The 115343-nt window shown below is 56.0% G+C and carries 102 protein-coding genes and 1 riboswitch (2 of these 103 cut by a window edge); of the genes, 53 read left to right on the forward strand and 49 right to left on the reverse strand.

All coding sequences use genetic code 11. The features are described from left to right. Positions 1 to 2019 carry the 5' portion of an ATP-dependent helicase HrpB gene (gene hrpB, locus OMR58_RS13655; RefSeq protein ID WP_264546198.1) on the reverse strand. It extends 423 nt beyond the left edge of the window, so the window shows 2019 of its 2442 coding nt (coding positions 1-2019); its start codon is at positions 2017 to 2019; its stop codon lies beyond the left edge, outside the window. A gap of 76 nt (positions 2020 to 2095) precedes the next feature. On the opposite strand from hrpB, the gene thpR reads away from it, so the two are divergent. The 9 genes from thpR to panD all read left to right on the forward strand — a co-directional run bounded on the left by thpR (position 2096) and on the right by panD (position 9211). Next, on the forward strand, positions 2096 to 2623 hold the full coding sequence (thpR, locus tag OMR58_RS13660; protein WP_264546199.1) for an RNA 2',3'-cyclic phosphodiesterase: 528 nt from the start codon (positions 2096 to 2098) through the stop codon (positions 2621 to 2623). 9 nt (positions 2624 to 2632) lie between these two features. Beyond that, positions 2633 to 3337 (forward strand): DNA/RNA nuclease SfsA, encoded by a 705-nt coding sequence (sfsA, locus tag OMR58_RS13665; RefSeq protein WP_264546200.1) that lies wholly within the window; start codon positions 2633 to 2635, stop codon positions 3335 to 3337. 269 nt (positions 3338 to 3606) lie between these two features. Continuing rightward, positions 3607 to 4062: an RNA polymerase-binding protein DksA gene (dksA, locus tag OMR58_RS13670; RefSeq protein ID WP_105595421.1), complete on the forward strand. Its 456-nt coding sequence runs from the start codon at positions 3607 to 3609 to the stop codon at positions 4060 to 4062. A gap of 70 nt (positions 4063 to 4132) precedes the next feature. Beyond that, the gene (gene gluQRS, locus OMR58_RS13675; RefSeq protein WP_264546291.1) at positions 4133 to 5041 is read left to right on the forward strand and encodes a tRNA glutamyl-Q(34) synthetase GluQRS; all 909 of its coding nucleotides are present in this window, start codon (positions 4133 to 4135) and stop codon (positions 5039 to 5041) included. Between the two features lie 58 nt (positions 5042 to 5099). After that, the gene (gene pcnB, locus OMR58_RS13680; protein WP_264546292.1) at positions 5100 to 6524 is read left to right on the forward strand and encodes a polynucleotide adenylyltransferase PcnB; all 1425 of its coding nucleotides are present in this window, start codon (positions 5100 to 5102) and stop codon (positions 6522 to 6524) included. Then, positions 6521 to 7000: a 2-amino-4-hydroxy-6-hydroxymethyldihydropteridine diphosphokinase gene (gene folK / locus OMR58_RS13685; protein WP_264546201.1), complete on the forward strand. Its 480-nt coding sequence runs from the start codon at positions 6521 to 6523 to the stop codon at positions 6998 to 7000. Before pcnB ends, folK begins: the two co-directional genes overlap by 4 nt. A 102-nt stretch (positions 7001 to 7102) precedes the next feature. Further along, a complete protein-coding gene (gene panB / locus OMR58_RS13690; RefSeq protein WP_200563068.1) occupies positions 7103 to 7897 on the forward strand; it encodes a 3-methyl-2-oxobutanoate hydroxymethyltransferase in 795 nt (264 codons plus the stop codon). 15 nt (positions 7898 to 7912) lie between these two features. After that, on the forward strand, positions 7913 to 8767 hold the full coding sequence (gene panC, locus OMR58_RS13695; RefSeq protein WP_264546202.1) for a pantoate--beta-alanine ligase: 855 nt from the start codon (positions 7913 to 7915) through the stop codon (positions 8765 to 8767). 63 nt (positions 8768 to 8830) lie between these two features. Then, positions 8831 to 9211, forward strand: a complete 381-nt coding sequence (gene panD, locus OMR58_RS13700; RefSeq protein WP_062747172.1) for an aspartate 1-decarboxylase — start codon at positions 8831 to 8833, stop codon at positions 9209 to 9211. A gap of 50 nt (positions 9212 to 9261) precedes the next feature. On the opposite strand, the gene OMR58_RS13705 is transcribed toward panD, so the two are convergent. Both OMR58_RS13705 and OMR58_RS13710 read right to left on the reverse strand, forming a co-directional pair. Next, positions 9262 to 10032 (reverse strand): ABC transporter permease, encoded by a 771-nt coding sequence (locus OMR58_RS13705; RefSeq protein WP_200545267.1) that lies wholly within the window; start codon positions 10030 to 10032, stop codon positions 9262 to 9264. Then, positions 10029 to 10955 carry an ABC transporter ATP-binding protein gene (locus OMR58_RS13710; RefSeq protein ID WP_105595414.1) on the reverse strand — a complete coding sequence of 309 codons (927 nt, stop codon included), beginning with the start codon at positions 10953 to 10955 and terminating at the stop codon, positions 10029 to 10031. The genes OMR58_RS13705 and OMR58_RS13710 overlap by 4 nt, the downstream gene beginning before the upstream one ends. Before the next feature lie 119 nt (positions 10956 to 11074). Here OMR58_RS13710 and can point away from each other — a divergent pair, with 119 nt between their 5' ends. Then, the gene (gene can, locus OMR58_RS13715) at positions 11075 to 11737 is read left to right on the forward strand and encodes a carbonate dehydratase (protein WP_105595413.1); all 663 of its coding nucleotides are present in this window, start codon (positions 11075 to 11077) and stop codon (positions 11735 to 11737) included. A gap of 113 nt (positions 11738 to 11850) precedes the next feature. Here the strand turns inward: can and hpt are convergent, their stop codons facing one another. Continuing rightward, positions 11851 to 12387: a hypoxanthine phosphoribosyltransferase gene (gene hpt, locus OMR58_RS13720; protein WP_105595412.1), complete on the reverse strand. Its 537-nt coding sequence runs from the start codon at positions 12385 to 12387 to the stop codon at positions 11851 to 11853. Positions 12388 to 12635: 248 nt separating this feature from the next. On the opposite strand from hpt, the gene OMR58_RS13725 reads away from it, so the two are divergent. Continuing rightward, the gene (locus OMR58_RS13725; protein WP_264546203.1) at positions 12636 to 13916 is read left to right on the forward strand and encodes a cystathionine gamma-synthase family protein; all 1281 of its coding nucleotides are present in this window, start codon (positions 12636 to 12638) and stop codon (positions 13914 to 13916) included. A 58-nt stretch (positions 13917 to 13974) separates the two neighbouring features. Here the strand turns inward: OMR58_RS13725 and cueO are convergent, their stop codons facing one another. Further along, complete coding sequence (gene cueO / locus OMR58_RS13730) at positions 13975 to 15663, reverse strand: multicopper oxidase CueO (RefSeq protein WP_264546293.1); 1689 nt, start codon at positions 15661 to 15663, stop codon at positions 13975 to 13977. A gap of 180 nt (positions 15664 to 15843) precedes the next feature. Between cueO and OMR58_RS13735 the strand changes: the two genes are divergently transcribed. The 3 genes from OMR58_RS13735 (at position 15844) to speD (ending at position 17995) form a co-directional block, all read left to right on the forward strand. Further along, positions 15844 to 16191, forward strand: coding sequence for a YacC family pilotin-like protein (locus tag OMR58_RS13735; protein WP_105595409.1), 348 nt, complete (start codon positions 15844 to 15846; stop codon positions 16189 to 16191). A 109-nt stretch (positions 16192 to 16300) separates the two neighbouring features. Further along, entirely contained in the window at positions 16301 to 17158 is an 858-nt protein-coding gene (speE, locus tag OMR58_RS13740) for a polyamine aminopropyltransferase (RefSeq protein WP_264546204.1), read from the forward strand. Between the two features lie 27 nt (positions 17159 to 17185). Beyond that, a complete protein-coding gene (gene speD / locus OMR58_RS13745) occupies positions 17186 to 17995 on the forward strand; it encodes an adenosylmethionine decarboxylase (RefSeq protein ID WP_105595407.1) in 810 nt (269 codons plus the stop codon). 170 nt (positions 17996 to 18165) lie between these two features. On the opposite strand, the gene yacL is transcribed toward speD, so the two are convergent. Beyond that, positions 18166 to 18531: a protein YacL gene (gene yacL / locus OMR58_RS13750; RefSeq protein WP_264546205.1), complete on the reverse strand. Its 366-nt coding sequence runs from the start codon at positions 18529 to 18531 to the stop codon at positions 18166 to 18168. 195 nt (positions 18532 to 18726) lie between these two features. Then, positions 18727 to 19344, reverse strand: coding sequence for a LysE family translocator (locus OMR58_RS13755; RefSeq protein ID WP_200563072.1), 618 nt, complete (start codon positions 19342 to 19344; stop codon positions 18727 to 18729). A gap of 66 nt (positions 19345 to 19410) precedes the next feature. Here OMR58_RS13755 and OMR58_RS13760 point away from each other — a divergent pair, with 66 nt between their 5' ends. Then, on the forward strand, positions 19411 to 20334 hold the full coding sequence (locus OMR58_RS13760) for a LysR family transcriptional regulator (RefSeq protein WP_264546206.1): 924 nt from the start codon (positions 19411 to 19413) through the stop codon (positions 20332 to 20334). Between the two features lie 262 nt (positions 20335 to 20596). On the opposite strand, the gene acnB is transcribed toward OMR58_RS13760, so the two are convergent. Beyond that, positions 20597 to 23194: a bifunctional aconitate hydratase 2/2-methylisocitrate dehydratase gene (gene acnB, locus OMR58_RS13765; RefSeq protein ID WP_264546207.1), complete on the reverse strand. Its 2598-nt coding sequence runs from the start codon at positions 23192 to 23194 to the stop codon at positions 20597 to 20599. A gap of 1416 nt (positions 23195 to 24610) precedes the next feature. On the opposite strand from acnB, the gene OMR58_RS13770 reads away from it, so the two are divergent. Genes OMR58_RS13770 through OMR58_RS13780 form a run of 3 tightly spaced genes read left to right on the forward strand, consistent with a single transcriptional unit; the run spans position 24611 to position 28985 of the window. Beyond that, on the forward strand, positions 24611 to 26104 hold the full coding sequence (locus tag OMR58_RS13770; RefSeq protein WP_264546208.1) for an aldehyde dehydrogenase: 1494 nt from the start codon (positions 24611 to 24613) through the stop codon (positions 26102 to 26104). Between the two features lie 30 nt (positions 26105 to 26134). After that, positions 26135 to 27553 (forward strand): APC family permease, encoded by a 1419-nt coding sequence (locus OMR58_RS13775; RefSeq protein ID WP_200564203.1) that lies wholly within the window; start codon positions 26135 to 26137, stop codon positions 27551 to 27553. Between the two features lie 49 nt (positions 27554 to 27602). Next, positions 27603 to 28985 (forward strand): aspartate aminotransferase family protein, encoded by a 1383-nt coding sequence (locus OMR58_RS13780; RefSeq protein ID WP_264546209.1) that lies wholly within the window; start codon positions 27603 to 27605, stop codon positions 28983 to 28985. Positions 28986 to 29024: 39 nt separating this feature from the next. Here OMR58_RS13780 and OMR58_RS13785 read toward each other — a convergent pair whose 3' ends face one another. After that, entirely contained in the window at positions 29025 to 30023 is a 999-nt protein-coding gene (locus OMR58_RS13785; RefSeq protein WP_200545248.1) for an aldo/keto reductase, read from the reverse strand. 101 nt (positions 30024 to 30124) lie between these two features. On the opposite strand from OMR58_RS13785, the gene OMR58_RS13790 reads away from it, so the two are divergent. Next, entirely contained in the window at positions 30125 to 31066 is a 942-nt protein-coding gene (locus tag OMR58_RS13790) for a LysR family transcriptional regulator (protein ID WP_264546210.1), read from the forward strand. Continuing rightward, complete coding sequence (locus OMR58_RS13795) at positions 31063 to 31950, forward strand: enoyl-CoA hydratase/isomerase family protein (protein WP_264546211.1); 888 nt, start codon at positions 31063 to 31065, stop codon at positions 31948 to 31950. Before OMR58_RS13790 ends, OMR58_RS13795 begins: the two co-directional genes overlap by 4 nt. Positions 31951 to 32019: 69 nt before the next feature. Here OMR58_RS13795 and OMR58_RS13800 read toward each other — a convergent pair whose 3' ends face one another. The 3 genes from OMR58_RS13800 to OMR58_RS13810 are packed head-to-tail and all read right to left on the reverse strand — an operon-like array spanning position 32020 to position 35136. Next, on the reverse strand, positions 32020 to 33228 hold the full coding sequence (locus tag OMR58_RS13800; RefSeq protein ID WP_264546212.1) for a thiolase family protein: 1209 nt from the start codon (positions 33226 to 33228) through the stop codon (positions 32020 to 32022). Next, the gene (locus OMR58_RS13805) at positions 33185 to 34702 is read right to left on the reverse strand and encodes a class I adenylate-forming enzyme family protein (RefSeq protein WP_264546213.1); all 1518 of its coding nucleotides are present in this window, start codon (positions 34700 to 34702) and stop codon (positions 33185 to 33187) included. The genes OMR58_RS13800 and OMR58_RS13805 overlap by 44 nt, the downstream gene beginning before the upstream one ends. Continuing rightward, positions 34702 to 35136: an acyl-CoA thioesterase gene (locus tag OMR58_RS13810; RefSeq protein WP_264546214.1), complete on the reverse strand. Its 435-nt coding sequence runs from the start codon at positions 35134 to 35136 to the stop codon at positions 34702 to 34704. Before OMR58_RS13810 ends, OMR58_RS13805 begins: the two co-directional genes overlap by 1 nt. Positions 35137 to 35182: 46 nt before the next feature. On the opposite strand from OMR58_RS13810, the gene OMR58_RS13815 reads away from it, so the two are divergent. Then, the gene (locus OMR58_RS13815; RefSeq protein ID WP_264546215.1) at positions 35183 to 36169 is read left to right on the forward strand and encodes a zinc-dependent alcohol dehydrogenase family protein; all 987 of its coding nucleotides are present in this window, start codon (positions 35183 to 35185) and stop codon (positions 36167 to 36169) included. Between the two features lie 583 nt (positions 36170 to 36752). Here OMR58_RS13815 and OMR58_RS13820 read toward each other — a convergent pair. The 8 genes from OMR58_RS13820 to pdhR form a co-directional block, all read right to left on the reverse strand. Continuing rightward, positions 36753 to 37292, reverse strand: a complete 540-nt coding sequence (locus OMR58_RS13820) for a biotin transporter BioY (protein WP_200545234.1) — start codon at positions 37290 to 37292, stop codon at positions 36753 to 36755. Then, the gene (locus OMR58_RS13825) at positions 37292 to 37936 is read right to left on the reverse strand and encodes an energy-coupling factor transporter transmembrane component T family protein (protein WP_264546216.1); all 645 of its coding nucleotides are present in this window, start codon (positions 37934 to 37936) and stop codon (positions 37292 to 37294) included. Before OMR58_RS13825 ends, OMR58_RS13820 begins: the two co-directional genes overlap by 1 nt. Next, positions 37933 to 38607: an energy-coupling factor ABC transporter ATP-binding protein gene (locus OMR58_RS13830; RefSeq protein ID WP_200563416.1), complete on the reverse strand. Its 675-nt coding sequence runs from the start codon at positions 38605 to 38607 to the stop codon at positions 37933 to 37935. Before OMR58_RS13830 ends, OMR58_RS13825 begins: the two co-directional genes overlap by 4 nt. A gap of 13 nt (positions 38608 to 38620) precedes the next feature. Beyond that, a complete protein-coding gene (locus OMR58_RS13835) occupies positions 38621 to 39325 on the reverse strand; it encodes an SDR family NAD(P)-dependent oxidoreductase (protein WP_264546217.1) in 705 nt (234 codons plus the stop codon). Positions 39326 to 39579: 254 nt separating this feature from the next. Continuing rightward, the gene (gene lpdA / locus OMR58_RS13840) at positions 39580 to 41007 is read right to left on the reverse strand and encodes a dihydrolipoyl dehydrogenase (RefSeq protein ID WP_105595386.1); all 1428 of its coding nucleotides are present in this window, start codon (positions 41005 to 41007) and stop codon (positions 39580 to 39582) included. A gap of 176 nt (positions 41008 to 41183) precedes the next feature. Next, on the reverse strand, positions 41184 to 42794 hold the full coding sequence (gene aceF, locus OMR58_RS13845) for a pyruvate dehydrogenase complex dihydrolipoyllysine-residue acetyltransferase (protein WP_264546218.1): 1611 nt from the start codon (positions 42792 to 42794) through the stop codon (positions 41184 to 41186). A gap of 13 nt (positions 42795 to 42807) precedes the next feature. Beyond that, the gene (gene aceE, locus OMR58_RS13850; RefSeq protein WP_105595384.1) at positions 42808 to 45471 is read right to left on the reverse strand and encodes a pyruvate dehydrogenase (acetyl-transferring), homodimeric type; all 2664 of its coding nucleotides are present in this window, start codon (positions 45469 to 45471) and stop codon (positions 42808 to 42810) included. Between the two features lie 190 nt (positions 45472 to 45661). Further along, on the reverse strand, positions 45662 to 46426 hold the full coding sequence (gene pdhR, locus OMR58_RS13855; protein ID WP_105595383.1) for a pyruvate dehydrogenase complex transcriptional repressor PdhR: 765 nt from the start codon (positions 46424 to 46426) through the stop codon (positions 45662 to 45664). 501 nt (positions 46427 to 46927) lie between these two features. On the opposite strand from pdhR, the gene aroP (OMR58_RS13860) reads away from it, so the two are divergent. After that, positions 46928 to 48283, forward strand: a complete 1356-nt coding sequence (gene aroP, locus OMR58_RS13860) for an aromatic amino acid transporter AroP (protein ID WP_264546219.1) — start codon at positions 46928 to 46930, stop codon at positions 48281 to 48283. A 925-nt stretch (positions 48284 to 49208) separates the two neighbouring features. Next, entirely contained in the window at positions 49209 to 50564 is a 1356-nt protein-coding gene (gene aroP, locus OMR58_RS13865; protein WP_264546220.1) for an aromatic amino acid transporter AroP, read from the forward strand. A gap of 84 nt (positions 50565 to 50648) precedes the next feature. Here aroP (OMR58_RS13865) and ampE read toward each other — a convergent pair whose 3' ends face one another. Both ampE and ampD read right to left on the reverse strand, forming a co-directional pair. Then, positions 50649 to 51503, reverse strand: a complete 855-nt coding sequence (gene ampE, locus OMR58_RS13870) for a beta-lactamase regulator AmpE (protein ID WP_264546221.1) — start codon at positions 51501 to 51503, stop codon at positions 50649 to 50651. A gap of 3 nt (positions 51504 to 51506) precedes the next feature. Further along, positions 51507 to 52076, reverse strand: coding sequence for a 1,6-anhydro-N-acetylmuramyl-L-alanine amidase AmpD (ampD, locus tag OMR58_RS13875; RefSeq protein ID WP_200563426.1), 570 nt, complete (start codon positions 52074 to 52076; stop codon positions 51507 to 51509). A gap of 183 nt (positions 52077 to 52259) precedes the next feature. Between ampD and OMR58_RS13880 the strand changes: the two genes are divergently transcribed. The 3 genes from OMR58_RS13880 to OMR58_RS13890 all read left to right on the forward strand — a co-directional run bounded on the left by OMR58_RS13880 (position 52260) and on the right by OMR58_RS13890 (position 54135). Continuing rightward, on the forward strand, positions 52260 to 52817 hold the full coding sequence (locus OMR58_RS13880) for a fasciclin domain-containing protein (protein ID WP_200563428.1): 558 nt from the start codon (positions 52260 to 52262) through the stop codon (positions 52815 to 52817). A 71-nt stretch (positions 52818 to 52888) separates the two neighbouring features. Next, positions 52889 to 53434 (forward strand): sigma-70 family RNA polymerase sigma factor, encoded by a 546-nt coding sequence (locus tag OMR58_RS13885; protein WP_200563430.1) that lies wholly within the window; start codon positions 52889 to 52891, stop codon positions 53432 to 53434. Further along, the gene (locus OMR58_RS13890; RefSeq protein ID WP_200563433.1) at positions 53431 to 54135 is read left to right on the forward strand and encodes an anti-sigma factor; all 705 of its coding nucleotides are present in this window, start codon (positions 53431 to 53433) and stop codon (positions 54133 to 54135) included. The genes OMR58_RS13885 and OMR58_RS13890 overlap by 4 nt, the downstream gene beginning before the upstream one ends. Here the strand turns inward: OMR58_RS13890 and OMR58_RS13895 are convergent. Beyond that, entirely contained in the window at positions 54110 to 55030 is a 921-nt protein-coding gene (locus OMR58_RS13895; protein WP_200563435.1) for a LysR substrate-binding domain-containing protein, read from the reverse strand. The genes OMR58_RS13890 and OMR58_RS13895 overlap by 26 nt on opposite strands. A 105-nt stretch (positions 55031 to 55135) precedes the next feature. Here OMR58_RS13895 and OMR58_RS13900 point away from each other — a divergent pair, with 105 nt between their 5' ends. The 7 genes from OMR58_RS13900 to hofC all read left to right on the forward strand — a co-directional run bounded on the left by OMR58_RS13900 (position 55136) and on the right by hofC (position 60758). Next, positions 55136 to 55444: a carboxymuconolactone decarboxylase family protein gene (locus OMR58_RS13900; protein ID WP_200563437.1), complete on the forward strand. Its 309-nt coding sequence runs from the start codon at positions 55136 to 55138 to the stop codon at positions 55442 to 55444. Positions 55445 to 55447: 3 nt separating this feature from the next. Then, positions 55448 to 55846, forward strand: a complete 399-nt coding sequence (locus tag OMR58_RS13905) for a tautomerase family protein (RefSeq protein ID WP_264546222.1) — start codon at positions 55448 to 55450, stop codon at positions 55844 to 55846. Next, positions 55843 to 56379, forward strand: a complete 537-nt coding sequence (locus tag OMR58_RS13910; RefSeq protein ID WP_264546223.1) for a DUF4865 family protein — start codon at positions 55843 to 55845, stop codon at positions 56377 to 56379. The genes OMR58_RS13905 and OMR58_RS13910 overlap by 4 nt, the downstream gene beginning before the upstream one ends. Positions 56380 to 56536: 157 nt before the next feature. After that, positions 56537 to 57427, forward strand: coding sequence for a carboxylating nicotinate-nucleotide diphosphorylase (nadC, locus tag OMR58_RS13915; RefSeq protein ID WP_264546224.1), 891 nt, complete (start codon positions 56537 to 56539; stop codon positions 57425 to 57427). 306 nt (positions 57428 to 57733) lie between these two features. Continuing rightward, entirely contained in the window at positions 57734 to 58174 is a 441-nt protein-coding gene (gene ppdD, locus OMR58_RS13920) for a prepilin peptidase-dependent pilin (protein ID WP_200563445.1), read from the forward strand. Continuing rightward, positions 58171 to 59562 carry a type II secretion system protein GspE gene (gene gspE / locus OMR58_RS13925; protein WP_200563447.1) on the forward strand — a complete coding sequence of 464 codons (1392 nt, stop codon included), beginning with the start codon at positions 58171 to 58173 and terminating at the stop codon, positions 59560 to 59562. Before ppdD ends, gspE begins: the two co-directional genes overlap by 4 nt. Continuing rightward, positions 59559 to 60758 (forward strand): protein transport protein HofC, encoded by a 1200-nt coding sequence (gene hofC, locus OMR58_RS13930; protein WP_264546225.1) that lies wholly within the window; start codon positions 59559 to 59561, stop codon positions 60756 to 60758. Before gspE ends, hofC begins: the two co-directional genes overlap by 4 nt. Positions 60759 to 60800: 42 nt before the next feature. Here hofC and OMR58_RS13935 read toward each other — a convergent pair whose 3' ends face one another. Further along, positions 60801 to 61841 carry a GMP reductase gene (locus tag OMR58_RS13935; RefSeq protein ID WP_264546226.1) on the reverse strand — a complete coding sequence of 347 codons (1041 nt, stop codon included), beginning with the start codon at positions 61839 to 61841 and terminating at the stop codon, positions 60801 to 60803. Between the two features lie 270 nt (positions 61842 to 62111). Between OMR58_RS13935 and coaE the strand changes: the two genes are divergently transcribed. Genes coaE through yacG form a run of 3 tightly spaced genes read left to right on the forward strand, consistent with a single transcriptional unit; the run spans position 62112 to position 63686 of the window. Beyond that, on the forward strand, positions 62112 to 62723 hold the full coding sequence (gene coaE / locus OMR58_RS13940) for a dephospho-CoA kinase (protein ID WP_264546227.1): 612 nt from the start codon (positions 62112 to 62114) through the stop codon (positions 62721 to 62723). Between the two features lie 4 nt (positions 62724 to 62727). Then, a complete protein-coding gene (gene zapD / locus OMR58_RS13945; RefSeq protein ID WP_264546228.1) occupies positions 62728 to 63471 on the forward strand; it encodes a cell division protein ZapD in 744 nt (247 codons plus the stop codon). Positions 63472 to 63482: 11 nt separating this feature from the next. Beyond that, complete coding sequence (gene yacG, locus OMR58_RS13950) at positions 63483 to 63686, forward strand: DNA gyrase inhibitor YacG (protein WP_200545192.1); 204 nt, start codon at positions 63483 to 63485, stop codon at positions 63684 to 63686. A 43-nt stretch (positions 63687 to 63729) separates the two neighbouring features. On the opposite strand, the gene mutT is transcribed toward yacG, so the two are convergent. Next, positions 63730 to 64122: an 8-oxo-dGTP diphosphatase MutT gene (gene mutT / locus OMR58_RS13955; RefSeq protein ID WP_264546229.1), complete on the reverse strand. Its 393-nt coding sequence runs from the start codon at positions 64120 to 64122 to the stop codon at positions 63730 to 63732. Between the two features lie 400 nt (positions 64123 to 64522). Here mutT and OMR58_RS13960 point away from each other — a divergent pair, with 400 nt between their 5' ends. Both OMR58_RS13960 and OMR58_RS13965 read left to right on the forward strand, forming a co-directional pair. Then, the gene (locus OMR58_RS13960; protein ID WP_264546230.1) at positions 64523 to 65107 is read left to right on the forward strand and encodes a winged helix-turn-helix domain-containing protein; all 585 of its coding nucleotides are present in this window, start codon (positions 64523 to 64525) and stop codon (positions 65105 to 65107) included. Positions 65108 to 65328: 221 nt separating this feature from the next. Continuing rightward, the gene (locus tag OMR58_RS13965) at positions 65329 to 66105 is read left to right on the forward strand and encodes a prepilin peptidase (protein WP_444861319.1); all 777 of its coding nucleotides are present in this window, start codon (positions 65329 to 65331) and stop codon (positions 66103 to 66105) included. 114 nt (positions 66106 to 66219) lie between these two features. On the opposite strand, the gene secA is transcribed toward OMR58_RS13965, so the two are convergent. Further along, complete coding sequence (gene secA / locus OMR58_RS13970; protein WP_264546232.1) at positions 66220 to 68925, reverse strand: preprotein translocase subunit SecA; 2706 nt, start codon at positions 68923 to 68925, stop codon at positions 66220 to 66222. 74 nt (positions 68926 to 68999) lie between these two features. Further along, complete coding sequence (secM, locus tag OMR58_RS13975) at positions 69000 to 69503, reverse strand: secA translation cis-regulator SecM (RefSeq protein WP_200563462.1); 504 nt, start codon at positions 69501 to 69503, stop codon at positions 69000 to 69002. 21 nt (positions 69504 to 69524) lie between these two features. Here secM and OMR58_RS13980 point away from each other — a divergent pair, with 21 nt between their 5' ends. Beyond that, on the forward strand, positions 69525 to 70034 hold the full coding sequence (locus OMR58_RS13980; RefSeq protein ID WP_105595359.1) for a DUF721 domain-containing protein: 510 nt from the start codon (positions 69525 to 69527) through the stop codon (positions 70032 to 70034). Positions 70035 to 70046: 12 nt separating this feature from the next. Here the strand turns inward: OMR58_RS13980 and lpxC are convergent, their stop codons facing one another. The 19 genes from lpxC to ilvI form a co-directional block, all read right to left on the reverse strand. After that, the gene (lpxC, locus tag OMR58_RS13985) at positions 70047 to 70964 is read right to left on the reverse strand and encodes a UDP-3-O-acyl-N-acetylglucosamine deacetylase (protein WP_200563478.1); all 918 of its coding nucleotides are present in this window, start codon (positions 70962 to 70964) and stop codon (positions 70047 to 70049) included. 103 nt (positions 70965 to 71067) lie between these two features. Then, positions 71068 to 72222, reverse strand: a complete 1155-nt coding sequence (gene ftsZ, locus OMR58_RS13990; RefSeq protein WP_105595357.1) for a cell division protein FtsZ — start codon at positions 72220 to 72222, stop codon at positions 71068 to 71070. A 78-nt stretch (positions 72223 to 72300) separates the two neighbouring features. After that, positions 72301 to 73557 carry a cell division protein FtsA gene (gene ftsA / locus OMR58_RS13995; protein WP_105595356.1) on the reverse strand — a complete coding sequence of 419 codons (1257 nt, stop codon included), beginning with the start codon at positions 73555 to 73557 and terminating at the stop codon, positions 72301 to 72303. After that, a complete protein-coding gene (ftsQ, locus tag OMR58_RS14000; protein ID WP_105595355.1) occupies positions 73554 to 74393 on the reverse strand; it encodes a cell division protein FtsQ in 840 nt (279 codons plus the stop codon). The genes ftsA and ftsQ overlap by 4 nt, the downstream gene beginning before the upstream one ends. 1 nt (position 74394) lies before the next feature. Then, positions 74395 to 75315 carry a D-alanine--D-alanine ligase gene (locus tag OMR58_RS14005; protein ID WP_200563464.1) on the reverse strand — a complete coding sequence of 307 codons (921 nt, stop codon included), beginning with the start codon at positions 75313 to 75315 and terminating at the stop codon, positions 74395 to 74397. After that, on the reverse strand, positions 75308 to 76783 hold the full coding sequence (murC, locus tag OMR58_RS14010; RefSeq protein ID WP_200563466.1) for a UDP-N-acetylmuramate--L-alanine ligase: 1476 nt from the start codon (positions 76781 to 76783) through the stop codon (positions 75308 to 75310). The genes OMR58_RS14005 and murC overlap by 8 nt, the downstream gene beginning before the upstream one ends. Positions 76784 to 76843: 60 nt before the next feature. Then, positions 76844 to 77902: an undecaprenyldiphospho-muramoylpentapeptide beta-N-acetylglucosaminyltransferase gene (gene murG, locus OMR58_RS14015; protein ID WP_264546233.1), complete on the reverse strand. Its 1059-nt coding sequence runs from the start codon at positions 77900 to 77902 to the stop codon at positions 76844 to 76846. A 3-nt stretch (positions 77903 to 77905) separates the two neighbouring features. After that, complete coding sequence (ftsW, locus tag OMR58_RS14020) at positions 77906 to 79114, reverse strand: cell division protein FtsW (protein WP_105595351.1); 1209 nt, start codon at positions 79112 to 79114, stop codon at positions 77906 to 77908. Next, entirely contained in the window at positions 79114 to 80430 is a 1317-nt protein-coding gene (gene murD / locus OMR58_RS14025) for a UDP-N-acetylmuramoyl-L-alanine--D-glutamate ligase (protein WP_264546234.1), read from the reverse strand. Before murD ends, ftsW begins: the two co-directional genes overlap by 1 nt. A gap of 2 nt (positions 80431 to 80432) precedes the next feature. After that, positions 80433 to 81515, reverse strand: coding sequence for a phospho-N-acetylmuramoyl-pentapeptide-transferase (mraY, locus tag OMR58_RS14030; protein WP_105595349.1), 1083 nt, complete (start codon positions 81513 to 81515; stop codon positions 80433 to 80435). Then, the gene (gene murF / locus OMR58_RS14035) at positions 81509 to 82870 is read right to left on the reverse strand and encodes a UDP-N-acetylmuramoyl-tripeptide--D-alanyl-D-alanine ligase (protein WP_264546235.1); all 1362 of its coding nucleotides are present in this window, start codon (positions 82868 to 82870) and stop codon (positions 81509 to 81511) included. The genes mraY and murF overlap by 7 nt, the downstream gene beginning before the upstream one ends. Then, positions 82867 to 84354 carry a UDP-N-acetylmuramoyl-L-alanyl-D-glutamate--2,6-diaminopimelate ligase gene (gene murE / locus OMR58_RS14040; protein WP_264546236.1) on the reverse strand — a complete coding sequence of 496 codons (1488 nt, stop codon included), beginning with the start codon at positions 84352 to 84354 and terminating at the stop codon, positions 82867 to 82869. The genes murF and murE overlap by 4 nt, the downstream gene beginning before the upstream one ends. After that, entirely contained in the window at positions 84341 to 86107 is a 1767-nt protein-coding gene (locus OMR58_RS14045) for a peptidoglycan glycosyltransferase FtsI (RefSeq protein WP_105595346.1), read from the reverse strand. The genes murE and OMR58_RS14045 overlap by 14 nt, the downstream gene beginning before the upstream one ends. 15 nt (positions 86108 to 86122) lie before the next feature. After that, positions 86123 to 86443 (reverse strand): cell division protein FtsL, encoded by a 321-nt coding sequence (gene ftsL, locus OMR58_RS14050; protein WP_105595345.1) that lies wholly within the window; start codon positions 86441 to 86443, stop codon positions 86123 to 86125. Next, a complete protein-coding gene (rsmH, locus tag OMR58_RS14055) occupies positions 86440 to 87381 on the reverse strand; it encodes a 16S rRNA (cytosine(1402)-N(4))-methyltransferase RsmH (protein WP_105595344.1) in 942 nt (313 codons plus the stop codon). Before rsmH ends, ftsL begins: the two co-directional genes overlap by 4 nt. 2 nt (positions 87382 to 87383) lie before the next feature. Then, on the reverse strand, positions 87384 to 87842 hold the full coding sequence (gene mraZ / locus OMR58_RS14060; RefSeq protein ID WP_105595343.1) for a division/cell wall cluster transcriptional repressor MraZ: 459 nt from the start codon (positions 87840 to 87842) through the stop codon (positions 87384 to 87386). Positions 87843 to 88404: 562 nt separating this feature from the next. Further along, positions 88405 to 89415, reverse strand: a complete 1011-nt coding sequence (gene cra, locus OMR58_RS14065; RefSeq protein WP_105595342.1) for a catabolite repressor/activator — start codon at positions 89413 to 89415, stop codon at positions 88405 to 88407. A gap of 197 nt (positions 89416 to 89612) precedes the next feature. Then, positions 89613 to 90104: an acetolactate synthase small subunit gene (gene ilvN, locus OMR58_RS14070; RefSeq protein ID WP_105595341.1), complete on the reverse strand. Its 492-nt coding sequence runs from the start codon at positions 90102 to 90104 to the stop codon at positions 89613 to 89615. Between the two features lie 2 nt (positions 90105 to 90106). Beyond that, positions 90107 to 91831 carry an acetolactate synthase 3 large subunit gene (gene ilvI / locus OMR58_RS14075; RefSeq protein WP_200545171.1) on the reverse strand — a complete coding sequence of 575 codons (1725 nt, stop codon included), beginning with the start codon at positions 91829 to 91831 and terminating at the stop codon, positions 90107 to 90109. Positions 91832 to 92575: 744 nt separating this feature from the next. On the opposite strand from ilvI, the gene leuL reads away from it, so the two are divergent. The 5 genes from leuL to leuD all read left to right on the forward strand — a co-directional run bounded on the left by leuL (position 92576) and on the right by leuD (position 97428). Continuing rightward, on the forward strand, positions 92576 to 92659 hold the full coding sequence (gene leuL, locus OMR58_RS26055; protein WP_105595400.1) for a leu operon leader peptide: 84 nt from the start codon (positions 92576 to 92578) through the stop codon (positions 92657 to 92659). A gap of 94 nt (positions 92660 to 92753) precedes the next feature. Continuing rightward, on the forward strand, positions 92754 to 94322 hold the full coding sequence (gene leuA / locus OMR58_RS14080) for a 2-isopropylmalate synthase (RefSeq protein ID WP_105595339.1): 1569 nt from the start codon (positions 92754 to 92756) through the stop codon (positions 94320 to 94322). A 2-nt stretch (positions 94323 to 94324) separates the two neighbouring features. Continuing rightward, complete coding sequence (gene leuB, locus OMR58_RS14085) at positions 94325 to 95413, forward strand: 3-isopropylmalate dehydrogenase (protein WP_205066709.1); 1089 nt, start codon at positions 94325 to 94327, stop codon at positions 95411 to 95413. Next, positions 95413 to 96813: a 3-isopropylmalate dehydratase large subunit gene (gene leuC, locus OMR58_RS14090; RefSeq protein ID WP_172606671.1), complete on the forward strand. Its 1401-nt coding sequence runs from the start codon at positions 95413 to 95415 to the stop codon at positions 96811 to 96813. The genes leuB and leuC overlap by 1 nt, the downstream gene beginning before the upstream one ends. Before the next feature lie 9 nt (positions 96814 to 96822). Beyond that, a complete protein-coding gene (gene leuD, locus OMR58_RS14095; protein ID WP_264546237.1) occupies positions 96823 to 97428 on the forward strand; it encodes a 3-isopropylmalate dehydratase small subunit in 606 nt (201 codons plus the stop codon). A gap of 764 nt (positions 97429 to 98192) precedes the next feature. Here leuD and OMR58_RS14100 read toward each other — a convergent pair. Further along, positions 98193 to 99377, reverse strand: a complete 1185-nt coding sequence (locus OMR58_RS14100) for an MFS transporter (RefSeq protein ID WP_200562062.1) — start codon at positions 99375 to 99377, stop codon at positions 98193 to 98195. 250 nt (positions 99378 to 99627) lie between these two features. Here OMR58_RS14100 and sgrR point away from each other — a divergent pair, with 250 nt between their 5' ends. The 4 genes from sgrR to thiQ all read left to right on the forward strand — a co-directional run bounded on the left by sgrR (position 99628) and on the right by thiQ (position 104743). After that, on the forward strand, positions 99628 to 101292 hold the full coding sequence (sgrR, locus tag OMR58_RS14105; RefSeq protein ID WP_200562060.1) for an HTH-type transcriptional regulator SgrR: 1665 nt from the start codon (positions 99628 to 99630) through the stop codon (positions 101290 to 101292). A gap of 36 nt (positions 101293 to 101328) precedes the next feature. Further along, positions 101329 to 101447: riboswitch (TPP riboswitch) on the forward strand. 38 nt (positions 101448 to 101485) lie between these two features. Then, complete coding sequence (gene thiB / locus OMR58_RS14110; RefSeq protein ID WP_200545163.1) at positions 101486 to 102472, forward strand: thiamine ABC transporter substrate binding subunit; 987 nt, start codon at positions 101486 to 101488, stop codon at positions 102470 to 102472. Further along, complete coding sequence (thiP, locus tag OMR58_RS14115; protein ID WP_200562058.1) at positions 102448 to 104058, forward strand: thiamine/thiamine pyrophosphate ABC transporter permease ThiP; 1611 nt, start codon at positions 102448 to 102450, stop codon at positions 104056 to 104058. Before thiB ends, thiP begins: the two co-directional genes overlap by 25 nt. Next, the gene (thiQ, locus tag OMR58_RS14120; RefSeq protein WP_264546238.1) at positions 104042 to 104743 is read left to right on the forward strand and encodes a thiamine ABC transporter ATP-binding protein ThiQ; all 702 of its coding nucleotides are present in this window, start codon (positions 104042 to 104044) and stop codon (positions 104741 to 104743) included. The genes thiP and thiQ overlap by 17 nt, the downstream gene beginning before the upstream one ends. 12 nt (positions 104744 to 104755) lie before the next feature. Here the strand turns inward: thiQ and OMR58_RS14125 are convergent, their stop codons facing one another. Beyond that, a complete protein-coding gene (locus OMR58_RS14125; RefSeq protein ID WP_105594747.1) occupies positions 104756 to 105517 on the reverse strand; it encodes a DedA family protein in 762 nt (253 codons plus the stop codon). 170 nt (positions 105518 to 105687) lie between these two features. On the opposite strand from OMR58_RS14125, the gene polB reads away from it, so the two are divergent. The 3 genes from polB to rluA all read left to right on the forward strand — a co-directional run bounded on the left by polB (position 105688) and on the right by rluA (position 111798). Further along, positions 105688 to 108051 (forward strand): DNA polymerase II, encoded by a 2364-nt coding sequence (gene polB, locus OMR58_RS14130; protein WP_264546239.1) that lies wholly within the window; start codon positions 105688 to 105690, stop codon positions 108049 to 108051. A gap of 139 nt (positions 108052 to 108190) precedes the next feature. Beyond that, complete coding sequence (gene rapA / locus OMR58_RS14135) at positions 108191 to 111097, forward strand: RNA polymerase-associated protein RapA (RefSeq protein WP_264546240.1); 2907 nt, start codon at positions 108191 to 108193, stop codon at positions 111095 to 111097. Positions 111098 to 111138: 41 nt separating this feature from the next. After that, a complete protein-coding gene (rluA, locus tag OMR58_RS14140) occupies positions 111139 to 111798 on the forward strand; it encodes a bifunctional tRNA pseudouridine(32) synthase/23S rRNA pseudouridine(746) synthase RluA (protein WP_105594749.1) in 660 nt (219 codons plus the stop codon). Positions 111799 to 111817: 19 nt separating this feature from the next. Here rluA and djlA read toward each other — a convergent pair whose 3' ends face one another. Beyond that, entirely contained in the window at positions 111818 to 112642 is an 825-nt protein-coding gene (djlA, locus tag OMR58_RS14145; RefSeq protein ID WP_105594750.1) for a co-chaperone DjlA, read from the reverse strand. A gap of 222 nt (positions 112643 to 112864) precedes the next feature. Here djlA and lptD point away from each other — a divergent pair, with 222 nt between their 5' ends. Together lptD and surA are read left to right on the forward strand one after the other, a co-directional pair. After that, positions 112865 to 115243, forward strand: coding sequence for an LPS assembly protein LptD (lptD, locus tag OMR58_RS14150; protein WP_105594751.1), 2379 nt, complete (start codon positions 112865 to 112867; stop codon positions 115241 to 115243). A gap of 55 nt (positions 115244 to 115298) precedes the next feature. After that, a protein-coding gene (surA, locus tag OMR58_RS14155; protein ID WP_105594752.1) for a peptidylprolyl isomerase SurA crosses the window boundary here: on the forward strand, positions 115299 to 115343 show its 5' portion. The gene runs 1251 nt beyond the window's last position; the window shows 45 of its 1296 coding nt (coding positions 1-45); its start codon is at positions 115299 to 115301; its stop codon lies beyond the right edge, outside the window.

Below are 115343 nucleotides of genomic sequence, written 5' to 3' on the forward strand. Positions count from 1 at the left end.
TACGCCACTCATCGCCGGTAGCAGCCACTGTTCAAGCGAGGCCAGCAGCGTGGCCTCATCCGCGCCGGGCCACTCGGCCTCCGGTAACCACTGCGCAGCACACAATAACCGCAGTCGCAGCTGTTCGGCCTGCGGCGTCCAGTTCAGCACGCTCAGCCCTTTGCCGCGCACCCAGCGCAGCATGGCGGCATGCAGTTCCTGCTCATCGGGCTTAGCCAGCGGCTGCGATTTAAGAACCAGCTGGCCGATCTGCTCGCGTTTCCAGGCGCGCAACGTGCCTTTTTCTTCGTCCCACTCCACTTCCGTTTGCTGCTGTACCAGCGTCGGAACCTCACGGATCAGGGAGTCAATCGTGACCGGCAGCGCCTGCAATATTCGCGCATCGGGCTGGCTGCCGCTTTGCAGCAGCGCTGGCACAATCAGCCATTCGTAGCGAGTCAGCGCCTCATCATTTTCCAGCGTGGCACCGCTGCCGTTTGCCAGCTGATAGCGCCCCCCATCGCCGCGACGCCGGGCAATCCGGTCCGGGAAAGCCGCAGCCAGCAGCGGAGCAAGGCGCTCCTCATCCACTGTGCCACCGCTGATGCCCGCACGCTGCTGGAGCTGCTTTGCCCGGCGCTGCCAGTGCGGCAGACGGCGATGAAAACCGTCGCGCAGATCGATACTGCCTCGCGGTGGATCTTCAAGCATCGCCACCAGCTGCGCGGCGGTGGCAACGGCATCAGCACTGTCACCCGCTGCCGCCAGCATCACCCCGAAGCGCGGCTCGCTGCCCAGCGCAGCAATTTTACGCCCGCGCGTAGTCAGCTGTCCGCCGTCGTCCGCCACGCCCAGCTGACATAAAAGCTGTCGGGCGGCGTCAATAGCCGTCTGGGGGGGACGATCCAGCCAGTTTAGCTGATCGGCATCACGACAGCCCCACTGCAGCAGATCCAGCCAAAGGGCGGAGAGATCGCTGTGCAGGATCTCCGGTTCGCCGTGTGACGCCGCGCGCTCCGCCTGCTCTTTCGCCAGCAGATGCAGACAGATGCCGGGTTCAAGTCGCCCGGCGCGGCCTGCGCGCTGAGTCATCGAAGCCTGGCTGACGCGCTGGGTTTGCAGACGGGTCAGGCCTGTGCGCACATCGAACAGCGCACTACGTTCCAGCGCGCTGTCCACCACCAGCCGGATACCTTCAATCGTCAGGCTGGTTTCGGCAATATTGGTTGCCAGCACGACTTTACGCCGCCCCTCCGCCGCGGGCAGGATCGCCCTTTGCTGCTCGGATAGCGGCAGCGCGCCGTAAAGCGGGCAGAGATCGATATCGGCCGCGATCATCTCAGCCAGTTGAGTTTGCACCCGCTGGATCTCCGCCACGCCGGGCAAAAACAGCAGCAGCGATCCCGGTTCTTCACGCAGCAGCTGCGCCGTCTGCCGGGCTACCGCCTCGTCGAAACGCTGATTCGTCGCCAGCGGCTGGTAACGGCGGTCCACCGGATACGATCGCCCTTCAGACACAATCATCGGTGCCTGCGGCAGACGTTTGCTTAGCGCCGCGTTATCCAGCGTCGCCGACATAATCAGCACCTTCAGATCATCACGCAGCCCCTGCTGCACATCCAGCAGCAGCGCCAGGGCCAGATCGGCCTGCAGGCTGCGTTCATGGAATTCATCAAGGATGACCAGCGACACGCCTTCCAGCATCGGGTCCTGCTGCAACATGCGGGTTAAGATCCCTTCCGTCACCACCTCCAGCCGGGTCTGCGGCCCGCTGCGGCTTTCGCCGCGCATGCGGTAACCGACGATCCCACCCGGTTCCTGCCCCAGCTGTTCCGCCAGCCGCTGCGCCACGTTGCGTGCCGCCAGCCTGCGCGGCTCCAGCAGCAGAATGCGCCCGCTAAAGGAAGCCTGCTTTAAAATCTGTAGCGGCAGCCAGGTGGATTTCCCGGCACCGGTGGGGGCTGCCAGAAGGACCTGAGGGAAGGATTCCAGCGCCACCAGCAGCTCGGGCAAAATGGCACTGACCGGTAATGAACTCACGTTTAGCTCCATAACAACATGGTCTTAATCTTCCGCGCATTGTAGCATTCCCGGGTTTAATTTACCGGAGGACGCGATGGGCGCATCTAAACGGCTGTTCTTCGGCCTCGATCTGCCGGGTGAGGTGAAGCAGCAGATTATCCAGTGGCGTGCCGACAGCTTTCCCAGTGAGGCCGGTTTTCCCGTTGCCGCCGAGAGCTTGTATCTGACGCTGGCGTATCTGGGTGAAGTGAGCGATGAGAAAGCGCAGATGCTGATGCAACTGGCCGGGCGCATTCGGCAGCCGGGATTCACCCTGACACTGGACGATGCCGGCCACTGGCCGCGTTCAGGAACGATCTGGCTAGGGCCGCACCACGCACCACGGGGCCTGCTCCAGCTGGCAGAATTGCTGCGTTCCCAGGCAGCCCGCAGCGGGTGCTATCAATCGCCACAACCCTTTCATCCGCATGTCACATTACTGCGCCAGGCTACGCAGCCGGTAAAGCTGCCAGCACGTCATTTTAGCTGGTCGCTGCCCGTCGGGCGTTTTGTGCTGTTTCAGTCACACTTCTCCCGCGGGAAAACCCGTATTAAGGAGATTAAGGACTGGGCGCTTCAATAAGGAATTCCTATGGAATACAGTCCCGCTCTGCAACCGGCAACGCTGATTAAACGCTATAAGCGTTTTCTGGCCGATGTGATAACGCCCGACGGTGAGACGCTGACAATTCACTGCGCCAATACCGGTGCGATGACCGGTTGCGCAACACCGGGGGATACCGTGTGGTATTCCACCTCCGCCAGTCTGACACGAAAGTATCCCCACAGCTGGGAGCTGACCGGGACGCAAAGCGGAGAGTTGATATGCATTAATACCCTGCGGGCTAACACGTTAGTACGTGAAGCATTGGAAGAAGGACGGATTGCAGAATTATCCGGTTACACCCGCCTGCAACCTGAAGTTAAATACGGCGCCGAAAACAGCCGTATTGATTTCCTGTTACAGGCAGAGGGTTGCCGTAACTGCTATATTGAAGTCAAATCCGTTACGTTGTTACAGCAGGGCAAAGGGTACTTCCCGGACGCGGTGACCACGCGTGGTCAGAAGCATCTGCGCGAGCTGAGCCAGATCGCGCAATCCGGCCAACGGGCAGTTCTGTTTTTCGCCGTTCTGCACTCGGGGATTGAGGACGTTGCCCCCGCAAGTCACATTGATGCGCGCTACGCAGAACTACTGGTACAGGCACAGCAAAATGGCGTTGAGCTGCTTTGCTATAAGGCGCAGTTATCACCCAAAGGGATAAGCCTGATTCGGCCCCTGAAGGTAGAGTTGTAAAAATTGGCGCAATTTGCTGTTATAAGCACGCTTTCGGCAAGGGGCCAAATACGCTCTTCCTCACATGCTTGTCAAGGCATGTTCAGGAATAATTGCCAACCTTAATCGCTTCTGTTATTTATAGCGGCCTGTTTTTTCCCCTCCGGGGGATCGATGCCCGACAGTCTCGGGATGCAGGGCAGGTAATAGCCGTGTGGTACTTCGCCGGCTGACAGTATCTGCAGCCTGAGAAGTGAAGGGTATAGTGCGTGTTATCCAGGAGAAACAACATGCAAGAAGGGCAAAACCGTAAAACATCGTCCCTGAGTATTCTCGCCATCGCTGGGGTGGAGCCATACCAAGAGAAGCCAGGCGAAGAGTATATGAACGAAGCCCAGCTGGAGCACTTCAAGAAGATCCTTGAAGCCTGGCGCAACCAGCTTCGGGATGAAGTGGACCGCACGGTTTCGCACATGCAGGATGAAGCTGCTAACTTCCCGGACCCCGCTGACCGCGCAACACAGGAAGAAGAGTTTAGTCTTGAACTGCGTAACCGTGACCGCGAGCGCAAGCTGATCAAAAAGATCGAGAAGACGCTGAAGAAAGTGCAGGACGACGATTTCGGCTACTGTGAATCATGTGGCGTTGAAATCGGTATCCGTCGCCTTGAAGCGCGTCCAACTGCCGATCTGTGCATCGACTGCAAAACGCTGGCGGAAATCCGCGAAAAACAAATGGCCGGTTAACGGCACAAGGATTGCGCAGTGGATCCGGGAGCGGCTCTCGTTCCCGTTTCACTGCCCTTCCCCATTCATGATGTCAGCATCCTATATCGGGCGCTTTGCCCCCTCTCCATCCGGTGATTTACATTTCGGCTCTCTGATTGCCGCCGTTGGCAGCTACCTGCAGGCTCGCGCACAGCACGGTCTGTGGCGGGTGCGTATTGAAGATATCGATCCTCCCCGTGAAATTCCCGGTGCCGCCACCCGCATCCTCAGGCAGCTTGAGCACTACGGCCTGCATTGGGACGGTGACGTGCTCTGGCAGTCGCAGCGCCATGACGCCTACCGCGCCGCACTTGACTGGCTAAAACAGCAGGGAATGAGCTATTACTGTACCTGCACACGTAGCCGCATCCAGCAGATCGGTGGTTTGTATGATGGTCACTGCCGCACCCTGCATCACGGCCCGCAGCAGGCTGCACTGCGTCTGAAGGTGGATGCACCGGTCAGCTCCTTCAGCGATAGCCTGCGCGGTGTAGTGCAGGCCGATGCGCGCCTGGCCGCAGAGGACTTTATTATTCACCGCCGCGACGGGCTGTTTGCCTATAATCTGGCAGTCGTGGTTGACGATCACTTCCAGGGGATCACTGAAGTGGTGCGCGGTGCCGATCTGATCGAACCGACGGTCAGGCAGATAACCCTTTATCAGCAGTTTGGCTGGACGGTTCCCGACCATCTGCATTTGCCGCTGGTGCTCAATCATGATGGCAACAAGCTGTCGAAACAGAATCACGCCACGCCGCTGCCAGAGGGCGATCCGCGCCCCGTACTGGTACAGGCGCTGCGCTTTCTTGGCCAGCCGGTGGCAGAGAACTGGCGTGATGCGACACAGGAAGCACTTTTACAGCAGGCTGTCAGTCGCTGGGATTTGAGTTTAATCCCGATTACCGACGCGCAGCAGCAGGATACGGCGACATCGGCATTCTCAAACGGTTCACTCTGAGCTATGATTAGCCGCTGTTTTTACCGCACAGAATTCATTGTCACTATCGAGGTGTCCCATTTTTACCCGAGTTGCTAATTTTTGCCGAAAAGTTCTCAGTCGCGATGAGGTAGTACCAGCCGGGATCGAGGAAGAGCGTCAGATGACCGTTATTCCTCGCGATCGTCATAATATCTCACGCAAGGACATCAGCGAAAATGCCCTCAAGGTGCTCTATCGCCTGAATAAAGCGGGCTTTGAAGCCTACCTGGTGGGCGGTGGCGTACGCGATCTGTTGCTGGGTAAAAAGCCAAAAGATTTCGATGTCACGACCAATGCGACCCCGGAGCAGATGCGTAAACTGTTCCGCAACTGTCGCCTGGTGGGCCGCCGTTTCCGCCTGGCACACGTAATGTTTGGCCCGGAGATCATCGAAGTGGCCACCTTCCGCGGTCACCACGAGGCTGAACAGCAGTCCGTTGACGATCGCAACAGCTCGCAGCGCGGCCAGAACGGCATGCTGCTGCGCGATAACATTTTTGGTTCTATCGAAGATGACGCCCAGCGCCGCGATCTGACCATTAACAGCCTCTACTACAGCGTGGCCGATTTTACCGTCCGCGATTATGTCGGCGGCCTGAACGATCTGCAGCAGGGCATTATCCGTATGATCGGCGATCCGGAAACCCGCTATCGCGAAGATCCGGTGCGCATGCTGCGCGTGGTGCGCTTTGCCGCCAAGCTGGATATGAGTATCGCGCCGGAAACCGGTGAGCCAATTCCGCGCCTTGCCACGCTGCTGCGTGACATTCCACCGGCACGTCTGTTTGAGGAAGCCCTCAAGCTGCTGCAGGCGGGCTACGGTGAAGCCACCTACCGCAAGCTGTGCGAATATCAGCTGTTCCAGCCGCTGTTCCCCATTATCACCCGCTACTTCACCGAACAGGGTGACAGCAATATGGAGCGGATGATCAAGCTGGTACTGAAGAATACGGATACCCGTATTCACAGCCAGATGCGCGTCAATCCGGCATTCCTGTTTGCGGCGATGTTCTGGTATCCGCAGCTGGAAGCGGCGCAGAAAATTGCCCAGGAAAGCGGCCTTGCCTATTACGATGCCTTCGCTCTGGCGATGAACGACGTGCTGGATGAAGCCTGCCGCTCGCTGGCGATTCCGAAACGCATCACCTCGCTGGTGCGCGATATCTGGACCTTACAGCTGCGCCTGTCGCGTCGCCACGGAAAACGCGCGTGGAAGCTGATGGAACATCCTAAGTTCCGCGCCGCCTACGATCTGCTGGCCCTGCGTGCCGAAGTGGAAAACAATCATGAACTGCAGCGCCTGACCACCTGGTGGGGCGAGTTCCAGGTTTCCGCACCGCCGCAGCAGAAAACCATGCTCAACACCCTCGGTGACGATCCTGCACCGCGCCGCCGCACCCGCCGTCCGCGTAAGCGCGTTTCGGGGAACAGCCGCCGTGACGGCCATAATAACAACGCATGATGCGCGTTTATCTGGCGCTGGGCAGTAACCTGGCCGATCCGCTGCACCAGGTGCAATCAGCCCTGGATGCGCTGGCGGCGATCCCACAGAGCAGGCTGATTGCCTGCTCTTCGCTTTACCGCACGCCGCCGTACGGGCCACCCGATCAGCCTGACTATCTTAACGCCGCCGTGGCGCTCGATACCGAACTCAGCCCTGAAGCGTTGCTGGATCACACCCAGCGTATTGAGCTGGAACAGGGACGCGTGCGTAAGGATCATCGCTGGGGCCCGCGCACGCTGGATCTAGACATCATGCTGTTTGGCGATCTGACGCTGGCAACGACTCGGCTAACGGTGCCGCACTACGATATGCACAACCGCGCCTTTATGCTGCTGCCGCTACGCGAGATCGCTCCCGACCTCAGTCTGCCGGACGGTACGCGTATTGCCGATCTGCTGGCTCCTCTCGACAGCAGCGCGATCCGCCCCTGGTAATGCCTTTCCGGTGCAGCCTGTGCTGCGCCGGATATCTCCTTTGCACTCTCCTTCCCATCCTTTTAAGATACGCCAACCAGGAAGACTCTTACTGAGGATACGATGAAACCGACTACCGTCTCGACCTTGCGTCAATGGAAACAGCAGGGGCGTAAATTTGCCTCTATCACCGCCTATGAGTTCAGCTTCGCCCGTCTGTTTGCCGACGAGGGCATCCAGGTACTGCTGGTGGGCGATTCACTGGGTATGGTGGTTCAGGGACACGACTCCACGCTGCCGGTCACCGTGTCTGATATCGCCTATCACACCGAAACGGTCCGCCGTGGTGCTCCAGCCGCCCTGCTGCTCGCTGACCTGCCGTTTATGAGCTACAGCACGCCACAGCAAACCTTCGACAGCGCGGCGCAACTGATGCGTGCCGGGGCCAATATGGTGAAGCTGGAAGGTGGGAAATGGCTGGCCGATACGGTTAAACAGCTAACCGAACGTGCAGTACCCGTATGTGGTCACCTCGGCCTGACGCCGCAATCGGTGAATATCTTCGGCGGTTATAAAATTCAGGGCCGCGCTGAGGCCGATGCAGAACGCCTGCTGGACGATGCCCTGGCGCTGGAAGCCGCGGGTATGCAGCTGCTGGTATTGGAATGCGTGCCGGTGGCGCTGGCAAAACGCGTCACCGACGCGCTGACCATTCCGGTTATCGGCATCGGTGCCGGTAACGTGACCGACGGACAGATCCTGGTGATGCACGATGCCTTCGGCATCACCGGCGGCCATATCCCGAAATTCGCCAAAAACTTCCTTGCTGAAACCGGCGACATCCGTGCAGCCGTGCGTCAGTACGTCACGGAAGTGGAAAACGGCAGCTATCCCGCCGAAGAACACAGCTTCCAGTAACCCAGGAGAAACACCGTGCTGATTATTGAAACCCTGCCGCTGCTCCGCCGTGAAATACGCCGCTGGCGTCAGGATGGTAAACGTATCGCGCTGGTCCCCACCATGGGCAACCTGCACGATGGACATATGACACTGGTTGATGAAGCGCGCGCGCGTGCGGACATCGTGGTGGTGTCCGTTTTCGTTAACCCGATGCAGTTTGAGCGCGCCGACGATCTGGCGAACTACCCACGTACGCTTCAGGCCGACTGTGAAAAGCTGAACCGTCGCGGCGTCGATCTGGTGTTTTCCCCGGCTCCTGCGGATATCTACCCGCAGGGACTGCACGAGCAGACGTTTGTCGATGTTCCCGGCCTCTCCACCCTGCTGGAAGGCGCGAGCCGTCCCGGACATTTTCGCGGCGTGTCCACCATCGTCAGCAAGCTGTTTAACCTGGTCCAGCCGGATATTGCCTGCTTCGGCGAGAAGGACTTCCAGCAGCTGGCGCTGATCCGCAAAATGGTGGCGGATATGGGCTACGACATAGAGATCGTCGGCGTGCCAACGGTGCGCGCGAAAGACGGCCTGGCGCTCAGCTCTCGCAACGGCTATCTGACCGCCGATGAGCGTAAAATCGCGCCGGGGCTGAGCCAGGTGATGAACGATATCGCCACCAAACTCAACAACGGCGAACGCCATATTGAAGAGCTGATTGCCGACGCGGAGATCGCGCTTGCGGAAAAAGGACTACGCGCCGATGGCCTGGCGATTGTGGATGCCGATACCCTGCTGCCGTTAACCACCGACAGCCGCCGGGCGGTGATCCTGATGGCCGGGTGGCTGGGTAAAGCCCGCCTGATTGATAATCAGCAGGTTGATCTCACCCAGTAGACAGCGTTGCCCGCAGGGGCAATACTGTCGTTCGTTTTTCGACTGATTGCAGAGTTACAGCTTATGAACCGTACTATGTTGCAGGGTAAACTCCACCGGGTGAAAGTCACCCAGGCCGACCTGAATTACGAAGGCTCCTGCGCCATCGATCAGGATTTCCTCGACGCTTCCGGCATCCTGCAGTATGAAGCGATCGATATTTACAACGTCAACAACGGCCAGCGTTTTTCCACCTACGCCATTGCCGCAGAACGCGGCTCGAAAATCATTTCGGTGAACGGCGCGGCCGCACGCTGCGCCTGCGAAGGTGACCTGCTGATTATCTGCTCTTATGTGCAGATGTCGGATGCGGAAGCCCGCGAATGGCAGCCGAAAGTGGCCTACTTTGAAGGCGACAACCAGATGAAGCGCGTGGCGAAAGCCGTACCGGTTCAGGTGGCGTAAAAAAACGGGGCGGCCATTGCTGGTCGCCCCGTTCAGTTCAGTCAATCACATCAGGTCCGCAGCCCGCGGCCACGCTGGATAAGCGACCACGCCAGCGCATAAAACACCACGATAAACGCCACCAGAACCGCCATGGTAAAGCCCAGCGGCACGTCATTGATGCCGAGGAAACCGTAACGGAATCCACTAATCATATAGACGATAGGGTTCAGCTTGGAGATCATCTGCCAGACCGGCGGCAGCAGCGTCAGCGAGTAAAACACCCCGCCAAGATAGGTGAGCGGCGTCAGCACAAAGGTCGGGATCAGGCTGATATCGTCAAAGGTGCGGGCAAATACTGCGTTAAGCAGCCCGGCCAGCGAGAACAGAATCGCCGTCAGCAGCAGCGTCACCGCCACCATCAGCCACGAATGCACCTGGAAAGGCACGAAGAACAACGAAATTGCCGTGACCAGCACGCCCACGCAGACCCCGCGCGCCACGCCGCCGCCAACGTAACCGGCGATAATCACATGCGTTGGCACCGGTGCCACCAGCAGCTCTTCAATATTACGCTGGAACTTGGAGCTGAAAAACGACGAGGCGACGTTGGCATAGGCGTTGGTGATCACCGCCATCATGATCAGGCCGGGCACGATAAACTGCATATAGGTGAAGCCATGCATTTCACCAATGCGTGAACCGATCAGATTACCGAAGATAATAAAGTACAGCGTCATGGTAATCACCGGCGGGACCAGCGTCTGAATCCAGATACGGGCGAAGCGGTTAACCTCTTTACTCCAGATGCTCTTCAGGGCTACCCAGTACAAATGTGTCATGCTTTCTCTCCCGTGTGACCATTGACCAGGTCAACAAACAGCTCCTCAAGACGGTTAGCCTTGTTGCGCATACTCAGCACCTGCACGCCCTGGGCGCTCAGCTGGCTAAACACGCTGTTCAGCCCCTGCTCGCGCAGTACTTCCACTTCCAGCGTAGAGGTATCAACCAGCCGATATTTAAATCCTTCCAGCTGCGGCAGCGGGCTTTTTGCGGCCAGATCGAGAATGAAGGTTTCAGATTTCAGCTTCGCCAGCAGTCCCTTCATTGAGGTGTTCTCCACCAGTTCACCGCTCTGGATAATGCCGATATTGCGGCACAGCATTTCTGCCTCTTCCAGATAGTGAGTGGTCAGAATAATGGTGGTGCCACGGGCATTCAGATCTTTCAGGAAGGTCCACATCGAACGACGCAGCTCAATATCCACCCCGGCGGTTGGCTCATCCAGGATCAGCAGCTTCGGTTCGTGCATCAGCGCACGAGCAATCATCAGGCGACGTTTCATACCGCCGGAGAGCATACGCGCACGCTCGTTACGCTTCTGCCAGAGGTCAAGCTGGGTCAGATATTTTTCCGCCCGCTTCACCGCTTCACGCTTCTCCACGCCGTAATAACCGGCCTGATCGACGACGATCTGCTGCACGGTTTCAAACTGGTTAAAGTTAAATTCCTGCGGCACCAGCCCCAGCTGACGCTTGGCATTGACCACATCGTTTTGCAGATCGTAACCAAACACCCGCACCCGGCCGCTGGTTTTATTCACCAGCGAACTGATGATGCCAATAGTGGTGGATTTACCTGCCCCGTTGGGACCGAGCAGCGCATAGAAGTCACCTGCTTCAACCCGGAGATCAATTCCCTTGAGCGCCTGAACTCCGCCCGCGTAGGTTTTGGTCAGTTTTTCAAGTTCCAGTGCATAAGTCATAGGTAAGAAATAGCCCTTTGTATTTATCGTATCGCGTTTAGTTTCTTGTTTGCCGTTTTCAATCGCTGAGCATTGCCCTATATTACCGCAACGTTTTTGTGTGACTGGTCGACACCATTATGAAAGATATTGAAACCCTTATCAGCAATAACCGCGAATGGTCCAGATTGCTGAAGGAGGAAGATCCCGGTTTTTTTGAACGTTTGTCCCTGGCACAAAAACCCCGTTTCCTGTGGATCGGCTGCTCTGACAGCCGCGTACCCGCCGAGCGCCTGACCGGGCTGGAGCCTGGCGAACTTTTTGTTCACCGTAACGTGGCCAACCTGGTGATTCACACCGACCTCAACTGCCTTTCCGTGGTGCAGTACGCGGTGGAGGTGCTGGAAGTAGAACATATTATTATCTGCGGCCACTACGGCTGCGGCGGCGTTCAGGCAGCGGTGGAGAACCCGGAACTCGGCCTGATTAACAACTGGCTGCTGCACATTCGCGATCTCTGGTACAAACACAGTTCGCTGCTGGGTGAGCTGGCACCAGAAAAACGCTTCGATAAACTTTGTGAAATCAACGTGATTGAGCAGGTTTACAACCTTGGTCACTCAACCGTGATGCAGTCAGCGTGGAAACGCGGACAGAAGGTGACAATTCACGGCTGGGTATACGGCATCCTGGACGGCTATCTGCGCGACCTGGGCGTAACGGCCACCAGCCGCGAGATTCTGGAACAGCGCTACCGTCACGGCATCGCTAACCTGCTGAACGACCCGGACCTCAATCCGTAAGCCACGGGCGGCACCCCCCTGCCCGACTGCACTTTGCCGCATATCATATAACAGGCCGAAATTTCCGGCCTTGGTCGATTGTGCGGTGTGCACTCGCGGTCATTTAGCCCGATTTACTCGTCCAGCATCACCACTTTGCCGATATACGGCAGGTGGCGATAGCGCTGGGCGTAGTCAATTCCGTAGCCCACCACGAACTCATCAGGAATAGAGAAGCCGACGTATTCCACCGGCACCTGCACTTCCCGGCGCTCGGGCTTATCCAGCAGAGTACAGATAGCCAGTGACTTAGGCCCGCGCAGGCTGAAGATTTCCCGCACTTTGCTCAGCGTATTACCTGAATCGATAATATCTTCGACAATCAGCACGTCCTTGCCGCGAATATCTTCATCCAGATCCTTGAGGATTTTTACATCGCGGGTGCTGGAGGTGCCGTTACCGTAGCTGGAAGCGGTCATAAAATCGACTTCGTGAGGAACATCAATGGCGCGACACAGGTCGGCCATAAACATAAAGGAGCCGCGCAGCAGGCCAACCAGCACCATGTCGCTGCCGCTGTTGCGGTAATGCTCATTGATTTGCTGGCCAAGCTCAGCGATACGGGATTTGATCTCGGCTTCGGAGATCATTACTTCAACGGTATGTTTCATAGTTAATCGTCGATTGTTCAGGGAAAGCGGCACAGTTTAGCACATTTCTCCCTCCTGACGCCCTCCGTTGCGCAACGCACCGCGTTAAATTACGCAATAGACATACGGACTGCTAAACGTAAAGATAGCCATATTTTATATCGCTACATGTTTTATCCATAGAACGTTAATTCATTTATCCCGCCCATACCGCGCATGATAGTTTAGCGCCAATAATAAAAGCACCGTGCCAAAAGGCAGGAGATTGTATGGCTTCCTCACATTCTAAAAAAACGCATATCGGCAACCGCGAACTGCAGCCGGAAACCCAGATGCTCAATTACGGTTACGACCCGGCGCTGTCGGAAGGCGCAGTCAAACCGCCGGTGTTTCTGACTTCCACTTTTGTGTTTAACAGCGCCGAAGAGGGCCGTGATTTCTTTGACTACGTTTCCGGCCGCCGCGAACCGCCATCGGGCGAGGGAAATGGCCTGGTCTATTCGCGCTTTAACCATCCGAACAGCGAGATTGTTGAAGACCGGCTGGCAGTATATGAACGCACCGACAGCGCAGCGCTGTTCTCCTCCGGTATGTCGGCGATTTCTACCACGCTGCTGGCCTTCACCCGGCCTGGCGACACCATTCTGCACTCCCAGCCGCTTTATGGCGGTACGGAAACCCTGCTGAGTAAAACCTTCGGTAACTTGAATATTTCCAGCGTGGGATTCGCCGACGGCGTGGATGAAGCCTCGGTTCAGGCCGCTGCCGATAAGGCGCTGGCGCAGGGTCGCGTTTCGATGATCCTGATTGAGTCCCCGGCCAACCCGACCAACAGCCTGGTGGATATTGCGCTGATTAAACGCGTTGCGGACAGGATTGAGCAGCAGCAGAATTACCGCCCGGTCATTGCCTGCGATAACACGCTGCTGGGGCCGGTATTCTCACGCCCCACCGAACACGGCGCGGATATCTCGCTCTATTCGCTGACTAAATACGTCGGTGGCCATTCGGATCTCATTGCCGGGGCAGCAATGGGCAGCAAGGCGCTGATTCGCCAGGTGAAAGCGCTGCGCAGCGCCATCGGCACCCAGCTCGATCCGCATTCCAGCTGGATGATTGGCCGATCGCTGGAAACGCTGGCGCTGCGTATGGAGCGCGCTAACGACAACGCCGCCGCGGTGGCGGAGTTTCTGCGCAGCCATTCGCAGGTGGAACACATCCACTACCTGCCGTTCCTCGACGCCGACTCACCGCAGGGCAAAACGTATCGCGCACAGTGCAGCGGTGCCGGTTCCACCTTCTCCTTTGATATTCACGGCGGTGAAGCAGCAGCGTTTAAATTCCTCAATGCGCTACAGCTGTTCAAGCTGGCGGTCAGCCTGGGCGGTACCGAATCCCTCGCCAGCCACCCGGCCAGCACCACCCACTCCGGCGTTCCGCTGGAGGTCCGCGACCGCATCGGCATTAAATCCACCACCATTCGCCTGTCGATCGGTATCGAGAATAAAGACGATTTGATTGAGGATCTGCGGCTGGCGCTGCTGGGATAACGGTTTGATTGATGGCCGTTGCCGGGGGAAATCATCTCCACTCCGGCAACGGCCATCATCACGCCACGGTAAAGCCCAGCATCATCCCGGTATCTTCATGCTCCAGCAGATGGCAGTGCGCCATATAGGCGTTGGGTTTGTCCGCCTTGTGGTTAAAGCGCACCAGGATTTCGCTGCGCCAGCCCTCTACAAGCACCATGTCCTTCCAGCCGCTGCGGTGCGCTGCCGGCGGTTTGCCGTTTTCAGACAGAATGCGGAACTGGGCGCCGTGCACGTGGAAAGGATGCATCATCATGTCGCCCTCGCCGGAGATGGTCCACTTCTCCCACACGCCCTGCTTCGCCTCGAACGCGGGTTTCTCCATATTGAAAGCAACGCCGTTAATCTTATTTCCATTGTGAAAATCGAATGGTGCAGGAGATTTCGCCTGCTTACTCTTCATCTCGCCGTGGTCCATTCCCGCCATCTTGCCGTGGTCCATCCCGGCCATCTTTCCATGGTCCATTCCGCCCATACTGCCGTGATCCATGCCCTGCATTTTCCCGGCTGGCGCGGCGGCGGAACGATCGCCAGTCGCCCCACCCATCCCGTGCGCGGACATGTCCATCCCCGCCATCGCCGCATGGCCGTATTTATCCATCAGCGCCTGCATGCCCCGGCGGTCCAGCTCAGGGTCCATCATCAGCTGTAGCCAACGAGTGTCGGAAGCCTGCGGCACCGCAACGGCAGGCATCTCCACCAGTTTGTCCGGCAGCGTGCCGCTGGCCATCACCCGCAGCGGGGTTATCGACAGCACCGGCAGCGGCTGGTCAAACGGCGTCAGCGTCATGCCCATTTGTCGTAACGGCAGCGTTTGTAGTTCAAACGGTTTGCCGTCGGAGGTATCCACCAGCACTTCGAAGCGCTCACCCGGTATCATCGGCAGCTCACTCAGTTTGACCGGCTCCGCCAGCAGACCACCGTCACTGGCAATCACGTACATCGGGCGGCCATCGCTGGTAGTCAGATTTAGCGAGCGGGCGTTGCAGCCGTTTAACAGGCGCAGGCGCAGCCAGCCGCGCGGCACGCCGTGCTGCGGATAAATCGCGCCGTTGGTCAGCAGCGTATCGCCGAACCAGCCGACCGCCGCGTCCATCACATCCAGCTGATAGTCAATTTTGCTACCGTCTTCGGTCAGGCGTTTATCCTGCAGGATCACCGGAATATCATCCACGCCCCACTGTTTTGGCAGCAGGAGTTTGCCGCTCTCGGGGTCGTTGATCAGCACCAGGCCCGCCAGTCCCTGCGCAACCTGATAGCCGGTACGGCCATGCTGATGAGGGTGGAACCAGCAGGTGGCTGCGGGCTGGTCCGGGGTAAAGCTGACGCTGCGCTGCTGCCCCGGTTCAATTATCGCCTGTGGCCCGCCGTCAACTTCGCCGGGAATTTCCAGACCGTGCCAGTGTACGGTGGTGGCGTCGGGCAGGCGGTTGAAAATATTGACACGGACTTCTTTGCCACGCTCCAGCTGGATCGCCGGGCCGAGCAGGCCGCCGTTGTAGCCCCAGGTCGGAACATCTTTGCCCCGCCAGTGGCTGGTGCTCTGCTGAGCCACGAGTTTGATTTCACCGCGCGCATCGGGCAGCAGCAGTGAGGGAACGGGTAATAAAGGACGCTGTTCAGCCGCCATCAGCGAGTGGCTCCACAGCGGCAGGGCGCTTGCTGCGCCAAGCGCGGCGCTTAATTTTAGAAAGTCACGACGTTGCATCATCCATTCCTTTTGTCAGATGTCGAAAATACAGGCAGCATAAACCCTTACCCTGCGGGAAGGTCAAGCCGCGATAAAAAATGCGAAAACGGCATATCGCAGGATTTCTAAGGGAAAAGGGGCTGGCACCCGGCCTGAACTGTGCTAACGTCTGCTCATTGCACACGAATGAGAATAACTATGAAGAAAAGCATCAAGGCTCTGTTGCTGCTAGGGCTTTTTGGCTTCTCCTCCACCAGTTTCGCCCTGAGTGAAACGGAAGCAGAAGATTTGGCCGATTTAACCGCTGTATTTGTTTATCTGAAAAATGATTGTGGCTACCAGGATCTTCCGGACGGGCAGGTTCGTCGCGCGTTGATGTTTTATGCACAGCAGAATCGTTGGGATTTAAGCAATTACAACAGCTTCAATATGAAAGCACTCGGTGAGGACAGCTATCGCGATCTGAGCGGTATTGCCATTCCGAACGACACTAAGTGCAAATCCCTGGCCCGCGACTCACTGAGCCTGCTTGCCTACGTCCGATAATCACCCGCCGTTCCCCTCCCCGCGTCCGAATTGACCGTGCAACCACGGTCAGAAATCGCTATCCTGTTTCCCCCATTTTTCGTGGCTGTTATGAGGAGAAAACCCCACCATGGCCGATAAAGAAATGTGGTATGAAACCCTTCATGCCGGATTCGGACAGTATTTTTCTGTCGATAACGTACTGTATCGCGAGCAGACCGGGCACCAGGATCTGATCATCTTTGAAAATGCCGCTTTGGGCCGCGTGATGGCGCTGGACGGCGTGGTACAAACCACCGAGCGCGATGAGTTCATTTATCATGAGATGATGACCCATATTCCCCTGCTGGCCCACGGCGCGGCGGAGAGCGTGCTGATTATCGGCGGCGGCGACGGTGCCATGCTGCGCGAAGTGAGCCGCCATCAGAGCATCAAAAAAATCACCATGGTAGAGATCGATGCCGGAGTAGTGACCTTCTGCAAACAGTATCTGCCGAACCACAGCCAGGGTGCCTATGACGACCCGCGCTTTACGCTGGTGATTGATGACGGCGTGAACTTCGTGAAGCAGACCGAGGAAAAGTTTGATGTGATTATCTCTGACTGCACCGATCCGATCGGTCCGGGAGAGAGCCTGTTCACCTCAGACTTCTACGAAGGCTGCCACCGCATCCTTAATGAAAATGGCATCTTCGTGGCGCAGAATGGCGTCTGCTTCCTGCAGCAGGACGAGGCGGTCAACAGCCACCGCAAGCTCGGCCACTATTTCACAGACGTCAGCTTCTATCAGGCAGCAGTACCGACCTACTACGGCGGCATCATGACCTTTGCCTGGGCCAGCGATAATCCGGCGCTGCGCCAGCTGGATGCACCAACGATTGCCGCGCGCTTTGCCGCTTCCGGGCTGACCTGCCGCTACTACAATCCGGCAATCCATGCGGGCAGCTTTGCCCTGCCACAGTATCTGTTAAATGCGCTGGCCAAATGACCGGGCATTTTAAGGGGGTGAACGAAATTGCAAAAGCTTAAACTACATGGCTTCAACAACCTGACGAAAAGCCTGAGTTTTTGTATCTACGATATCTGTTACGCGAACACAGAAGCGGAACGCGACGGATATATTGCGTACATTGATGAGCAGTACAACGCCAACCGTCTGACGGAAATTCTTAGCGAAACCTGCTCGATTATCGGCGCTAACGTGCTGAATATTGCCCGCCAGGATTACGAGCCGCAGGGCGCCAGCGTGACGATTCTGGTCAGCGAAGAGCCGATCGATCCGCGCGATATTGATACCTCTGAACATCCCGGCCCGCTGCCGAACTCGGTAGTTGCCCATCTGGATAAAAGCCATATCTGCGTTCACACCTACCCGGAAAGCCATCCGGAAGGCGGCCTGTGTACCTTCCGCGCCGATATTGAAGTGTCGACCTGCGGGGTGATTTCGCCGCTGAAAGCGCTGAACTACCTGATTCACCAGCTGGAATCAGATATTGTCACCATCGACTATCGCGTGCGCGGTTTCACCCGCGACGTGAACGGGGTGAAACACTTTATCGACCACGAGATCAACTCAATCCAGAACTTCATGTCCGACGATATGAAAGGGATGTATGACATGATGGACGTGAACGTCTATCAGGAAAATATGTTCCACACCAAGATGCTGCTGAAGGATTTCGATCTTCGCCACTATCTGTTTAACACTAAACCTGACGATCTCAGCCCGCAGGAGCACAAGCGGATCACCGATCTGCTGTGGAAAGAGATGCGGGAGATTTATTACGGACGCAATATTCCGTCGGTGGGATTAAAAACGCAGTAACGACTCAGGAATAAAAACGAACCAGCCAGCGTGATGTGACCGATTCAAACCGGTCGCGTTGGCTGGTTTTTAGCGCGGGCGGTATCAACGAGGGATTTCACCTTGCTTGCGCCTCCGTGCGCCATGCCAGCCACAAGGGCTAAAGCGATCCTCACCTCAACAGCCTGCGCTTAACGCCCCTGCAGAAACGCCCGGTAGGCGGCAATCACCGCCAGAAAATCCTCTACGCCGCAAAAAGACAGGCTCTCTTCGTCGTAGTAGTTCATGCCCTCTTCCATTTCATCGCCTTCAAAGCCGAGCTGGTTAGAACGAACGATCACCTCTTCCTCATCCAGCCACAGGGTGTATTCCCGCCCCACGCGCTGCCACTGACGCTCGCTGCCCTTAACGCTGGCAACGGCGGCTTCGACTTCATCCAGCAGCGCCAGATTCTTTTCATCCACCTCGTCGTTGAACCAGTGGCCTACGGCCTCGTGGCCCATCGACATGCGAACTCTCACCACCCCGGTGATATCGCGTAAAAATTCATATTCCATCGTGTTCCCCTCCCGGCAGACTGACCGCGCATGCTCAAGGCTATTTTGCGCCTCTGCCCGGATAATACTGAGCATCAGCGCGCATTATCGCAGCCCGGCGGGGGAAAAACAGCAATATCGACGACGGTCAGGTTCACAACGGCTTGTCAGCGGCGGGTATCACACGGCAGCATGAGCGCATTGGCACTGCCACACTTAACGATTTCCTCCCGTGACGGCCAACAGCAGGCCAAAAACAACCAACAGCCCGCCAAACGCACGATCAATCCAGTGGCGCACGGCCAGCAGGCGCTCCCGCACGGCCCCCGCAGAGAAGCCCAGCGCCACCAGGCTAAACCACGCCATATGCGCCACCGAGATAAACCCACCGTAGCCGATCTGCACCACCAGCGGCGTTTCAGGCCCTACCACCTGCATAAACAGGCTGACGATAAAGATCGTCGTCTTCGGATTGAGGACGTTGGTCAGAAAGCCGGTGCGCAGCGCAGCCGCGTCGGACAGCGGTATCACCCGGCGGTCAACCGGCGCACCGCCCGCGCGGGAGCGCAGCATTTTAACGCCGAGATACACCAGCCAGACGGCACCCACCAGCCTGATGGTGTTAAACAGCCACAGCGACTGCTGGATAAGCAGCCCGACGCCAACCAGCGTATAGGTCACGTGAACCAGCACGCCAAGGCCAATCCCCACCGCGGTCAGCACGCCTGCCCGGCGCGACAGCATCAGGCTGTTGCGCGTGACCATGGCAAAGTCCGGCCCCGGGCTGATCACGGCCAGCAGAGTAATGGTGATTACAGCTATCAATTCGGTCATGGGTTATCCTGTCAGAAATGAGTTAATTGCCGCGATAATAGCGGCAGGCTATCAGGATGAATAACGATGATTTCTGACATCAACGGTGAGTCTGAATCACCATTAAACGATGAGCGACTGCCTTCGCTGCTGGCGCTTCGTTGCTTCGAGGCTGCCGCCAGGCAGGAGAACTTCAGCCGCGCCGCCGCTGAGCTGCACCTTACGCACGGCGCGGTCAGCCGGGCGGTGCGCCTGCTGGAGGACGAGCTGGGCGTGGCGCTGTTCGAGCGCCGCAGCCGACGGGTATTTCTGACCGATGCGGGCCGCACGCTGGCCAGAGCAGTCGGCGAGGGAATGGATTTGATGCGCCAGGCGGTCAGCGAGCTGCGCGCCCGCGCCAGCCAGAAGCGGCAGTGGGTGCTGTCCTGCGAGCCAACGCTGCTGATGCGCTGGCTGATCCCCCGCTGGTCAGATTTTCAGGCTCGCCATCCGGGCACAGACGTTCATCTTGTTGCCGGCGGCGGCCCGTTCTCTTTTGCTAACGGCATCGATCTGGCGATTCGCCGCAGCGATTTTCCGCTACCGGGGAGCTATCACGCCGAACCGCTGTTTGCTGAAAAAGTCGGCCCGGTTTGCCGTACGGATAAGGCCGCAGGCTGGTTTAGCGAAGAACAGCACGTTGCCAAACTCAGGCAGGATGCGCCGCGTCTGCATACGCGTACCCGGCCCGGCGCATGGCAGGAATGGGCGGCCGCTGCGGGGCATTCGCCTTTTGATACCCGCGGGCAAACGTTCGATCACTTCTATTTCAGCCTGCAGGCCGCAATGGCAGGGCTCGGCGTGGCCATCGGCCCGTGGCACCTGGTGCGTGACGATGTGGAGAGCGGCGTGTTGAGCGCGCCGTTGGGGTTTATCGAAGACGGTTCCCACTACTGCCTGCTGTCATCCAAACCCCTCGCACCGGGCAGCCCAGAGGCCGAACTGCTGGCATGGTTAAGGTTGCAGGCATAAAGAAGAGGAAAATCAACGCAGAAAAGACAGTCGGGCAAGCTGAGGGGGACGGGAATGACAATCGCCTGAGCTCAGGAAAAAGATAAAACTGAGGGGAATAGCAGCCGCTTTCTGAGCAAGGAAGTTTAAGATAGGTAATAAAAAAGAGCCGACCGGCGGCTCTTTTTAACGGGGCAATGTTCAGTCATTTCTGCCTGAAACATTGCCCGGTCTGAATGATTTTTACCGACTGACATCGGAAAAATCATTATTCTCGGCGTTATCAGACCGCAGTCTGGAAAATCACGCCGTCAGCTTTGTCAGTGTACTGGCTCAACTGGTCGAAGTTCAGATAACGATAGGTATCCACGGCGGTTTTATCCACCTGATCCATAAACTTCAGATACTCTTCCGGCGTCGGCAGTTTGCCCAGCAGAGAAGCAACCGCAGCCAGCTCGGCGGAGGCCAGGAACACGTTAGCACCGTTACCAAGGCGGTTCGGGAAGTTACGCGTTGAGGTCGATACCACCGTTGCGCCATCTTTCACACGCGCCTGGTTACCCATGCACAGTGAACAGCCCGGGATCTCGATGCGCGCACCGCTCTTACCGAATACGCTGTAGTAGCCTTCCTCAGTCAGCTGCGCGGCATCCATCTTGGTTGGCGGAGCCACCCACAGACGGGTTGGCAGCTGCCCTTTATGGGCATCCAGCAGTTTACCGGCAGCACGGAAGTGACCGATGTTGGTCATGCACGAACCGATAAAGACCTCATCGATCTTCTCGCCCTGCACGTCAGACAGCAGACGGGCGTCGTCCGGATCGTTTGGCGCACACAGGATTGGCTCTTTGATATCCGCCAGATCGATGTCGATCACCGCCGCATATTCTGCGTCAGCATCGGCTTCCAGCAGCTGCGGATCGGCCAGCCATTTTTCCATGCCTTCTACGCGGCGCTCCAGCGTACGACGATCGCCGTAGCCTTCAGAGATCATCCACTTCAGCAGCACGATGTTGGACTGCAGATACTCGATGATCGGCTCTTTATCCAGCTTAATGGTACAACCGGCGGCAGAGCGCTCTGCGGAAGCATCGGTCAGCTCAAATGCCTGCTCAACTTTCAGCTTCGGCAGACCTTCGATTTCCAGTACGCGGCCGGAGAAGATGTTTTTCTTACCTTTCTTCTCAACGGTCAGCAGGCCTGCTTTGATCGCATACAGCGGAATGGCGTGAACCAGGTCGCGCAGGGTGATACCCGGCTGCATTTCGCCTTTGAAGCGCACCAGCACCGATTCAGGCATGTCCAGCGGCATCACGCCGGTCGCAGCGGCAAACGCCACCAGACCAGACCCCGCCGGGAAGGAGATACCGATTGGGAAACGGGTATGTGAGTCACCACCTGTACCGACGGTATCCGGCAGCAGCATACGGTTCAGCCAGCTGTGGATAACACCATCGCCCGGGCGCAGCGACACGCCGCCACGGTTCATAATGAAGTCAGGCAGAGTATGGTGAGTGGTCACGTCAACCGGCTTAGGATACGCAGCGGTATGACAGAACGACTGCATCACCAGATCGGCTGAGAAGCCCAGACAGGCCAGGTCTTTCAGCTCGTCACGGGTCATCGGGCCGGTGGTGTCCTGAGAACCCACTGAGGTCATTTTCGGTTCGCAGTAAGCGCCAGGACGGATGCCTTCTACGCCACAGGCACGGCCAACCATTTTCTGCGCCAGTGAGAAGCCACGGCTGCTGCTCGCCACATCTTTCGCCTGAACAAACACATCGCTGTGCGGCAGGCCGAGGGATTCGCGGGCTTTGGTGGTCAGGCCGCGGCCGATAATCAGCGGGATACGGCCACCGGCGCGTACTTCATCCAGCAGCACGTCGGTTTTCAGCTCGAAGTTCGCCAGCAGTTCGTCGGTTTCGTGGTTACGCACTTCGCCTTTGTACGGGAAGATATCGATCACGTCGCCCATATTCAGCTTGTCGACTTCCACTTCGATCGGCAGCGCACCGGCATCTTCCATCGTGTTAAAGAAGATTGGAGCGATTTTGCCGCCGAGGCACACGCCGCCGCCCTTCTTGTTAGGCACGTAAGGAATGTCGTCACCCATAAACCACAGCACCGAGTTGGTAGCGGATTTACGTGATGAACCGGTACCGACTACGTCACCAACGTAGGTCAGCGGGAAGCCTTTTTTCTGTAATTCTTCGATCTGTTTGATCGGTCCAACGTTACCGGCATCGTCGGGTACAATGCCATCACGTTCGATTTTCAACATCGCCAGCGCGTGCAGTGGAATATCCGGGCGAGACCATGCATCCGGTGCCGGAGAGAGGTCATCGGTATTGGTTTCGCCGGTCACTTTAAACACGGTTACGGTGATTTTGTCTGCCAGTTTAGGACGCTTCAGGAACCATTCTGCGTCAGCCCACGACTGAATAATTTTTTTCGCGTGTGGGTTGCCCGCTTTGGCTTTTTCTTCAACATCGTAGAAGTTGTCGAACATCAGCAGCGTATGGGACAGGGCTTCTGCGGCAATCGGTGCCAGCTTTTCATCATCCAGGGCTTCGATCAGCGCATGGATGTTATAGCCGCCCTGCATGGTGCCGAGCAGTTCAACTGCTTTTTCAGGAGTAACCAGAGGGGAGGTAGCTTCGCCTTTCGCGACAGCGGCCAGGAAACCGGCTTTAACATAGGCCGCTTCATCTACACCCGGCGGGACTCGATTGATCAACAGGTCTGACAGGAATTCTTCTTCACCCGCTGGAGGGGCTTTTAGCAGTTCAACCAGCGCGGCCATTTGGGAAGCATCTAACGGTTTAGGAACGATCCCCTGGGCAGCACGCTCGGCAACGTGCTTACGGTATTCTTCTAGCACGACGTTCTCCTCGCTCTCATTGTATATGGCATCCCGGGTCACCCAAGTCACCGCTATTAGTGATAACCATCCATGTGTAGGGTAAGGCGCCCGGTTCCGCGTGGGGCAGCATAGCAGGATTTCGTTCGCATGTTAATCTGTTTACAAATAAGCAACATTATTTGCGAGGTGCGTCAACTCCGGTTAGTTCCTTTTTTACAGCATTCCACACTAGTCAGGTGGTTAATGTTTAGTATTTATTCTGTTCGTTGGGTGATATAGCGGCATTTAATCCAGTAATTAATCTTTGTCGCTTTTAATTTTATGCTAAAAATCGTCAACTTTTCGCATTAGTTGATAACCTGAGATTCGGGTTAGGGGCTGGTGAAGGCTGGGAGTTGTGTGCTCGCGCTGGCTGGCTGTGGCCCCTGCCGGGCGGTCCTCGCGCCGCTTCGCGGTGCCTTCACTTCGTTCGTCAGCCTTTCGGACCGACGCAGACGCGCGTCCTGCGCGGCTGCGTCTTTCGCCCACTTCCCTGTGGGCGAATCCTGGCTTCCTCGCTACGTTCAGCGCTGCGGATTACCCTTCAGGGGCCACAGTCAGCCCGCTTTCAATTGCAGTGTCGCCTGTCATACCGTTAGCTATTATGTTTTTTAAAGGGGTTATTCTGAGCTAATCAAACTTCATACATTGATAATTAATACCGACACAATCCGATGTTATTCCAGAAGTTATCACCCTATTAGCGACGTTTTGACCTTTCAATGTTAACAACACGGCATAACCTCTTAGCCATACTAACCACATTAGCAGGCACATTTTCATTTCAAACAGTCAGTTCGTAGCTTCATTCCATTGCACCGTAGTGGCCCGTTTATTTTCGCAATTCTCATACCGCTTCAGGCATAGCCCGCGAAACACCATCATTTCCATGCAGCTTCAGGTATGCCCCACCAAACACGATGATCCCCATGAAGTTTCAGGCAGCCAGCACATTGCATAAAGGGGGTCAGCCTCTGCGGCAGCCGGGCAATCCGCAGCGCCGAGGTGCAGGCGGCGGGGCCGGAGAGACCAGCAGGGATGCTGGGCTCAGGCGTGGCGCGGGCAGGACGCCCGCTCCGCGCCGATCCGTAAGACCCGCAGCCGAAACCGAGGGGACCGCGAAGCGGCGCGAGGACCGCCCAGCCGCCGCAAAGGCTGAACCCCGATCCCCATAGCCACAACCAACTCAGCCAACTCAGCCAACTCAGCCAACTCAGCCAACTCAGCCAACTCAGCCAGAGAATATTCTCCACCACCCGCACTGCCACGGATTTTCATGCTCACCCTATACATTTTTACTAATTTTCGCCCACTCCCCCCGGCGTTAGGATGACGCAGGATTTAACAATTTTTAAACATCCTGTCATCTCAACATGCACCAGCGGGGGTAAACCGATGTGGACACAACAGAAGTGGCAGCAGCGCGCGGAACAGCAGCACTTTATCCAACGGGCAATTATTGATGGCCAGAAACTGACCTCGGTCAGTGAAAAAACCTTCGCCGTTATCAACCCGGCAACCCAGCGACTGCTGGCCGAAGTGGATATCAGCGAGCAGATCACGGTCAATCAGGCCGTGAACGTGGCACGCCGCTGCTTCGAACGCGGCAACTGGTCGCAGCAGTCACCCGCTTCCCGCAAACAGGTTCTGCTGCGCCTGGCGGACCTGATCATGCAGCATGCCGATGAGCTGGCGCTGCTGGATTCGCTGAGCATGGGCAAAACGGTGACCGATGCCAGAGAGCTGGACGTACCCGGCGCGGCAGGCGTGTTCAGATGGTATGCCGAAAGCCTGGACAAACTTTACGGCCAGATAGCCCCCACCGCGCAGAGCGCCGTCGCCATGATTACCCGCGCACCGCTCGGCGTCATCGCCGCCGTGGTGCCGTGGAATTTCCCGCTGGATATGGCCGCCTGGAAACTGGCACCGGCACTGGCCGCAGGCAACAGCGTCATACTCAAACCGGCAGAACAGTCGCCCTTCTCGGCATTGCGCCTTGCTGAACTGGCGCTGGAAGCGGGTCTGCCGCCGGGCGTGCTCAATGTGCTTCCCGGTAACGGCGAAATCACCGGTAAAGCGCTCGGTCTGCATGAAGATGTTGATGCCGTGGTGTTTACCGGCTCCACCCAGGTCGGAAAATACTTTATGCATTATGCCGCGCAGTCCAACCTCAAACAGGTCTGGCTGGAGTGTGGCGGAAAAAGCCCGAACCTGATCTTCGCCGACTGCCATAACCTTGAACTGGCTGCGGAAAAGGCCGCAGCGGCTATCTTCTTCAACCAGGGCGAAGTCTGCTCCGCCAACTCCCGCCTGCTGGTTGAGCACAACATTCACCATGAATTCGTTGAACGCCTGCTGGCTCAGGCCCAGAAATGGCAGCCGGGCGACCCGCTCAATCCTGCCAGCCACGCCGGTGCGATGGTCAGCAACCGCCATAGCGACAGAGTCATGAGCTACATCCAGGTTGCCCGCGAACAGGGGGCAGAACTGCGCTGCGGCGGTGAGCGGTTGACGATTAACGGCTCAAACAATTTTATCCAGCCGACCATATTTACCGGCGTCCGCTCCGATATGCAGCTGGTAAAGGAAGAGATTTTTGGCCCGGTGCTGGCGGTGATGCCCTTCGATGGTGAAGAGCAGGCGATCGCCCTTGCCAATGACAGCATCTACGGACTGGCGGCATCGATATGGAGCGGCGATTTAAGCCGTGCGCACCGGGTTGCCCAGCGGCTGAATGTCGGCACGGTATCCGTGAATACCATTGATGCTATCGACGTCAGCGTCCCCTTCGGCGGCGGCAAGCAGTCGGGCTTTGGCCGCGACCTTTCGCTGCACGCGTTCGACAAATTTACCCAGTTAAAAACCACCTGGATTCAGCTGTGCCAGTGACCCTCGTTCTCCTGCATAAAGGACAATCTTATGTCGCAAAATACAGACGTATCAGCCAGTAAGCTCGCTTCAGTGAAGCCGGTGGCGAAGCTGGGTTTTCTCTCGCTGATATCCGTTGCCGTTGGCCTGGTGGTATCGCAGGGGGTAATGGTGATGATGCTGCACGCCGCAGGGATCGCCGGGTTAAGCCTGATCCTTCCGCTAACACTGGCCTGGTTGCTGGCGCTCAGCTATGCCTGCTCGTTCTCCGAGCTGTCACTCATGATCCCGCGATCGGGCAGCCTGTGCAGCTATACCGAGGTCGCCCTCGGTCACTTTCCGGCGATCATCGCGACGTTTTCAGGCTATATCGTCGTGGCGATGTTTGCGCTGTCCGCCGAGCTGCTGCTGCTTGACCTGATTATCAGCAAAGTTTTCCCGCACAGTTCACTGCCGCCGCTGGCCGTGGCTGCCGGGGTGTTATTGCTGTTTACCCTGTTCAACCTGATGAACATCGATATCTTCGCCCGCCTGCAAACGGCTCTGGCAGTGATCATGATGATAGTGCTGCTGGTACTGGGTATCTGCGCCATCACCAGCCCGCAGGCGGAAACGGTGCAGAATGTTATCGCACAAGGGAGCCTGGCGCCGCAGGGCTGGGGATGGGGAGCGGTCGCGCTGGTCGCCACTACCGTCTGGGGCTTCGTCGGGGCGGAGTTCGTCTGCCCGCTGATTGAAGAAACCAAACGGCCCCAGCGCGATATTCCGCGCGCGATGATGGTGGGCCTGACGCTGATTTTTATCACCATTATTCTCTACTGCCTCGGTGCCCTGCTGGTGCTGCCGCGATCCGCCCTGACCGGGGACGATCTGCCGCACTTCCTGTTCGCCACCAAAGTGTTCGGTGAAAGCGGCAAGCTGCTGCTGCTCGCCGCCGCCATCACCGCTACCTGCAGCACGCTGAACTCTTCTCTGGCCACTATTCCACGTATGCTGAGTGGCATGTCGCAAAACGGTCAGGCTTTCCCCTGCTTTAACCGCCATAGCCGTAACGGCGTACCGTGGCTGGCGGTGCTGTTTGTTGCCGCGATCACCGGGCTGCCGCTGCTGCTGATGAACGCAGACTCCATCAGCCTGCTGCTGCTGGCCGCCGCAATCTGCTGGCTGCTGGCCTATATCATCACGCATATCAACGTCATCGTATTACGCCGCCGCTATCCGCATCTGCCGCGCCCGTTTCGTACCCCCTTTTATCCACTGCCGCAGGTCCTTGGGATCGTCGGCATGCTGTACGGCATCTGGAACGCCTCCCCCACGCCAGAGATGGCGGGTGAGGTGTTTACCGTCGCAGGCGGCGTGCTGGCCGTAGTCGCGGTTATTGGTGCGCTGTGGGTGAAACTGGTGATGCACAAGCCGCTGTTTGCCCCGGAGCCCATCGAGAAAGCACTGAATCCATCGCTTAAAAGCTAAATCAGGCAGGAAAAACCTGTTGTACCTTACACCGACTGGAGAACAACCGATGAAAAATTACGATATAAAACAGCACAGTACCCAGGACTGGCAGGGTATGGATGCGGCACACAACATCCACGCCTTCGTCGACCAGAAAAAGCTGAACGCGGCGGGCCCGCGCGTGATGAACCGCGCAAAAGGGCTTTACGTCTGGGACAATGACGACCGCCAGTATCTGGACGGCATGTCCGGGCTATGGTGTACCGCTCTCGGCTACGGCCGCCAGGATTTGATCGACGCCGCCACGCGACAGATGGGGCAGCTCTCCTATTACAATATGTTTTTCCACACCACCCACCCGTCGGTGATCGAGCTGTCCGAGCTGCTGTTCAGCCTGCTGCCCGACCGCTACAGCCACGTGATTTATACCAACTCCGGATCGGAATCCAACGAAGTGTTAATCCGCACGGCACGCCGCTACTGGCAGGTAGTGGGCAAACCGCAGAAACGGGTGATGATTGGCCGCTGGAACGGCTATCACGGTTCAACGCTGGCAAGTACCGCGATGGGCGGCATGAAGTTTATGCACGAGATGGGCGGCATGCTGCCGGATATCGCCCATATCGATGAGCCATACTGGTTCGCCCACGGCGGCGATCTGACGCCGGAAGAGTTCGGGCTGAAGTGCGCCCGTCAGCTGGAGGAAAAAATTCTTGAGCTGGGCAGTGAGAACGTCGCCGGATTTATCGCCGAGCCGTTCCAGGGGGCGGGCGGGATGATCTTCCCGCCGGAAAGCTACTGGCCGGAGATCCAGCGCATCTGCCGCCAGTACGATGTGCTGCTGTGCGCGGATGAGGTCATCGGCGGATTCGGCCGTACCGGAGAGTGGTTCGCCCACCAGCATTTTGGCTTTGAGCCGGACACCATCACCATCGCCAAGGGGCTGACCTCGGGCTACATTCCAATGGGCGGCCTGATCCTTTCAAGGCGCATGGCGGAAGCGCTGGTCGAGCACGGCGGCGTGTTTGCTCATGGCCTGACCTACGCCGGGCATCCGGTGGCGGCAGCAGTGGCGATTGCCAATATTAAGGCGCTTCGCGATGAAAAAATCGTTGAGCGGGTAAAAAACGATACCGGGCCTTACCTGCAACGGAAACTGCGTGAGGTATTTGGCGAGCATCCAATGATAGGCGAGATTCAGGGCGCCGGTCTGGTGGCTGCTTTGCAGTTTACCGCCGATAAAGCCACGCGGAAGCGCTTCGCGAACGAGGATGAGATCAGCTGGCGCTGCCGCAGCTGTGGCTTCGAGGAAGGGGTGATTATCCGCTCCACGCAGGGCCGAATGATCATGGCCCCGGCGTTGGTCGCTACCCATGCAGAGCTGGATGAGCTGGTGGAAAAAACCCGCCGGGCAGTGGAACGCACCGTGCAGGAATACAAGATTCGCTAACCTGATGACGGCAGACCACAGTTGGTCTGCCGCCGCCCCTTACCGCTCCACCAGCGCAAACTCCTGCTCGCTGTAGCGTTCCCCGGCAATATTCTCCGGGGCAAACAGCGTATTCAGCGTGGCAAGATCGCGGTCGTTAATGACCAGATCGGCCGCCGCGCAGTTATCTTCCAGATGGGCCAGCTGCCGCGCCCCCGGGATCGGCACAATATTCTCCCCCTGCGCCAGCACCCAGGCCAGCGCCAGCTGGGCCGGACTCGCCCGATAGCCCTGTGCCATCTCCGTCAGCTGTACAACCAGCTGCTGATTATGTTCCCACGCCTGCTGCTGGAAGCGCGGCAGATAGCGGCGGAAATCATCTTCGGCCAGCGTGCCTGCCGCCGCCACTTTACCGGTCAGGAAGCCTCGCCCCAGTGGGCTGTAGGGAACAAAACCGACGCCGAGACGACGGCAGGTTTCCAGCAGTCCCTGTTCAGGATCGCGGCTCCACAGCGAGTATTCACTCTGAACGGCAGCGATAGGATGTACCGCCTGCGCACGCTGTAGCGTCTCGCTGGAGATTTCCGACAGCCCCAGATGCAAAACCTTACCCTCGCGCACCAGATCGGCCATGGTGCCCACTACCTCTTCCACCGGTACCGCCGGATCGGGGCGATGCTGATACAGCAGGTCTATCGCCTCAATGCCCAGCCGCTGTAATGAAGCCTCTGCCACCGCACGGATGTTTTCCGGGCGGCTGTTCACGCCTTTAATGCGCTCCCAGCCCTCGCCTTCATCGGTAATATGGAAGCCAAATTTCGTGGCAACTTTGACCTTACCCTGATGCCCTTTCAGCACGCGGCCAAGCAGCGATTCATTGGTAAAAGGACCGTAAACCTCTGCCGTGTCGAGGAAATCCACCCCAAGGTCGAAGGCGCGATGCAGCGTATTAATCGCCTGGCGCTCATCGCTGGCACCGTAGGCAAAACTCATTCCCATACAGCCAAGGCCAATGGCGGAAACCTGCAAGCCTTCAGTGCCTAACGTTCTTTTTTTCATGGTGATACTCCGGTTAACTGGCGATGAAGCAGTTATACTTCTCACGGAATAAATCAACAATTGATGCCATTTAACCAGTTTAGTGAAAAATAATCATCAATATGAAAAATCGCACCACGCTCCAGGAACTGGAGATTTTTGCCGCTATTGCCCGCCACCTGAACTTCCGCAAGGCGGCGGAAGAGCGCAACGTCACGCCATCCACGCTCAGCCATACCATGAACCATCTGGAGCAGCGCATCGGCGTCAGGTTGCTGAACCGCACGACCCGCAGTGTCTCGCTGACCGAGGCCGGGCGCGCTTTTCTCTCGCGGATTGAGCCAGCGCTGGTGGATCTTTCCAGTGCGGTCGATGAGCTGAACAGCTGGCGGGCCGATCCGCGTGGGACGGTGCGCCTGAATATGCCGCGCAGCGCCGCAACGCTCTGGCTGCAGCGCATCCTGCTGCCGTTTCGTCAGCGCTACCCGGACATCGCGCTGGAGATCGCCACCAGCGACAGCCTGGTCAATATCATTGAAGAGGGATTCGATGCCGGCGTGCGTTTCGGCGAGGCGATTCCACAGGACATGGTTGCCATTCCCTTTGGCCCGCCGATACACGGGGCGATCGTTGCCAGCCCGGCGCTGATTGCTCAGCACGGCACGCCGCAGCATCCCGAAGGGCTGACGGGCTATCCGTGCATTCAGCGGCGTTTCCCCAGCGGCATGCTGTACAAATGGGAATTTCAGACGGAAGGTAAGGCGCTCGATGTGGCGGTCAGCGGCGATCTGACGCTGGATAACGATATGCTGATGATTCAGGCCGCCCGCACCGGAGCGGGTGCGGCGCTGGTGATGCGCGAGCTGGCGCAGCCCTGGCTGGCCGACGGTTCACTAGTGGAAATCCTCACAGATTATGCCGCAAAACCTGAGGGACTCTGGCTTTACTACCCCAGCCGCAAATACCACTCCGCCGCGCTGCGCTGCTTTATTGACTGGGTGCAGCAGATTAATCGGGGCGTGGTAGACTCGCCTGAATCCTTCCACGCAGGAAATCCGCCATGACCGCAGATGAACCACTAACCCGCTTTGTGCTGGCAGACCGTCCGGCTTCCCACGTGCTGTGCCTGACGCTGCACCGCCCTTCGCAGCGCAATGCCTATAACGCAATGATGATTGCCGAACTGGAGCAGTGGCTGGATTACAGCGAGCAGAACCCGGAAATCTGGACGGTGATCCTGACCGGCAGCGGCAGCGCGTTTTGCAGCGGGGCAGATTTGCAGGAGGCGTTTATCGACGGTGGCATAAAGGTGCGCAACCGCTGCGGCGGCTACAATCCGCTACAGCATCAGCCCCGGCGAAAAATCTGGATTGCTGCCCTCAACGGTCATGCGGTTGGCGGCGGGCTGGAGATGGCGCTGGACTGCGATTTTATCGTTGCCGGCGAGCAGGTGAAAATTGCCCTGCCCGAGGTGACGCACGGCCTGCTGCCGCTCGGCGGAGCCATCGTACAGCTTGCCGCCCGACTGCCGGTGAATATCGCCCGCGAACTGCTGCTGACCGGCGAAGCTATCGATGCGCAACGAGCGCTGGCGCTGGGACTCTTCAATCAGCTGGCCGCGCATGGCGACCTGAAGGATGCAGCGCTGGCGCTGGCGGCGCGCATCAATCGCAGCGCCCCGCTGGCGGTGCAGGCGTGCAACGCGCTGCTGAAACAGCATCTGCGCACCACCGCTGACGGTGAGGATACACAGCAGAACCCCCCTCTGCCCTCCACCGACGACGGTGAGGAGACACATCCTCTGCCCTCTACCGGTGAGAATACGCAGCAGAAAGCCCCTCAGCCCTCCGCCGATGAGGTGCTGCGCCAGCTTCAGCAGAGCGAAGATTATCAGGAAAGCCTGCGCGCTTTTAGCGAACGCCGCCCGCCGCAGTGGCGTGGCAGATAACGGCGGGTAATTCTGCACGAAGCACTGCGGTAGTTTTGAAATACCCTTCTGACGAGAGTAAAGCTCACTCTACAGCGCCTGTGCACGGAACAGCGCGCTCAGCCCCAGGCCGCCCGCAATCCCCAGCATCGCCAGGCCAAAACCGTCTTCGCTCTCCGCCGTCTGTACCAGTTGGCTAAACAGCCGCGTTACCATGATCGCCCCGGACGCGCCGTAGGGATGGCCGAGCGCGATAGCCCCACCCTGGCGGTTAACGCGCTGCTCGTCGATGCCCAACGCATCCAGTGAGCCCAGCACCTGAGCGGCAAAGGCTTCATTAAACTCAATGGCGGCAACGCGGTCGAGGTTCAGCTGTGGCTGCCTCGCCAGCAGCTTTTGCGTGGCGGGAACCGGACCCAGCCCGAGGTAGTTGGGGTCCACTCCGGCGCTACAGGCATCAATAAAGCGCAGCCCGCGTACAAAACCACACTCGCGCGCCAGTCGGCGGCTCATGACCAGCAGCAGCGATGCCCCGTCGTTCAGCGGGCAGCAGTTGCCCGCCGTCACGCTGCCGTCGGCGGCAAAGGCAGGCGGCAGCGCGGCCAGCCGGTCAAGCGAGGTTGTCGGGCGCGGGCATTCATCCTGCGCGATCGTCTGCCCCGCCACGTTCAGCGGCACGATCTCATCGCGGAATGCACCCTGCTGCTGTGCGGCAACCGCACGCTGATGGCTGCGCAGGGCAAAACGATCCTGCCGTTCGCGGCTGATGCCGCAGCGGCGGGCCACATTTTCCGCCGCTTCGCCCATATCCGGGTCACCGATATCGTCCGGGGAAAAACGCGCACGGCCGTAAAAACGCGGCTGCTGCTTCAGCGAGCCGGGCTTCTCTACCCGCCACGGCGCGGTACTCACGCTCTCAACGCCACCGGCCAGATAGCATTCTCCCGCCCGCGCCTGGATCAGACGACAGGCGTTGATCGCCGCCTCCAGCCCGGAACCGCACTGGCGATCGACCGTCACCGCCGGCACCGCCAGCGGCAGTCCGGCACTGAGCGCCGCCAGACGGGCAATGTTGCCGCCGCCGCCGGTCGCATTGCCGATAATCACCTCATCAATAGCACTGAATCCCTGCGGTAAGGTGGCAAGCAACCGGGTGAACAAGGGTGCCAGCAGTGCTTCCATCGACAGCCCGGCCAACATACCGTACGCCTTACCTACCGGCGTGCGTACCGCGGCGACAACCACCGGTTGCCAGTCATCTTCCGGCTGATAGTTCAGTGAGATCGGTTCTGAGGTCATGATTTGCGATCCTTATTTCCAGCCCGGCACGTTTAATTTTTCCAGCGGGCGTTAACGGCCAGTGGCTGATGTGATAATAGTGGCGTGGCAATTTGTATTTCGCCAGATGCTCGCGGCATATTTCCGGGATCGTTTCCGCCAGCGTTAATTCCGCCTCAATAATAGCGACGATCTTTTTCCCCAGGTAATTATCATCAATGGCAATAACCATCGCTTCTATAACACCCGGGATCGCTTTGATCGTCGTTTCTATTTCTGACAGATAAATATTATTACCGCCGCTGAGGATCATATTTCCCCGGCGGCCGATAATATGCAGGTTCTGCCGTTCATCCAGATAGCCGATATCCGATACCGTGGCACCCCAGGGTGTTTTTTTAAATGCGCCGCCGTCATCACCCCATAAATATCCCTCGATAATCTGCTCGCTGCGAATAAAAATCCGCCCCGGTTGATTCATCGCCACCGGCACATCATCATCGTCGAGGATTTCAATGGTGGTCCCCGGAAAAGCCTGCCCAACGCTGGCCAGAGAGTCGCTGATGCTGTCGTCGTTCAGTGTGGAAACGGCGACAAATCCCAGTTCCGATGCACCGTAATACTCCTGCATCCGCGCTGCGGGAAACAGCGCCCTCGCCTGCCGATAGTGGTTCAGCTCCAGCTTGGCTCCGGCACTGAGCAAATTACGCAGGTCGGGAAACGCTTCTCCATCAGCCACGCGGGCAAAACCGGCAATCATCGTTGGCACCACCACCAGTCGCTGGATCTGCTGCCTGACGATCAGCGCCAGCGCGGCATCGGGCTGCCACTTGCCGAGGCTGTAAAAACAGCCACCCGCATACAGCGTTTCATTCAGGCAGTAGAGGCCAATGCCGTTCGACAGCGGGCCGGGAAACAGCGTTGAGGGCGCATCCGTCAGCTGAAAGATCGCCTCGCCGTTTTCAAAGCTGCTGCGCCAGGAGCGGCGCGATCGTACAAACGCCTTCGGCAGGCTGGTGGTGCCGGAGGTAAAATTGATTAAAAACGGCGTGGCATCATGCATTCCCTGACTGAATGCGGGCCGATCTTCGGTAACAGAAGGATCGCTTTCCAGCCAGCGATCCACCGCCAGCCAGTGGATCTGTAGCGCATCGGCCAGCGCGATCGTCGCCCGATCCTGCTGGTTTAGCAGCAGCAGACCCGGCTTAATACGGCTCAGCATTTCGTGCAGCTGTTCGGCTGGCAGCAGCGGGTCTATGATTGCCGCGGTGAGAGGCTGTGCGGTTGCCGCCAGCCAGGCTATCGGGAATGCAATCGCATTGCCGGTCGCTATCGCCACGGTATGGCCGTTCGGGGATTCACTGAGAATAAACTGATACAGTGCCTGCGAGCGCTGCCACAGCTGTAGCCAGCTCAGCGTCTGGCCATCAATATTCACCGCGATGGCGTGGGGATGTTTTTGGGCGTGCTGCTGAACTCTGTCGTGAACCGGCATCAGGCTACGGCCCCTGGCTGCGGAAAGTGATGGATCAAGGCATTACGGGTTTCTTCAGGGATCGGACAGGGCTTATTATCGGCAGGGTTAATGCAGACCCAGACTAATTTTCCTTCGGCAGCCAGAATATTCCTGCCCTGTAAATTCAGGTGAATAGAAAATATTAAGCTGCTGTTGCCGAGCTTCTCAATGAATACCTGAGGCTCTACCACATCGTCGACCGATAATGGGAAATGAAAGGTCGCTTCACATTTTTTTACGTGATAAACCACACCGGCTGTCTGCGGGCGAAATAAGGCTAAAATATCTGCACGGCGAAAGGCATTAACCACGGCATCTTCACAATAATCCAGGTAAACTGAATTATGGACGTGACCATTCAGATCGATATCACGCATTGATACGCGAAATGTTTCACTATTATACTGCTGCATAAAAATCATCAACCTGTAAACCAGAAGCCACTAAAGAAAATATACCATGAAAGAGAGTTTATTCACCAGAGCGATGGTCCGCGAGTTCGGTAATATCAGGGATATTCTGCGGCTGGAATCCGGTGAGCAGAGCGAATTAGCTGCTGGCCAGGTACGGGTTAAGATGGCATGGGCGACGATAAATCCCTCTGATATTATTACTATTTCCGGTGCCTACCGTTCACGCATTACATTACCTTTCGTTCCCGGTTTCGAGGGCATGGGGCATATCGTTCAGAGCAACGACCCTTCGCTTCTGCCCGGTCAGCGGGTGCTGCCGGTGGGCAGCATGGGTGCCTGGCAGACCTATAAGGACAGCGAGGCGCAGTGGTGTTTTACCCTGCCCGATTTCGTCAGTGATAAAGAAGCGGCGACCAGCTACGTGAATCCGATGACCGCCCTGCTGATGCTGACGGAAGAGCTGCACTTTACGCCCGGGATGCGGGTAATCATCAATGCCGCCAACTCGGCGATTGGCAAGATGCTGATCCGCATTGCCAGCCACCTGGGCATCAGGGCCATCGCCATCGTGCGCAAGGCGGAGAACCTGGCACTGTTTGACGATTTCCCCGTTGAGAGTGTGCTGAACAGTAGCAGCCCGGATTATCCGCAGCAGCTGGCGGCGCTTCAGCGCGGCGGCGGCGTGGAGGCGATTCTGGACTGCATCGGCGGTGAAGAGTCGCTGTCGCTGGCTGAGGCGCTGATGCCGGGTGGGCAGTTTATTCACTATGGTCTGTTGTCCGGTCAGCCGATCCCTCCGACGTTCTGGCGCAGCCGCCCGGATATTCGTTTTTCTAATTTCCATTTACGGTTGTGGGTACATGGCCATGAGAAGGCGCTGGTGCAGCGGCGTATCGATGAGGTTATGGCACTGATCCGCGATGGGGTGATTGCCACCGAGGTGGTAGCCGAGTTTGCGCTGGCGGATATTCATCAGGCGGTGGATGCGGTGTTGTCCGGGGCACTGAAGGGGAAGATTCTGCTGAAGCTTTGAGGCTGCCGTGTCGGAAGTTCGTTCGCTGGCCAGCCAGAGCGCGTTACAGATGGGAATTTGTGCTGCGTTGTTTGTAGAGTCAGCAGTTAGCGCTGGCTGGCAGTGCCCCCGATCGGGCGGGTCCTCGCGCCGCTACGCGGTCCCTTCACTTCGCTCGTCAGCCTCCCGGACCGCCACAGACGGGCCGTCCTGGCCCGGCTGTGACTTTCGGCCGCGTCCATGCGGCCAAATCCTGGCTTCCTCTCTCCGTTCAGCGCTGTGGATTGCCCTTTCGTGGGCACTGCCAGTCTGCTCTCTGATTTCTGTGTTGCCTGAAAGCCCAAAAGCTAAAAGCGATGAAATTGTATAGAGGGGACAGCCTCTGCTGCTGCGTAAGGGCATCCGCAGCGCTGAGGTGGAGCCATTGCGCCAGGAGACGTCAACAGGGATGTTGGCGTCAGGCCGGGTTTGAACAGGGACGTTCAATCCTGGCCGATCCGTTCGGCGCAATGGCGTAACCGAAGGCACCGCAATGCGGCGCGAGGACCGCCCTGGAGCAGCAGCAGAGGCTGCACCCCAACCAACAAGTCCACAGCGGCGTACTCTATCCCAATGTCGGATAAGCCCGCCGTACCGCCCGCACAATCACCGCCGCCAGCACCACCTTCACGATGTCGCCCGGCACAAACCCCAGCGAACCCAGCGCGGCCTGCTTCAGCGTGATACCCGCAACGGCGGCAATCCACGGAATACCACAGGCATAAATCACCACAATCCCGCCCAGTGCGATAATCAGCAGCTCCTTCACCAGCGTCAATGAACGCAGACCGCGCTGGTACAACAAGCCAATGACCAGTGCCGCCAGCGGCCAGGAGAGAATAAAACCACCGCCCGGCCCCATATAAACCCCCAGCCCGCCACGGCCACCGGCCAGCAGCGGCAGCCCGATAGCCACCAGCAGATCGAACAATACCATCGCCAGCGCACCGCGCTTAGCACCGGCAATCGCCCCCGCCAGCATACAGCCCAGCGTCTGCGCGGTAATCGGCACGCCAATCACCGGCAGACTAAAGGCCGGAAACAGACCCAGCGCTGCGGTCATCGCGGCAAACAGCGCTATATAAACAATATCTCTGGTGGACATTAAGAGCCTCTCGACTTTTCAGCATCGCTTTGGGGACGTTTAAGCTGGGGATCGTATGCGCGGGCTTCCAGCGCCGCCGCAATGTCATCAGCCATTTTCAGGGTACGGACAATAACCGGGATCGCCACGGCAATCACACTGCGGTCAAGGCCGCGTGCTTTCTGCGCTTCACGCACTTCGGTGGTGATGGCGGCCAGCACCGGGATAAAACGCAAGGCCAGCGAGAGTGCCAGGCTGACCTTCGCCGGGTTGATGCGCAAAAAACGCAGCCAGGACAGCCCGCTTTCCAGCGCATCAATCATATCGGTGGTACGCGTGGTCAGCGTCACCAGCGCCGCCAGCAGCAGCAGCGCGGAAAGCCGCGCAACGACCAGCACGCCGGAAACCCAGTCCACCATCCACCACTGTACGGCGAACAGCAGCGCCAGCACCCACAGCAGCGGTTTCAGCTGCAGCAGCATTATTTTTGGCCCGATACCCGCCAGCGGGTAAAGCGTAGCAACGACAACCAGCGTGGACAGCACCACCGCCAGCAGGGGGAAAACAAACAGCAGAGTACCCACCAGCGCCAGGGAAAGGATCTTGATCCCCGACGGCAGGCGATGGATAAACGAGTTACCCGGTACGTAATCACTCAAGGTCATGACATCATCCTGACATACTCTTTCAGCGCCACGGCGGGCACATCATCTACGGCAACTTCCCCGCGTTCAAACACCAGTACGCGGTCAAAATCCTGCAAAAATTCCAGGTCGTGTGAAACGACGATCGCGGTTTGATCCAGCTCGGCAATCGCGGCGGCAATTCGCCGTTTGTTGCGCAGATCCAGCAGCGTGGTGGGTTCATCAAAAACGATATATTCCGGCTCCATCACCAGCACGCCGGAGATCGCCAGCAGCTGCTTTTGCCCACCGCTGAGCAGATGCGCCGGGTGCTGACGCAGATCCTGCATATCATAGCGGGCCAGCGCCGCGTCGGTACGCTCGCGGATCGTGGCTTTATCCAGCCCGAGGTTCTTCATGCCGAAAGCCAGATCCTCTTCCACCACCGGAAAGACGATCTGATTGTCAGGGTTCTGGAAAACAAAGCCGACTTTACGCCGCACCGCTTTGCCCTGCTGACGGGTATTCAGGCCGTCGATCAGCACATCGCCCTGAGAAGGCAACAGCAAGCCATTCAGCAGGCGAACGAAGGTACTTTTGCCGCAGCCGTTACTGCCAACGATGCCGATACGCTTCTCGGTTAGCTGTAAGTTGATATTCTTCAACACCTTGCGATCGCCGTAAGCGTGGGAAACCTCTTTCAGTTCAATCATCTGAATGCCTCGCTCAGGACGGTTTACGCGGACGATACTGGCGACCAATCGTCAGTTGCTCAATGACCGCAGCCGGTGACAGCGACATCACAAAATCCACCGCGCGGCAGATATCGTCCGTGCTCAGCATTTCTTCCGCAGACAGCCCCGAACCGGCGGCCATATCGGTATCCACCACATCCGGGCACAGCGTGGTGACTTTAATCCCCAGCGAGCCCAGCTCGCGGGCAATCGAGCGGCTGTAGCCGACCAGCGCGTGCTTGCTGGCGGCATAGCTGGCGACGCTGCCGTAGGGCTGCACGCCGCTGACCGAAGCCAGATTAAAGATGCGGCCATCTTCAGACTTTTGCAGCCACGGCGTGCAAAGCTGGCAAAGATGATGGATGGCGGTAACGTTGGTGGCCAACAGCGCGCTGAAGTCATCCATCGGCGTCTGCGTGGAGCCTGCGCGGAAAATACCGGCGGCGTTAATCAGTACATCCAGCCGGGCGTGGCGGGAAAGCGCGTGCTGCACCTGCTGCGACACGCTGGCAAAATCACACACGTCCAGCGCCAGCGTCTGCACGCGGGACGGATCGAACCCGGCGGCAAGCGCATTCAGCGCCTGCGCATCACGTGCCAGCAGAATCAGATGATATCCCTGCGCATAGAAATGACGGGCAAGATGGTGGCCAATGCCACGGCTGGCACCGGTAATCAGGGCGACGTTGTTTGACACGGAGAGCCTTAAATCTGAAAACGTGAGCGGCAAAGATACGCTATTTAGCGTAAAAGGAAAAATACGTTTTTGGTTTACAAGTCGGTTAAAACCAGGCTAATAGCGAAAACTCGCTTCAACCATTCGTGACGCTCAGGTGAGGCCGCGTCAGGTCGATCGTCCGGGAGTATCCGTAAAAAAGCCGCTATCTGTTAACAATAGCGGCTTAGTTTTCGCTAACTAACGCGAATTACCCCTTGCGGAGCCGTCAGCGATTACTTCTTCTTCGCTTTCGGGTTTGGCAGGTCGGTGATGCTACCTTCGAAGATCTCAGCTGCCAGGCCAACCGATTCGTGCAGAGTCGGGTGAGCGTGGATGGTCAGCGCCAGGTCTTCAGCGTCGCAGCCCATTTCGATTGCCAGACCGATTTCGCCCAGCAGCTCGCCGCCGTTAGTACCAACAATCGCACCACCGATCACGCGGTGAGTGGTTTTGTCGAAGATCAGCTTGGTCATACCGTCTGCGCAGTCGGAAGCGATAGCGCGGCCAGAAGCAGCCCACGGGAAGGTGGCGGTTTCGTAGCTGATGCCTTTCTCCTTCGCTTCTTTCTCGGTCAGACCCACCCAGGCAACTTCTGGCTCGGTGTAGGCGATAGATGGGATCACTTTCGGGTCGAAGTAGTGTTTCTTACCAGAAATCACTTCTGCCGCTACGTGGCCTTCATGCACGCCTTTGTGTGCCAGCATTGGCTGACCCACGATGTCGCCGATAGCGAAGATGTGCGGTACGTTGGTACGCATCTGCTTGTCGACGCGGATAAAGCCGCGATCGTCCACTTCCACGCCCGCTTTACCAGCATCCAGACCTTTACCGTTCGGTACGCGGCCGATAGCTACCAGCACCGCATCGTAACGCTGTGGTTCTGCCGGCGCTTTTTTGCCTTCCATTGTTACATAGATGCCGTCTTCTTTCGCTTCAACAGCGGTGACTTTGGTTTCCAGCATCAGGTTGAACTGCTTGGAGATACGCTTGGTGAACACTTTCACCACGTCTTTATCTGCAGCAGGGATCACCTGGTCAAACATCTCTACGACATCAATCTGTGAACCCAGGGCATGGTAAACCGTACCCATTTCCAGACCGATGATACCGCCGCCCATAACCAGCAGACGCTCTGGGACTGATTTCAGTTCCAGCGCATCGGTAGAATCCCAAACGCGTGGGTCTTCGTGCGGGATGAACGGCAGCTGAATTGGGCGGGAACCCGCTGCGATGATGGCATTGTCGAAAGTGATCGTAGTGGTTTCACCCTTCTCATTTTCCACAACCAGAGTATTTGCGCCGGTAAACTTGCCCAGGCCGTTAACCACGTTCACTTTACGGCCTTTCGCCATACCTGCCAGACCGCCGGTCAGCTGGTTGATGACTTTCTCTTTCCAGGCGCGGATCTTGTCTACGTCGGTTTGCGGCTTGCCGAACACGATACCGTGAGCTTCAAGCGCCTTCGCTTCTTCAATCACCTTCGCCACGTGCAGCAGGGCTTTAGAAGGGATACAGCCGACATTCAGACAAACACCACCAAGGGTGCTGTAACGCTCAACGATGACGGTCTCCAGACCTAAATCCGCTGCACGGAAGGCTGCAGAATAGCCTGCAGGACCTGCCCCAAGTACCACGACTTGAGTTTTAATTTCTGTACTCATCATGACCTCTTATTTGATAGTCCGGCGGGTCAGACAGCTTTTGATTCAACGCCCTTCTTCCACCGGGACGCGTTCACCGCAAGAGTTTACAGAATTGTTAATAATCTGCAAACCGCGGTGCCACGAATATCTACATCCCTTATAACAAGGCCGGCTTGCGCCGGCCTTGTCTGCTGTTACATCACCAGACGGCGAATGTCAGCCAGTGCCTGATTGATGATGGTGATGAAGCGTGCACCATCTGCACCGTCGATTACGCGGTGGTCGAAGGAGAGCGACATCGGCATCATCAGACGCGGAGTGAACTCTTTACCGTTCCAGACCGGCTCCATAGCAGACTTGGAAACGCCCAGGATAGCCACTTCAGGCGCGTTAACGATCGGCGCGAAGTGAGTTGTCCCGATGCCGCCCAGGCTGGAAATGGTGAAGCAGCCGCCCTGCATTTCGCCAGCGGTCAGCTTGCCATCACGCGCTTTCTTGGAGATAACCATCAGCTCGCGAGACAGTTCGGTAATCCCTTTCTTGTTCACATCTTTGAACACTGGAACCACCAGACCGTTTGGCGTATCAACCGCCACACCGATGTTGATGTATTTCTTCAGCGTCAGCTTCTGACCATCTTCAGACAGTGAACTGTTGAAACGAGGCATCTGCTCAAGGGCCGCAGCAACGGCTTTCATGATGAAGACCACTGGGGTGAATTTCACGTCCAGCTTACGTTTAGCCGCTTCATCGTTCTGCTGCTTACGGAAGGCTTCCAGCTCGGTGATATCAGTTTTGTCGAAATGCGTAACGTGCGGGATCATCACCCAGTTACGGCTCAGGTTCGCACCAGAGATTTTCTGGATACGGCCCAATTCAACTTCTTCAATCTCACCAAACTTGCTGAAGTCCACTTTCGGCCAAGGCAGCATGCCAGGCAGACCACCACCCGCAGCAGCGGCTGGTGCTTCGGCGCGTTTTACCGCGTCCTTAACGTAGGTCTGAACGTCTTCTTTCAGAATACGCCCTTTACGACCGGTGCCTTTGACTTTAGCCAGGTTTACGCCAAACTCGCGCGCCAGGCGGCGGATAACCGGAGTCGCGTGAACGTAAGCGTCGTTTTCAGCGAAGTCGGATTTCGCGTCAGCTTTCGCAGGGGCAGCAGCCGGAGCCGCTTTCTCTTCCTGCTTAGCCGGTGCGGCCGCAGCCGGTGCTTCAGCTTTCGCAGCTGGAGCCGCAGCAGCTGGCGCAGCGCCTGCTACTTCAAAGACCATCACCAGTGAACCGGTGCTGACTTTGTCGCCGGTCGCTACTTTGATCTCTTTCACGGTGCCCGCGAACGGAGCCGGCACTTCCATTGAGGCTTTGTCGCCTTCAACGGTCAGGATCGACTGTTCCGCTTCAACGGTGTCGCCCACTTTTACCATGATCTCGGTAACTTCAACTTCGTCGCCGCCGATATCCGGTACGTTCACTTCTTTCGGGCCACTGGCCGCAGCCGGTGCCGCAGCAGCAGGTGCAGCCGCTTCTTCTTTCTTCTCTTCAGCCGGAGCGGATGGCGCAACTGCGCCACCTGCTGCTTCGAAGATCATGATCAGTTTGCCGGTTTCGACTTTATCGCCGGTCGCAACTTTGATCTCTTTAACCACGCCCGCCTGCGGAGAAGGGACTTCCATAGAAGCCTTATCGCCTTCCACCACGATCAGCGACTGTTCAACTTCAACAGTGTCGCCAACCTTCACCAGGATTTCGGTGACTTCAACTTCGTCCGCGCCGATGTCCGGTACATTGATTTCGATAGCCATTACTCTTTACCTCTTATGCCAGACGCGGGTTAACTTTATCAGCATCGATTTCGAACTTGGCAATAGCGTCCGCTACCACTTTCTTATCGATTTCGCCGCGTTTAGCCAGTTCGCCCAGTGCTGCAACTACAACGTAAGATGCGTCCACTTCGAAGTGGTGACGCAGGTTCTCACGGCTGTCTGAACGACCGAAGCCGTCAGTACCCAGTACGCGATAGTCGCTGGCTGGGATGTAGCTGCGAACCTGTTCTGCAAACAGTTTCATGTAGTCGGTAGACGCTACGGCCGGTGCATCACTCATGATCTGAGCAATGTACGGTACGCGTGCTTCTTCAGTTGGGTGCAGCATGTTCCAGCGCTCACAGTCCTGACCGTCGCGGGCCAGTTCGGTGAAGGAGGTGACGCTGTACACGTCAGAGCCAACGCCGTAGTCTTTCGCCAGGATCTCTGCTGCTTCACGCACGTGACGCAGGATGGAGCCTGAACCCAGCAGCTGAACTTTACCTTTGCTACCTTCGATAGTTTCCAGCTTGTAGATACCTTTACGGATACCTTCTTCAGCGCCTTCCGGCATCGCTGGCATGTGGTAGTTTTCGTTCAGCGTGGTGATGTAGTAGTACACGTTTTCCTGTGCATCACCGTACATACGAACCAGACCGTCATGCATGATCACGGCAACTTCGTACGCATAAGCTGGATCGTAAGAGATACAGTTAGGGATGGTCAGAGACTGAATGTGGCTGTGGCCATCTTCGTGCTGCAGACCTTCACCGTTCAGCGTCGTACGACCAGAAGTACCGCCCACTAAGAAGCCGCGAGCCTGCTGGTCACCTGCTGCCCAGCACAGGTCGCCGATACGCTGGAAACCGAACATGGAGTAGTAGATGTAGAACGGGATCATTGGCAGGTTGTTGGTGCTGTAAGACGTTGCCGCCGCCAGCCACGATGCGCCTGCACCCAGTTCGTTGATGCCTTCCTGCAGGATCTGACCTTTTTCGTCTTCTTTATAGTAAGCAACCTGCTCACGGTCCTGCGGGGTGTACTGCTGGCCGTTCGGGCTATAAATACCGATCTGACGGAACAGGCCTTCCATACCGAAAGTACGCGCTTCGTCGGCGATGATTGGTACCAGGCGATCTTTGATCGACGGGTTCTTCAGCATCACGTTCAGGGCACGCACGAAAGCGATAGTGGTAGAGATCTCTTTGTTCTGCTCATCCAGCAGCTGGCGGAAATCTTCCAGCGTTGGCATTTCAAGCTTCTCGCTGAACTTAGGTTCGCGAGTTGGCAGGTAGCCACCCAGTTTCTGACGCTGTGCGTGCAGGTAGGTGTGCTCTTCTGAGCCTTCAGCAAAGGTCACGTACGGCAGTTTTTCGATGGCAGCATCGTCAACCGGCACGTTGAAGCGGTCGCGGATGTAGCGCACGCCGTCCATGTTCATTTTCTTCACCTGGTGAGCAATGTTTTTGCCCTCCGCGGTGTCACCCATACCGTAACCTTTGATGGTATGAGCCAGGATAACCACAGGTTTGCCCTTGGTGTCCTGCGCTTTCTTCAGTGCAGCATAGACTTTCTTCGGATCGTGACCACCACGGTTCAGTGACCAGATCTCGTCGTCGCTCAGATCTTTCACCAGCTCAGCGGTTTCCGGATATTTACCGAAGAAGTGCTCACGCACGTACGCGCCGTTTTTGGATTTGAAGGTCTGATAGTCGCCGTCAACGGTTTCGTTCATCAGCTGGATCAGTTTACCGCTGGTATCTTTACGCAGCAGCTCATCCCAACGACCGCCCCAGATCACTTTCAGCACTTCCCAGCCAGCACCACCGAAGATGCCTTCCAGTTCGTTGATGATCTTACCGTTACCGGTTACCGGGCCATCCAGACGCTGCAGGTTACAGTTGATGATGAAGACCAGGTTATCCAGTTTTTCACGGGTAGCGATAGTGATCGCACCTTTAGATTCTGGCTCATCCATCTCACCGTCGCCCAGGAAGGCGTAAACGGTCTGCTGAGAGGTATCTTTCAGGCCACGGTGTTCCAGATATTTCAGGAATTTAGCCTGATAGATCGCACCCAATGGACCCAGACCCATTGATACGGTCGGGAACTGCCAGAAGTCAGGCATCAGTTTAGGGTGTGGGTAAGAAGACAGACCTTTACCGTGAACTTCCTGACGGAAGTTGTTCATCTGATCTTCGCTCAGACGACCTTCCAGGAAGGCACGAGCATAAACCCCCGGAGAAATGTGGCCCTGGAAGTAAACCAGATCGCCGCCGTCTTTTTCCGTACGCGCACGGAAGAAGTGGTTGAAACACACTTCATAGATAGTGGCAGAAGACTGGAAGGAGGACATGTGGCCGCCCAGATCCAGATCTTTCTTCGATGCGCGCAGAACGGTCATAATGGCGTTCCAGCGAATAGCAGAACGGATACGACGTTCTAAAGATGTGTTGCCAGGGTATTCCGGCTCATCTTCAACAGCAATAGAGTTGATATAGTTGCTGGCCCCAGCACCGGCAGCCACTTTCACGCCGCCTTTACGTGCTTCACTCAGTACCTGGTCAATCAGATACTGTGCGCGCTCAACACCTTCTTCACGGATGACCGATTCGATCGCCTGTAGCCAGTCGCGAGTTTCGATCGGATCCACGTCATTGTTTAAACGTTCTGACATGGGGGGTATTCCTTATCTGTGTCTAATACGTTGAATTGTCTGGAGCCTGTCTCTTTGCATTCTGTCGTTCAAAACACAAAGAGACAGGCTCGTCGTTTATACCCTTGAGCCCTGGTGCTGGCGCTGTGTTAGCCGTTACGCCAATGGTTTCGGGTATAGTGCCGCGTTATAGTTACGCGTTTTACTTACGTTATTCCTTACGTTGCTGTAAACGTCGCAGGGAACGCTCTCTACGGCTCTGCTCCCGACTTCTGTCCAGCAATATTTCCTCGATAAACGCCAGGTGGCGGTGTGAGGCTTCACGGGCCTGTTCCGGCTCGCGTGCCACAATCGCCTGAAAAATACTGGCGCGATGTTCACTCACTTTCACCAGCATCTCCCGACGCGAGTAGAGCAACTCGAAGTTCTGTCTTACGTTCTGTTCCAGCATCGGACCCATACTGCGTAGCAAATGCAGCAGCACCACATTATGCGCGGCTTCTGTGACAGCAATCTGATACTGCATCACCGCATCGGCTTCTGCGTCCAGATCGCCGCTGTCCTGGGCGGTCTGAATCTGCAGATGGCAGTGCTGAATACGTGCAATATCGTCGTCGGTCCCGCGAAGCGCGGCATAATAGGCGGCAATCCCTTCCAGCGCATGACGCGTTTCCAGCAGGTCGAACTGGGATTCAGGATGGCCGGCAAGCAGTTCGATGAGCGGATCGCTCAGACTTTGCCACAGGGTTTTCTGGACGAAGGTGCCACCGCCCTGACGGCGAAGTAGCAGACCTTTTGCTTCCAGACGCTGGATTGCTTCTCGTAGGGAAGGACGGGAGACATCAAACTGCACGGCCAGCTCGCGCTCGGGCAGTAATTTCTCTCCGGGACGCAGCGTCCCTTCCATAATCAGGGACTCAAGCTGCTGCTCGATGGCGTCAGAGAGCTTTGGTTGGCGGATCTTACTGTAGGCCATTATCCCTTCTTCTACGATGTGCCAGAGTTAATTGGTAATACCAATTTAAAAAAGGTGCCCGTAAAGTAACAAAGTATTCACCTGATGTCTATATGACAACCCGGCGAAACCAGACCCCCGTCTCGTTCCTGGCAAGGGGTAAGCGGAATTTTTCGAGCGCCCTCGAATGCATAATAAATGTTAATTTTTAAAACTTTTTTGAAACACGGCAGCAGCTTAGTTGAATTGCACCCCACTAAAAGCACCAAATGCGATGCACGATTTCCCTTATGCTGCTCCCTAAAATCGTTATGCACTCACCCGGTGCGATCGGTGATTTTTTAACCACGCAGGCGCACAGAATGAGAAAGAAAGTGCAAAGCCCTCTGCCTAACACTATTCTCTGCGCGACGCCAGATACGGCCAGATTTTCCCTAATCGAGAAGCGTAAATATTTCAGTACGTTATTAGATTTAACCACTCTGGCAGACATAAATAAAAACAAGCATCACGAGGAAGAGTATGGAACATCAGCAGGGCGAGACGCTGCATCGCGGGTTAAAAAACCGCCACATTCAGCTTATCGCATTAGGCGGTGCCGTCGGTACCGGCCTGTTTCTGGGCAGCGCATCGGTCATCAAATCAGCCGGACCCGCCGTCATTCTTGGCTACGCCATCGCCGGAATTATCGCCTTTCTGATTATGCGTCAGATGGGTGAGATGATTGTTGAAGAGCCGGTGGCCGGCAGCTTCAGCCACTTTGCGCATAAGTACTGGGGACCGTTTGCCGGGCTGGCATCCGGCTGGAACAACTGGGCGCTGTATGTGCTGGTTGCCATGGCCGAACTGACTGCCGTCGGTAAATATATTCAGTTCTGGTATCCCGAGATCCCGACCTGGGTTAGCGCTGCGGTGTTCTTTATATTGATCAACGCCATTAACCTGACCAATGTGAAGGTGTTCGGCGAACTGGAGTTCTGGTTTGCCATTATTAAGGTGGTGGCGGTCGTCGCCATGATTGGTTTCGGCGGCTGGCTGCTGTTCAGCGGCAATGGTGGCCCGCAGGCTACGGTCAGTAACCTGTGGGATCACGGTGGCTTTATGCCGAACGGTCTGCACGGCCTGGTGATGATGATGGCCATCATTATGTTCTCATTCGGCGGGCTGGAGATGATCGGCCTGACCGCAGCGGAAGCCGAGAATCCTGAGAAGAGCATCCCGAAAGCGATCAATCAGGTGCTGTGGCGTATTCTGATCTTCTATATCGGTTCACTGACCGTGCTGCTGTCGCTGATGCCGTGGATCCGTATTACTGAAGATACCAGCCCTTTCGTGCTGATTTTCCACGAACTGGGTGATGCGTTCGTTGCTAATGCGCTGAACGTGGTGATTCTGACCGCAGCGCTATCGGTGTATAACAGCTGTGTTTACAGCAACAGCCGCATGCTGTTTGGTCTGGCGCAGCAGGGTAACGCACCGAAGGCGCTGATGAAGGTCGATCGTCGTGGTGTACCGGTGAATGCCATTCTGATTTCCGCCGCCGCCGCCGCTATCGGCGTGCTGATCAACTATCTGATGCCGGGCGAGGCGTTTTCGCTGCTGATGTCACTGGTGGTTTCTACATTAATCATTAACTGGGCGATGATCAGTCTGGCGCATCTGCGTTTCCGCAAGCGTGCGAACCAGCAGGGGATTGAGCCACGCTTTAAAGCGCTGTTCTATCCGTTCGGCAACTGGCTGTGCCTGGCCTTTATGGCCGGTGTGTTGGTGATTATGGCGATGACGCCGGGTATGGCGATTTCCGTGTGGTTGATTCCGGTGTGGATTGGCGTGATGGCGATTGGCTATGCGTTTAAGCGCCGTTCGGTGAAGGGTTAAAGTTACATTGATACTCGTCAAGGCCGGGCTGAAATGAAGTTGTCGGAAATAACAGTGGTAGCTCTGAAAGGTTAATGCTGCTGGTGATCTCTGGGATAACAGTGATAGCGCTGACTGGCTGCTGCCCCTGCCGGGCGGGTCCTCGCGCCGCTTTGCGGTGCCTTCACTTCGCTCGTCAGCCTGACGGAGCGGGACAGACGCGCGTCCTGCGCGGCTGTCCCTTTCGCCCACTTCCCTGTGGGCGAATCCTGGCTTCCTCTCTCCGTTCAGCGCTGCGGATTGCCCGTTCGGGGCAGCAGCCAGTCCGCTTTCTGATATCGATTTTGCCTGATAAATAGATAACAGCCGAAAAACACCACCTAAGCTCACCAGAACCCCTCCCTTCTCTTTCTGTTACGTACAGCGTGTGATTTAGTCAAAGGGGAACCCGTCTCTGCGGCGGCCGGGCAATCCGCAGCGCTGAGGCGCAGGCAGCGGGGCCGGAGAGACCAGCATGGATGCTGGGCTCAAGCCCGGCGCGGGCAGGACGCCCGCTCCGGGCCGATCCGACAGTCCCGATGCCGAAGCTGAAGGCACCCTGCAAAGCAGGGCGCGAGGACCGCCCGGACGCCGCAGAGACGGGTTCCCAATCGCCTATCCACCAGCCAAGCAATCCCACTGGTCATAAGAGAATGTTATTCGTCATTTGCACCAATTTGTGACAAAACATAGATAGTAAAAAATGAGACAGCACGCTGCTTTTTTAGTCATTTCTGCGAGTGTAGAGCAAAAAGCGAGTGCAAACCTCTGCGCTTAGCACTATTCTCTTCCTGAGGCTACGTTCTGGCTCATATTTACTCACACAACAATCGTAAACTTTTCGATACAGCATGGCGGCAGGGCCTGCTGAAAAGACGAAAAATAATAAAACATCATGAGGTTAGACATGGGACAACAGCAGGGCGAAACGCTGCATCGTGGCCTGAAAAACCGCCATATTCAGCTGATCGCGTTGGGTGGGGCCGTGGGTACCGGCCTGTTTTTGGGAAGTGCGTCTGTTATTCAATCTGCCGGCCCTGGCGTTATTCTGGGTTACGCGATTGCCGGGTTTATCGCATTTTTAATTATGCGCCAGCTGGGAGAGATGGTCGTGGAAGAGCCGGTCGCCGGTTCATTCAGCCACTTTGCCTATAAGTACTGGGGTAACTTCGCTGGTTTTGCCTCCGGCTGGAACTACTGGGTACTGTACGTGCTGGTAGCCATGGCAGAACTGACGGCCGTAGGTAAATATATTCAATTCTGGTATCCGGAGATCCCAACCTGGGTTTCCGCAGCCGCCTTCTTTGTGCTGATTAACGCCATTAACCTGACCAACGTGAAAGTGTTCGGGGAAATGGAGTTCTGGTTTGCCATTATCAAAGTGGTCGCGGTCATCGGCATGATCCTGTTCGGCGGCTGGCTGCTGTTCAGCGGCAACGGCGGCCCACAGGCTACCGTACGCAACCTGTGGGATCAGGGCGGCTTCCTGCCGAACGGCTTTAGCGGCCTTGTCATGATGATGGCCATTATCATGTTCTCCTTTGGCGGTCTGGAACTGGTGGGGATCACCGCAGCAGAAGCGGATAATCCGGAAACCAGCATTCCTAAAGCCACTAACCAGGTGCTGTGGCGCATCCTGATCTTCTATATCGGTTCACTGGCCGTATTGCTGTCACTGCTGCCGTGGACTCGCGTCACTTCAGATACCAGTCCGTTCGTATTGATCTTCCACGAGCTGGGTGATGCTCTGGTGGCTAACGCGCTGAACGTCGTAATCCTGACCGCCGCGCTGTCGGTGTATAACAGCTGCGTATACTGCAACAGCCGCATGCTGTTTGGTCTGGCTCAGCAGGGCAATGCGCCAAAAGCGCTACTGAAAGTAGATGGTCGTGGCGTACCGGTGATTTCGATTCTGTTCTCCGCGATTGCCACCGGGCTTTGCGTACTGTTGAACTATCTGATGCCTGGTGAAGCCTTTGGTCTGCTGATGGCACTGGTGGTCTCTGCACTGGTGATCAACTGGGCAATGATCAGCATGGCGCACATCAAGTTCCGCCGTAAAAAGGATCAGCAGGGCGTGAAAACCCGCTTCCCGGCACTGCTGTATCCGCTGGGCAACTGGATCTGCCTGCTGTTCCTCGCCGGTATTCTGGTGCTGATGGCAATCACCCCGGGAATGGCTATCTCTGTTTGGCTGATTCCTGTATGGATACTGATTCTGGCTATCGGCTACTGGCTGAAAAACCGTTCTCAGAAGGCATAATCGCCCCGGAAAAATGCAATCAGGCCAGCAGATGCTGGCCTGATTTTTTATTACTGCTGTACTACCTGTCGTTCCCTGTTGGGGTTATACCAACGTACCGTAAATCGTCAGTATTGCGACTACTACCACCAGCACCAACGATACCTTCTTCGCCAGCGTTACCGCCAGCCGTGGCGTCTCTACCTTATCCATATGCGGGTCACGTGCCAGTGAGAACTGTGTAAGGCGAGTCAGTACCTGGTACTGCGGCGTATGGCGATCGCCCAGCGAGGCCAGCCAGGCAGGTAGGGCGCGCTCGCCGTGCCCCAGCAGCGCATAAGCAACACCAACCAGCCGAACCGGCAGCCAGTCAATCCAGTGAAGCAGCGCATCCACGCCGGACTGGGAACGGATCAGAGGGTCGCGCTGACGTGCCAGCCAGCTTTGCCAGGCACGCAGGAAGGCATAACCCACCAGCAGCACAGGCCCCCACGGACCACCAACGACAAACCAGAATAGTGGAGCAAGATAAAAGCGAAAGTTAATCCACAGCAGCGCATTCTGTAACTCACCAAGATACTCACGTTCGCTGCACTCACCCGGCACACCGTGGATCAGGGTCAGCTCTTCCGCCATCGCATCATGTGCATGTACATCATTATGGCTGGCAGCACGCAGATAAGCGTGGTAGTGAAGGCGAACCGAGCCTGCCCCGATGCACAGCAGGCCAACAAGAATCCAAAAAATTAACTGAGGCACACCGAAAAACCAGCCTTTCAGCGCCAGCATCATCGCGGCCACTACGGCCATCGCTAACAACGTCATCAACAGGGTGCGCAGCAGTGAGAAATGCTTAAATCTGCGGAATAATGGCATCAGATGGTGATCCAACTGCCAGTGTTCACCCATTTTGAACAGGCGTTCCCATCCGAGAACCAACAACAGGCTAAATAACGTCATGCCTTAACTCCCATCATTTTTACCCTGGACTTGCTGCGCCAGAGCGGTGCGGAATCGAGCCCAGTCGAATGCCGGGCCGGGATCGGTTTTACGCTGCGGTGCAATGTCGCTGTGCCCGGTAATATTCAGGGCTATTGCCGGATACTCAGCAATCAGCTGCTCGGTAACGGCCTGCAGCGAACGATACTGCGCATCGGTGTAGGGCAACGTATCGGTGCCTTCAAGTTCAATACCGACTGAAAAATCGTTGCAGGCATCGCGCCCCTGATAGTTTGACACGCCCGCATGCCATGCACGTAGCTGAAACGGCACATATTGCACAACCTCTCCATCACGGCGGATCAGGCAATGAGCGGCAACCTGCAAATGGCTGATACCGGCAAAATAAGGATGAGCATTGGGATCAAGCTGACCGGTAAACAGATCGTCAATCCAGGGGCCGCCGAACTCACCGGGCGGCAGGCTAATATTGTGGATCACCAACAGCGAAGGTTTTTCATCATTCGGTCGCTGGTTAAAATGCGGCGACGGAACTTTTCTGGCCTCGTTAATCCAGCCATCTTGCAACTGCATGCCCTACTCCCCTGTCATCAGAATCTGCTCAGATTAACATGATTTATTTTGGCTCCGGCAAACTTCTCACCGCACGCTTATCGCGTAAAAAAGATATTTTCATTTTTCTGCATCCGTTTTTCATCGCTGAACGTAGATAGCAATGTGAGGCAAATACGCCTTCTCTTACCCGAGGAATTCAGCATGAAAACTGTCATCCGTTCCGCTCTGTGTGCATCTTTCCTGTTTAGCGCTGCCGCTCTGGCAGAGATGTCACAAAACACTGTGATGGTGGGAGGGGCAGCCATGTACCCTTCTAAAAATATCGTTGAAAATGCGATGAACTCGAAGGATCACACCACGCTGGTCGCCGCAGTTAAAGCAGCAGGCCTCGTCGATACGCTGCAAGGCCCCGGCCCCTTCACCGTATTTGCCCCGACTAATGCGGCTTTCGCCAAACTGCCTATGGGTACCGTCGATACGCTGCTAAAACCTGAAAATAAAAGCAAACTGACCGCCGTGCTCACCTATCACGTCGTGGCCGGGAAATATGACATGAAGGCGCTGGAGAAAAAGGTCAAACAGGGCCATGGCCGTGCCGAGCTGAAAACCGTTAACGGCGCTTCGCTGTGGGTGATGCAGAATGGCCCACACAACCTGCAGCTGAAAGATAACCAGGGTAATGTCGCCAACATCAGTACCTATGACGTTCAGCAGAAAAATGGCGCAATCGACGTTATTGATACTGTGCTAATGCCATAACGATAAAAAGGGTCTATACCCTGTGCAGGGGGAACGCGTTGTTCACCTCTGCACTTCTATCAGGACGATTCATGGCGGAAGAATCAATCGACAGTCAGGTTTTACTGATTCGGGCAGTGGCAGCCGGTGATAAACGCGCTTTCGAAGCGCTTTACCGCAGCTACTCGCCCTATCTGTTTGCCATCGCGCTACGTCTTCTTCACCGTCGTGGTTGGGCGGAGGAAGTACTGCATGACAGTTTTCTCGCTCTCTGGCAGCGGGCTGGCAGCTTCGATCCGACCCAAAGCGCGCCCAAAACGTGGCTGACCAATATTGTTCGCCATCGTGCGATTGATTATTTGCGTTTGCAGGACAATCGCGTTCTGGAACTGGACGATGAGGGCGATGCGACCGCGGGTGAAGGTACGTGCGATCCCGTACCTTCGACATACGAATCACGCAGACTTTTAACCTGCATGGACGCCCTGCCCGCAGAGCAGCGGCAAAGCATCGTTCTGGCTTATCATCATGGTCTTTCACACGGTGAAATCGCGCTGCATCTGCAACAGCCTGCCGGTACCGTCAAAAGCTGGATACGCCGGGCCTTAATGCATTTAAAAGGCTGCGTGGGCATATGAAAAGCAAACACGATTTTGATTCCGCCCTGGCCGCAGAATATGCCCTGGGTACGCTGCGTGGTGCGGCTCGCCTGCGTTTCATGCGCCGTATAGAGCAGGACCCCGAACTGGCAGCTGAAGTCCAGCGCTGGCAAAACGCGCTGATCGCACTGGATAGCGATGTAATCCCCGTTACACCGCCAGAAATACTGTGGCCGCGCATTGTTGGCGATCTGCCCACAGAATTACAACCCGGCACGTTGTCGTCCCCACCTGTCACGCAACCGGTAAAAATACCGCGCAGTGCATGGCCTTTGTGGCTTGGCTGGGGTCTGGCAGCCTCATTTGCCGGTGCACTGCTCTATACCCAGCTGGTTCCTGCCCCCGTGCCCCCTCAGGCGATTGCCGTTTTGAGCAACAGTCAGCAACAGGGGATCTGGGTTATCGGCATCAACCCGGCGCAAAACAGGCTGACCGTGCAGACGGCGGCGGCACCGAACATCGGGCCTGACCACAGTCTGCAACTCTGGCTGATCCCACCAGGCGGCAAGCCGCAGTCATTAGGACTGTTGGATGTCTCCGGCAACCGTCAGGTGGACCTTGCACCTCTAAAACCTGATGCCTTACCGGATCTCGCAATCAGTCTGGAGCCGCCGGGCGGTTCACCAACCGGCCAACCTACTGGCCCCGTACTATTCAGCGGTAAAATATCTCTACTGTAGAGGACGGCTGCGACACGGTGGGTACAAGCCGTTCTAAAATGATATCGCGCAGCCGCTCTGCCGCAGGGTTCAGTCGCTCGTCGGCCGTATGCAGCGCTATTCCCAACTTGCCCAGCGATGGCAGCCGCGCATGCTGTAGCACCTGCAGCCCGGCAGGTAGACCAAAACGACTGCGAAGCGTAATACCCAGCCCGGCTGCGGCGGCAGCCCAGATACCGCTCAGGCTACGGCTGGTGAAAGCCACCCGCCAGGGGATCGCCGCCCGGTCAAGGGCATCAATTGCACTGCTTCGCATCATGCAGGGCGCATCAAACAGAAGTAGCGGCAGCGTCTCCTCTCCTGTCAGCCAGCGCGCCAGATCGGCATCAGAACGTCCAATCCAGTGAAGCGGTGCGGCAGGCAGTGCCTGCATAAACCGCGTATTTTCGTCACCCTGCCAGCACAGCGCCAGATCAAGCTCTCCCTGACGCATCGCCTGCACAAGTTCACCATTGCGACCAATACGCGCTGAGACTTCAACCTGTGGAAAAGCACGGGCAAACTGCCCCAGCAAGTCTGGCAAGAGCGCCTCACCAAAGTCCTCCTGCATTCCCAGGCTTACGCTGCCCGCCAGATGACGGCCACAGAGCGCGCTGAAAGCTTCGTCATTGAGGGCAAGCAGGCGGCGACCATATGCCATTAGCAATTCACCATTAGCAGTGAGTTCCAGTCGACGTCCGGACTTTTGCAGCAGCGGCAGGCCACTTTGCTGTTCCAGCTTTTTCAACTGGGCGCTGACCGCTGACGTTGAACGATTAAGTTTTACGGCTGCCAGCGCAAAGCTGCCCAGCTCAATACCGGTGACCAAAGTGCGCAGCGCTTCAAGGTCAAAAGTCACACGTTTGTTCTGAGACATAAACATCCTGATTTTCGGGATTATCAATCCAAATATATGCGATTTTATAAACAATTACTTCCCTCTATTCTGGCATTCACTCATCAACATCCACAGGGAGTTAAGATGCCTCACTCACTTACCCGCGACGATCTGGCAGAAATTGCCCCCCATTTTGCTGCGATTACAGATGAAACTTTGTTTGGCGCTATCTGGCAGCGCAGCGAGCTGAGCAGGCGCGATCGCAGCCTGATTACCGTTGCCGCATTGATTGCCACAGGCCGCCATCAGCAGCTGCCGTGGCATCTGAATTTTGCCCAGGAAAATGGCCTCAGACGTGACGAGCTGACCGAAGCCATTACCCATCTGGCGTTTTATTGCGGCTGGCCCGCCGCAGTCACCGCACTCGGTCATTTACATTTTCCGGAGGAGTAAACCATGCCCTTTACCCGTATCGCTCTGCCTGCTGGAAAAACCGCGGCGTTCCGTCAAACGCTTTCAACTCTGTTACACCAAACGCTGGTCGATTTCTTCGATGTACCGCAGGATGACTGCTTCCAGCTGTTTGATGAATATGCCCCCGGGCTGCGTGTTTTCCCTCGTCACTATCTTGGCGGACCGCGTTCAGAGGGATTTATCTGGTTTCATATCACCGCAGGTCGGCCACGCAGCGTTGAGCAGAAACATCGCTTCTATCAGCATCTTGCCCGGCGGCTCTCTGCCGAACTGGCTGTTCGCCCGGAAGATGTGATGATCACATTAAGTTTCAGCCAGCCTGAAGACTGGTCATTCGCCAACGGAAATCCGTTCAACTGGCCGAAGGAGCAACCGCTATGATCGCCATGCAATATCGGTTTCGTCTGCCCACCGACTACGACATGACGATTATTGAAAATCGCGTGCGGGAAAACGGACACCTGCTGGATAACTTTCCCGGCCTGGTTATCAAAGCCTGGTGCTATGCCTGCAATAGCGATCCGCATACCGCCAGTGAACCACTCTACGCGCCGTTCTATTTGTGGCAGGACAGCGCTGGCATGGCCGGTTTTTTACAAAGCAACGGTTTTAAAAAACTGATTTCAGACTTCGGCAGGCCCGCAATCGACTGCTGGCCGGTGTTGGGCTTCCGTCCGGGTAGCACTTTGCAACGGTCCGCCTTTGCCCGACGAGAGATCGTGCCCATTGCCGCAGACAGCGATTTAAGCCAAATCAGCAACCTCCCCGAACCAGCAGCCGGTATCACCCGCATCCTTGCCTGGGATGTACAGCAGTGGCGGCGGCTCTGCTTTGAGCTAAGCGAACTGCCGTTTGACGATGCCCCGAGTACAGAGAGCTATCGCGTTGGGCATATCTCCCTTTCTACTCGGTAGCCAGTCGGGTTAACGCCAGAGTAGAGCGAATACCGATGTTTCTGGCACCGGAGTCGATAAGAAAATGTCGGGTAACAGGCCCCACCGATGGCTGACAAACGGGGGAAAAACAGGCTAGCATGGCAATATCTGTTACCCGACCTTTCGGAGTTAAATCATGACATCCCGCCGTTACGATCCTGATAACCGCCGTATCGAGTTGATGGAGCGTATTGAGGACGATATTCCCCCTGCCGTCGACCAGGCGCTGCGTGAAGACCTTGGTGGCGAAGTCGATCCCTGCAAAGACATCACTGCTGGCCTGCTGCCAGAGGATACCCAGGCTCACGCGGTGGTGATCACCCGTGAACCGGGGATCTTCTGCGGCAAACGTTGGGTTGAAGAGGTGTTTATCCAGCTGGGGAATAAAACGCAAATTACCTGGCACGTTGCCGATGGGGATGCGATTACCGCCAACCAGACGCTGTTTGAGGTTAGCGGCCCGGCGCAGCTGATCCTGACGGCGGAACGCACAGCGCTGAACTTTGTTCAAACGCTTTCCGGTGTGGCAACGGAGGTTAGCCGCTATGTTGCCCTGCTGGAAGGCACACACACTCAGCTGCTGGACACACGAAAGACGCTGCCGGGACTGCGCACAGCGCTGAAGTATGCCGTGCTGTGCGGAGGTGGTGCTAACCATCGACTTGGCCTGTCCGATGCTTTCCTGATTAAAGAGAACCACATTATCGCCTGTGGTTCGATTGCCAAAGCGGTTGAAAAAGCATTCTGGCTGCACCCGGACGTGCCGGTTGAAGTTGAAGTCGAGTCCCTGGACGAACTGGAACAGGCGTTGGATGCTGGCGCAGACATTATCATGCTGGATAATTTCAGCGTTGAGCAGATGCGCGCAGCCGTCACTCTGAGCAATAACCGATCGCTGCTGGAAGTGTCTGGCAACGTCACCGATGAAACGCTGCGGACCTTTGCCGAAACCGGGGTCAACTATATTTCTGTTGGCGCACTGACCAAGCACGTGCGGGCGCTGGATCTGTCGATGCGTTTTCGTTAAGCCTCTGCCGCTTTCCATATACCTCCCCTGGTCAGCCTTTTGTGCTGACCTTTTTTATCCCTGAAATCCCTTTAACTGGTGCCCTTCGGCCTGAAATACATGGCCGGGAGTGGCGAAAGATACGCCTTGCGCCTGTCCCTCAAAAGCCCTTAAGGGACAAACTGCGGTACTTGCCGCAAACCTTTTATGCAACAAAGCTACCCCATTTAATTGTTTTGAATCAGCCTCTGAATTGCCTGCTTTGCCGCTATTCCACGTTTTTATTCAGGATTATGGTGCCTCCTGTTAACCACAAGGAGACTTACCATGAGCCAGCAGGGATTTACGTTGATTGAATTGATGATCGTTATTGCCATTGTCGCCATATTGAGTGCGATTGGCCTGCCCGCATACCAGAACTACCTGCAGAAGGCTGCACTGACAGACATGCTGCAAACGGCTATGCCGTATAAAACCGGTGTTGAGCTATGTGCGATTGAGCACGGCGGCATTACCGGCTGTGATGCTGGCAGTCAGGGTGTACCTTCAACGCGAACTTCGCGCTACGTTTCTGCGATAACGATAAGCGCAGGCATTATCTCGCTCACCGGTCAGGAAAGCCTGAAAGGGTTGAACGTGACATTAACACCACAGTGGGACAGCAGCGACGGCTATCTCAGCTGGCAACGTAGCTGCACCAGCGACAGCAGTGGATTAAAGGAAGCCTGTGAGGACCTGTTCCGCTTTGAACAGGAGCAGAAACAATGATTAGCGCCAGCCAGCGTGCCGTTGAAGCCATCTGCGAGCGCTATCAGGCCGCAATCGTTGAGTTCAGTCACCAGCGCCTGCACATTGCGCTGTCCGGTACGCCACCGCACGAGATGATGACGGAACTGCGTTTTCTCACACCTGGCGTAATCGACGTGGAATGCTGGCCGCAGGCACGGCTCGAGCAATATTTACACCGTAATCAGGGACCCCAGGAAGGGGCAGAGCGCACTGATGAGGCAGGCGCTGGCGCAGTAGACAGAGTTAACCAACTGCTGAGTATGGCACTGCAAAAACGCGCTTCCGATGTGCATATTGAACCCCAGGAGCACGGTCTGCGGATCAGGATAAGGGTGGACGGCGTTTTACAGCAGGCAATGGTTCTCAGTGAGGGCAGCGCGCCGCTAATCGCCCGGCTTAAAATACTTGCCAGTCTGGATATCGCTGAACGGCGAGTCCCGCAGGATGGCCAGTTTTCGCTGGTGCTTGCCGATAAAACCGAGTCTTTCCGGTTATCGACCCTGCCCACGCGCTGCGGAGAAAAAGCAGTAATACGACTACTGCAAAGTGATGAACAGGCAATATCACTGGAAAAACTCGGCATGCCTGCGACGTTGCTAAAACACTACCGTAGCGCGCTCTCTAAACCACAGGGGTTAATTTTGGTGACCGGCCCTACCGGCAGCGGCAAGACGTTTACGCTTTACAGCGGCCTGAGCTGGCTTAATGCACCCAGCCGCAATCTGTGCAGCGTAGAGGACCCCGTAGAGATCCCGCTTGCGGGAGTCAATCAGACCCAGATCCACACGCGTTCCGGGCTGAGTTTCAATCTTGTGCTGAGGGCGCTGCTTCGCCAGGACCCGGACGTGATTATGCTGGGGGAAATCCGCGACGCTGAAACGGCTGAAATAGCCGTCAAAGCCGCGCAAACCGGGCATCTGGTGCTCTCTACCCTGCACACTAACTCCACTACGGAAACGCTGGTTCGCATGGGGCAGATGGGTGTTCCGGGTTATATGCTGGCCTCCGCACTCAAACTGATCGTTGCGCAGCGCCTGGTGAGGAAGCTCTGTTCGCACTGCCGCGAGCCAGCGGAAGCACTGGCGCATTTTCCCAGCGATATCTGGCCGGGAACGGTGCAGAACTGGCGAGCCGTTGGGTGTGAACGCTGCTTTTCAGGATATTACGGTCGGCTGGCGCTGTTTGAGATGCTGCCCGTTTTTCCATCACTGCAAAATGCCCTTGCGCAGAATGCCAGCCCGGAAGCACTGGCAAAGTTAGCTCTCCAACAGGGTATGGAACCTTTATTCGTCGGCGGGCTGCACTGCGTAAATAGAGGAGAGACAACACTCGAAGAGTTGACGCGAGTGACCGGAGGACCGGGATGAGCAGGCGCTATTTATTTCGCTGGCAGGCGATCGACGATAATGGTGCCATTCACAGCGGCTGCGGCTTTGCGCCAGATTCTGCCAGGGTCGTTGATGAAATCGTCGGTATGAAACAGCTACCGTTAAAAATTTCCCGCGGTCGCCGTTACCGTGCTGGTGACTGGCGATGGCAACATAAAATCGCCTTCATCCGTCAACTTGCAACGCTGTTAAAGGCGGGAATGCCACTGGTCAGTGGGCTTCAGCTGCTCGCTGAAGGCCATCCCGATTCAGGCTGGCGGGCACTCCTGCTACACCTGCAGGAGAAGATAACGCACGGCGAGCCATTTTCATCAGCACTACGGGAGTGGCCAGAAGTGTTCTCGCCACTCTATCCTGCGCTGATTCATATCGGTGAACTCACAGGCGAGCTGGATGAATGCTGCCTGCGTCTTGCACAGCAGCAGGAACGGCAGCAGCTGTTGCAGCAAAAAGTGAAGAAAGCGCTGCGCTATCCGCTATTTATTCTGGCCGTCGCGCTACTGGTGAGCATCGGCATGCTGATTTTTGTACTGCCGGAATTTGTAGCGATCTATCAGACTTTTGATGCGCCACTGCCTGCCTTTACCGCGGCGGTGATTGCCTTTTCAGAATGGTTACAGCATCAGGCACCGCTGCTGATAGTGCCGGTCATCGCTGCCGGCATGTTCTATCGCAGGCAGCGTAAAAACATCCCGAACTGGCAAAGAGTTGAACAAAGGCTTCTGCTGAAGACTCCGTTATTATCACCGCTTTATCGGGGCAGCCAACTCAGCCAGATTTACACGACCCTGGCGCTGACTCAGCACGCGGGTCTGAATTTATTGCAAAGCCTACAGGCGGTGGAGAAAACGATCAGTGCATTACTCTGGCAGGAAGCAATCGTTAAGCTTCAGCAGCATATTGCCGCAGGTAATCCTTTGCACCAGGCGCTGAAACCACACAGTCTGTTTACGCCTCTGTGCTACCAGCTTATCAAGGTGGGTGAAGAGTCTGGATCGCTGGATGCGATGCTGACCCGACTTGCCAGCTGGCATGAGGCCGAGACACACCAGTTCGCCGATACGCTTGCGGCAGCACTGGAACCGATGATGATGGTGGTGATTGGTATTATCGTAGGAACGTTGGTGGTGGCAATGTATCTGCCGGTATTTCGCCTTGGGGATGCGCTGGGCTGAACCTCCCTTTTCAAGCAACGCAGGGAGGTTCAACGACGACCGCTAGCGGTTAAAAACGCGGTTTTCCTGCTCGGCAACGCGAATAAACGTTGTGCGTTTGGTCAGCTCTTTCAGTCGTTCCGCACCAACGTAGGTGCAAGCCGAGCGTAAGCCACCAAGTATGTCACGGGCAGTCAGTTCAACCGGACCACGCAGCGGCAGTTTAACGGTTTTACCTTCTGCTGCACGATACTGCGCTACGCCGCCGACGTGGCGTTTCATCGCAGACTCAGAACTCATGCCGTAAAACAGCATAAACTGCTCGCCGTTCTCTTCAATGATTTCGCCCTCGCACTCATCGTGAGCGGCAAGCATCCCGCCCAGCATGACGAAGTCCGCGCCACCGCCAAAAGCTTTAGCAACATCGCCCGGTACGGAACAGCCACCATCGCTGACGATCTGTCCGCCCAGGCCGTGTGCGGCATCGGCGCACTCAATAACGGCGGAAAGCTGCGGATAACCGACGCCGGTTTTTACCCGCGTAGTACAAACTGAACCCGGCCCGATGCCAACCTTTACAATATCGGCACCGGAAAGGATAAGTTCTTCCACCATTTCACCGGTTACCACATTTCCGGCACAGATCGTTTTGCCAGGGCAGGCTTCTCGCGCCCGTTTAAGAAACGTAACAAAATGCTCTGAATAGCCGTTGGCAACATCAATACAGATGAAGTTCAAATGCGGTGAAAGTGCGAGGATCTGCTGCAGCTTGGTGAAGTCGTCGGCGGAGGTCCCGGTCGATACCATCACGTGTTGAAGTACCGACTGCGGCACTCTGGCGATAAACTGCTTCCACTGCTCAACGCTGTAGTGCTTATGTACCGCGGTCAGAATATCGAAAGAAGCCAGCGCCTCCGCCATGCTGAAGGTACCAACGGTATCCATATTGGCGGCGATAATCGGTACACCTGACCAGGCAATACCCGAATGCTTGAAGGTAAACTGACGTTCCAGTTCCACCTGAGAACGGCTTTGTAGCGTTGAACGCTTAGGCCGAATGAGGACATCTTTGAAGCCTAACTTGATATCTTCTTCAATACGCATAACGATTTTCCTGGTTTATGGCGTTGATTCAGAAACGTCCCCTTTCCAGGGAGATATCCGATCACAGGCTGAATGCCAGTTCCAGTGACGTTATCATACGCGCTAAAAACGCGCCGACAAGACTGCGAAACATGAAATATTTACGCTACAATCCGATAAATTTACCTGTAAATATCTCTTGTGATCTGTGCCTCATATTTGCCGTCTTCCGCATTGTAAAAACCCGGTTACGTTGCAGATGTACCGTTGCAAGGGAGCGAGAATCAATCTATGCCTTACACCGTAGCGCTGACCGGCGGGATCGGCAGCGGAAAAAGTACCGTGGCCAATGCCTTTGCGCAGTTGGGCATTGACGTTATTGATGCCGATATCATTGCCCGTCAGGTGGTCGAGCCCGGTCAACCGGCGCTGTTGGCCTTGCAGGAAAGGTTTGGTGACAATGTTCTGTTGCCAACCGGCGGCCTGAACCGATCGGCGTTACGCCATATCATTTTTAATTCTGGCGTAGAGAAAAACTGGGTTAACAATTTGTTACACCCTCTTATCCACGCAGAGACACAACGACAGTTAGCATTAGCACGTTCTGCATGGTGTTTGTGGGTTGTCCCGCTACTGGTAGAAAATGGACTACAACGCCTGGCTGACCGGGTTTTGGTTGTTGATGTGGATCGAGAAACCCAACTGATCCGCACCACGGCTCGCGACAATATCAGTCGTGAACAGGCTGAAAACATTTTGGCCGCCCAGGCATCACGCGATGAGCGCCTGGCTGTGGCTGATGACATTATTGATAACAGCGCGTCGCCGGAAGAGGTGATAGCGCATGTTGCCGTACTTAACCAGCGCTACATCGCACTGGCTGCGGCAAAAGATCGGGATTAACAGCATGAGCACAACGGTTCTTTTTGAATACCCACTGAATGAAAAAATGCGCACCTGGCTACGCATTGAGTTCTTACTCAAGCAGCTATCCGCAAGCCAGAATATTGTTGACCATCTTGGCGCACTGACTTTTTTTCGCAATGCGGCAGAACTGCTGGACGTTTTTGAACGCGGCGAGCTAAGAACCGAAATTTTAAAAGAACTGGAACGGCAGCAGCAGAAGTTGCGTTCATGGGCTGAACTGCCCGGTGTGGATATCACCTTAGTCAATGCCCTGAGCAGCGACCTCAGAAAGCGCAACGATGCGCTGATGGCTGCACCGCGGATGGGACAGACTCTACGTGAAGATCGGATGATCGGTCTGGTCCGTCAGCGTTTAAGCATTCCCGGTGGATGCTGTAGTTTTGATCTCCCGACGTTGCACATCTGGCTGCACGTTGAACAATCGGTGCGCGATCGCCAGGTCAGTAAGTGGCTCGGTTCGCTGGAACCGATTCGAGCTGCACTCACCACCATTCTTGACCTGATTCGCCAGGCAGGGATCTTCCGCAATCACACCAGCCTGAATGGTTTTTTTCAGGACAATGCCGAAAACTCCGATCTGCTGCGTTTACAGTTAAAGCTTGAGGATTCGCTATATCCCCAAGTTTCCGGCCATAAGAGCCGTTATGCCATTCGCTTCCTGCCGCTGGACAGTGAAAATGGTGAAGTCCCTGCCCGTCTCGATTTCGAGCTGGCCTGTTGTTAAGGTTATAAAAAATGAGTGACGTAACGATGGTTGATTGCCCCACCTGCGGTAAACAGGTGATCTGGGATCAACAAAGCACATGGCGCCCTTTCTGCAGCAAGCGCTGTCAGCTGATTGATTTAGGCGAATGGGCTGCTGAAGAGAAATATATCCCCAGCCATAGCGATCGAAACGATAGCGATGACTGGAGTGAGCAGCAAGACGAATTCCGATAACGGCTAGTTTAATGTTATAGCTCGTCGAATATTACCTGGCGTTTTACGCGCTGGCTTTCAGACGAGCAATAACTTCAGCATTAGCTGGTGGAAATTCTTCAGCCACCAGTTCACTTTGAGCCACCCAACGCTGTGGTTGACCTTCCCGCCCATAGGGTTCACCCAGCCATTCTTCCACAATAAAGAAATCGATTGTCACGTGCCGATCGTCAAATTGATGTTCAATTGTCATAAAGGGGAGAAAACTAATCGCGTCAATTCCGACTTCTTCATTCAGCTCACGTTTTAATGCCTGTTCAGCCGTTTCACCAGCCTCCAACTTCCCGCCAGCAAACTCCCATTTATTTGCCATATGAGAATCAGCCGAACGCTGAGTCAAAAAAATACGCTGCTGTGCATCACGTATAATCCCCACAGCAATGTGCAGATACTTCATAATTATCACTCTGATAGAAAAACCTGTTAAACATTAGCATTTACCCTGGTGCATCCGCAACACTCTTCTCATGATTTCAGTGTATGTTCCCTGTAGAGAATTCAGTCAAAGCCAGGAAGCCCCGACGTCATTAAAAGATGAATAAAAAGCATATGAAAATGTATTAAACCACCATGGAAAAATGAAAGTCATTATGAAAAAAGATAAAAAAACCAATAATATTGTTTTTAATTTATTATTAAAGAACATCAGAAAACCACAATTAATCACTTTAAAAACAATAAGATAAACACATTATTTTATTATTAATCACGTCTTAATAAATCCACCCCCTTGCAAGCAATAACACTTAAAATTAGCATTATCGGCATTGAAAACATCAACGCATAAGGATTACATCATGTTTAGCACTGAAGAATGTATTGAAATACTTAATCACGATACGCTGGAGTTATCTGAAGGCGTAATCGTTAACTGTAACACTAATACACTGGAAATAGTTTCACGCCAGCTCATCATTGATTTAAATGAAGCACAAAAACGTTTACTCGTGTGTCTGATAAAGAAAGTCTACACTAAACGAGACATTATCAATATCGTTTGGTACGAAAACCACCAGCGAATTAGTGACAACAATTACCATCAACTGACATTCCAAATCAGGGCTTTGTTACATCGTAATAGCTTGCCCGCTAATTTACTGATTACCGTACCGTATTACGGTTTGAAATTAAATGAGAATCAGTGGAAAACGCTGGCAAAAGCACCTGTTGAAGAATTTACATCAGTGAAGCAGGAAGCAAGCGCAATAAATTCAGATTCTGACATGGGTATTGAGAATACGGTAATAAATACACCTAATACACAGCACAACAATGTTGCACTATCAGAGCAGTTAATGCGCTCACCGTATTTTTCACAATCATCAATTACACAGAATGCTTTTATCCTGTGTATGTTTGTGGCTCTGATCGTATTTATCTAACAACATGAATGTAAAAACGAAGAGAAGCTGCGATCGGGTTTCCATAGCCGCAATAAAGCCGCCATTTATGCTGTACCTGACGGATAAATGGCGATAGCTTCACTCAACCACTGCAGTAACGCAGTAACGCAGTAACGCAGTAACGCAGTAACGCAGTAACGCAGTAACGCAGTAACGCAGTAACAGGCTTATCGCCCCGGATAAAAGGTAAAAGGAGTTACCTGATGAATAATTCCGCTCTGTTCTTTTTCGCTGCGCTGCTGGGGATCTGCTTTGGCAGTCTGCTCAATGTGGTGGTTTATCGCCTGCCGCACATGATCAAGCATCAGGAGGACGGCTATAATCTGTGGCTGCCACGATCTCATTGCCCGCTATGTGCACATCAGCTTAGCTGCTTTGACACTATCCCTCTTTTTAGCTGGCTGATCCTACGGGGACGTTGCCGCTACTGTTCGCATGCCATATCGTGCCGTTATCCGCTGGTCGAATTAAGCTGCATGCTGTTATGGATGATGATGGCCGCACTGTTGCCGCCAGGAGGAACGCTGATCGCCTCATGGATACTTGTCTGGCTACTGTTGGCACTGACCCTGATCGATATTGAACATCAGCTGTTGCCCGATTTACTGACGCTTCCGCTGTTATGGCTGGGTATGCTGTTTCAGCTCCTCCACTGTCTGCCGCATATTTCATTACAGCAGAGTGTAATCGGCGCACTGGTCGGCTATCTGGTGCTGTGGCTGCTTGCGTATGGATATCGCCTGATGCGGGGGAAAGAGGCACTGGGACTGGGAGATGCCAAGCTGCTGGCAGCCTTAGGTGCCTGGTTGGGCTGGCAGGCCTTACCGCTGCTGTTACTACTAGCATCACTCAGCAGCATTATCTGGCTTTGTGCCAGCCGTCTGATTTACCGGCGCTCGTTATCAGCCCCCTTTCCCTTCGGGCCAGGACTCGCCGCTGCGGGGCTCATTCTGTTTATTTCCAGAAACGTGGCATAAGGATCATTCTCCGACCTTCGCTCCCTCTTTACTTATTCTTTCTTACTTTTCCTTCAGACAAAAAAAGGCCGGGTAATCACCCGGCCCTGTTTCAGCGTTTAGCTGGCTGGCAAATTACGCCAGACGGCCGTGACACTGTTTATATTTTTTACCTGAACCACACGGGCAGAGGTCGTTACGGCCCACTTTACGCTCACCGGTCTGCGCAGCGAGTTCCTGAGCGGCTTCAGTTTCATCATCGACATGGCTGAGATGCTGCTGCTGAGCCAGGCGTTCAGCTTCCTGACGGCGCTGTTCTTCCATCTGCTCAACTTCTTCCGGCATACGTACCTGAACCTTGCTCAGCGTGCTGATAACTTCATACTTCAGCGACTCCAGCATCGCGGCAAACATGGCAAAGGATTCACGCTTGTACTCCTGCTTCGGATCCTTCTGCGCATAACCACGCAGATGGATGCCCTGACGCAGGTAGTCCATAGCGGCCAGGTGCTCTTTCCACAGTGAGTCCAGCGTTTGCAGCATCACGCCTTTTTCGAAGTTGCGCATCATTTCAGCGCCAACGATTTCTTCTTTACGCTGATACTGCTCTTTCGCCTGGTCCATAATACGATCGCGCAGCGTTTCTTCATGCAGATCTGGTTCTTTATCCAGCCATTCGCTAATCGGCAGATCGAGGTCGAAATCAGCTTTCAGACGCTCCTGCAGGCCAGGAATATCCCACATCTCTTCCAACGACTGCGGTGGAATGTAGCTGTCGAGGGTGGCTTTAAAGACATCTTCGCGAATACTGATAATAGTTTCTGACACATCGGAAACATCCAGCAGTTCGTTACGCTGGGTGTAGATAGCACGGCGCTGGTCGTTAGCTACGTCATCATATTCAAGCAGCTGCTTACGAATATCGAAGTTGCGGCTTTCCACTTTGCGCTGCGCGTTGGCAATTGCTTTGGTCACCCATGGGTGCTCAATCGCTTCGCCCGGCTTCATCCCCAGTTTACGCATCATATTGGAAACGCGGTCAGAGGCGAAAATACGCATCAGAGCATCTTCCATCGACAGATAGAAACGGGATGAACCGTTGTCACCCTGACGACCAGAACGACCGCGCAGCTGGTTATCAATACGGCGAGATTCATGGCGCTCGGTACCGATAATATGCAAACCACCGGAAGCCAGTACCGCATCATGACGGATCTGCCAGGCGCTCTTAATCGCGTCGATCTGTTCCTGAGTTGGCTCCACGAGCTCGGCAACTTCGGCCTGCCAGCTGCCGCCCAGCACAATGTCTGTACCACGACCGGCCATGTTGGTGGCGATAGTTACCGCACCCGGTTGACCGGCCTGCGCCACGATATCCGCTTCACGGGCGTGGAACTTGGCGTTCAGAACTTCGTGCTTGATGCCCGCGCGGGTCAGCTCGTTGGAAACTACTTCTGATTTTTCAATCGAGATAGTACCGACCAGCACCGGCTGACCATTAGCGGTACGTTCGCGGATGTCCTCAATGATCGCATCAATTTTCTCTTTCTCGGTCATGTAGACCAGGTCAGGAAGATCTTTACGCACCATTGGGCGGTTGGTTGGTACAACAATGGTATCTAGCTTGTAGATCGAGCTGAATTCAAACGCTTCGGTATCCGCAGTACCGGTCATACCGGCCAGCTTGTTATAAAGGCGGAAGTAGTTCTGGAAAGTGATCGAAGCCAGCGTCTGGTTTTCGTTCTGAATATCCACGCCTTCTTTGGCTTCTACCGCCTGATGCAGGCCGTCAGACCAGCGACGCCCCTGCATGGTACGGCCGGTGTGTTCATCAACGATGATCACCTCACCGTCTTTTACGATGTAGTCAACGTCGCGGGTGAACAGCACATGGGCACGCAGCGCAGCGGTCACATGGTGCATCATCATAATGTTGCCCGGTGAGTAAAGGGACTCGCCTTCTTCCATAATGCCTTCGCTGACCATCAGCCCTTCAATCGTCACCAGCCCACGCTCGGTCAGGTGAACCTGACGCGCTTTTTCATCAACAGAGAAATGACCTTCGCCCTGGAATGAGTCGGAGTCTTCTTTCTCCTGACGGATCAGGTGAGGAATGATTTTGTTAACCTTGATGTACAGTTCTGAGCTGTCTTCCGCAGGACCGGAGATAATCAGCGGTGTACGCGCTTCATCGATCAGGATTGAGTCCACCTCATCCACCAGCGCATAGTTCAACTTACGCTGTACGCGCTCTTCCGGGCTGAACGCCATGTTGTCACGCAGGTAGTCAAAACCGTATTCGTTGTTGGTACCGTAGGTGATATCCGCAGCATAGGCGGCACGCTTGGCTGGTGCAGGCATACCCGGCAGGTTGATACCGATACTCAGCCCAAGGAATTCGAACAGCCCACGGTTGTTTTCGGCGTCACGCTGAGCCAGGTAGTCGTTGACGGTTACCACGTGAACCCCTTTGCCGCTCAGGGCATTGAGGTAGGCCGGCAGGGTTGCCGTCAGGGTTTTACCCTCACCGGTACGCATCTCGGCGATGCAGCGATCGTTCAGTACCATACCGCCCAGCAGCTGGACGTCGAAGTGGCGCATACCGAACACGCGACGGCTGGCTTCACGTACGGTAGCGAAGGCTTCCGGGATCAGGTTTTCCAGCACTTCACCTTTTTCCAGGCGGGCACGGAACTCGCCGGTTTTCGCTTTCAGCTCTTCATCGGTTAGCTTCTGGAAATCCGGTTCCATTTTACCAATCTGCTCAACGACTTTGCGCATGCGACGCAGGGTGCGGTCATTGCTGCTACCAAAAACTTTAGTCAGTAATTTTGTAAACATAATAAGTAATTTCTCTCAGCCACGGCTTTTTGCCGCGGTCATACTGTTTGATTATTAACGATTTTTATATGAATTTAGCTGAGAAGAGAGGGTCCGGCACGAATACCGCGAACCTGGGCCAGCCACAGGCCGATATGATGAGACGGAAGAACAGCCACTTCACGCGGATCGGTACGGCGAATAATGACCGGAGGCCGGGCCTCATGTGTCAGTAGCGCGTTAAGTGTATCCAGCAGAGCCAGCTTTTGCGCCTGCAACGGCTGAGCTTCTTCAGCAGCCGGAACGACAGAAGGCGTAAGGGCAAACGACAGGTGGCGGATGACCGTACGAATCGCATGTTGATGCCAGTAGTCTACGCTAAATGAAGGGCGGCGAACGCTTTCCTGTAACAGCGCCAGGCTGTCAAAACGCGCAGCGCTGCCGATATTCAGGCTTCTGGAAGAGGTTTCTGCTAAGGTAGTGCGGTCATGCGCTGACGCCTGAGGCAGGCCGAGACTCGCCGCGACCATCCCCAACAGGAGATGCGGCCAGAAATAGCGTCTGCCAAATTGTCGCCAACGATTTAGAATACCGATCACTGTGTTCCGCCGGAGCTAACTATGCGTGATAGTCGCCCACAATCAATTGAAAGTTATTTCGACCAGGCCCAGGATAAAAGCATGCTGCAAAATATTCAGCAGCGCGCGATTGCCCTGAATAAGCTGAATCGCGCAGTGCAGGGAGTTATTCCCGCTCAGCTGCATCCCTGGTGCCGTGTGGCTAATTTTCGCCAGGGAATTCTGGTGATCGAAACGGCTAACGCCAGCTGGTTGATGCGTTTACGCTATGAGCAATCCAGCCTGCTGTCAGCATTACGTGCCCAAATATTACCATCATTGACGTCGATCGACATCAGGATTAATCCTTCCCTCGCGGCAAAAGGACATGAATCCGTTCAAGAAAGCAGCATTCAGGCGCAGAAAGCAGAAAAACCGCCAGTGAGGCAGTTGAGTGAACATAGTGCGGAGATTTTACGCAGTGTCGCGAGCCAAAGCCCGGAAAAACTTAAAAAGATATTAGAACGACTGGCCTCGCTGGCCGGAGAGAGTACCAGCTCAACCAGTCGTTAGAGTGGTTATGGCTTACGCCAGAACCAGATTTGGTGCTTTGAATGTCACCGGGAGTTCAGCTTCGTGTTCAAACGTTGCCCATTCCCACGCTTCTTGCTTAGCCAGAACCGCCTGCAGTAACTTGTTGTTCAATGCATGACCCGATTTGAATGCGGTAAACGCACCAATAATGTTATGGCCACACATGTACAGGTCACCGATCGCGTCGAGCATTTTGTGACGTACGAATTCGTCTTCGAAGCGTAAACCGTCTTCGTTCAATACGCGGTAGTCATCCACCACGATTGCACAGTCAAAACTGCCGCCCAGGCACAGGCCACGAGACTGCAGCGCTTCGATATCACGCATAAAACCGAAAGTACGAGCACGGCTGATCTGACGCGCAAAGGCTTCAGCAGAGAAGTCCATGCGGTAGCGCTGAGAGCTGGAGTCGATTGCCGGATGGTTAAAATCAATGGTGAAATCCAAAGAGAAACCATTATGCGGCGAAAGCTCGGCCCATTTGTCGCCGTCTTCAACCCGGACAGGCTGTTTGATGCGGACAAATTTCTTCGCGCTATTCAGTTCTTCAATACCGGCATCCATCAGCAGATAGATAAAGGGTGCGGCGCTACCGTCCATAATAGGAATTTCAGGCGCGTTAACTTCCACCACAATATTATCGATGCCGAGGCCGGCAAGGGCAGCGTTCAGATGTTCGACTGTCGAAATACGCACGTCATGCTCATTCACCAGGCAAGTACAGAGCATGGTATCACGCACGGATTTTGCATCAGCCGGAAAATCTACCGGTGGATTCAAGTCAGTGCGGCGATAGATGACCCCGGTATTAGCCGGCGCAGGGCGTAACGTCAGCGTGACTTTTTTGCCGGTGTGTAAACCGACGCCAGTCGTCTGAACAATACGTTTTAATGTCCGTTGTTTGATCATCGCATTATCTCGCAAAAAAATCCTATCCGATCGCCAGTTTACTGCACTGGCGGGCGAATAGTTTAACACAAAGAGTGAATTTTCCCACTTTTTAGGTAAATTCTTAATCCGCCTGCTTACGCAGGAAGGCCGGAATATCCAGGTAATCTGGCTCTTTGTTGGTCTGAGGACTTTGATCGTTAACCACTTTTGCAGCAGGTTTCTGTTCCTGCGGCAGCGGTGACATACCGTGCTGCTGGTAACGATGGTCCATTACAGGCTGAGAAGACTGCTTGTTAGTCACCAGCGTGATTTCTGGACGTTTGTCCATGCCGATACCGGTTGCCACCACGGTGACGCGCAGTTCGTCGTTCATTTCCGGATCCAGTGATGTACCGATAACTACGGTAGCATTGTCGGATGCGAAGGCACGGATGGTGTTACCCACGGTTTCGAATTCGTCGAGACGCAGATCGAAGCCAGCGGTAATGTTAACCAACACGCCGCGTGCACCAGACAAGTCGATATCTTCCAGCAGCGGGCTGGAGATCGCCATTTCTGCTGCTTCTTCCGCACGATCTTCACCGCAAGCCACGCCGGAACCCATCATCGCATAGCCCATTTCGGACATCACGGTACGCACGTCAGCAAAGTCAACGTTCATCAGACCCGGTCGGGTGATCAGTTCCGCAATACCCTGCACGGCGCCTTTCAGTACGTCGTTAGCCGCACCAAATGCATCAAGCAGGGAAATTCCGCGGCCCAGAACTTTCAGCAGCTTGTCGTTCGGGATAGTGATCAGTGAATCGACGTGCTTAGACAGCTCGGCAATACCCTGCTCGGCAAACGCCATGCGTTTTTTGCCTTCGAAATTAAATGGCTTGGTCACCACGGCAACGGTCAGGATGCCCAGCTCTTTCGCCACTTCGGCAACAACAGGCGCAGCACCTGTTCCGGTACCACCGCCCATACCGGCAGCGATAAACACCATGTCCGCACCATCCAGTGCCTGACGCAGTGCTTCACGATCTTCTTCGGCAGAGTTACGGCCGACTTCCGGGTTTGCACCCGCGCCCAGACCTTTGGTAATTCCGTTACCAATCTGGATTGTCTGGCCGACTGCGGTTTTGCGCAGGGCCTGAGCATCTGTATTTACCGCGAAGAACTCAACGCCTTCGATACGTTCACGCACCATATGCTCTACGGCATTACCACCGCCGCCGCCGACGCCGATGACTTTAATCACCGCGTCATTGGTTAATTCCATAGGTTCAAACATAATTTCTCTCCGTTTATGTGCCTGTTCGCCTGGAGATCACTAATACTAATAAGACTAGCATGATCTCTATGGTAAAAATTAAAACTCTTTTCTCAGCCAGCTGTTGATTCTCTTGAACCAGTTACCCACTGAGGCTCTTTTTTCTACTTCTGCTTCACCGCTGAGGTGAGATTCTTTTCCGTAGTGCAGTAAGCCAACCGCCGTTGAGTAGTAAGGCTCCTGCGCGTAATCCGTTAATCCTGTGATGTTTAGCGGCTGTCCGATACGCACCTGCGTGTGGAAAACACGCTGGGCGCAAGCCGCCAATCCTTCAATCTGCGCCGCGCCGCCGGTCAGAACGATACCGGCCGCGAGGTGATGTTTAACGCCCTGCTGGCGAAGCTGTTCCTGCAATTGCAGGATCTCGTCGTTGACGAGATTCAGCAGCTCGGTGTAACGCGGCTCGATAACCTCAGCCAGCGTCTGACGCTGCAGGCTGCGCGGTGGTCGGCCACCCACGCTCGGCACTTCAACGTTTTCATCTTTGCCAACGATAGAACCAAGCGCACAACCGTGACGGACTTTAATCGCCTCGGCATCCGTTGGCGGCGTACCAAAAGCATAAGCGATATCGCTGGTTACCACGTTACCCGCATAAGGAATAACTTTGGTGTGACGCAGCGCGCCGCCGGTATAAACCGCGATGTCCATCGTGCCACCGCCGACATCCACCACGCAGACGCCCAGTTCACGTTCGTCTTCGGTCAACACAGCAAAACTTGAGGCCAGCCCGGCAAAAATCAGCTGATCTACTTTCAGGCCACAGCGTTCTACCGCTTTGACGATGTTCTTCGCCATATCGTTGTGGCAGGTGATCAGATGCACTTTTGCCTGCATGCGCACACCGGATAATCCAACCGGGTTTTTGATCCCTTCCTGATAGTCGATCGCGTATTCTTGCGGAATAACATGGAGGATGCGGTGTTCATCACGAACACGGACGGATTTCGCGGTGTGAACCACGTTTTCCACATCTTCCTGGGTTACTTCCTCTTCTGAAATAGGAACCATCCCTATTTCGTTCTGGCAGCTGATATGTTTGCCCGACAGCGCCAGATAAACCGAAGAAATCTGACAATCTGCCATTAGCTCAGCCTGGTCGATAGCGCGCTGAACGCACTTCACTACCGATTCCAGGTCGTTAACGCCGCCTTTATCCATGCCGCGAGACGGGCAGCTGCCCACCCCGATAATATTGACCATGCCATCGGGCAGGACTTCTCCTACCAGGGCGGCAACCTTCGCGGTGCCTATCTCGAGTCCAACTACCAGTTTTCTGTCCGTCGACTTGATCATTGTTGTTTAGCCTGTACCTGATTCTGTTGCTGATGACTTTCAGCGCTAGTAATGAGTTCGGGTGTCCATCCTACTGCCGCGCCAGAGTCATAACGCAGGTCCACGTAGCTGATACGCTTGTTTTCCGCCTGGCCCTGCTGTTGCAGAGTCGGGTAGAGATCGATAAAGCGTTTTAACCGCTTCATATCTTCACTACGCCCCAGCTCCAGGCGGGTATCATCATCTAACACCAGCTGCCATGATCGACGTGCGGTCATTGACGCAGCCTTTAACTTAAACTTGCTCGCCGCCAGTACATCCCGCATCTGGTGGTAGCCGGTCAACACTTCCGTTTCGCTCCCTTCCGGGCCATACAGCAGCGGTAACACTTCTTTATCCTGATGGCTGGCCGGAACGCTGAACGATTTCCCGTCGGCATCAACCATATGCACATCATTCCAGCGTGCAACCGGCACATACTCAACCAGATGAATCTTTAATTCGTCCGGCCACTGCTTGCGCACGCTCACCTGTTGTATCCACGGCAAACGTTCGATCTGCTGCTGGATGATGTCCACGTCCTGCGACATAAAGGTGCCGGGTTCGCCAAGCGATAAAATCGCCTGACGAATATCATCGTTCCTGGTGTAGTGGGTTTGCCCCGTTACTACCAGCTTCGATAACGGCAGTCTTGATGCATCGTTCATCCACTTCAATACGACAAAACCGCCGGCCAGCATGGTGCCGATAACCATCAGCAAAAACAGTATCCCGGCCAGGCGTGAGCCATTGCTACGCCCGGTTCGCGCTTTCTCCTGCGCTTCGCGGTTTCGAACGTTTAACGCCGCCTGAGACATATCAGTCGGCCAGTTCCAGAATACGTACTACCAGCTGTGAGAAGCTCAGGCCCGCCTGCTTAGCCGCCATCGGTACCAGACTGTGGCTGGTCATCCCTGGCGAGGTGTTCACCTCAAGCAGGTAAAAACGACCGTCACCGCCCATCATCACGTCAACACGGCCCCAGCCGCTGCATCCCAGCGCGCGCCATGCGGCGATCACCAGTTGGCTCAGCTCTGCTTCCTGCTCATCGTTTAACCCTGACGGGCAGAAATATTGCGTATCATCAGAAATGTACTTCGCCTGATAATCATAAAATTCGCTGGCTGCCTGAATGCGGATAGACGGCATAATCTGGTCGCCGATCACCGCAACGGTGTATTCCGGACCGCTGAGGAAGGCTTCAACCAGCACTTCGTCATCGTGGCGGAAAGCTTCCACCAGCGCTGCATGCAGCTGAGAAGCATGATTCACGCGGGAAATCCCCACGCTGGAACCTTCACGGCTTGGCTTCACAAACAGCGGCATACCCAATGCAGCGATGCTGTCAGCGACCTCACCGTCGATACCGGCATCCATCTGCTTGCGGGTTAACGCCACATACGGCGAAACCGGCAGCCCACAGCCCTGCCAGAGGAACTTACTACGCAGCTTGTCCATGGTAATCGCTGATGCCATCACGCCGCTGCCGGTGTAAGGAATATTCAGGAACTCCAGAACCCCTTGCAGCGTGCCGTCTTCACCGCCGCGACCGTGCAGAGCAATAAAGGCTTTGGTGAAGCCCTGTTCTTTCAGGCTCAGTACAGGAACATCGCGAATATCTACCGGATGTGCATCCACGCCCGCTTCTTGCAGTCCAGCCAACACGGCCGCACCTGATAACAGAGATACGTCACGCTCTGCGGACGTTCCACCCAGCAATACCGCTACTTTATCAGCCATGATATTCCTCTTCTTTCGTCTGCGGTTGTAACTTCAGCTCTGCCAGTTTGCGGGCAATACGCCCAACGTTTCCTGCGCCCTGCACCAGAATCAAATCATTGCCGGAAAGCTTCGGCAGCAGGGTTTCCAGTACGGCGTCATGATCGGAAACCAGAATCGGGTCTACTTTGCCGCGGCCGCGAATCGTGCGGCACAGTGACCGGCTATCGGCCCCGGGAATGGCGGTTTCACCGGCAGAATAGACGTCCAGCATCAGCAATACATCGACCTGCGACAGCACGTTAGCGAAATCGTCATACAGATCGCGAGTACGCGTGTAGCGATGCGGCTGGAATATCATTACCAGGTTTTTGTCCGGCCAGCCCGCGCGTGCGGCTTTAATCGTAACGTCAACTTCGGTCGGATGATGTCCATAGTCATCAACCAGCATCGCTGTACCCGCCTGACCATTGGCTTCTGCCAGCGGGTATTCACCGAGGAAGTCAAAGCGACGTCCGGTGCCCTGGAAGCTTTCCAGCGCGCTGAGGATATCTTCATCCTCAATGCCTTCTTCTGTGGCAACCGCCACGGCAGCAGCGGCATTCAGCGCGTTATGGCGGCCCGGCGCGTTCAGCGTGACGTGCATGAGCGGCTTATCGTGGCGAACCAGCGTGAAAATGCCCTGTGCGCCACGCTGTTCGTAATTTTCAACCCGCACATCGGCATCATCGCTGAAGCCATAGGTAGTGATCTGACGCCCGACGCGCGGCAGTAGATCGCGAATTACGGCGTCATCGATACACAGCACCGCACGGCCGTAAAACGGCAGGTTGTGCAGGAAGTTAATAAACGTCTGCTTTAGGTTCTCAAAGTCGCCCTGGTACGTATCCATATGATCGGCTTCGATATTGGTAACAATCGCCACCATCGGCTGCAGATGGAGGAATGACGCATCACTCTCATCCGCTTCAGCGATCAGGTAACGGCTGCTGCCCAGACGAGCATGGGTGCCTGCGGCTTTAACCAGCCCACCGTTTACGAATGTCGGGTCCAGTCCGCCTTCGGCATAAATGCTGGAAACCATCGCCGTCGTGGTGGTTTTCCCGTGGGTTCCGGCGATTGCAATGCCGTGACGGAAACGCATCAGTTCGGCCAGCATTTCTGCGCGGCGGATCACCGGGATACGTGCTTCACGGGCAGCCACCACTTCCGGGTTATCCTGTGCCACCGCAGTCGACACCACCACCACGCTGGCGTCGCTGACGTTTTCCGGGCGGTGGTTGAAATAGATCGTTGCGCCCAGCGTGCTCAGATGCTGGGTCACCGCATTCGGTGCCAGGTCGGAGCCGCTGATTTCATAACCTTCATTCGCCAACACTTCGGCAATACCGCCCATGCCGGCACCACCGATGCCAACAAAATGGATGTGCCGGACGCGACGCATCTCGGGCACGATAGAACGCAGTTTTGCCAGTTGTTGTGTATTCATCTCTTCTTTGCCACACCTGTGTTTCTTTGAGTCGGGTAATCCCGACTCTGCAAATAGTGTTTACAGCGCCGCTTTGCTGACTTCAGCAGCGACGCGCTCTGTAGCATCCGGGATGGCAACGGCGCGGGCCTTTTCGGCCATCTGCAGCAGCGTTGCGCGATCCCAGCCTGCCAGCGTTGAGGCAACCGTTTCAGCGGTAAACTGCGGCTGCTCATAAATTTTTGCGGCACCGGCCTGCTCAAGCGGTAGCGCGTTCCAGTACTGCTGGCGATCTTTATGCTGGAACGGAACGAAAATCGCCGGTAATCCTGCCGCCGCGACTTCGCTGACGGTTAACGCACCGGAGCGACATACCACAACGTCCGCCCAGGCATAGGCTGCGGCCATATCATCAATAAATTCGGTGACCTTAAGCTGGGTCTGCCCCACCTGTGCATAAGCCTGATTAACGCTGTCCAGCGCGCCCTTCCCGACCTGATGCCACAATGTAATGCTGTCGCCCAGGATCGCAGCCACCTGTGGCAGAGTCTGATTCAGTACGCGCGCACCCTGACTGCCGCCGATCACCAGTACTCGCACCGGGCCATCGCGACCGGTCAGACGTTCTGCCGGTAACGGCAGCGCCAGCACGTCGGTACGCACCGGGTTACCGACAACTTCCGCATTCGGAAACGCCCCCGGGAACGCCTGCATCACTTTTTTGGCAATTTTTGCCAGCCACTTGTTGGTCAGTCCGGCAATACCATTTTGCTCATGCAACACGACCGGAATACCGCAGCTCCATGCCGCCAGACCGCCAGGACCGGAAACATAACCGCCCATTCCCAGCACCACATCCGGCTGCCAGCTTTTCATTATCGCCCGCGCCTGGCGCCAGGCGTTAAAGATCCGCAGCGGAGCAGCCAGCTGCGCCTTGATACCTTTACCGCGCAGTCCGCTAATGCGGATAAACTCGATGTCGATTCCGTGTTTTGGCACCAGGTCCGCTTCCATTCGGTCTGCGGTTCCCAGCCAGCGCACCTGCCAGCCCTGTGCCATCAGATGGTGCGCAACTGCCAGCCCGGGGAAAACGTGCCCCCCGGTTCCACCGGCCATCACCATCAGTCGCTTTCCACTCATCGACTAACCTCGCGTAAACGCCTGGGCTTTTGCCAGACGCGTTTCATAATCAATACGTAACAACAACACGATGGCGGTCGACATAATAATCAGACTCGATCCACCGTAACTGATCAGCGGCAGCGTCAGGCCTTTGGTCGGTAACATACCCGCCGCAGCGCCAACGTTAACCAGAGCCTGGAAGCTGAACCAGACGCCGATTGAACACGCCAGAAAGCCCGCAAATCGCTGATCGATCTCTAACGCCTTGCGCCCGATGGACATCGCGCGAAAAGCGACGAAGAATACCATTAACAACGCGAAAACCACACCGATATAACCCAGTTCTTCCCCAATAATCGAGAAGATAAAATCGGTATGCGCCTCGGGTAAATATTCCAGTTTTTGCACCGAGTTCCCAAGGCCCTGGCCCCAGAATTCGCCGCGACCAAAAGCCATCAACGACTGGGTTAACTGGTAGCCGCTACCAAACGGATCTTCCCACGGGTTCCAGAACGATGTGACGCGTCGCATACGATACGGTTCCGCTACAATCAGCAGGCAAACGGCAAAAATCCCGGAGCCGATGATCGCCAGGAACTGCCATAACTTCGCTCCCGCAAGGAACAGCATCGCCAACGTAGTAACAAAGAGCACCACCACGGTTCCCAGGTCAGGCTGCGCCAGCAGCAGCACGGCCAGCACCACCATCACGCCCATTGGCTTACAGAAGCCCCAGAAGTTATGGCGAACCTCTTCAACTTTGCGCACCAGATAGCTGGCCAGATAGCAAAACAGGGACAGCTTTGACAGCTCCGCAGGCTGAATACGCAGCGGCCCGAGGGCAATCCAGCGCGATGCACCGTTCACCGAGCTTCCCACCACCAGTACCACCAACAGCATAAAAATCGTCACCATCAGCATGATATTGCTGTAGCGCTGCCAGAAGGCCATTGGCACCCGTAGCGTGACCAGCGACATGCCGAACGCCAGTGCAATATAGAACGCATCACGCTTGGCGAAATAAAACGGATCGTCTGAGAGGCGCTGCCCCACCGGCATGGATGCCGACGTCACCATCACAAAGCCGATAATCGCCAGGCCAAAGGTCAGCCACAGCAGCGTTCGGTCGTACAGCACCATTGAGTTGGTATCGCTTTCGCGCGATCCCATCACCCAGCCTTTCAGACGATCGGAAATACCACCAGCAAGGCTCAGACCGGGTAATCGCATCAGCCCATCTCCTGTGCCAGCTGGGCAAACAGGTCGCCGCGCTGCTCAAAGTTTTTGAACTGATCGAGGCTGGCACAGGCGGGTGACAGCAGCACCATATCGCCCGATTTCACCTGAGCGGCAATCTGCGCCATCGCTTCAGCCATCGTGTTTGTTTGTACGGAAATTTCAGGCCGCAGCGCCGCCAGCTCAGCACCATCACGACCAAAGCAGTAAACGCGAATGTTATCGCCCTGCAGGAACCGGGTCAGCGAACTGAAATCGGCGGACTTGCCGTCCCCGCCCAGCAGCAGCCAGAGCGTGCCAGCAACCTGTAAACCATTCAGCGCCGCCTCGGTACTGCCGACGTTGGTGGCTTTAGAGTCGTTAATCCAGCGCACACCGTTATTTTCACGCACCAGCTGGAAGCGATGCGCCAGCCCGGCAAAGGTCGTCAGTGCTTTCAGGCTGGTCGCACGCGGCAGGCCAACGGCATCCGCCAGCGCCAGCGCGGCCAGCGCATTGGTGTAGTTATGCTGGCCCGTCAGGTTCATTTCCGCAGTATTCAGCACCTTCTCACCTTTAACCCGCAGCCAGGTACTGCCCTGCTGGCGATTAAGATGGTAGTCACCAACGTCCACGCCGAAGCTGACACAGCGCTGGTCTGCACCGCGTACCGGCATGGTCATAGCGTCATCCGCGTTGACCACGCATACCGCAGCGTTTTCATAAATTCGTAACTTAGCCGCACGATACTGCTGCATGCCGAGCGGGTAGCGGTCCATATGATCTTCAGTCACGTTGAGGATCGTTGCCGCCGCCGCGTGCAGACTGCTTGTGGTTTCCAACTGGAAGCTGGAAAGCTCCAGTACGTACAGCTGCGCCGGTTTATCCAGCAGCATCAGCGCCGGCAGGCCGATATTGCCGCCAACACCCACCTGCCAGCCTGCGGCCTCGGCCATTTCGCCGACCAGCGTGGTGACGGTGCTTTTACCGTTAGAGCCGGTAATAGCGACAATCGGTGCCTGAGCCTCGCGGCAGAACAGTTCGATATCACCGACAATTTCAACGCCCGCTTCCGCTGCATCCATCAGCGCAGGATGCGCCAGCGCCATTCCCGGGCTGGCGACTATCAGGTCAGCGTCCAGAAGCCAGCTGTCGTTCAGCGACCCCAGCCAGCGTTCAACCGCCGCCGGGAGTTTTTCCAGCCCAGGCGGAACGACACGGGTATCCATCACGCGCGGCGTCACGCCACGCGCTAAAAAGAAATCAACACAGGAAAGGCCGGTCAGGCCCAACCCGATGATGACAACTTTTTTACCCTGATAGTCAGCCATGATTAACGTACCTTCAGCGTTGCCAGGCCAATCAGCACCAGCATCAGTGAAATAATCCAGAAGCGCACAATCACGCGCGGCTCCGGCCAGCCCTTCAGTTCGTAATGGTGATGAATCGGTGCCATGCGGAAAATACGCTGGCCGCGTAATTTAAACGAGCCGACCTGCAGGATAACGGACAGGGTTTCAACCACGAACACGCCGCCCATAATCACCAGCAGGAATTCCTGACGCAGCAGCACGGCGATAGTCCCAAGCGCACCGCCGAGGGCCAGCGAGCCGACATCGCCCATAAAGACCTGAGCCGGGTAAGTGTTAAACCACAGGAATCCAAGCCCGGCACCGACAATAGCGGTACAGACAATCACCAGCTCACCGGCATGGCGCAGATAAGGAATATGCAGATACTCAGCAAATTTCACGTTACCGGTGGCCCACGCAACTAAGGCAAAGCCTGCGGCAACAAACACCGTTGGCATAATGGCCAGGCCATCCAGGCCATCTGTCAGGTTAACGGCGTTACTGGTGCCGACAATCACAAAGTAGGTCAGCAGCAGATAGAGCAGACCCAGCTGCGGCATCACGTCTTTAAAGAACGGCACCACCAGTTGAGTGGCAGGCGTGTCTTTGCCGATCGCGTACATGGCAAAGGCAACTCCCAGAGCAATCACTGACTGCCAGAAGTATTTCCAGCGAGCGATCAGCCCCTTGGTATCTTTACGTACCACCTTACGGTAATCATCCACAAAGCCGACGATGCCGTAACCCACCAGCACAAACAGCACGCACCAGACGTAAGGGTTAGAAGGATACGCCCACAGCAGAACGGAAATGGTGATCGAGGTCAGGATCATAATCCCGCCCATGGTCGGCGTGCCGCGCTTGCTGAAGTGCGACTCCGGGCCATCATTACGCACGACCTGACCAAATGACATTTCCTGCAGGCGGGCAATCATACGCGGCCCCATCCACAGCGAGATAAACAGTGCGGTCAGCAGGCTGACAATGGCGCGAAACGTCAGATAGGAAAAGACGTTAAAGCCAGAATATAAAGAGACCAAATGCTCGGCCAGCCAGACTAACATGCGCCTTTCTCCTGTAAGGTACGTACGATCTGCTCCATTGCAGAACTACGCGATCCTTTGACTAATACGGTTATCTTTTGATGTTCAGAAAGCAGCGCCAGCGCGCGAGCGCTAAGTAATGCCTTATCACTGAAATGCTCCCCAACGCCGCTGGCATCACTGATGTCATGGCTGAGGCTGCCTGTACTTAAAACTTTATCAATCCCGGCCAGGCGAATCGCTTCACCGACCTGACGATGGCATTCGGCGGCTTCCGCCCCCAGCTCACCCATGTCACCGACGATCATCACACGGTAGCCAGGCATTTCACCCAGCACCTGTGCGGCCGCCGTCATTGATCCGACGTTGGCGTTGTAACTGTCGTCCAGCAACAGCCGATCGTCATCAAGCACAATCGGGAACAGACGACCCGGAACGGCCTGCAGCGAACTCAATCCCTGACGAATGGCACTGAGCGGCGCGCCTACCGACAAGGCCAGCGCAGCGGCGGCCAGCGCGTTGGCAATATTGTGACGGCCCGGCAGCGGCAGGGTGATATCGATCTCTCCCTGCGGCGTATGCAGCACGAAGAGCGTTCCGCGAGTGCTGAAACTCACCTTGCTGGCATAAAAATCGCTGTCGGCCTGCTGCTCCGGCGAAAAACGCCAGACGGTTTTGCCCTGAAGCAACGGCTGCCAGTGCGGCCAGTCATTGCTGTCGCTGTTGATAATGGCGGTGCCGTGCAGCGGCAGCCCGTTGAAGATTTCGCCTTTAGCTTTTGCTACTCCGGCAAGGGAGCCAAAGCCTTCCAGATGCGCTGCGGCCAGATTATTGACCAGCGCGGCTTCAGGGCGGGTTAATTCGGTGGTGTAGTCGATCTCGCCCTGGTGGTTCGCACCCAGTTCAATCACTGCATACTGATGTTCCGCCGTCAGGCGCAGCAGCGTCAACGGCACGCCGATGTCGTTATTCAGATTGCCCGCGGTGTAGAGCGTTTCGCCGCATTCGCGCAGGATCGCGGCGGTCATCTCTTTAACGGAGGTTTTACCGGAGGAGCCGGTCAGCGCCACCACGCGGGCAGAAGACTGCTGACGCACCCAGCCTGCAATACGGCCAAGCGCAAGGCGGGTATCGGCAACCACGACCTGTGCGACCTCTACTGGTAAGCGCTTACTCACCAACAGTGCTGAAGAACCGGCTTTAACCGCATCCTCGGCGAAGTCATGCGCATCGAAGCGTTCACCCTTCAGCGCAATAAACAGGCAACCGGCGGTAATTTTCCGGGTGTCGGTAGTCACCGCGTCGATGGTGGCATCGTTACCGAACAGCGTTCCTCCGGTGATGTCTGCCAGTTGCTTGAGGCTAAAGGCGATCATGCCACCACCCCCAGCAGCCGCGCGACGGTGACCCGGTCGGAATAATCAAAACGCTGCTGGCCGATGATTTGATAATCTTCGTGGCCTTTACCCGCCACCAGCACGATGTCACCTTCCTGCGCCTGCATCACGGCGTTAGTGACCGCTTGCGCACGACCAAGAACAACGCGAGCACGGCTCGGGTCCAGCAGGCCGGTAAGCACATCGGCCACAATTGCCGCCGGATCTTCACTGCGCGGATTGTCATCGGTGATCACCACCACATCGGCAAACTGCTCGGCGATAGCCCCCATCAAAGGACGCTTGCCTTTGTCACGGTCGCCGCCGCAGCCGAACACGCACCACAGTTTGCCTTTACAATGCAGGCGGGCCGCAGCCAGTGCTTTTTCCAGCGCATCAGGGGTGTGTGCATAATCCACCACCACCGTCGGTTTGCCCGGCGCAGTGAACACTTCCATACGCCCGGTCACCGGCTGTAGCTGGTTTGCGGTTGCGGTCAACGCGGCCAGTGGATAATCCAATGCCAGAAGAGTCGCCAGCGCCACCAGCAGGTTGCTGACGTTAAAGGCCCCCATCAGGCGGCTTTCAAATTCACCGTTGCCCCAACTGGAGGCAAACTTCACGCTCGCGCCGCCGTCGTGATACTGCACCTCGGTCGCTTTTAACCAGCGCCCGTGGCAGTCAGACTGCAAATTATTTTCCATGGTCACGGCAACAGCATCAGGTAGCTGTTGCAGCCAGCGGCGGCCAACTTCATCATCGGCATTAATGATGGCTTCACCCACCTGATGCTCGGAGAAAAGCAGCCATTTTGCTGCTTCGTAGCGGGCCATATCACCGTGATAGTCGAGGTGATCGCGGCTCAGGTTGGTAAATGCCGCTGCGGCAAACGGCAGCGCGGCAACGCGATGCTGCACCAGACCGTGAGAAGAAATTTCCATTGCCGCCAGCGTCGCGCCTTTTTCCAGTAGCAACGCCAGCTGATGCTGAACATCAACTGCTGAGCCGGTGGTATTTTCCGCTGCGGCCAGCTGGCCGTACAGACCGTTACCCACGGTCCCCATCACCGCGCCGGTTTCGCCCAGCAGTTGTGCCCACTGCGCCAACAGCTGTGTCGTGGTGGTTTTTCCGTTGGTTCCGGTCACGCCGATGAGCTTTAACTTTTCACCCGGCTGCTGATAGAAGCGCCCGGCCAGCGCAGAGAGGCGCTGGGAAAGCTGCGACAGGTAAATCACCGGCACGCCGTGCATTTCCACGACGCTGCCATCTTCGGCTTCACCATCGGCGTCAGCAATTACCGCCGCAACGCCCTGGGCTATCGCCTGGGGGATAAAACGGCGGCCATCAACCGCATGTCCTTTAATCGCGACAAAGAGATCGCCGGAAGCCGCCACGCGGCTGTCCAGTGTCATTTCATTCAGCGTGCGCGCGGGCAAACCGGTCACCCAGGGTGCCAGTAAGTCGTGCAGATTACGATCGGTCACGCGATCCCTCACTCTTATTAGTTACCATCTCGTTTTTGTCACTGGTCGGTAGCGCATCCGGTTCAACGTTCATGGTGCGCAGTACGCCGCCCATGATGGCGCCAAATACCGGTGCAGAAACCGCACCACCGTAATATTTGCCAGCCTGCGGATCGTTAATCACCACCACCAGCGCAAAACGAGGGTTGCTTGCCGGTGCCACACCGGCGGTATAAGCAATGTATTTATTGACGTATTTGCCATCCGGGCCGACTTTTTTCGCCGTACCGGTTTTAATCGCAATACGATAGCCTTTAACGGCAGCTTTAACGCCGCCGCCGCCCGGCAGAGCCACGCTCTCCATCATATGCACCACGGTGCGAACGATTTGTTCCGGGAAGACGCGTTGACCCGCCACAGGGGGGTCAACTTTGGTGATCGACAGCGGACGATACACGCCGTAGCTGCCGATGGTTGCATAGACTCGCGCTAACTGTAACGGCGTTACCATCAGCCCGTAGCCGTAAGAGAAGGTGGCCCTCTCTATGTCAGACCACCGTTGTTTTTGAGGATATAAGCCACTGCTTTCTCCGACCAACCCCAAATTGGTCGCTTTGCCAAAACCAAAGCGCGCGTAAGTATCTACCAGCGCATTGGATGGCATCGCCAACGCAAGGCGAGAAACCCCAACGTTAGACGACTTCTGGAGCACCCCGGTCAGGGTGAGTTCACTGTAACGCGCCACGTCTTTGATTTCGTGGCCGTTAATTCGGTAAGGGATCGTATTCAGCACGCTGTTTTCACGCACCACACCACGCTGCAGCGCGGTCATCACCACCATCGGCTTCACCGTGGAACCCGGTTCGAAGATGTCGGTAATCGCCCTGTTACGCATCACATCTTTGGTGGTGCCGGAAAGGTTATTCGGGTTATATGCCGGGCTGTTGGCCATCGCCAGGACTTCGCCGGTGTTCACATCAACCAGCACCGCAGTACCTGATTCGGCCTTGTTAAACGCCACCGCGTTGTTCAGCTCGCGGTACACCAGCGCCTGCAGACGCTCGTCGATACTCAACGCGAGGTTATGCGCAGCCTGGCTATCTACGGAGGAGATATCTTCAATCACTCGCCCATTGCGGTCTTTACGCACCGTCCGCTCACCGGGCTGGCCAGTCAGCCATTTATCAAAACTTTTTTCAACACCCTCAATGCCCTGGCCATCAATATTGGTAAAACCAATCAAATGGGAAGTCACCTGCCCTGCCGGGTAGTAACGGCGGGACTCTTCGCGCAGATAGATACCAGGAAGCTTGAGTTTTTTGATGTAATCGCCAATCGCTGGATTGACCTGGCGTGCCAGATAGACAAAACGCCCATTGGGATTCGCGTTAACGCGCGTTGCCAATTGATCGAGAGGAATGGATAGTGCATCTGAAAGCGCTTTCCAGCGGCTATCGAGTGTAATACCGCCCTTATCGTGCAGCTCTTTCGGGTCAGCCCAAATGGCATTGACCGGCACGCTAACCGCCAGCGGACGCCCGGCGCGATCGCTGATCATGCCGCGAGACGTGGGGATCGCCTGCACGCGCAGGGAACGCATATCCCCTTCGCGCACCAGCCGGTCCGGATTGATCACCTGCAAATAGGCAACACGCAGCAGCAGTCCGACTAACGCCAGGAAAATACCGCCGCACAGCAACGCAAAACGCCAGCTAACGAAGCTGGCCTTATCTTCCGTGCGTTTCAGTTTCTGCGTTTTGCCTGCGGCTCTCATTGAGTCCGTGTTTCCTTATTGCTGTACCACAATATTTTCTTGAGAAGGATCAACGTGCTGCAGTTGAAGTTTCTCTGTTGCTATCCGCTCCACACGACTGTGATCGCCCAGCGCATTCTCTTCAAGGATCAGGTTGCGCCATTCAATATCCAGCGCGTCACGTTCCAGAACCAGCTGCTCACGCTGAGCGGTAAGCAGACGCGTTTTGTGCGCGGTCGTCACCACCAGTACCGATGAGACCAGCACCGAAATCAGCAGGATCAGCGGGATCTTACCGTGGCGTAACAGGTCACCACCGATAACGCCGGGTAAACTGTGACGCTCATTGCCGATCATGACGCTGTTCTCTCCGCAATACGCAGTACGGAACTGCGCGCACGTGGGTTTTCAGCGGTCTCCGCCTCACCCGGCATCATTTTGCCCAGCGCTTTCAGCTGGCGGCCGCCAAGGCTGCTAAGCTGCGCTTCGGTCATCGGCAGGCCGTGTGGCACCTGCGGTCCGCGACTCTGCTCGCGCATAAAACGCTTCACGATACGGTCTTCCAGTGAGTGGAAGCTGATAATCGACAGCCGTCCACCCGGTGCCAGCGCGCTAAGCGCACCTTTTAGCGCCTGTTCAATCTCTTCCAGCTCGCTGTTAACCCATATGCGGATCGCCTGGAAGCTGCGCGTTGCCGGATGCTTGAACTTATCTTTCACCGGCGTTGCGGCATAAATCACATCGGCCAGTTCTTTTGTTCGGGTCATCGGCTCCACGCGATTGCGTTCTACAATCGCCCGAGCGATGCGTTTGGCAAAGCGCTCTTCACCAAAGGTTTTCAACACGAAAGCGATATCGCTCTCGTCGGCCTGCAGCAGCCATTCTGCCGCTGACTGCCCGCGCGTCGGGTCCATGCGCATATCCAGCGGTCCATCACGCATAAACGAAAAACCGCGCTCCGCATCATCCAGCTGCGGGGAGGAAACACCCAGATCGAGCAAAATTCCATCGATCTTGCCGCTCAGCCCACGCTCGGCCATGTACTCTGCCAACGCTGAAAAAGGGCCATGAATAATGCTAAAACGCGGATCGGTAATCTCAGCAGCGGCTGCTATAGCTTGCGGATCGCGGTCGATAGCATAAAGACGTCCATGATCGCCTAAGCGGGAGAGGATCAGGCGTGAGTGCCCGCCGCGCCCGAAGGTGCCATCAATATAGATGCCGTCAGATTTAATATTGAGGCCGTTAACCGCCTCATCCAACAGCACCGTGGTGTGATTAAAAGTATCCTGCATAGCTATAACGACAAATCCTGCAACCGCTCAGACAAAGGCTGCTGAGAGGAATGCTCTGCGTCTATATCATCCTTGACTTGTTGATACCAGGTCTGTTCATCCCACAGCTCAAACTTGTTGAACTGCCCAACCAGCATCACTTCTTTAGTCAGGCCCGCGTGTTGACGAAGGGTGTTCGCCAACAACAAGCGACCTGCACTGTCCATCTGGCATTCACTGGCATGCCCCAGTAACAGGCGCTGCACGCGCCGCTCTGCCGGGATCATGCTGGATAAACGAGACAGCTTTTGTTCGATAATTTCCCATTCGGGCAGCGTGTAAAGCAGTAGGCATGGCTGGTGGAGGTCAATGGTACAAACCATTTGCCCCTGAGACTCCTCGATCAGCGTATCGCGATAACGCGTTGGTACGGCAAGCCGACCTTTGCTGTCGAGATTAACTAACGTTGCCCCGCGGAACATGCCAGTCTGCCCCTCCAGTTACCCCAAAACACCACTTTACACCACAAATTCCCACTAAAAGAGTTTACGGAGCGAAGGAAAACATTGTCAAGCCGCAGTCATGGCAGAAAGGCATTATTTCTCAGAGGAATAAAATGCGGAGAAGTTAAAAACAAACCACCTGAAGAGAGCACCGGAGAATAAACTAATGAATAGTGGCAGGAAATTTGCCCGGCCATTTAAATTGCTCAAAAATATACCACTCAGAGATAAAAGGAAATAAGTGCTCAGCTTTGCGACGCGGGCTGCATTTTAGGGTATTTCCGAGGCTTTTCCCAGTACGGTGCAGGCATGGCGCAGCTGACAGCATCGAACGTTCACAGAATTATTATTATTCGCTAGCTTATTTAATCAGCGGTGCAAAATTTTTTGTCTCATTTACTTATATTTACTAAATACCTATAAGATGAATCTCAAATACAAGATAAATTTGCCATCTTATGCTACGCCCTCAGAGAGTAACTCAGAGTAAATGCATGGATATCAAAAAGGCAGCCTTAGCTGCCTTTTTCTCTCTGAATAGTTAGAGCGCTTTACGATTTAAACGCCCGCGACGATAAAGATTACGCCGAATACGCGTCAGGCCGGGTTTCGGTTTACGCGGCTCATCAAGGCTGGCTAATACTAACTCCAGAACGCGTTCCGCAACGTCGCGATGCCGCTGGCCCACGGCCAGTACCGGGCATTCCAGGAAATCGAGCAGTTCGTGGTCACCGAAAGTGGCGATCGCCAGATCCTGCGGTAGCCGTCCTTCCGATTTCAGCGTCACGTCCATTACACCCTGCAGCAGACCGAAAGAGGTGGTGAACAGCGCCTCCGGCATGTCGTGCGTTTCGAGATACTTTTCAAATAGCGCAGCGGCGGCATGGCGCTCAAAGCTGTTGGCATAGACGAAATCGATCTGTCGTTCATCGCCCTTCCACGCATCTCGGAAACCCAGCTCACGCAGGAAGCTAACTGACAGTTCCGGCAGCGCGCCAAGGAACAGCACCGATTTAACCGGCAGCTTGCGCAGTTCAGCAGCCAGCGCCTGGGCATCGTCCTGATCGGCACCGACCACGCTGGTAAAGTGCTCGCGATCCAGCGCACGGTCCAGAGCAATAATCGGTAACGGATCGTTGATCCAGCGCTGATAGAACGGATGCTCCGGCGGCAGCGAGGTTGAAACGATAATCGCATCAACCTGGCGCTGAAGCAGGTGCTCCACACAGCGCATTTCGTTATCCGGCTGATCTTCTGAACAGGCAATCAGCAGCTGGTAGCCGCGCTGACGCGCCTGGCGTTCCAGGTAATTCGCTATTCGGGTATAGCTGGTATTCTCCAAATCAGGAATAACCAGTCCTATTGATCGGGTACGGCCGGCACGAAGCCCCGCCGCTACCGCGTTCGGATGGTAATTATGCTCACGCACCACCGCCATTACCTTCTCGACGGTTTTATCGCTGACACGATACTGCTTTGCTTTGCCATTGATGACATAGCTTGCTGTCGTGCGTGATACACCGGCCAGGCGGGCAATTTCATCCAGTTTCACAATAACCCCACACTTCTGTCGCGTATCTGCGGCCAATAGCCACAGTACATCTATGGATAAGTCGTTTATAACATCTAACCGCAGAATAGTTTAGCGGGCAACAGCTTTTCATCAGCGGCGGGGGCAATTGAGCAAAAAATAAAAAAACCCGGCATTACGCCGGGTTAGCAGACTGTCTGTAAAATCGTCAGCGACGATTAACGCATGATGCGCTCGCCGCGTGCCACGCCAACGATACCTGAACGCGCAACTTCAACAATTTCCGCGACTTCGCGCACGGTGCTGAGGAAAGCGTCGAGCTTATCGCTGGTGCCGGCAAGCTGAACCGTGTAAAGCGAAGGCGTCACATCCACGATCTGACCACGGAATATTTCCGCACTGCGTTTAACTTCTTCGCGGCCGTAACCGGTCGCCTGGATTTTCACCAGCATGATCTCGCGCTCAACAAAAGCGCCCTGACCCAGTTCGCTAACGCGCAGCACATCTACCAGTTTGTGCAGCTGCTTCTCAATCTGCTCCAGCACTTTTTCATCGCCGACGGTTTGAATCGTCATGCGCGACAGCGTTGGATCGTCAGTCGGTGCAACCGTCAGGCTTTCAATGTTGTAGCCGCGTTGGGAAAACAGCCCAACCACGCGGGACAATGCGCCGGATTCGTTTTCCAGCAGAACCGATAATACACGACGCATAATTAAGTCCTCTCCGTTTTGCTCAGCCACATTTCATCCATAGCGCCACCGCGAATATGCATCGGGTAAACGTGTTCGGTGCCATCTACATTCACATCCACAAACACCAGACGCTCATTACGCACCTGCTCCAGCGCCTCGGCCAGCTTCGATTCCAGCTCTTCCGGACGGTTGATAGAGATGCCCACGTGGCCGTAAGCTTCAGCCAGACGAACGAAATCAGGCAGCGATTCCATGTACGACTGGGAGTGGCGGCCAGAATAAATCATATCCTGCCACTGCTTCACCATGCCCAGGAAACGGTTGTTGAGGTTCAGCACCAGCACCGGAATGCCGTACTGCAGGGCGGTAGACAGCTCCTGAATATTCATCTGGATACTGCCGTCACCGGTTACGCACACCACGGTTTCCTGCGGCAGTGCCAGCTTCACGCCCAGCGCGGCAGGCAGACCGAAGCCCATCGTGCCCAGACCGCCGGAGTTGATCCAGCGACGCGGTTTATCAAACTGATAGTAAAGCGCAGCAAACATCTGGTGCTGACCCACGTCAGAGGTAACATAGGCATCACCTTTGGTCAGGCGGCAAATGGTTTCGATAACCGCCTGCGGCTTGATTTTATCGCTGGTGCGATCGAACTCCAGGCACTGGCGCGCGCGCCACTGGTCAACCTGCTGCCACCAGTCGCGCAGACTGTCATAGTTCTGCTGCGCGTCGCTTTGTGCCAGCAGTTCCAGCATCTGCTGCAGAACCAGCTTCGCATCACCGACAATCGGTACATCCGCTGCCACGGTTTTGGAAATTGATGTCGGATCGATATCAATGTGCAGCACGGTGGCATTCGGGCAGTATTTTGCCAGGTTATTAGTCGTACGGTCATCGAAGCGCACGCCAACGGCAAAGATCACGTCGGAATGGTGCATGGTCATGTTGGCTTCGTAAGTGCCGTGCATGCCCAGCATGCCCACGCACTGGCGATGCGTGCCGGGGAAGGCTCCCAGGCCCATCAGCGAGGTGGTAACCGGTACGTTAAGTTTTTCCGCCAGCTGACGCAGCTCATCATGACAGGCGGCGTTAATCACGCCGCCACCGGCATAAATCACCGGCTGCTTCGCCGCTAATAGCGTTTGCAGCGCACGTTTAATCTGGCCTTTATGACCCTGCGTTGTCGGGTTGTAAGAACGCATGCTGACTTCTTCCGGCCAGACATAAGGCAGCTTATTCGCCGGGTTCATCATATCTTTCGGCAGATCGACAACAACCGGGCCAGGACGACCGCTCGCCGCCAGCCAGAAGGCTTTCTTCATGATGGTCGGAATTTCTTCAACGCTTTTCACCATAAAGCTGTGCTTCACAACCGGGCGCGAAATTCCCACCATGTCGCACTCCTGGAAGGCATCGTAGCCAATCAGAGAGGACATCACTTGGCCGGAAAGTACAACCATTGGAATGGAATCCATATAGGCCGTAGCGATACCGGTGATCGCATTAGTCGCGCCAGGGCCGGAGGTCACCAGCACGACACCGACATCGCCGGTTGCGCGCGCATAACCATCCGCCATATGCACTGCGCCCTGCTCGTGGCGGACCAGGATATGGTCAACACCACCAACGGTTTGCAGAGCGTCATAAATATCAAGGACCGCTCCACCGGGGTAGCCGAATACATGTTTTACGCCCTGATCGATTAACGATCGGACCACCATCTCGGCTCCTGACAACATCTCCATCTTTGCCTCCAGGCTTTAAGGTACTGAGTTATCCAACAAGCAGCCTTTCTTTGACTCGCTGAACCCGCTGTCAGATAAGATCAAAACCCGTGTTTTATATGCTCAGAAATTGGAAGTCATTTCCAAAATCCAGGTACAGGGCAGAACCCTGGTCATTTTTTTGGTTTGAGGTTATGCCGATTACCATAACCGTAGAAAACCTGGCAGGCAAACGGCAAACCACACACAGGGTACGGAAAGGGATGATTAAGGCTCTGCCCCGCAGCCTCTGCTATCGACAATAACACTGAACTTAAAGCGTTATAAAAGCTGAATGTACTGCACTTTAGTTAATTATCAGCGCGATCGTTTTGTTATTAAAACTGAGCGGGATAAAAAACATGGAGGGCCACGCTGGCTGTTGGTTTTTTTTAGTTATATCTTCTGAGTTTTAAAGAAAAGATAATATTTTTATCCAAAAAAACCGAAAGCATCACTTCAAACCATCACTACAAAAAAACCAAGAAAAAGATTTAAAATCAATCAGTTAAAAATAAAAATAACGCAGTAAATCATCGTTAAGCCCGTCATTTCCCGATCGAAAACACATTTCAGCTGGCTATTCTTCTGAAGTGCAGCCAGCCGCCAGAATATTTTCCTTAAGGCATTGTGGGTCACGCGCTAATAACCCCATAGCGAAAGTTGACAGCCCGCCCCGTTATCAGGTATCAATAATGTCACTTTGAATTTATGAGGTTTGAATCAATGATTCGTTCCATCCGCCTACTCGGTCTACTACTAAACGCATCTTCGTTGCGCGGTAGACGAGTGGGCGGAATCAATCACTGATTCAGGCCTGCAAGACCTAAAAAACCCGCGCCAATGCGCGGGTTTTTTTATGCTCGCGGCCAGGCCCGACGTAATCAAGACAAGGAATTAACCCATGAGCCAACAAGTCATTATTTTCGATACCACTCTGCGTGATGGTGAGCAGGCATTACAGGCCAGCCTGAGTGTGAAAGAAAAACTACAGATTGCCCTGGCACTGGAGCGTATGGGCGTGGATGTGATGGAGGTCGGCTTCCCGGTTTCTTCACCCGGTGATTTTGAATCCGTACAGACTATCGCTCGCCAAATCAAAAACAGCCGCGTCTGCGGGCTGGCACGCTGTGTGGAAAAAGATATCGACGCAGCTTACGAAGCGCTGCGCGTGGCAGAGGCCTACCGTATCCACACCTTCCTGGCGACGTCGCCAATGCACATCGCCACGAAACTGCGCAGCACCCTGCCGGAAGTCATCGAGCGTGCGGTGAAGATGGTGAAGCGTGCGCGTAATTATACCGATGACGTGGAATTCTCATGCGAGGATGGCGGGCGTACGCCAATCGACGATCTGTGCCGCGTAGTGGAAGCCGCAATTAACGCCGGTGCCACCACCATCAACATTCCGGATACCGTCGGTTATACCCTGCCTTACGAATACGCCAACATCTTCACCCAGCTGCGCGAACGCGTGCCAAATATCGACAAAGCGATTCTGTCCGTACACACCCATGACGATCTGGGCATGGCCGTTGGCAACGCGCTGGCCGCCGTCAACGCCGGTGCGCGCCAGATTGAAGGTGCGATGAACGGTTTGGGCGAACGTGCAGGTAACTGTGCGCTGGAAGAGACTATCATGGCGATTAAAACCCGCGGCCAGTTGATGAATGTGCATACCCGCATCAACCACCAGGAAATCTACCGTACCTGCCAGACCGTCAGCCAGATTTGCAATATGCCAATCCCGGCGCATAAAGCGGTAATTGGTTCCAATGCCTTCGCTCACTCCTCCGGTATCCACCAGGACGGCGTGCTGAAAAACCGTGAAAACTACGAGATCCTGACCCCGGAATCCATTGGCCTGAAGCAGGTACAGTTGAACCTGACCTCACGTTCCGGTCGCGCAGCCGTTAAGCACCGTATGGAAGAAATGGGCTACAGCGAATCGGATTATAATCTGGATACCCTGTACGAAGACTTCAAAGCGCTGGCGGACAAGAAAGGCCAGGTCTTTGATTACGATCTGGAAGCAATGGCGTTTATCAACAAACAGTCTGAAGAGCCAGAGTTCTTCTCACTGGATACTTTCAACGTACAGTCCGGTTCCAGCGTGATCGCCACCGCTACCGTGCAGCTGTTGTGCGGCGAAGAGCAGAAAACCGAAGCCGCAACCGGCAACGGCCCGGTCGATGCGGTATACCAGGCTATCAACCGCATTACCGATTTTGACGCCGAACTGATTAACTATCAGCTGACCGCAAAAGGTCACGGTAAAGACGCGCTGGGCCAGGTGGACATCGTGGTGAAATATAATGGACGCAAATTCCACGGCGTCGGTCTGGCGACCGATATCGTCGAATCTTCCGCTAAAGCCATGGTGCATGCGCTGAACAATATCTGGCGCGCCCGCCAGGTCGAGCAGGAACTGCAACGTAAGTCGACTCAACAGGATCAAAAGGAAACCGTGTAATCATGTCCAGAACCTATCATCTCGCTGTATTACCCGGTGACGGCATCGGACCCGAAGTCATGGCCCAGGCAGGCAAAGTATTAGAAGCCATTCGCCAGCGCTTCGGCCTGCGCATTACCACCAGCGAATATGACGTTGGCGGCATCGCCATCGATCGGCACGGCGTTCCATTGCCGGAAGCGACGGTAAAAGGCTGCGAGCAGGCGGATGCGATCCTGTTTGGTTCCGTGGGTGGCCCGAAATGGGAACATCTGCCCCCGGCCGAGCAGCCTGAGCGCGGCGCGCTGCTGCCGCTGCGTAAACACTTCAAACTGTTCAGCAACCTGCGCCCGGCCAGCCTGTATCAGGGGCTGGAAGAATTCTGCCCCCTGCGCCGCGACATTGCTGATAAAGGTTTCGATATCCTGGTGGTACGTGAACTGACCGGCGGGATCTACTTCGGTCAGCCGAAAGGCCGTGAAGGCAGCGGTATGCACGAACGCGCCTTCGATACCGAGGTGTATCACCGTTTCGAAATCGAACGCATTGCGCGTATCGCCTTCGAGTCAGCGCGCAAGCGCCGTAAGAAAGTGACCTCAATCGATAAAGCCAACGTGCTGCAGTCCTCAATTCTCTGGCGCCAGATCGTCACCGAAGTCTCCCAGGACTACCCGGACGTTGAGCTGAGCCATATGTATATCGACAACGCCACCATGCAGCTGATCAAAGCGCCGTCACAGTTCGACGTGATGCTGTGTTCTAACCTGTTTGGCGACATCCTTTCAGATGAGTGCGCGATGATCACCGGCTCAATGGGCATGCTGCCCTCTGCCAGCCTCAACGAACAGGGCTTTGGCCTGTTTGAACCGGCGGGCGGATCAGCACCGGACATTGCCGGTAAAAATATCGCTAACCCAATCGCTCAAATCCTGTCGCTGGCGCTGCTGTTACGTTACAGCCTGGACGCAGGTAACGCCGCTGATGCCATTGAGCAGGCCATCAGCCGTGCGCTGGAAGAAGGTTATCGCACCGGTGACTTAGCCGGCAACGGCAAGGCTATCGGCACCGATGAAATGGGCGACATCATTGCCCGGTTTATTCGCGAAGCATAATTATGAAAACACTGTACGAGAAGCTGTTTGATGCGCATGTCGTGCACGAAGCACCCAATGAAACACCGCTGATCTATATCGATCGTCACCTCGTTCATGAGGTGACGTCAGCGCAGGCCTTTGACGGCCTGCGCGCACACGGACGCCCGGTGCGCCAGCCGTCAAAAACCTTCGCCACCATGGATCACAACGTTTCTACCCAGAGCCGGGACATTAACGCCAGTGGTGAGATGGCGCGAATTCAGATGTCGATGCTGATCAAGAACTGTGAAGCCTTTGGCGTACAGCTGTTCGATCTCAGCCATCAGTTTCAGGGCATCGTCCACGTGATGGGACCGGAACAGGGCCTGTCTCTGCCGGGCATGACCATCGTCTGCGGCGATTCACACACCTCGACCCACGGCGCGCTGGGCGCGCTGGCGTTTGGTATCGGCACCTCCGAAGTGGAACACGTGCTGGCAACACAGACGCTGAAGCAGGCGCGAGCGAAAACCATGAAGGTGGAAGTTCGCGGTAAAACGGCACCGGGGATCACCGCCAAAGATATCGCGCTGGCGATTATCGGTAAAACCGGCAGCGGTGGCGGCAACGGCCACGTCGTCGAGTTCTGCGGTGAGGCGGTGGCAGCACTGAGCATGGAAGGTCGTATGACCCTGTGCAATATGGCCATTGAACTGGGTGCGAAAGCGGGCCTGGTTGCGCCGGATGACACCACCTTTAACTACGTTAAGGGTCGCCGCTTCGCGCCAAAAGACGATCTGTGGCAGCAGGCGGTGGATTACTGGCGTACGCTGAAATCCGATGAAGGCGCGCACTTTGATAAAGTGGTCACGCTCGAAGCGGCGGATATCGCACCACAGGTCACCTGGGGCACCAACCCCGGCCAGGTGATTGCCGTCAGCGACCCGATTCCCGACCCGGTTTCATTCAGCGATCCGGTGGAGCGCGCCTCCGCCGAGAAAGCGTTGGCCTACATGGATTTGAAACCCGGTATTCGCCTGACCGATGTGCGCATCGATAAAGTCTTTATCGGCTCCTGCACCAACTCACGCATTGAAGACCTGCGTGCGGCGGCGGCGGTAGTGAAAGGCCATAAAATTGCCGAGGGCGTACAGGGTTATGTGGTGCCGGGTTCGGGTCCGGTAAAAGCACAGGCCGAAGCGGAAGGTCTGGATAAGATCTTTATTGATGCCGGTTTTGAGTGGCGCTTACCGGGCTGTTCAATGTGCCTGGCGATGAACAACGATCGGTTAAGTCCGGGCGAGCGCTGCGCATCCACCAGCAACCGCAACTTTGAAGGTCGTCAGGGGCGTGGCGGACGTACTCACCTGGTCAGCCCGGCGATGGCGGCAGCGGCGGCGGTAGCCGGTCACTTTGCAGATATCCGCGAGCTGGCGTAAGGAATTAATATGGCGAAGAAATTTACTCAACACACCGGCGTTGCCGTGCCGATGGATCTGGCCAATGTCGATACCGATGCGATTATCCCTAAGCAGTTTTTGCAGATGGTGACCCGTACCGGTTTCGGCCGCAATCTGTTCTTCGACTGGCGCTATAGCGATGTAGAAGGCAAGATCAATAACCCGGATTTCATTCTGAACAAGCCGGAGTTCAGCGGTGCCAGCATTATGCTGACTCGTGAAAACTTTGGCTGCGGTTCATCGCGCGAGCATGCCCCGTGGGCGCTGACCGATTATGGTATTCAGGCGATTGTCGGTTCTGATTTTGCCGATATTTTTGCCAACAATTCCTTCAATAATCAGCTGCTGCTGGTATCGCTGGCGGAAGACGAAGTGGATGAGCTGTTCCGCATGGTCGCCGCCGATCCGGGGATGCAGATCACCGTCGATCTGGAGAATCAGCAGGTGCGGGCGAACAGCAAGGCGTATCGTTTTGAGATTGATAGCTTCCGCCGTCACTGTCTGCTGAACGGTCTGGATGCGATTGGTTTGACGCTTCAGCATGATGCGGCGATCGGTGCTTATGAAGAGAAGCAGCCGGTGTTTTTACGCTGATTGCAGTTGGGTTTGAGATCGCGGAAAACCTGATGTCTGGCGTATCGGTGTGGGATTTTGTCGCTACATGCTCAGTGCCTGGCTTATCGGTGTGGGCCGGGTTCGCCGACTCGGCGTGGATACCTCCCTGTAGCCTCGACGGGCGCGTCCATGCGCCCGACGGTCTGCGAACCCGGCCCACACCGATTGCCTGTTAACAAATTCGTTGCTGTTCGTTAAAAACCGATGTTTCCCGCAGCAACACCATTGCCTGAAAGGCTGAACGTTACGGGACAGGTTAGCCGGGTGTCTGCCGCAAGGATGCGGCAGCCAAGCCTCCAGGGAGGATTCACGGCGACCCGGCGATCTGCTCGTAACGGTCAGCCGCAGCACCGAGTTCACAGCCTTGTCATCCAACAGCAACAGCATTGCCTGAAAGGCCGAACGTTACGGGACAGGTTAGCCGGGTGTCTGCCGCAGGGACGCGGCAGCCAAGCCTACAAGGACGTATTCACGGCGACCCGGCGATCTGCCCGTAACGGTCAGCAGCGGCACCGAGTTCACAGCCTTGTCATCCAACAGCAACACCACTGTATGAAAGGCCGACCGTTACGGGACAGGTTAGCCGGGTGTCTGCCGCAGGGATGCGGCAGCCAAGCCTACGGGGACGTATTTACGGCGTCTCGGCGATCTGCCCGTAACGGTCAGCCAGGGCACCCGATTCACAGCAAAACAATCCCGTGTATCGAACGCTCAAGCCAAACAAACCCAGGCACCCAACATTATTATACCGCCCTCGCCTCCCGAATCCGCCACGACAGCGCAAACGACACCAGCACCAGAGCAAACGCCAGAATATAAACCGCATGATGACCAAAGTTTTCCGCCACCGTCCCCTGGAATATCCCGGCCAGAATCACCCCGGTCGAAATACTGTTAGTAAACAGCGTGGTCGCCGCACCCGGCCGCCCGGGCATTAAATCCTGGAACCAGATCATGCCAATCCCGGCGATAATGCCGATAAACACCGCGTTAAACAGCTGCAAAACCATCAGCGCCGCGCGATTCTGTAACAGCACCAGCCCAAGGTAGAACAGCGCGCCGCAGCCCACCGCCAGCAGCATCATATTGCGCTTGCCGGTACGCCTGACGTAGCGCCCGGCCAGCAGCATCACCGGAATTTCCAGCCCGGCGGCAGTACCCATCAGTAGCCCCGCCAGCGAGTCCGGCAGCCCCAACGTGCTGCTGATATACAGCGGCATATCAATAATGTACATACTGTTGCAGGACCACATCAGCACCGAAGCGATAAACAGCAGCCGCACATCGGTGTTCTTCAATCCGCTAACCTCAGCCACCGGCATCGCCGTAGTCGGCAGCGCTCGGGGCACCGACGGCAGGGTAAACCAGATCATCGCCATGCAGACTACAAACAGCAGCGCGGCGATGCCGAACATCAGAGTGAAACCGAAATTCAGAACCAGCGAGAAGGAGAGCGGCGGCCCGATGACCCACGCCAGCGACATCTGCGCACGCATCACCGAACTGAACATCACCGCCTCGCGTGCCGAACTGTCGGCATACTCCCGCGCCAGAGCAAAAATCTGCGGCATCGCCACGCTGGCAATGGCGGACAGCATCACGCCCAGCGTAATCAGCGTCAGATAATGGCGATTAAACGCAAACAGCACGGCGTTTGCCACGGCAATGGCGCAGCAAAACAAAATCAGCATACGGCGATCGCCGCGATTATCGGAACGCTTCGCCAGCAGCAGGCTGACCACAATCCCCGCCACTGCATTCACCGTGTAGAACAGCCCCACCCAGAACGGCCGCACGTCGACTTCACGGCTGAGGAACAGGCTGAGCGTCGGTGCCTGTAGCGCACCGGCAATGCCGACCATAAACGTAATCGCCATAAACGCCAGATAGACCGGATTAAAACGATGACGCGCCAACAGCGATTTCATAGCAATGCCTCACTGGCATAAAAAAGGGAGAAATAATGCAAAAGCTTAGAAGAGAAACGACGAAAAAAGCCAGCGACATTTTTGCCCGCTGGCTGGTGAACAGCACCATACTCAGAAATCAGTGACCTCAGCCACTAAAGATGGCCAAGCGCCACTCCGTAGAGTGCCTCCCGCTCTTCCATCTGCTGCCATTATCGCCGTAATATACGGCAGGAAAAACTGACCGCTTTCACTACGGAGTTCCTCTTTTATGTCCTCACCGCGCTTGCAGCAGCAATTTATCCGGCTCTGGCAATACTGCGACGGCCAGCCGCAGGAAACCACGCTTAACGATCTGGCAGTACGGCTCAGCTGCTCGCGGCGCCATATGCGCAATCTGCTGAATGCCATGCAGGAGGCGGGCTGGCTGGAGTGGCAGGCGGAAGCCGGGCGCGGCAAGCGTTCACGGCTCAGCTTTCTCTACACCGGATTGGCCCTACAGCAGCAGCGTGCTGAGGATCTGCTGGAACAGGACCGTATCGACCAGCTGGTGCAGTTAGTGGGGGATAAAAACCGCGTGCGGCAGATGCTGCTTTCCCATCTCGGACGCAGTTTCCGCCAGGGCAAACATATCCTCCGCGTACTTTACTATCGCCCACTGCTTAACCTGCTGCCAGGCACGCCGCTGCGGCGATCGGAAACCCATCTGGCCCGCCAGATTTTCAGCGGTCTGGCGCGAATAAATGAGGAAAACGGGGAAGCTGAACCGGATATCGCCCACCACTGGCAACAGCTGAGCCCACTGCACTGGCGATTCTTTCTGCGCCCGGCCATTCGCTTCCACCACGGTCGCGAACTGGATATGGCAGACGTTATCACCAGCCTGCAGCGCTTAAAGGAGCAACCGTTATTCAGCCACTTCGAACGTATTGAATCCAATGCGCCGTGGACGCTGGACATTCACCTCAAACATACCGACAGCTGGCTTCCGTGGCTGCTGGCCAGCGTCAGCGCGATGATCCTGCCAAAAGAGTGGCCGTTTATTCGCAATTTCGCCCGCCAGCCAACGGGAACCGGCCCCTATGCCGTCGAGCACAATCAACAAAGCCAGCTGCGTATCAGCGCCTTCGACGACTATTTTGGCTACCGCGCATTGATTGATGAGGTCAATATCTGGGTGCTACCGGAAATCAGCGATGAGCTGGTTTACTCGGGCGTGAAGCTGCAAAGCGACGATACCGACGAGCAGCCGCAGGAGAGCCGTCTCGAAGAAGGCTGCTATTTCCTGCTGTTTGACCAGCGCTCCGAACTGGGCCGTAACGAGGCCGTTCGCCGCTGGCTGAGTTCAATCTTCAACCCGATTACCCTGCTCAACCACAGCGGGATTGCCTATCAGCGTTACTGGTTCCCGGCATGGGGCCTGCTGCCGCGCTGGCACCATCGCCACGATATGGAGATGACCGATAAACCCGAAGGGTTGGATTCGCTGACCATTACCTGGTACAGCGATCAGATTGAACACCAGGGCATCGCCAACGCTCTGGGCCCCATTCTTGCCGCGCACGGCGTGGAGCTGATAACCCAGGAACTGGACTACGAGAGCTGGCATCAGGGAAACGCCGACAGTGATATCTGGCTGGGCAGCGCCAACTTTACGTTACCGCTGGATTTCTCGCTGTTCTCGCTGCTGTATGAAGTTCCACTGATGCATCACTGCATTCCCATCGACTGGCAGCAGGATGCGCAGCAGTGGCGGGAGCAGAAGCTGCCGCTGGCCGAGTGGAGCAAGCAGCTGATCGACAATCATTATCTGCACCCGCTGTTCCACCACTGGCTGCAACTGCACGGCCAGCGCAGCATGCGCGGCGTAAGAATGAACACCCTGGGCTGGTTCGATTTCAAATCCGCCTGGTTTGCGCCACCGGATGAGGCATGAGTGCTTTCGTTAGCGGAGTGAACTCTCTAGAATAAGCCGTTCTCAACGGGGTGCGGATAACCCGGTTGCCCGGCAGCAGAGTGATACCGCTGAGAGAAAACCCGTCGAACCTGATCCGGCTCATACCGGCGTAGGGATTTGAGAGTGCTGTCTGCTCAGATCCTTTGCGCATCTTCTTTTCAAGGAACGCAAAGTGCTAAAAAAAATCTTACCTCTGCTGGTGCTGTTCTCGCTGCCCGCCGCTGCCGCGAAAGACGTACTGACCGTCTATACCTACGATTCGTTCTCCGCCGACTGGGGCCCCGGTCCGGCGGTCAAAAAAGCCTTTGAGGCACAGTGCAACTGCGAGCTGAAGTTCGTCGCGCTGGCGGATGGCGTTTCGCTGCTCAACCGTCTGCGGATGGAGGGTAAGAACAGCCAGGCCGACGTGGTGCTGGGTCTGGACAACAACCTGCTGGATGCGGCCGAAAAAACCGGTCTGTTCGCCGCCAGCCAGGTCAATACCGACAGCAGCAGCGTTCCCGGCGGCTGGAAAAACAGCACCTTTGTGCCCTTTGACTACGGCTGGTTTGCCTTCGTTTACGACAAAACCCGCCTGCAAAACCCGCCGAAAAGTCTGAAGGAGCTGGTTGAGAGCGATCGTCCGCTCAAAGTGATTTATGAAGATCCGCGCACCAGCACGCCGGGCCTGGGTCTGCTGCTGTGGATGCAGAAGGTGTATGGCGAACAGGCTCCGGCAGCCTGGCAGAAACTGGCACAGAAAACCGTCACCGTCACCAAGGGCTGGAGCGAAGCCTACGGCCTGTTCCTGAAAGGCGAAAGCGATATGGTGCTGAGCTACACCACCTCCCCCGCCTACCACCTGATTGAAGAGAAGAAAGACCAGTACGCCGCCGCCAACTTCAGCGAAGGCCACTATCTGCAGGTGGAAGTAGCCGGTCAGCTCAAGGCCAGCAAACAGCCGAAGCTGGCGCAGGAGTTTATGCAATTCCTGCTGACACCGGCTTTCCAGAACACCATTGCTACCGGCAACTGGATGTATCCGGCGATCAAAACTACCCTGCCTGCCGGTTTTGACACGCTCACCGTTCCGGCGACGACGCTGCAGTACAGCCCGCAGGACGTTGCCAGCCAGCGCAGTCAGTGGATCGGTGAATGGCAACGCGCCGTCAGCCGCTGATCCCCGGCTGGCTGATCCCGGGCGGTCTGACGGCGATAATGCTGGCCGGGATCGCCCTGCTGGCATTCCTGTCGCTGTGGTTTAACGCGCCGGAGAGCGACTGGCGCAGCCTCATCTCGGACAGCTATCTCTGGCACGTGCTGCGCTTTTCGTTCTGGCAGGCGCTGCTTTCTGCCCTGCTGTCGGTGCTGCCCGCCATCCCGCTGGCGCGCGCGCTCTATCGCCGTCGCTTTCCCGGCCGCAGCACCCTGTTACGCCTGTGCGCCATGACGCTGGTACTGCCGGTGCTGGTTGCCGTCTTCGGCATCCTCAGCGTGTATGGCCGCAGCGGCTGGCTGGCGGAATTTTGTTCACTGATCGGCATCAGCTATACTTTTACCCCCTACGGTCTACAGGGCATTCTGCTGGCCCATATCTTCTTTAACCTGCCGCTGGCCAGTCGACTGCTGCTACAGGCGCTACAGCAAATCCCCGGCGAGCAGCGCCAGCTTGCGGCACAGCTTGGTCTGCGAGGCTGGACGCACTTTCGTATTGTGGAGTGGACGTGGCTGCGTCGCCAGATTCTGCCCGCCGGTGCACTGATTTTCATGCTCTGCTTCGCCAGCTTTGCCACCGTACTGTCGCTGGGCGGCGGGCCACGCGCCACCACTATCGAACTGGCCATTTTCCAGGCGCTAAGCTTTGATTACGATCCCGGCAGAGCGGCGCTCCTGGCGCTGCTGCAAATGTGCTGCTGTCTGGGCCTGGTACTGCTCAGCCAGCGTCTCAACAAAGCCATGCCCGCGGGAAGCGACAGCCTTGGCGGCTGGCGAAACCCGGAAGACAGCCGCTGCGCCCGACTGCTGGACGGTCTGACGATTACGCTGGCGCTGCTGCTGATCCTGCCGCCGCTGCTGGCGGTCGTTGTTGACGGGCTGCGCCAGGGGCTGAGCGGCGTATTGATTCAGCCCGCGCTCTGGCAGGCCACCTTTACCTCACTGCGCATTGCGCTGGGTGCAGGGGTGCTGAGCGTGATACTGACGGTGATGCTACTGTGGAGCAGCCGCGAGCTGCGTCTGCGCCAGCATCCCCGCTGGGGGCAGACGCTGGAACTGAGCGGAATGCTGATCCTCGCCATGCCGGGTATCGTACTGGCGACCGGTTTTTTCCTGTTGCTCAACGCCACGGTCGGCCTGCCGCAGTCGGCGGACGGCATTGTGATTTTTACTAACGCACTGATGGCCATTCCCTACGCGATGAAGGTGCTGGAAAACCCGCTGCGCGACATTGCCGAACGCTATAACCGCCTGTGCCTTTCGTTGGATATTCGCGGCTGGAACCGCCTGAAGCTGATAGAGCTGCGCGCGCTGAAGCGGCCGCTGGCCCAGGCGCTGGCGTTTGCCTGCGTGCTGTCGATTGGTGATTTTGGCGTGGTGGCGCTGTTCGGTAATGAAAGTTTCCGCACGCTGCCGTTTTATCTTCATCAGCAGATTGGCTCATACCGCAGCAGCGAAGGGGCGGTCACCGCGCTGCTACTGCTGCTGCTCTGCTTCCTGTTATTCACCCTGATTGAAAAACTGCCGGGGCGCCATGCTAAGCCTGACTAACCTGACCTACCTCTATAACCATCTGCCAATGCGCTTTACCTTCAGCGCACAGGCGGGTGAGCGACTGGCGATCCTTGGCCCCAGCGGCGCGGGTAAAAGCACGCTGCTGAGCCTGATTGCCGGTTTTCTGCCTGCCAGCAGCGGCAGCCTGCTGCTGGATGGTCAGGATCATCGTGATTCTCCCCCGGCCAGACGCCCGATATCGATGCTGTTTCAGGAGAACAATCTCTTCCCACATTTAACGGTTGCGCAAAACATCGGGCTGGGGCTGCATCCGGGCCTGAAGCTGAGCCACCAGCAAAAACAGGCTCTTCAGGAGATTACCCGCCGCGTCGGGCTGGAAGAACAGCTGCAAAGATTGCCGCATCAGCTCTCCGGCGGCCAGCGCCAGCGTGCGGCTCTCGCCCGCTGCCTGGTCAGGCAACAGCCGATCCTGCTGCTGGACGAGCCCTTTTCCGCGCTCGACCCGGCGCTGCGTAAGGAGATGCTGGAACTGGTGGATGAAGTATGCAACGAGCGCAATATCACGCTGCTGATGGTGTCACACAGTATTGAAGATGCGGCGCGCATCGCGCCGCGCAGCCTGCTGATTGTGGACGGCAGAGTTTACTGGGACGGCAGCACCGTACAGTTACAGCAGGGCGAAGTCGATGAAGCGGAGATTTTGGGGATCAAACGCCGTTAACCCCCGTAACACTCAGAAGAAAACCTGCCACAGCAGATGGCGGAACACCGGCATCAGCGGATGGAACTGAATGGCAATAAAGCTGCCGATAGCCAGAACCAGCATGAACGGAGCCAGCCAGCGCAGACGTGATGCAGGCAGATAAGGAGTGGCCCAGTCGTGCTGCTTTTTCGCCCGCAGCCAGCGCCAGCTCAGCCAGAAGCCCAGCCACACAACGATAGCCACCAGCAACAGCAGCCATTTAAACAGGCCGCTGCTGGCATCTTTCGGCACGTCAATCGCCACCCCGGCAAGAATACCCGGCAGCAGATAAAGCGGTGGCCACAGCAGGCAGCCGATGATGTTCGGCGGTAAAAACTTGCGCACCGGCAGCTCAAGCATGCCGGCAACCAGCGGGATCAGCGGTCGCGTCGGTCCGATAAATCGCCCGACGATAATGGTAAACATGCTGTGCTCGTGCAGGGCATGCTCGGTTTTATCCATTAATTTTTGGTGCCGTTTGATAAACGACCAGCGGTGCAGCGGCCCCTTAAACTGCCAGCCGATAAAGTACGAGATCCAGTCCCCCAGCAGGCAGCCAATAATCCCCGCCAGCCAGGCGGGATACAGCGCCACCTGCCCGCTGCCAATCAGCGCGCCAAAGGAAGCCATCAGCACGGTGCCGGGAAGCAGCAGCCCCACCAGCGCCAGAGATTCTAAAAAGGTCACCAGCCCAACGGCCAGCAGCGACCACGCCAGCGATTGAGTAATGATGTGTTGCAGCCAGGCTTCCATAATGTTCCAAAACGATTTTCAGGACCTCGGATTGTCCTGAGAGAGTTAAAAAGCGTCAAGGCGAGATTTGTATACGAATGCATAGCGACGAGAATTCAGGTAGCCGCCTAATGAACACTGTATAAATAAACATGCTATTATTGTCTAATGAACAGCATAACGAGGTCAGGGTGAATAACGCACAAGCAGGATTTCTGTTAACCCGCCACTGGCGGGATACGCCCTCAGGCAGCGAAATTACCCTGTGGCTGGCAACCGACAGCGGCCCGCAGTGCGTGGTGCTGCCGCCGCAGGAGTCGGTGGCCTTTCTCCCCGCTGAACAGCAGGCTGCCGCCAGTGCGCTGCTGGCCGGCGAACGCGACTGGCGCTTTGCCCCCCTGAGCCTGAAAGATTTCCGCCAGCGTCCGGTGGTCGGTCTGTACTGCAAACAGTATCGCCAGCTGCAGAAACTGGAAAAACTGCTGCGTGAAAACGGCATTGTCCTTTTCGAAGCCGATGTCCGCCCCCCGGAACGTTTTTTGATGGAACGGTTTATCACTGCCGCCGTCTGGTTCAGCGGCCAGCCCGCCGGAGCCAGACTGGTGAACACCCGCTTAAAACCTCACCCCGACTATCGCCCGCCGCTGAAATGGGTATCGCTGGATATCGAAACCACCCAGCACGGCGAGCTTTACTGCATCGGCCTGGAGGGCTGCGGCCAGCGCGATGTGTATATGCTCGGCCCGGCGAACGGCGATGCCAGCAGTATCGATTTTAATCTGGAATACGTTTCCAGCCGTCCACAGCTGCTGGAGAAACTCAACAACTGGTTTGCCCGCCACGATCCCGACGTGCTGATCGGCTGGAACGTAGTGCAGTTTGACCTGCGCGTGCTGCAAAAACATGCCGATCGCTACGGCATTCCGCTGCGTCTGGGGCGCGGCAGCAGCAACGTGCTGGAGTGGCGCGAACACGGTTTCAAACCGGGCATTTTCTTTGCGCAGGCCAGCGGTCGGCTGATTATCGACGGTATTGAAGCGCTGAAATCGGCCTTCTGGAACTTCGACTCTTTCAGTCTGGAGGCCGTTTCCCGCGAGCTGCTCGGCGAGGGCAAGGCGATTAACAATCCCTGGCAGCGCATGGAGGAGATCAACCAGCGCTTTGCCGAAGATAAACCGGCGCTGGCACACTACAACCTGAAGGACTGCGAGCTGGTCACCCGCATTTTCCAGCATACCGAGCTGATGCCGTTTTTGCTGGAGCGCGCCTCGGTTAACGGCCTGGCGGTGGATCGCCACGGCGGCTCGGTGGCCGCCTTCGGCCATCTTTATCTGCCGCGCATGCACCGCGCGGGCTTCGTTGCGCCCAACCTCGGTGAGATTGCCCCGGAGGCCAGCCCGGGCGGCTACGTGATGGACTCGCGCCCCGGCCTGTACGATTCGGTGCTGGTTCTGGACTATAAAAGTCTGTACCCCTCAATTATCCGCACCTTTCTGATCGACCCGGTGGGCCTGGTCGAGGGCATGGCACATCCCGATGAGGCCGATTCCGTTCCCGGCTTTCGCGGCGCGCGCTTCTCCCGCACGAACCACTGTCTGCCGGACATCGTCAGCCAGATTTGGGCCGGGCGAGAGGCGGCAAAAAAGCAGGGTAACAAGCCGCTGTCGCAGGCGCTGAAAATCATAATGAATGCGTTTTACGGCGTGCTGGGCACCAGCGCCTGTCGCTTCTTCGATCCGCGCCTCGCCTCCTCCATTACCCTGCGCGGCCACGAGATCATGCGCCAGACCCGGGAGCTGATTGAAGCCGAAGGCTATGACGTGATTTACGGCGATACCGACTCGACCTTCGTCTGGCTCAAGTCCCCCCACGATGAAGAACAGGCCAGCGCTATCGGTCAGCGGCTGGTGAAAATGGTCAATCAGTGGTGGCAACATCATCTGAGTTCAGAATACGGCGTGACCAGTGCGCTGGAGTTGGAGTATGAAACCCACTTCAGCCGCTTTCTGATGCCCACCATTCGTGGTGCGGAACAGGGCAGTAAAAAACGCTATGCGGGCCTGGTGAAAAACAGCGGCGGCGAAAAGATGATTTTTAAAGGCCTGGAAACGGTACGCACCGACTGGACGCCGCTGGCGCAAAAATTCCAGCAGGAGCTGTATCTGAAAATATTTAAACAGCAGCCCTATCAGGATTATATCCGTGAAACGGTCAGGCAGCTGCTGGACGGCGAACTGGATGAACAGCTGGTTTACAGCAAACGGCTGCGGCGACCGCTCGGTGACTATCAGCGAAACGTGCCGCCGCACGTACGCGCCGCACGCATTGCCGACGACGTGAATCAGAAGCTCGGGCACCCTTTGCAGTACCAGAACGGCGGGAAAATTCGCTACGTGATTGCCACGTCGGGCCCGGAGCCACTTGAGGCGCGCACAACGCCGCTGGACTACGATCACTACCTTACCCGCCAGCTGCAGCCGGTCGCCGATGGCATTCTGCCGTTTCTGGAAGATGACTTCGACACACTGGTTACCGGACAGTTGGGGCTTTTTTGACAGGTGACGAACGGGCCACCTTCCAGTACCATAGCGCCCTTCCTCAAATAACTCGTTCTGACATGCACGCCGGGCAGATTCTGCCGGGGCGTTATACTATTGCCTGAAACTGACTACACGAAAATCGAGCCGAATATTTATGCCTTTTACACTTGGTCAACGCTGGATAAGCGATACGGAAAGCGAACTGGGATTAGGAACTGTTGTTGCCGTTGATACCCGCATGGTGACACTGTTATTCCCCGCAACGGGCGAAAACCGCCTTTATGCTAAAAATGATTCGCCGATCACTCGCGTCGTTTTTAATCCGGGCGATACCATTACCAGCCACGAAGGCTGGCAGCTGGAAGTTGACGAAGTGCAAACCGATAACGGCGTGGTGAGTTATTTTGGTACCCGCCTCGACACCGGTGAAACCGGTGTACGCCTGCGCGAAGTGATGCTGGACAGCAAACTGGTGTTCGGTAAACCCCAGGATCGCCTGTTCGCCGGTCAGCTGGACCGCATGGACCGCTTTGCGCTGCGCTTCCGCGCGCGTAAATATCAGAGCGAGCAGTATCGCCTGTCCACCAGCGGCCTGCGCGGCATGCGTACCAGCCTGATCCCGCACCAGCTGCATATTGCTCACGACGTCGGCCGCCGCCATGCGCCGCGCGTACTGCTGGCCGATGAGGTGGGGTTAGGTAAAACCATCGAGGCCGGGATGATCATCCACCAGCAGCTGCTGGCCGGACGTGCCGAACGCATCCTGATCGTTGTACCGGAAACACTGCAGCACCAGTGGCTGGTCGAAATGCTGCGCCGCTTCAACCTGCGTTTCGCGCTGTTTGATGATGCCCGCTATGCCGAAGCCCAGCTCGACAGCGATAACCCGTTTGATACCGAGCAGATGATTATCTGCTCGCTGGACTTCGTGCGCCGCAACAAGCAGCGCCTTGAGAAGCTGGCCGAAGCCGAATGGGACCTGATGGTGGTCGATGAAGCCCATCACCTTGTATGGTCGGAAGACGCACCAAGCCGTGAATACCAGGTTATTGAGCAGCTGGCCGAGCATATCCCCGGCGTGCTGCTGCTGACCGCCACCCCGGAACAGCTGGGAATGGAGAGCCACTTCGCCCGTCTGCGTCTGCTGGATCCAAATCGCTTCCACGACTTCGCGCAGTTTGCCGAAGAGCAGAAGCATTTCCGCCCTATTGCCGATGCGGTTGCGATGCTGCTGGCGGATAAGAGCATTGGCAACGATGAGATGAACCTGATCAACGACCTGATGGGCGAACAGGATATCGAACCGCTGCTGCAGGTCGCTAACAGCGATCGCGAAGGCAAACAAGCCGCTCGCAAAGAGCTGATCAGCATGCTGATGGACCGCCACGGCACCAGCCGCGTACTGTTCCGTAACACGCGTAACGGCGTAAAAGGCTTCCCGAAACGCGAACTGCACCAGATCCGCCTGCCGCTGCCAACCCAGTATCAGACGGCAATCAAAGTGTCCGGCATTATGGGCGCGCGCAAATCCGCCGACGAACGTGCTCGCGATATGCTCTACCCGGAGCAGATTTATCAGGAATTTGAAGGCGACAGCGGCACCTGGTGGAACTTCGACCCGCGCGTTGAATGGCTGATGGGCTACCTCACCAGCAACCGCGACCAGAAAGTGCTGGTAATCTGCGCCAAAGCCGCCACCGCCCTACAGCTGGAGCAGGTGCTGCGCGAGCGCGAAGGTATTCGCGCGGCCGTATTCCACGAAGGTCTGTCGATTATCGAACGCGACCGCGCGGCGGCCTGGTTTGCCTCCGAAGAGGACGGCGCACAGGTTCTGCTGTGCTCCGAAATCGGTTCAGAAGGCCGTAACTTCCAGTTCGCCAGCAAGCTGGTGATGTTCGATCTGCCGTTTAACCCGGATCTGCTGGAGCAGCGTATTGGCCGTCTCGACCGTATCGGTCAGGCGCACGACATTGAAATCCACGTCCCGTACCTGGAAAAAACCGCGCAGTCGGTGCTGGTCCAGTGGTATCACGAAGGGCTGGATGCCTTTGAGCAAACCTGCCCGACCGGCCGTACAATCTATGACAGCGCCTATGAGCAGTTGATTGCCTATCTGGCCTCGCCGGAAAATCAGGAAGGCATGGATGACTTTATCCACGAGTGCCGCAAACAGCACGACGCGCTGAAAGCCCAGCTCGAACTGGGCCGTGACCGCCTGCTGGAGCTGAACTCCAACGGTGGCGAGCAGGCGCAGGCGCTGGCTGACCTGATCTCCGAGCAGGATAATGACGTTGAGCTGGTCAACTTCGCGCTGAACCTGTTCGACATCGTCGGCATCAATCAGGAAGATCGCAGCGACAATCTGATCGTGCTGACCCCAGGCGATCATATGCTGGTACCGGATTTCCCGGGTCTGCCGGAAGATGGCTGCACTATCACCTTCGACCGTAACCAGGCACTGTCGCGTGAAGATGCACAGTACGTCAGCTGGGAACATCCGATCATCCGCAACGGTCTGGACCTTATCCTCTCCGGTGATACCGGCAGCTGTGCGCTGTCGCTGCTGAAGAACAAGGCGCTGCCGGTGGGTACGCTGCTGCTGGAGCTGATCTACGTGGTGGAAGCCCAGGCGCCTAAGCATCTGCAGCTGACCCGCTTCCTGCCGCCAACGCCGGTGCGTATGCTGGTGGACAGCAAAGGCAACAATCTCGCCAGTAAGGTGGAGTTTGAAAGCTTTAACCGTCAGTTGAACGCGGTGAACCGCCATACCGGCAGCAAGCTGGTGAACGCGGTGCAGCAGAACGTGCACGAGATCATCAAGCTGTCTGAAGAGCAGGCCGAAGTGGAAGCCCGCAAGCTGATCGACGCCGCCCGCGTGGAAGCCAATGAGAAGCTGAGCGCCGAGCTGTCGCGTCTGGAAGCGCTGAGCGCGGTCAACCCGAACATCCGTCAGGATGAGATTGATGCGCTGGAAAGCAATCGTGAGCAGGTACTGGCTAACCTGGATCAGGCCGGCTGGCGTCTGGACGCGCTGCGTCTGATCGTGGTCACCCACCAGTAAGTCATAATAGTGGGCCAGCCCGGCTGGCCCAAGGCAGAGAAATGATGATGGAACCCTACAATCCGCCGCTTGAACCCTGGCTGCATATTCTCTACCAGGATCAGCATATTATGGTGGTGAATAAGCCCAGCGGCCTGCTGTCGGTTCCCGGTCGCCAGGAAGAACACAAGGACAGCGTGATGACGCGCGTCCAGCGTGATTTTCCGACAGCCGAATCCGTGCATCGCCTGGATATGGCCACCAGCGGCGTGATCGTCGTGGCGCTCAATAAGGCCGCCGAACGCGAGCTGAAACGCCAGTTCCGCGAGCGCGAGCCGCAGAAAACCTACGTCGCCCGCGTCTGGGGGCATCCGCAGCCGGAAAGTGGCCTGGTCGATTTACCGCTGATATGTGACTGGCCGAACCGGCCTAAGCAGAAGGTGTGTTTTGAAACCGGGAAATCGGCGCAGACCGAGTATCAGGTGCTGGACTATGCCGCTGACAACAGCGCACGCGTGCAGTTAAAACCGATCACCGGGCGCTCCCACCAGCTGCGCGTACACATGCTGGCGCTGGGGCACCCTATTCTCGGCGATCGCTTCTATGCACACGATGAAGCGCGGGCAATGGCACCGCGCCTGCAGCTGCATGCGGAGAGCCTGAGCATTACTCATCCGCTGTTCGGCACGCCGATGACCTTCCGCCAGCCCGCCGATTTTTGATTTGCAGCCTGCCTGGGAACTACTTAAATCCTTTCTCGCGTTTAATCAGGTCGTACGCGGCCTGAATTTCCTGCGCTTTCTGCTTGGCCATTTCCATCATCTGCGGTGGTAATCCTTTTGCCACCAGTTTGTCGGGATGATGTTCGCTCATCAGCTTACGATAGGCACGCTTGATAGTGGTGGCTTCATCGCTGCTTTTAACACCGAGCACGCTACAGGCATCTTCCAGCGTCGGGCCACGGCTGCCGGGGGTATAACCGCCCTGAGAAGAACCGCCGCTCTGGTAACCGCCGCCGCCGAACTGCTGGCCGCTCTCCATCATGCGTAAGAACTGATCGAACTGAACGCGGGAGATCCCCAGCTCTTCTGCAATCACGTACAGCACCTGGCGCTCGTTAGGATGCAGAGACCCGTCGGCAAACGCTGCCTGGATCTGAATTTCCAGAAACATCCTGATCAAATCAAAACGACCAAAACAGGCACTGCGCAGTTCGCGAAGTTTATCCCTTAACGGATAGTCACCCTCTTTGCCTTCGCGAAAAGCACGCTGTGCGGCGGTACGCGCCTCGCCGTGCAGCTGCATGCGATCCATCAGCAACGAGGCCATCTGAATATCCGCGTCGGTCACCCGCCCTTTTGACTTGGTCAAATGCCCCATTACCTGGAAGGTCGTACGGAAAAACAGCGCCTGGCGGGTCTGCTGATTGGCAAAGTAGCCCTGCTGTCGGGTCACACTTGCACGGTCAATCAAATGGCCAATCAACAGACCGATCACCAGTCCCCAAAAGCCCGCGCCGGATAACAAACCGAGCACAAGACCCAATACTTTTCCCCAATAGCGCATATACTCCTCAATTCGCCATGCTGAAGGCTAAAAATTGCATTATCATACCTGTCATTCATCCCATAGCCTATTGGCAACACGGTCAAACAACCAGAAGTATCCCTGTTTGGTTGATGCGGACAGACAAAGAGTCGACGGAAGCGAATAGTCCCCCTCCTGAAAGATGGTGGGTATGACTGGCGCAATCCAGTTGAGTACGTTAGTCTCTGACGGTTTGTCGGCATGATGCCAGTGACCACGGAATTTTCGATACCGCGTATGAAAAAAAGTCTACCTACATTGCTGGCAACCCTAATCGGTTCAGCGCTGTACAGCCAGCAAGGACTGGCCGATGACCTCGCATCTCAATGTATGCTGGGTGTACCTAGTTACGACCGTCCTCTGGTACAGGGAAAAAAAACCAACGAACTGCCGGTCACCATTGATGCGGACAAAGCACAGGGAAACTACCCCGATAACGCGGTATTTACCGGCAATGTTGATATTCAGCAGGGCAACAGCCGCCTGCAGTCCGACGAAGTTCAGCTGCACCAAAAAACCGTGCAGGGTCAGGCCACACCTACCCGTACCGTGGATGCACTCGGCAATGTGCGCTACGACGATAATCAGGTGATCCTGAAAGGCCCGAAAGCCTGGTCAAATCTGAATACCAAAGACACTAACGTCTGGAACGGTAACTACCAGATGGTGGGCCGCCAGGGGCGTGGTGATGCCGACCAGATGAAACTGCGCGGTGACAGCCGCTACACCATTCTGGAAAACGGGACTTTTACCTCCTGTCTTCCGGGCCAGAATAGCTGGAGCGTCGTGGGTTCAGAAGTGATCCACGATCGTGATGAGCAGCTGGCTGAGATCTGGAATGCCCGCTTTAAGATCGGCCCGGTGCCGGTGTTTTACAGCCCTTACCTGCAGCTGCCGGTGGGTGACAAACGCCGCTCAGGCTTCCTGATCCCGAATGCCAAATACGGCAGCAGCAGCGGCTTCGAGTTTATGCTGCCGTACTACTGGAATATCGCGCCACAGGCCGATGCCACGCTGACGCCGCACTACATCAGCCGCCGTGGCATGCAGTGGCAGAACGAGTTCCGCTATCTGACCGGTGTAGGCACCGGCCTGATGGAATTCGACTACATGAACTCCGATGACGTTTACAATCGTGAGCATGCGGACGATAAAGATTCGAACCGCTGGCTGTTCCACTGGCGTCACTCCGGCGTCTACGAGCAGAACTGGCGTTTCAACGCGGACTACACCAAAGTCAGCGATCCGTATTACTTTACCGACCTTGACTCCACCTACGGTTCAACCACCGATGGCTATGTCACGCAGAAATTCAGCGTGGGCTATGCGGAAAAGAACTGGGATGCCACGCTGTCGACCAAACAGTTCCAGATATTCGCCAATAACTCCACGCGTAATGTGTATCGCGCAGAGCCGCAGTTTGACTTCAACTACTATAAAAATGATATCGGCCCGTTCGATACGCATCTTTATGCTCAGGCAGTGAAGTTCACCAACGTGAACGGCGATCTTCCGGACGCCACGCGTTTGCACCTGGAACCCACCATCGACCTGCCGCTCTCTAACAGCTGGGGTAGCCTGAACACCGAAGCCAAACTGCTGGCAACCCACTATGAGCAAAATGATGTTGAATACTTCAACTCGCTGAGCCAGAACCAGGATAACCAGTTAAAGAACTCGGTTAACCGCGTTATGCCGCAGTTTAAAATTGACGGCAAGATGGTCTTTGACCGTGATATGAACTGGTCGCCAGGCTATACCCAGACTCTGGAACCGCGGATGCAGTACCTGTACATTCCGTATCGTAACCAGAGCAATATCAACGCCTATGACTCCACGCTGTTGCAGACCGACTATACCGGTCTGTTCCGCGACAAGACATACAGCGGCCTGGATCGCATCGCTTCGGCGAACCAGGTGACTACCGGTGTGACCACGCGAATATTTGATAACGATTTGGTTGAACGTTTTAACGCTTCCATTGGTCAAATCTACTCGTTTACCCCGGCACGCACCGGATTAAACTATACGGACGATGACGATCGAGGCAGCCTGGTGTGGGCGGGCGATACCTACTGGAAAATCAGCGACCGTTGGGCAGCACGTGGTGGACTGCAGTATGACACCCGTCTGGACAACGTTTCACAGGGTAATGCCGTGCTGGAATGGCGCCGTGATGCTGACCGCATGGTACAGCTGAACTACCGTTATACCAGCGAGGAGTATATTCAGCAGACGCTGACTCAGTATACTAACCCGCTGTATCAAAAAGGTATTTCTCAGGTTGGTGCCACAGCAAGCTGGCCTATTGCTGATGCCTGGTCCGTCGTCGGTGCGTGGTATTACGATACGAAAGCCAATCAGCCTGCCGATCAGCTGGTGGGTATCCAGTACAGCTCATGCTGTTATGCGATTCGCCTTGGCTATGAACGTAAAATCACCAGCTGGGAAGACGACAGCAGTAAGTATGACAATAAAGTCTCGTTCAACATTGAGCTGCGTGGCCTCAGCCCAAGTTATGGCTTAGGTACCGGTCAAATGCTGCGTCAGGGCATCCTGCCTTATCAACGCGCTTTCTGATGTTGTAATGTTTGATATGCCAACCCGCATTGCGGATAGGAAGAATGGAAAAAGTATGAAGAACTGGAGAATGCTGATCCTCGGTGCCGCGCTGACAGCC

The organism is Erwinia sp. INIA01 (assembly GCF_025947915.1).
Taxonomy (GTDB): Bacteria; Pseudomonadota; Gammaproteobacteria; order Enterobacterales; family Enterobacteriaceae; genus Erwinia; species Erwinia coffeiphila.

What these genes read in the sequence shown, in the direction of transcription:
- OMR58_RS13795 (WP_264546211.1), top strand. Translation starts at nt 31,063, where the DNA reads ATGACCGCAGATGAACCACTAACCCGCTTTGTGCTGGCAGACCGTCCG.
- cueO (WP_264546293.1), bottom strand. Translation starts at nt 15,663, where the DNA reads ATGCAACGTCGTGACTTTCTAAAATTAAGCGCCGCGCTTGGCGCAGCA.
- yacL (WP_264546205.1), bottom strand. Translation starts at nt 18,531, where the DNA reads ATGGAATATGAATTTTTACGCGATATCACCGGGGTGGTGAGAGTTCGC.
- OMR58_RS13710 (WP_105595414.1), bottom strand. Translation starts at nt 10,955, where the DNA reads ATGACTTATGCACTGGAACTTGAAAAACTGACCAAAACCTACGCGGGC.
- gluQRS (WP_264546291.1), top strand. Translation starts at nt 4,133, where the DNA reads ATGTCAGCATCCTATATCGGGCGCTTTGCCCCCTCTCCATCCGGTGAT.
- OMR58_RS13815 (WP_264546215.1), top strand. Translation starts at nt 35,183, where the DNA reads ATGAAAGAGAGTTTATTCACCAGAGCGATGGTCCGCGAGTTCGGTAAT.
- secA (WP_264546232.1), bottom strand. Translation starts at nt 68,925, where the DNA reads ATGTTTACAAAATTACTGACTAAAGTTTTTGGTAGCAGCAATGACCGC.
- OMR58_RS13910 (WP_264546223.1), top strand. Translation starts at nt 55,843, where the DNA reads ATGATCGCCATGCAATATCGGTTTCGTCTGCCCACCGACTACGACATG.
- lpxC (WP_200563478.1), bottom strand. Translation starts at nt 70,964, where the DNA reads ATGATCAAACAACGGACATTAAAACGTATTGTTCAGACGACTGGCGTC.
- coaE (WP_264546227.1), top strand. Translation starts at nt 62,112, where the DNA reads ATGCCTTACACCGTAGCGCTGACCGGCGGGATCGGCAGCGGAAAAAGT.
- yacG (WP_200545192.1), top strand. Translation starts at nt 63,483, where the DNA reads ATGAGTGACGTAACGATGGTTGATTGCCCCACCTGCGGTAAACAGGTG.
- rsmH (WP_105595344.1), bottom strand. Translation starts at nt 87,381, where the DNA reads ATGCAGGATACTTTTAATCACACCACGGTGCTGTTGGATGAGGCGGTT.
- rapA (WP_264546240.1), top strand. Translation starts at nt 108,191, where the DNA reads ATGCCTTTTACACTTGGTCAACGCTGGATAAGCGATACGGAAAGCGAA.
- leuL (WP_105595400.1), top strand. Translation starts at nt 92,576, where the DNA reads ATGATTCGTTCCATCCGCCTACTCGGTCTACTACTAAACGCATCTTCG.
- OMR58_RS13895 (WP_200563435.1), bottom strand. Translation starts at nt 55,030, where the DNA reads ATGTCTCAGAACAAACGTGTGACTTTTGACCTTGAAGCGCTGCGCACT.
- lptD (WP_105594751.1), top strand. Translation starts at nt 112,865, where the DNA reads ATGATGCCAGTGACCACGGAATTTTCGATACCGCGTATGAAAAAAAGT.
- aroP (WP_264546219.1), top strand. Translation starts at nt 46,928, where the DNA reads ATGGAACATCAGCAGGGCGAGACGCTGCATCGCGGGTTAAAAAACCGC.
- OMR58_RS13830 (WP_200563416.1), bottom strand. Translation starts at nt 38,607, where the DNA reads ATGATTGAACTGAAAGAGGTTTCCCACGCTTACGGCGATCGCAAGGTG.
- OMR58_RS13880 (WP_200563428.1), top strand. Translation starts at nt 52,260, where the DNA reads ATGAAAACTGTCATCCGTTCCGCTCTGTGTGCATCTTTCCTGTTTAGC.
- speE (WP_264546204.1), top strand. Translation starts at nt 16,301, where the DNA reads ATGGCCGATAAAGAAATGTGGTATGAAACCCTTCATGCCGGATTCGGA.
- OMR58_RS13890 (WP_200563433.1), top strand. Translation starts at nt 53,431, where the DNA reads ATGAAAAGCAAACACGATTTTGATTCCGCCCTGGCCGCAGAATATGCC.
- thiQ (WP_264546238.1), top strand. Translation starts at nt 104,042, where the DNA reads ATGCTAAGCCTGACTAACCTGACCTACCTCTATAACCATCTGCCAATG.
- thpR (WP_264546199.1), top strand. Translation starts at nt 2,096, where the DNA reads ATGGGCGCATCTAAACGGCTGTTCTTCGGCCTCGATCTGCCGGGTGAG.
- mraZ (WP_105595343.1), bottom strand. Translation starts at nt 87,842, where the DNA reads ATGTTCCGCGGGGCAACGTTAGTTAATCTCGACAGCAAAGGTCGGCTT.
- OMR58_RS14045 (WP_105595346.1), bottom strand. Translation starts at nt 86,107, where the DNA reads ATGAGAGCCGCAGGCAAAACGCAGAAACTGAAACGCACGGAAGATAAG.
- aceF (WP_264546218.1), bottom strand. Translation starts at nt 42,794, where the DNA reads ATGGCTATCGAAATCAATGTACCGGACATCGGCGCGGACGAAGTTGAA.
- OMR58_RS13980 (WP_105595359.1), top strand. Translation starts at nt 69,525, where the DNA reads ATGCGTGATAGTCGCCCACAATCAATTGAAAGTTATTTCGACCAGGCC.
- aroP (WP_264546220.1), top strand. Translation starts at nt 49,209, where the DNA reads ATGGGACAACAGCAGGGCGAAACGCTGCATCGTGGCCTGAAAAACCGC.
- OMR58_RS13905 (WP_264546222.1), top strand. Translation starts at nt 55,448, where the DNA reads ATGCCCTTTACCCGTATCGCTCTGCCTGCTGGAAAAACCGCGGCGTTC.
- nadC (WP_264546224.1), top strand. Translation starts at nt 56,537, where the DNA reads ATGACATCCCGCCGTTACGATCCTGATAACCGCCGTATCGAGTTGATG.
- hofC (WP_264546225.1), top strand. Translation starts at nt 59,559, where the DNA reads ATGAGCAGGCGCTATTTATTTCGCTGGCAGGCGATCGACGATAATGGT.
- OMR58_RS13785 (WP_200545248.1), bottom strand. Translation starts at nt 30,023, where the DNA reads ATGAAAAAAAGAACGTTAGGCACTGAAGGCTTGCAGGTTTCCGCCATT.
- leuD (WP_264546237.1), top strand. Translation starts at nt 96,823, where the DNA reads ATGGCGAAGAAATTTACTCAACACACCGGCGTTGCCGTGCCGATGGAT.
- gspE (WP_200563447.1), top strand. Translation starts at nt 58,171, where the DNA reads ATGATTAGCGCCAGCCAGCGTGCCGTTGAAGCCATCTGCGAGCGCTAT.
- pdhR (WP_105595383.1), bottom strand. Translation starts at nt 46,426, where the DNA reads ATGGCCTACAGTAAGATCCGCCAACCAAAGCTCTCTGACGCCATCGAG.
- OMR58_RS13780 (WP_264546209.1), top strand. Translation starts at nt 27,603, where the DNA reads ATGAAAAATTACGATATAAAACAGCACAGTACCCAGGACTGGCAGGGT.
- OMR58_RS14100 (WP_200562062.1), bottom strand. Translation starts at nt 99,377, where the DNA reads ATGAAATCGCTGTTGGCGCGTCATCGTTTTAATCCGGTCTATCTGGCG.
- mraY (WP_105595349.1), bottom strand. Translation starts at nt 81,515, where the DNA reads ATGTTAGTCTGGCTGGCCGAGCATTTGGTCTCTTTATATTCTGGCTTT.
- OMR58_RS13725 (WP_264546203.1), top strand. Translation starts at nt 12,636, where the DNA reads ATGGCTTCCTCACATTCTAAAAAAACGCATATCGGCAACCGCGAACTG.
- dksA (WP_105595421.1), top strand. Translation starts at nt 3,607, where the DNA reads ATGCAAGAAGGGCAAAACCGTAAAACATCGTCCCTGAGTATTCTCGCC.
- OMR58_RS13800 (WP_264546212.1), bottom strand. Translation starts at nt 33,228, where the DNA reads ATGACCTCAGAACCGATCTCACTGAACTATCAGCCGGAAGATGACTGG.
- OMR58_RS13775 (WP_200564203.1), top strand. Translation starts at nt 26,135, where the DNA reads ATGTCGCAAAATACAGACGTATCAGCCAGTAAGCTCGCTTCAGTGAAG.
- murD (WP_264546234.1), bottom strand. Translation starts at nt 80,430, where the DNA reads ATGGCTGACTATCAGGGTAAAAAAGTTGTCATCATCGGGTTGGGCCTG.
- mutT (WP_264546229.1), bottom strand. Translation starts at nt 64,122, where the DNA reads ATGAAGTATCTGCACATTGCTGTGGGGATTATACGTGATGCACAGCAG.
- OMR58_RS13900 (WP_200563437.1), top strand. Translation starts at nt 55,136, where the DNA reads ATGCCTCACTCACTTACCCGCGACGATCTGGCAGAAATTGCCCCCCAT.
- OMR58_RS13960 (WP_264546230.1), top strand. Translation starts at nt 64,523, where the DNA reads ATGTTTAGCACTGAAGAATGTATTGAAATACTTAATCACGATACGCTG.
- can (WP_105595413.1), top strand. Translation starts at nt 11,075, where the DNA reads ATGAAAGATATTGAAACCCTTATCAGCAATAACCGCGAATGGTCCAGA.
- OMR58_RS13820 (WP_200545234.1), bottom strand. Translation starts at nt 37,292, where the DNA reads ATGTCCACCAGAGATATTGTTTATATAGCGCTGTTTGCCGCGATGACC.
- murF (WP_264546235.1), bottom strand. Translation starts at nt 82,870, where the DNA reads ATGATCGCCTTTAGCCTCAAGCAACTGGCAGACATCACCGGAGGAACG.
- rluA (WP_105594749.1), top strand. Translation starts at nt 111,139, where the DNA reads ATGATGATGGAACCCTACAATCCGCCGCTTGAACCCTGGCTGCATATT.
- OMR58_RS13770 (WP_264546208.1), top strand. Translation starts at nt 24,611, where the DNA reads ATGTGGACACAACAGAAGTGGCAGCAGCGCGCGGAACAGCAGCACTTT.
- ilvN (WP_105595341.1), bottom strand. Translation starts at nt 90,104, where the DNA reads ATGCGTCGTGTATTATCGGTTCTGCTGGAAAACGAATCCGGCGCATTG.
- OMR58_RS13935 (WP_264546226.1), bottom strand. Translation starts at nt 61,841, where the DNA reads ATGCGTATTGAAGAAGATATCAAGTTAGGCTTCAAAGATGTCCTCATT.
- panD (WP_062747172.1), top strand. Translation starts at nt 8,831, where the DNA reads ATGAACCGTACTATGTTGCAGGGTAAACTCCACCGGGTGAAAGTCACC.
- ftsZ (WP_105595357.1), bottom strand. Translation starts at nt 72,222, where the DNA reads ATGTTTGAACCTATGGAATTAACCAATGACGCGGTGATTAAAGTCATC.
- OMR58_RS13735 (WP_105595409.1), top strand. Translation starts at nt 15,844, where the DNA reads ATGAAGAAAAGCATCAAGGCTCTGTTGCTGCTAGGGCTTTTTGGCTTC.
- ilvI (WP_200545171.1), bottom strand. Translation starts at nt 91,831, where the DNA reads ATGGAGATGTTGTCAGGAGCCGAGATGGTGGTCCGATCGTTAATCGAT.
- OMR58_RS13790 (WP_264546210.1), top strand. Translation starts at nt 30,125, where the DNA reads ATGAAAAATCGCACCACGCTCCAGGAACTGGAGATTTTTGCCGCTATT.
- OMR58_RS13825 (WP_264546216.1), bottom strand. Translation starts at nt 37,936, where the DNA reads ATGACCTTGAGTGATTACGTACCGGGTAACTCGTTTATCCATCGCCTG.
- panB (WP_200563068.1), top strand. Translation starts at nt 7,103, where the DNA reads ATGAAACCGACTACCGTCTCGACCTTGCGTCAATGGAAACAGCAGGGG.
- OMR58_RS13805 (WP_264546213.1), bottom strand. Translation starts at nt 34,702, where the DNA reads ATGCCGGTTCACGACAGAGTTCAGCAGCACGCCCAAAAACATCCCCAC.
- ftsL (WP_105595345.1), bottom strand. Translation starts at nt 86,443, where the DNA reads ATGATCGGCAATGAGCGTCACAGTTTACCCGGCGTTATCGGTGGTGAC.
- leuA (WP_105595339.1), top strand. Translation starts at nt 92,754, where the DNA reads ATGAGCCAACAAGTCATTATTTTCGATACCACTCTGCGTGATGGTGAG.
- lpdA (WP_105595386.1), bottom strand. Translation starts at nt 41,007, where the DNA reads ATGAGTACAGAAATTAAAACTCAAGTCGTGGTACTTGGGGCAGGTCCT.
- ppdD (WP_200563445.1), top strand. Translation starts at nt 57,734, where the DNA reads ATGAGCCAGCAGGGATTTACGTTGATTGAATTGATGATCGTTATTGCC.
- OMR58_RS14125 (WP_105594747.1), bottom strand. Translation starts at nt 105,517, where the DNA reads ATGGAAGCCTGGCTGCAACACATCATTACTCAATCGCTGGCGTGGTCG.
- OMR58_RS14005 (WP_200563464.1), bottom strand. Translation starts at nt 75,315, where the DNA reads ATGGCTGATAAAGTAGCGGTATTGCTGGGTGGAACGTCCGCAGAGCGT.
- zapD (WP_264546228.1), top strand. Translation starts at nt 62,728, where the DNA reads ATGAGCACAACGGTTCTTTTTGAATACCCACTGAATGAAAAAATGCGC.
- thiP (WP_200562058.1), top strand. Translation starts at nt 102,448, where the DNA reads ATGGCAACGCGCCGTCAGCCGCTGATCCCCGGCTGGCTGATCCCGGGC.
- murC (WP_200563466.1), bottom strand. Translation starts at nt 76,783, where the DNA reads ATGAATACACAACAACTGGCAAAACTGCGTTCTATCGTGCCCGAGATG.
- leuB (WP_205066709.1), top strand. Translation starts at nt 94,325, where the DNA reads ATGTCCAGAACCTATCATCTCGCTGTATTACCCGGTGACGGCATCGGA.
- OMR58_RS13885 (WP_200563430.1), top strand. Translation starts at nt 52,889, where the DNA reads ATGGCGGAAGAATCAATCGACAGTCAGGTTTTACTGATTCGGGCAGTG.
- hpt (WP_105595412.1), bottom strand. Translation starts at nt 12,387, where the DNA reads ATGAAACATACCGTTGAAGTAATGATCTCCGAAGCCGAGATCAAATCC.
- OMR58_RS13810 (WP_264546214.1), bottom strand. Translation starts at nt 35,136, where the DNA reads ATGCAGCAGTATAATAGTGAAACATTTCGCGTATCAATGCGTGATATC.
- aceE (WP_105595384.1), bottom strand. Translation starts at nt 45,471, where the DNA reads ATGTCAGAACGTTTAAACAATGACGTGGATCCGATCGAAACTCGCGAC.
- sgrR (WP_200562060.1), top strand. Translation starts at nt 99,628, where the DNA reads ATGTCCTCACCGCGCTTGCAGCAGCAATTTATCCGGCTCTGGCAATAC.
- murG (WP_264546233.1), bottom strand. Translation starts at nt 77,902, where the DNA reads ATGAGTGGAAAGCGACTGATGGTGATGGCCGGTGGAACCGGGGGGCAC.
- ampE (WP_264546221.1), bottom strand. Translation starts at nt 51,503, where the DNA reads ATGACGTTATTTAGCCTGTTGTTGGTTCTCGGATGGGAACGCCTGTTC.
- OMR58_RS13705 (WP_200545267.1), bottom strand. Translation starts at nt 10,032, where the DNA reads ATGACACATTTGTACTGGGTAGCCCTGAAGAGCATCTGGAGTAAAGAG.
- sfsA (WP_264546200.1), top strand. Translation starts at nt 2,633, where the DNA reads ATGGAATACAGTCCCGCTCTGCAACCGGCAACGCTGATTAAACGCTAT.
- OMR58_RS13760 (WP_264546206.1), top strand. Translation starts at nt 19,411, where the DNA reads ATGATTTCTGACATCAACGGTGAGTCTGAATCACCATTAAACGATGAG.
- folK (WP_264546201.1), top strand. Translation starts at nt 6,521, where the DNA reads ATGATGCGCGTTTATCTGGCGCTGGGCAGTAACCTGGCCGATCCGCTG.
- ftsA (WP_105595356.1), bottom strand. Translation starts at nt 73,557, where the DNA reads ATGATCAAGTCGACGGACAGAAAACTGGTAGTTGGACTCGAGATAGGC.
- ftsQ (WP_105595355.1), bottom strand. Translation starts at nt 74,393, where the DNA reads ATGTCTCAGGCGGCGTTAAACGTTCGAAACCGCGAAGCGCAGGAGAAA.
- djlA (WP_105594750.1), bottom strand. Translation starts at nt 112,642, where the DNA reads ATGCGCTATTGGGGAAAAGTATTGGGTCTTGTGCTCGGTTTGTTATCC.
- OMR58_RS13755 (WP_200563072.1), bottom strand. Translation starts at nt 19,344, where the DNA reads ATGACCGAATTGATAGCTGTAATCACCATTACTCTGCTGGCCGTGATC.
- ampD (WP_200563426.1), bottom strand. Translation starts at nt 52,076, where the DNA reads ATGCAGTTGCAAGATGGCTGGATTAACGAGGCCAGAAAAGTTCCGTCG.
- ftsW (WP_105595351.1), bottom strand. Translation starts at nt 79,114, where the DNA reads ATGCGATTACCCGGTCTGAGCCTTGCTGGTGGTATTTCCGATCGTCTG.